At 37.1% G+C, this 111,914-nt stretch carries 82 protein-coding genes, 1 pseudogene, 4 riboswitches and 1 other annotated feature (1 of these 88 only partly in view); of the genes and pseudogenes, 60 read left to right on the top strand and 23 right to left on the bottom strand.

Translation table 11 applies throughout. The features are described 5' to 3' along the window. The 3 genes from rplI to OWO01_RS03320 all read left to right on the top strand — a co-directional run. Positions 1-208, top strand: partial view of a 50S ribosomal protein L9 gene (rplI, locus tag OWO01_RS03310; RefSeq protein ID WP_268779005.1) — the 3' end only. 239 nt of this gene lie to the left of the window's left edge; 208 of the gene's 447 nt are visible here — the last part of the coding sequence; its start codon lies beyond the left edge, outside the window; its stop codon occupies positions 206-208. A gap of 66 nt (positions 209-274) precedes the next feature. Then, complete coding sequence (gene dnaB / locus OWO01_RS03315) at positions 275-1,642, top strand: replicative DNA helicase (RefSeq protein WP_268779006.1); 1,368 nt, start codon at positions 275-277, stop codon at positions 1,640-1,642. A 255-nt stretch (positions 1,643-1,897) separates the two neighbouring features. Then, positions 1,898-3,190, top strand: coding sequence for an adenylosuccinate synthase (locus OWO01_RS03320; protein ID WP_268779007.1), 1,293 nt, complete (start codon positions 1,898-1,900; stop codon positions 3,188-3,190). 195 nt (positions 3,191-3,385) lie between these two features. Here the strand turns inward: OWO01_RS03320 and OWO01_RS03325 are convergent, their stop codons facing one another. Next, positions 3,386-3,844: a GNAT family N-acetyltransferase gene (locus tag OWO01_RS03325; protein WP_268779008.1), complete on the bottom strand. Its 459-nt coding sequence runs from the start codon at positions 3,842-3,844 to the stop codon at positions 3,386-3,388. A gap of 481 nt (positions 3,845-4,325) precedes the next feature. Here OWO01_RS03325 and OWO01_RS03330 point away from each other — a divergent pair, with 481 nt between their 5' ends. The 7 genes and pseudogenes from OWO01_RS03330 (at position 4,326) to OWO01_RS03360 (ending at position 13,002) form a co-directional block, all read left to right on the top strand. Beyond that, the gene (locus OWO01_RS03330) at positions 4,326-5,759 is read left to right on the top strand and encodes a peptidoglycan DD-metalloendopeptidase family protein (RefSeq protein ID WP_268779009.1); all 1,434 of its coding nucleotides are present in this window, start codon (positions 4,326-4,328) and stop codon (positions 5,757-5,759) included. A 347-nt stretch (positions 5,760-6,106) separates the two neighbouring features. After that, entirely contained in the window at positions 6,107-6,811 is a 705-nt protein-coding gene (yycF, locus tag OWO01_RS03335; RefSeq protein WP_268779010.1) for a response regulator YycF, read from the top strand. Between the two features lie 57 nt (positions 6,812-6,868). Further along, positions 6,869-8,582, top strand: a pseudogene (walK, locus tag OWO01_RS03340) (cell wall metabolism sensor histidine kinase WalK); the annotation flags it as partial. 64 nt (positions 8,583-8,646) lie between these two features. Further along, complete coding sequence (locus OWO01_RS03345) at positions 8,647-9,996, top strand: YycH family regulatory protein (RefSeq protein ID WP_268779012.1); 1,350 nt, start codon at positions 8,647-8,649, stop codon at positions 9,994-9,996. Beyond that, complete coding sequence (locus OWO01_RS03350) at positions 9,977-10,927, top strand: two-component system regulatory protein YycI (protein WP_268779013.1); 951 nt, start codon at positions 9,977-9,979, stop codon at positions 10,925-10,927. The genes OWO01_RS03345 and OWO01_RS03350 overlap by 20 nt, the downstream gene beginning before the upstream one ends. Further along, entirely contained in the window at positions 10,924-11,721 is a 798-nt protein-coding gene (locus tag OWO01_RS03355; RefSeq protein ID WP_268779014.1) for an MBL fold metallo-hydrolase, read from the top strand. Before OWO01_RS03350 ends, OWO01_RS03355 begins: the two co-directional genes overlap by 4 nt. Before the next feature lie 51 nt (positions 11,722-11,772). Further along, entirely contained in the window at positions 11,773-13,002 is a 1,230-nt protein-coding gene (locus tag OWO01_RS03360; RefSeq protein ID WP_268779015.1) for a S1C family serine protease, read from the top strand. 475 nt (positions 13,003-13,477) lie between these two features. Here the strand turns inward: OWO01_RS03360 and mgrA are convergent, their stop codons facing one another. The 3 genes from mgrA to OWO01_RS03375 all read right to left on the bottom strand — a co-directional run bounded on the left by mgrA (position 13,478) and on the right by OWO01_RS03375 (position 15,684). Further along, the gene (gene mgrA / locus OWO01_RS03365; protein WP_268779016.1) at positions 13,478-14,470 is read right to left on the bottom strand and encodes an L-glyceraldehyde 3-phosphate reductase; all 993 of its coding nucleotides are present in this window, start codon (positions 14,468-14,470) and stop codon (positions 13,478-13,480) included. 66 nt (positions 14,471-14,536) lie between these two features. Then, the gene (locus OWO01_RS03370; RefSeq protein ID WP_268779017.1) at positions 14,537-14,896 is read right to left on the bottom strand and encodes a Lin0512 family protein; all 360 of its coding nucleotides are present in this window, start codon (positions 14,894-14,896) and stop codon (positions 14,537-14,539) included. Between the two features lie 263 nt (positions 14,897-15,159). Continuing rightward, on the bottom strand, positions 15,160-15,684 hold the full coding sequence (locus OWO01_RS03375) for a hypothetical protein (protein ID WP_268779018.1): 525 nt from the start codon (positions 15,682-15,684) through the stop codon (positions 15,160-15,162). A gap of 911 nt (positions 15,685-16,595) precedes the next feature. Between OWO01_RS03375 and OWO01_RS03380 the strand changes: the two genes are divergently transcribed. The 17 genes from OWO01_RS03380 (at position 16,596) to OWO01_RS03460 (ending at position 37,356) form a co-directional block, all read left to right on the top strand. Continuing rightward, on the top strand, positions 16,596-17,375 hold the full coding sequence (locus OWO01_RS03380) for a sulfite exporter TauE/SafE family protein (RefSeq protein ID WP_268779019.1): 780 nt from the start codon (positions 16,596-16,598) through the stop codon (positions 17,373-17,375). Positions 17,376-17,619: 244 nt separating this feature from the next. Then, positions 17,620-18,099, top strand: coding sequence for a 23S rRNA (pseudouridine(1915)-N(3))-methyltransferase RlmH (rlmH, locus tag OWO01_RS03385; RefSeq protein ID WP_268779020.1), 480 nt, complete (start codon positions 17,620-17,622; stop codon positions 18,097-18,099). Between the two features lie 546 nt (positions 18,100-18,645). Beyond that, the gene (locus OWO01_RS03390; protein WP_268779021.1) at positions 18,646-18,822 is read left to right on the top strand and encodes a DUF559 domain-containing protein; all 177 of its coding nucleotides are present in this window, start codon (positions 18,646-18,648) and stop codon (positions 18,820-18,822) included. 108 nt (positions 18,823-18,930) lie between these two features. Beyond that, complete coding sequence (locus tag OWO01_RS03395; protein ID WP_268779022.1) at positions 18,931-19,923, top strand: virulence RhuM family protein; 993 nt, start codon at positions 18,931-18,933, stop codon at positions 19,921-19,923. Between the two features lie 443 nt (positions 19,924-20,366). Beyond that, positions 20,367-21,776, top strand: coding sequence for a family 43 glycosylhydrolase (locus OWO01_RS03400; protein WP_268779023.1), 1,410 nt, complete (start codon positions 20,367-20,369; stop codon positions 21,774-21,776). A gap of 354 nt (positions 21,777-22,130) precedes the next feature. Beyond that, positions 22,131-23,000, top strand: coding sequence for a hypothetical protein (locus OWO01_RS03405; RefSeq protein WP_268779024.1), 870 nt, complete (start codon positions 22,131-22,133; stop codon positions 22,998-23,000). 188 nt (positions 23,001-23,188) lie between these two features. Further along, the gene (locus OWO01_RS03410) at positions 23,189-23,854 is read left to right on the top strand and encodes a hypothetical protein (protein WP_268779025.1); all 666 of its coding nucleotides are present in this window, start codon (positions 23,189-23,191) and stop codon (positions 23,852-23,854) included. Positions 23,855-23,859: 5 nt separating this feature from the next. Further along, positions 23,860-24,483, top strand: coding sequence for an ATP-binding cassette domain-containing protein (locus OWO01_RS03415; protein WP_268779026.1), 624 nt, complete (start codon positions 23,860-23,862; stop codon positions 24,481-24,483). 474 nt (positions 24,484-24,957) lie between these two features. Further along, positions 24,958-25,995 carry a LytTR family transcriptional regulator DNA-binding domain-containing protein gene (locus OWO01_RS03420; protein WP_268779027.1) on the top strand — a complete coding sequence of 346 codons (1,038 nt, stop codon included), beginning with the start codon at positions 24,958-24,960 and terminating at the stop codon, positions 25,993-25,995. 106 nt (positions 25,996-26,101) lie between these two features. Then, positions 26,102-26,956, top strand: coding sequence for an ABC transporter ATP-binding protein (locus OWO01_RS03425; protein ID WP_268779028.1), 855 nt, complete (start codon positions 26,102-26,104; stop codon positions 26,954-26,956). Then, positions 26,953-27,666, top strand: coding sequence for an ABC transporter permease (locus tag OWO01_RS03430; protein WP_268779029.1), 714 nt, complete (start codon positions 26,953-26,955; stop codon positions 27,664-27,666). The genes OWO01_RS03425 and OWO01_RS03430 overlap by 4 nt, the downstream gene beginning before the upstream one ends. Positions 27,667-28,278: 612 nt before the next feature. Continuing rightward, on the top strand, positions 28,279-29,058 hold the full coding sequence (locus OWO01_RS03435) for an alpha/beta fold hydrolase (RefSeq protein ID WP_268779030.1): 780 nt from the start codon (positions 28,279-28,281) through the stop codon (positions 29,056-29,058). Positions 29,059-29,141: 83 nt separating this feature from the next. Further along, positions 29,142-29,362, top strand: a binding site (T-box leader). A gap of 46 nt (positions 29,363-29,408) precedes the next feature. Continuing rightward, positions 29,409-31,097, top strand: a complete 1,689-nt coding sequence (gene argS / locus OWO01_RS03440; protein ID WP_268779031.1) for an arginine--tRNA ligase — start codon at positions 29,409-29,411, stop codon at positions 31,095-31,097. 878 nt (positions 31,098-31,975) lie between these two features. Next, entirely contained in the window at positions 31,976-33,262 is a 1,287-nt protein-coding gene (locus OWO01_RS03445; RefSeq protein WP_268779032.1) for an ABC transporter substrate-binding protein, read from the top strand. Positions 33,263-33,355: 93 nt separating this feature from the next. Further along, on the top strand, positions 33,356-34,273 hold the full coding sequence (locus tag OWO01_RS03450) for a carbohydrate ABC transporter permease (RefSeq protein WP_268779033.1): 918 nt from the start codon (positions 33,356-33,358) through the stop codon (positions 34,271-34,273). Positions 34,274-34,286: 13 nt separating this feature from the next. After that, positions 34,287-35,120 (top strand): carbohydrate ABC transporter permease, encoded by an 834-nt coding sequence (locus OWO01_RS03455; protein ID WP_268779034.1) that lies wholly within the window; start codon positions 34,287-34,289, stop codon positions 35,118-35,120. 16 nt (positions 35,121-35,136) lie between these two features. Continuing rightward, entirely contained in the window at positions 35,137-37,356 is a 2,220-nt protein-coding gene (locus OWO01_RS03460) for an alpha-galactosidase (RefSeq protein ID WP_268779035.1), read from the top strand. A 50-nt stretch (positions 37,357-37,406) separates the two neighbouring features. Here OWO01_RS03460 and OWO01_RS03465 read toward each other — a convergent pair whose 3' ends face one another. From OWO01_RS03465 to OWO01_RS03475, 3 genes are all read right to left on the bottom strand, one after another. Further along, positions 37,407-38,291: an AraC family transcriptional regulator gene (locus tag OWO01_RS03465; RefSeq protein ID WP_268779036.1), complete on the bottom strand. Its 885-nt coding sequence runs from the start codon at positions 38,289-38,291 to the stop codon at positions 37,407-37,409. A gap of 257 nt (positions 38,292-38,548) precedes the next feature. Beyond that, complete coding sequence (locus tag OWO01_RS03470) at positions 38,549-39,046, bottom strand: MFS transporter (protein WP_268779037.1); 498 nt, start codon at positions 39,044-39,046, stop codon at positions 38,549-38,551. A gap of 4 nt (positions 39,047-39,050) precedes the next feature. Then, on the bottom strand, positions 39,051-39,281 hold the full coding sequence (locus OWO01_RS03475) for a hypothetical protein (RefSeq protein ID WP_268779038.1): 231 nt from the start codon (positions 39,279-39,281) through the stop codon (positions 39,051-39,053). A 516-nt stretch (positions 39,282-39,797) separates the two neighbouring features. On the opposite strand from OWO01_RS03475, the gene OWO01_RS03480 reads away from it, so the two are divergent. After that, on the top strand, positions 39,798-42,965 hold the full coding sequence (locus OWO01_RS03480; protein WP_268779039.1) for a carbohydrate-binding domain-containing protein: 3,168 nt from the start codon (positions 39,798-39,800) through the stop codon (positions 42,963-42,965). Between the two features lie 287 nt (positions 42,966-43,252). Here OWO01_RS03480 and OWO01_RS03485 read toward each other — a convergent pair whose 3' ends face one another. Then, positions 43,253-43,402: a hypothetical protein gene (locus tag OWO01_RS03485; protein ID WP_268779040.1), complete on the bottom strand. Its 150-nt coding sequence runs from the start codon at positions 43,400-43,402 to the stop codon at positions 43,253-43,255. 420 nt (positions 43,403-43,822) lie between these two features. Here OWO01_RS03485 and OWO01_RS03490 point away from each other — a divergent pair, with 420 nt between their 5' ends. Both OWO01_RS03490 and OWO01_RS03495 read left to right on the top strand, forming a co-directional pair. After that, a complete protein-coding gene (locus OWO01_RS03490) occupies positions 43,823-45,841 on the top strand; it encodes a methyl-accepting chemotaxis protein (protein WP_268779041.1) in 2,019 nt (672 codons plus the stop codon). A 365-nt stretch (positions 45,842-46,206) separates the two neighbouring features. Continuing rightward, on the top strand, positions 46,207-47,772 hold the full coding sequence (locus OWO01_RS03495; RefSeq protein WP_268779042.1) for an ATP-binding cassette domain-containing protein: 1,566 nt from the start codon (positions 46,207-46,209) through the stop codon (positions 47,770-47,772). A 191-nt stretch (positions 47,773-47,963) separates the two neighbouring features. Here the strand turns inward: OWO01_RS03495 and OWO01_RS03500 are convergent, their stop codons facing one another. The 4 genes from OWO01_RS03500 to OWO01_RS16105 are packed head-to-tail and all read right to left on the bottom strand — an operon-like array spanning position 47,964 to position 55,344. After that, positions 47,964-50,276, bottom strand: coding sequence for an ABC transporter permease (locus OWO01_RS03500; RefSeq protein WP_268779043.1), 2,313 nt, complete (start codon positions 50,274-50,276; stop codon positions 47,964-47,966). After that, a complete protein-coding gene (locus OWO01_RS03505; RefSeq protein ID WP_268779044.1) occupies positions 50,270-50,971 on the bottom strand; it encodes an ABC transporter ATP-binding protein in 702 nt (233 codons plus the stop codon). The genes OWO01_RS03500 and OWO01_RS03505 overlap by 7 nt, the downstream gene beginning before the upstream one ends. Beyond that, the gene (locus OWO01_RS03510; RefSeq protein WP_268779045.1) at positions 50,952-54,824 is read right to left on the bottom strand and encodes a condensation domain-containing protein; all 3,873 of its coding nucleotides are present in this window, start codon (positions 54,822-54,824) and stop codon (positions 50,952-50,954) included. The genes OWO01_RS03505 and OWO01_RS03510 overlap by 20 nt, the downstream gene beginning before the upstream one ends. Next, a complete protein-coding gene (locus OWO01_RS16105; RefSeq protein WP_418936194.1) occupies positions 54,808-55,344 on the bottom strand; it encodes a 4'-phosphopantetheinyl transferase superfamily protein in 537 nt (178 codons plus the stop codon). The genes OWO01_RS03510 and OWO01_RS16105 overlap by 17 nt, the downstream gene beginning before the upstream one ends. Positions 55,345-55,444: 100 nt before the next feature. Here OWO01_RS16105 and OWO01_RS03515 point away from each other — a divergent pair, with 100 nt between their 5' ends. Then, positions 55,445-55,822 carry an ArsR/SmtB family transcription factor gene (locus OWO01_RS03515; RefSeq protein ID WP_268779046.1) on the top strand — a complete coding sequence of 126 codons (378 nt, stop codon included), beginning with the start codon at positions 55,445-55,447 and terminating at the stop codon, positions 55,820-55,822. 302 nt (positions 55,823-56,124) lie between these two features. Here OWO01_RS03515 and OWO01_RS03520 read toward each other — a convergent pair whose 3' ends face one another. Beyond that, positions 56,125-56,604, bottom strand: a complete 480-nt coding sequence (locus OWO01_RS03520; RefSeq protein ID WP_268779047.1) for a DUF456 domain-containing protein — start codon at positions 56,602-56,604, stop codon at positions 56,125-56,127. Positions 56,605-56,740: 136 nt separating this feature from the next. Continuing rightward, complete coding sequence (gene tenA, locus OWO01_RS03525; RefSeq protein WP_268779048.1) at positions 56,741-57,424, bottom strand: thiaminase II; 684 nt, start codon at positions 57,422-57,424, stop codon at positions 56,741-56,743. A 104-nt stretch (positions 57,425-57,528) separates the two neighbouring features. After that, positions 57,529-57,633, bottom strand: a riboswitch (TPP riboswitch). Between the two features lie 498 nt (positions 57,634-58,131). Here tenA and OWO01_RS03530 point away from each other — a divergent pair. The 7 genes from OWO01_RS03530 to OWO01_RS03560 all read left to right on the top strand — a co-directional run bounded on the left by OWO01_RS03530 (position 58,132) and on the right by OWO01_RS03560 (position 67,767). Beyond that, positions 58,132-58,737, top strand: coding sequence for a DUF3267 domain-containing protein (locus OWO01_RS03530; RefSeq protein WP_268779049.1), 606 nt, complete (start codon positions 58,132-58,134; stop codon positions 58,735-58,737). A gap of 167 nt (positions 58,738-58,904) precedes the next feature. Then, positions 58,905-60,965 (top strand): substrate-binding domain-containing protein, encoded by a 2,061-nt coding sequence (locus OWO01_RS03535; protein WP_268779050.1) that lies wholly within the window; start codon positions 58,905-58,907, stop codon positions 60,963-60,965. Between the two features lie 295 nt (positions 60,966-61,260). After that, positions 61,261-62,316: an ABC transporter ATP-binding protein gene (locus OWO01_RS03540; protein WP_268779051.1), complete on the top strand. Its 1,056-nt coding sequence runs from the start codon at positions 61,261-61,263 to the stop codon at positions 62,314-62,316. Positions 62,317-62,585: 269 nt separating this feature from the next. Beyond that, the gene (locus OWO01_RS03545; protein ID WP_268779052.1) at positions 62,586-63,614 is read left to right on the top strand and encodes an extracellular solute-binding protein; all 1,029 of its coding nucleotides are present in this window, start codon (positions 62,586-62,588) and stop codon (positions 63,612-63,614) included. Between the two features lie 37 nt (positions 63,615-63,651). Next, complete coding sequence (locus OWO01_RS03550) at positions 63,652-65,337, top strand: ABC transporter permease (protein ID WP_268779053.1); 1,686 nt, start codon at positions 63,652-63,654, stop codon at positions 65,335-65,337. 215 nt (positions 65,338-65,552) lie between these two features. After that, positions 65,553-65,656: riboswitch (SAM riboswitch) on the top strand. Positions 65,657-65,812: 156 nt separating this feature from the next. Next, a complete protein-coding gene (locus OWO01_RS03555) occupies positions 65,813-66,547 on the top strand; it encodes a cyclase family protein (RefSeq protein WP_268779054.1) in 735 nt (244 codons plus the stop codon). 299 nt (positions 66,548-66,846) lie between these two features. Next, on the top strand, positions 66,847-67,767 hold the full coding sequence (locus tag OWO01_RS03560) for a LysR family transcriptional regulator (protein ID WP_268779055.1): 921 nt from the start codon (positions 66,847-66,849) through the stop codon (positions 67,765-67,767). 276 nt (positions 67,768-68,043) lie between these two features. On the opposite strand, the gene metF is transcribed toward OWO01_RS03560, so the two are convergent. The 3 genes from metF to OWO01_RS03575 all read right to left on the bottom strand — a co-directional run bounded on the left by metF (position 68,044) and on the right by OWO01_RS03575 (position 73,193). Beyond that, positions 68,044-68,907 carry a methylenetetrahydrofolate reductase [NAD(P)H] gene (gene metF, locus OWO01_RS03565; RefSeq protein ID WP_268779056.1) on the bottom strand — a complete coding sequence of 288 codons (864 nt, stop codon included), beginning with the start codon at positions 68,905-68,907 and terminating at the stop codon, positions 68,044-68,046. Further along, on the bottom strand, positions 68,904-71,180 hold the full coding sequence (gene metE / locus OWO01_RS03570) for a 5-methyltetrahydropteroyltriglutamate--homocysteine S-methyltransferase (RefSeq protein WP_268779057.1): 2,277 nt from the start codon (positions 71,178-71,180) through the stop codon (positions 68,904-68,906). Before metE ends, metF begins: the two co-directional genes overlap by 4 nt. 165 nt (positions 71,181-71,345) lie before the next feature. Further along, on the bottom strand, positions 71,346-73,193 hold the full coding sequence (locus tag OWO01_RS03575; protein ID WP_268779058.1) for a BCCT family transporter: 1,848 nt from the start codon (positions 73,191-73,193) through the stop codon (positions 71,346-71,348). Between the two features lie 379 nt (positions 73,194-73,572). Here OWO01_RS03575 and OWO01_RS03580 point away from each other — a divergent pair, with 379 nt between their 5' ends. The 8 genes from OWO01_RS03580 to OWO01_RS03615 all read left to right on the top strand — a co-directional run bounded on the left by OWO01_RS03580 (position 73,573) and on the right by OWO01_RS03615 (position 82,251). After that, entirely contained in the window at positions 73,573-74,715 is a 1,143-nt protein-coding gene (locus OWO01_RS03580) for a glycosyltransferase family 4 protein (protein WP_268779059.1), read from the top strand. Between the two features lie 135 nt (positions 74,716-74,850). Then, positions 74,851-74,957, top strand: a riboswitch (TPP riboswitch). A 91-nt stretch (positions 74,958-75,048) separates the two neighbouring features. Then, complete coding sequence (locus OWO01_RS03585) at positions 75,049-76,050, top strand: phosphate/phosphite/phosphonate ABC transporter substrate-binding protein (RefSeq protein ID WP_268779060.1); 1,002 nt, start codon at positions 75,049-75,051, stop codon at positions 76,048-76,050. A 366-nt stretch (positions 76,051-76,416) separates the two neighbouring features. Then, positions 76,417-77,418 carry a phosphate/phosphite/phosphonate ABC transporter substrate-binding protein gene (locus tag OWO01_RS03590; protein ID WP_268779061.1) on the top strand — a complete coding sequence of 334 codons (1,002 nt, stop codon included), beginning with the start codon at positions 76,417-76,419 and terminating at the stop codon, positions 77,416-77,418. A gap of 166 nt (positions 77,419-77,584) precedes the next feature. Next, positions 77,585-78,334: a phosphonate ABC transporter ATP-binding protein gene (gene phnC, locus OWO01_RS03595; protein ID WP_268779062.1), complete on the top strand. Its 750-nt coding sequence runs from the start codon at positions 77,585-77,587 to the stop codon at positions 78,332-78,334. Positions 78,335-78,377: 43 nt separating this feature from the next. Next, entirely contained in the window at positions 78,378-79,223 is an 846-nt protein-coding gene (gene phnE, locus OWO01_RS03600) for a phosphonate ABC transporter, permease protein PhnE (protein WP_268779063.1), read from the top strand. After that, entirely contained in the window at positions 79,220-80,020 is an 801-nt protein-coding gene (gene phnE, locus OWO01_RS03605; RefSeq protein ID WP_268779064.1) for a phosphonate ABC transporter, permease protein PhnE, read from the top strand. Before phnE (OWO01_RS03600) ends, phnE (OWO01_RS03605) begins: the two co-directional genes overlap by 4 nt. Positions 80,021-80,143: 123 nt before the next feature. Further along, a complete protein-coding gene (locus OWO01_RS03610) occupies positions 80,144-81,010 on the top strand; it encodes a Cof-type HAD-IIB family hydrolase (RefSeq protein ID WP_268779065.1) in 867 nt (288 codons plus the stop codon). Beyond that, positions 81,007-82,251 (top strand): MFS transporter, encoded by a 1,245-nt coding sequence (locus OWO01_RS03615; RefSeq protein WP_268779066.1) that lies wholly within the window; start codon positions 81,007-81,009, stop codon positions 82,249-82,251. Before OWO01_RS03610 ends, OWO01_RS03615 begins: the two co-directional genes overlap by 4 nt. Positions 82,252-82,457: 206 nt before the next feature. On the opposite strand, the gene OWO01_RS03620 is transcribed toward OWO01_RS03615, so the two are convergent. After that, on the bottom strand, positions 82,458-84,203 hold the full coding sequence (locus tag OWO01_RS03620) for a methyl-accepting chemotaxis protein (RefSeq protein WP_268779067.1): 1,746 nt from the start codon (positions 84,201-84,203) through the stop codon (positions 82,458-82,460). Between the two features lie 686 nt (positions 84,204-84,889). Further along, the gene (locus OWO01_RS03625; protein ID WP_268779068.1) at positions 84,890-85,351 is read right to left on the bottom strand and encodes an OsmC family protein; all 462 of its coding nucleotides are present in this window, start codon (positions 85,349-85,351) and stop codon (positions 84,890-84,892) included. Positions 85,352-85,455: 104 nt separating this feature from the next. Beyond that, a riboswitch (SAM riboswitch) is annotated at positions 85,456-85,565 on the bottom strand. Positions 85,566-85,870: 305 nt separating this feature from the next. Here OWO01_RS03625 and OWO01_RS03630 point away from each other — a divergent pair. Beyond that, entirely contained in the window at positions 85,871-86,080 is a 210-nt protein-coding gene (locus OWO01_RS03630; protein WP_268779069.1) for a hypothetical protein, read from the top strand. 117 nt (positions 86,081-86,197) lie between these two features. Here OWO01_RS03630 and OWO01_RS03635 read toward each other — a convergent pair whose 3' ends face one another. After that, positions 86,198-89,218 (bottom strand): hypothetical protein, encoded by a 3,021-nt coding sequence (locus OWO01_RS03635; RefSeq protein WP_268779070.1) that lies wholly within the window; start codon positions 89,216-89,218, stop codon positions 86,198-86,200. A 1,012-nt stretch (positions 89,219-90,230) separates the two neighbouring features. On the opposite strand from OWO01_RS03635, the gene OWO01_RS03640 reads away from it, so the two are divergent. The 7 genes from OWO01_RS03640 (at position 90,231) to OWO01_RS03670 (ending at position 105,003) form a co-directional block, all read left to right on the top strand. Next, the gene (locus tag OWO01_RS03640; RefSeq protein WP_268779071.1) at positions 90,231-91,547 is read left to right on the top strand and encodes a sugar ABC transporter substrate-binding protein; all 1,317 of its coding nucleotides are present in this window, start codon (positions 90,231-90,233) and stop codon (positions 91,545-91,547) included. 64 nt (positions 91,548-91,611) lie between these two features. Then, positions 91,612-92,931, top strand: a complete 1,320-nt coding sequence (locus tag OWO01_RS03645) for a sugar ABC transporter permease (protein WP_268779072.1) — start codon at positions 91,612-91,614, stop codon at positions 92,929-92,931. 27 nt (positions 92,932-92,958) lie between these two features. Beyond that, positions 92,959-93,801 carry a sugar ABC transporter permease gene (locus OWO01_RS03650; RefSeq protein ID WP_268779086.1) on the top strand — a complete coding sequence of 281 codons (843 nt, stop codon included), beginning with the start codon at positions 92,959-92,961 and terminating at the stop codon, positions 93,799-93,801. A gap of 144 nt (positions 93,802-93,945) precedes the next feature. Beyond that, positions 93,946-97,593 (top strand): alpha-amylase family glycosyl hydrolase, encoded by a 3,648-nt coding sequence (locus OWO01_RS03655; RefSeq protein WP_268779073.1) that lies wholly within the window; start codon positions 93,946-93,948, stop codon positions 97,591-97,593. Positions 97,594-97,828: 235 nt separating this feature from the next. After that, complete coding sequence (locus tag OWO01_RS03660) at positions 97,829-99,922, top strand: alpha-amylase family glycosyl hydrolase (RefSeq protein WP_268779074.1); 2,094 nt, start codon at positions 97,829-97,831, stop codon at positions 99,920-99,922. Positions 99,923-100,372: 450 nt separating this feature from the next. Then, positions 100,373-104,443 carry a pullulanase gene (locus OWO01_RS03665; RefSeq protein WP_268779075.1) on the top strand — a complete coding sequence of 1,357 codons (4,071 nt, stop codon included), beginning with the start codon at positions 100,373-100,375 and terminating at the stop codon, positions 104,441-104,443. A 314-nt stretch (positions 104,444-104,757) separates the two neighbouring features. Next, entirely contained in the window at positions 104,758-105,003 is a 246-nt protein-coding gene (locus OWO01_RS03670; RefSeq protein ID WP_268779076.1) for a DUF2316 family protein, read from the top strand. Between the two features lie 93 nt (positions 105,004-105,096). Here OWO01_RS03670 and OWO01_RS03675 read toward each other — a convergent pair whose 3' ends face one another. Both OWO01_RS03675 and OWO01_RS03680 read right to left on the bottom strand, forming a co-directional pair. Next, complete coding sequence (locus tag OWO01_RS03675; protein ID WP_268779077.1) at positions 105,097-105,543, bottom strand: ASCH domain-containing protein; 447 nt, start codon at positions 105,541-105,543, stop codon at positions 105,097-105,099. A gap of 51 nt (positions 105,544-105,594) precedes the next feature. Further along, positions 105,595-105,966: a GNAT family N-acetyltransferase gene (locus OWO01_RS03680; RefSeq protein WP_268779087.1), complete on the bottom strand. Its 372-nt coding sequence runs from the start codon at positions 105,964-105,966 to the stop codon at positions 105,595-105,597. A gap of 267 nt (positions 105,967-106,233) precedes the next feature. Here OWO01_RS03680 and OWO01_RS03685 point away from each other — a divergent pair, with 267 nt between their 5' ends. The 6 genes from OWO01_RS03685 to OWO01_RS03705 all read left to right on the top strand — a co-directional run bounded on the left by OWO01_RS03685 (position 106,234) and on the right by OWO01_RS03705 (position 110,185). Further along, positions 106,234-106,620, top strand: coding sequence for a response regulator transcription factor (locus tag OWO01_RS03685; RefSeq protein WP_268779078.1), 387 nt, complete (start codon positions 106,234-106,236; stop codon positions 106,618-106,620). Continuing rightward, positions 106,613-107,521, top strand: a complete 909-nt coding sequence (locus tag OWO01_RS03690) for a cyclic di-GMP-binding domain-containing protein, MshE-related (RefSeq protein ID WP_268779079.1) — start codon at positions 106,613-106,615, stop codon at positions 107,519-107,521. The genes OWO01_RS03685 and OWO01_RS03690 overlap by 8 nt, the downstream gene beginning before the upstream one ends. 387 nt (positions 107,522-107,908) lie before the next feature. Then, positions 107,909-108,418 (top strand): hypothetical protein, encoded by a 510-nt coding sequence (locus OWO01_RS03695; protein ID WP_268779080.1) that lies wholly within the window; start codon positions 107,909-107,911, stop codon positions 108,416-108,418. Positions 108,419-108,520: 102 nt separating this feature from the next. After that, entirely contained in the window at positions 108,521-109,309 is a 789-nt protein-coding gene (locus tag OWO01_RS03700; RefSeq protein WP_268779081.1) for a TraX family protein, read from the top strand. Between the two features lie 247 nt (positions 109,310-109,556). After that, positions 109,557-109,643: a hypothetical protein gene (locus OWO01_RS16110; RefSeq protein WP_418936195.1), complete on the top strand. Its 87-nt coding sequence runs from the start codon at positions 109,557-109,559 to the stop codon at positions 109,641-109,643. 110 nt (positions 109,644-109,753) lie between these two features. After that, positions 109,754-110,185 (top strand): TrmH family RNA methyltransferase, encoded by a 432-nt coding sequence (locus OWO01_RS03705; protein ID WP_268779082.1) that lies wholly within the window; start codon positions 109,754-109,756, stop codon positions 110,183-110,185. A 768-nt stretch (positions 110,186-110,953) separates the two neighbouring features. Here OWO01_RS03705 and OWO01_RS03710 read toward each other — a convergent pair. Further along, positions 110,954-111,646, bottom strand: coding sequence for a nuclease-related domain-containing protein (locus tag OWO01_RS03710; RefSeq protein WP_268779083.1), 693 nt, complete (start codon positions 111,644-111,646; stop codon positions 110,954-110,956). Positions 111,647-111,914 lie beyond the last annotated feature (268 nt).

The raw sequence follows: 111,914 nt of genomic DNA on the forward strand, positions 1-111,914 counted from the left end.
AACAAAAGCTGGTGAAGGTGGACGATTATTTGGATCGATTACCAGCAAACAAATTGCAGAAGAGTTAAAGAAAAAGCACCAAATCAAAATGGACAAACGTAAGATTGAATTGGATCAACCAATCCGATCACTAGGCTATACAAATGTCCCAGTAAAACTTCATCCTGAAGTAACGGGAACCATCAAAGTCCATGTAATCGAAGAATAAGAGAAACGAATGGGAGGGGTTATTCCCTCCCATTCCGTGATTTTTATGAGAGAGGAGCGGGGTTACATGAGTGAAGCATGGAGTGAACAACGCACACCACCACATAATATTGAAGCGGAACAGGCAGTTCTAGGCGCAATATTTTTAGAGCCAGATGCAATGTCATCCGCCTCGGAAATTCTATTGTCGACTGATTTTTACCGCGCTGGACATCAGCGTATTTTTAAAATAATGGAACAATTATCAGATCGTGGTGAACCTATTGATCTAGTAACGGTAACCACCGCTTTATCTAACGAAAAATTACTAGAGGAAATTGGTGGCGTGTCTTATTTAAGTGACTTAGCAAATGCCGTGCCAACCGCAGCAAATGTTAATTATTATGCGAAAATTGTGGAAGAGAAAGCATTACTAAGACGTTTAATTCGAACAGCAACAGATATCGTAACAGAAAGTTTCACAAAAGAAGACGAAGTGGAAGAAGTTTTAAGTGAAGCGGAGAAAAACATTTTAGAGGTTTCAAATCGAAAAAATGCTGGAGCATTTAAAAATATTAAAGACGTATTGATTGATGTTTATGATAATATAGAGAAATTACATCAAAGCAGTGCAGATGTAACAGGAATTCCAACAGGCTTTCGAGACTTGGATACTATCACATCAGGATTTCAGCGAAACGATTTAATTATCGTAGCAGCCCGTCCTTCTGTGGGAAAGACTGCATTTGCGCTAAATATTGCGCAAAACGTAGCGATTAAAACTGATGAAAATGTCGCGATATTTAGTTTGGAGATGGGTGCTGATCAGTTGGTGAATCGTATGCTATGTGCGGAAGGAAATATTGATGCACAAAGACTACGTACTGGTAGCCTAGAGGCAGACGATTGGGGAAAACTAACGATGGCAATGGGGAGTTTATCCAATGCCGGTATTTTTATTGATGATTCACCAGGAATTCGGGTCAATGAAATCCGCTCCAAGTGTCGTCGCCTCAAGCAAGAGCATGGCTTAGGTATGATTTTAATTGATTACTTACAATTGATTTCAGGAAGTGGAGCAAGTGCGAAAGAAAATCGTCAACAAGAGGTTTCAGAAATTTCTCGTTCCCTAAAAGGGTTAGCACGGGAGTTAAACATTCCTGTCATTGCGCTATCACAGCTATCTCGTGGGGTAGAACAGAGACAAGACAAGCGTCCGATGATGTCCGATTTACGGGAATCAGGAAGTATTGAGCAGGATGCCGATATTGTTGGCTTCTTGTATCGAGATGACTATTATGATAAAGAATCGGAAAAACAAAATATTATTGAAATCATTATTGCGAAACAACGTAACGGCCCGGTAGGAACAGTAGAACTTGCATTTGTAAAAGAATACAACAAGTTCGTAGATATCGATCATCGTTACCAAGAGGCAGATATTCCACCTGCATAATGAATAATACAGAAGAAGCGTCTCGAATGAGGCGCTTTTTTTGTTATATAGCTTAGAAAAAAGAATTTATAAGTCGCCGAGGCTAGAAAACGGAATAAAAGTCGAACAAATACAGCGTAAACGACTAGTAATGTTCGTTAGTTGATTGACATTCCTCCTATAGCTTGGTAAACTATTTGTGGCAATAAAGTAGAATGAGTGGAAAATAAATCATAGAAAAAATAATTGTAATATAGACTGGCGGAGGTGCCGAATATGTCATCAGTAGTAGTAGTAGGAACACAGTGGGGAGATGAAGGAAAAGGTAAAATTACCGACTTCCTCTCACAAAATGCAGAAGTAGTTGCACGTTATCAAGGTGGAAATAATGCGGGACATACGATTAAATTTGATGGGGTTACCTATAAGTTACACTTGATACCATCAGGGATATTTTTTTCGGATAAAATTAGTGTACTAGGAAATGGAATGGTTATTGACCCGAAAGCAATTGTTGAGGAATTAGCTTATTTACATGAGAAAAATGTAAGCACAGATAACTTGAAAATTAGCAATCGAGCACATGTGATTTTACCTTACCACTTGAAATTGGATTTACTACAAGAAGAAGAAAAAGGAATCAACAAAATTGGTACAACCAAAAAAGGTATTGGTCCTGCTTATATGGATAAAGCTGCACGTGTTGGTATTCGTATTGCTGACTTGTTAGATAAAGAAACATTTCGTGAAAAACTAGCGCAAAATTTAGCAGAGAAAAATCGTTTATTTAAGAAAGTATATGAAGTAAATGAAATTCAAGTAGACGACATATTAGAGGAATATTATGAATATGGACAACAGATTGCAAAATATGTTGTCGATACATCTGTTGTTCTAAATGATGCATTAGATCAAGGTCGTCGTGTGTTATTTGAAGGGGCTCAGGGGGTCATGCTTGATATCGATCAAGGAACCTATCCGTTTGTTACGTCATCGAACCCAATTGCTGGAGGAGTAACGATTGGTTCAGGTGTAGGTCCATCAAAAATTAACCACGTGGTTGGGGTATCAAAAGCATATACAACAAGAGTTGGTGATGGCCCATTCCCGACAGAACTACATGATGAGGTTGGCGATACCATTCGTGAAGTGGGAAATGAGTACGGCACAACAACAGGACGCCCTCGTCGCGTTGGTTGGTTCGATAGTGTCGTTGTCCGCCATGCCCGCCGTGTTAGTGGAATTACTGATCTTTCACTAAACTCTATTGATGTTTTGACAGGTATTAAAACGCTAAAAATATGTGTCGCTTATCGTTATAAAGGTGAGATCATGGAAGAATTTCCGGCAAGCCTAAAGGTATTGGCAGAATGTGAACCTGTTTATGAAGAATTACCAGGTTGGGATGAGGATATTACAGGTGTGAAGAATTTGAATGAGTTACCGGTAAATGCTCGTCACTATTTAGAACGTATTTCTCAATTAACACAAATACCATTATCGATCTTCTCTGTTGGACCAGATCGAAACCAAACCAATGAAGTAAGAAACGTTTATCGTTTGGTTTAATGTAGGTACGAATAGAAAGAGTACAACCTCCAATTATGTTTAGAGGTTGTACTCTTTCTTAATGTCTTATCATTTTTATAAATATCTTCAATGAAAATTCTTGATGCTTGATGATGAATCTATCGTGCTTGTCTTCCTAACCCTCTCGTTAGCACTACAATACTTGCCACCGTTTAGTACACGTTGCATTTTTTATCACCGATCTAAGTCTTGAGATAGACGAATCATATCCCTGCAATGAATCCCATTTTCAAAAATCTTTCCTGGATAATGCTTAACAAAAAAGTCGATATCGACACCAATAATTCGAAACCCACATTTTTGATAAAGAGACAGTTGTCCTATGCTTGAATTTCCAGTACCTATTTCAATTTTTTTGTAGCCTTTTGCCTTAGCGACCGTAATTGCATTCAATACCAACTGTTTCCCTATCCCTCTGCCCTGCTGTTTTTCTAGGACTGCCACATTCACTAGTTCAACTGTCTCTGGTCTTGTTGGAAGTAGTACATAAACTCCAACAATTTTCTGTTTACATTCGGCTACGAAACAATCACCCCTGTTGATATAATCTTCAACAATTTGTTGGGAAGGGTCAGCCAATAGCAACAATTCCATTGGAGGTTTTTCCTCTTTGTTAAGTTTTCTAATTTCCATTTCAATCCCCTTTAGCCCATTATCACTTACATAGAACTGCGTTATTATTAAATCTTCCACGTAGCTAACGTAAGTGTATCATAGGTTGGCGTAGTAAGGACATTACGTATACTCGTCATTGCTGTTGCTCTGCTAGTTTGAAGATCTCACACTTATTATCAACTTTCATCTAATTAATCCTATTAAAGAGCATTACTTTCTATCTAGTTTCCTTATCAACAAAAAGAGTGAAGAGTCTTTCTATTAGAGATTAAATTCTATTAATACGTTAACAAAAAATGAAATATGGCCGTAACATAGTTTGATAAAAATAGGAAAACAACCACGAAAAAGCCAGTATATTGGAAAACATCTGGTAGCAATTATACAGTTTCGTTACATTGATAGAAAAGGGGTTTAAAAACTATCATTCCCTATGGTAACCTACAATAGGTATTTAGAACGATTAATGAACGTAGCGTATCAGGGGGATTTATCTATTATGGTGAAAAAAAGTAGAAATCAAAATAAGCAGCCCAGCTCTTTATGGATTGTCGCAGTACTAATAATGATTATTGGTGTAACACTTACCTTGCAAGAAACTTATGCAGAGGAAGATAACGACAATCGGTTGGAGACAATTTATCATGTATATCTAAATCAACACCATGTTGGATCTGTTGATAGCAAAGAAGTAGTCGCTACCTTTATTGAACAATCCATCGAGGAGAAAGAAGAAGATGGAGAACATTCTTATGCATTAAAACAAGAGATACACTATATACCAGAACGTGTATTTCAACACAATACAAGTAACGATCTAGTTTTAGATCAACTAGAAGAAGAGATTATTATTCAAGTTGCAGCTACTGGTATACAAATCGGTGATGAAATAGTTGGTTATTTTGCTGAGCTTGAAGAAGCTGAACAAGTAATTCATGAATACAAAACACAATACGTTGATGAAGAAACACTAGCTATCCTTGATGGGGATCAAGAAGAAAAAAAACTATCAACCAATGGCTCTATTATATTAGACGTTACCTTGTCCGAAGAAGTTACATATGAAGAGGCAGTAATTTCAGAAAAAGATCTATTATCGATCGAAGAAGGTATTGAACTATTAAATAAAGGAACGTTAGAAGATCAAATTCATGAAGTTGTTGAGGGTAATACGTTATCATCAATAGCAGCAAACTATAATTTAACGGTAGAGACATTAATAGAATTAAATCCATCGTTATCAGAAGAGAGTCTACTACAACTTGGTCAAGAAATTAATGTAACTGATTATGCACCATTTGTGGATGTCATCGTGATACAAGAAGAACTTGTAGAACAGACCATCTCTTATCAAAAGGAAACGAAAGATACAGATGAGCTGTTTCGTGGAGAATCAAGCGTAACACAGTCAGGTCAAGATGGAAAAAAAGAAGTTCATTATGAATTAGAAATAGTGAATGGTAAAGTTACAAATAGAGAAGTGTTAAACGAAGAAATTGTAAAAGAAGCAGTGAATGAAATAACGTTACGAGGCACAAAAGTTATTCCATCAAGAGGGACAGGTGATTTTGCATGGCCAGCAGTTGGCGGTCGAGTTACAAGTCATTATGGACCAAGATGGGGAAGCCACCATGACGGAATCGATATTGCAGGTGTGTCTGATCGATCGATCATAGCCTCTGATAATGGAGTGGTTGAGTATGCAGGATGGCACAATGGTGGCTATGGAAATAAGGTAATAATTAACCATAACAATGGTTACAAAACCGTGTATGCTCATCTCGAGTCCATTGATGTTAGTGTAGGTCAAACAGTCCCTAAAGGAACTACAATCGGGATTATGGGAACAACAGGTAGATCTACTGGTATTCATTTGCACTTTGAAGTATACCGAAATGGTTCAACCATTGATCCAATGAGCGTATTACAATAATGTATCTTCATAAAGTGAAACTTCAATCAGCATGGATTTTAGGTATTTCTTCACTGATTGTTAGCCTTAAAGGATAACCTAGAGGCCCTTGAATCATCCGGGGTGCTAGCATCTGTTGCTCTGGTATAAAAGAAAACCCTTGTCATAAAATGGTGGCAAGGGTTTATCTGTATTCTTTGGAGCTAAGGTTAGCGTATTAGCATCCACATGCTAATACAAACTAGTCAGTGAAAAAACGGACGATTCCACAAAATTGAAGTTTTTCTTTCTGGAAAAGACTTTTTCAAGGAAATGAGATAGAATAGGAAATGAAGAAATTTTTTCTCAATGATAAGGAGGCTTAACCAATGAGTCAAAAAATATTAGTAGTTGATGATGAGAAGCCGATTGCAGATATATTAAAGTTTAATCTAGAAAAAGAAGGCTATGATGTAGTATGCGCCTATGATGGAGAACAAGCAATTGAACTAACAAAGCAAGAGAATCCAGATTTGTTGTTGCTTGATATTATGTTACCCGTTATGGATGGTAATGAAGTTTGTCGAGAAATTAGAAAGACACACAACATGCCAATTATTATGTTAACAGCAAAAGATTCAGAAATAGATAAAGTGTTGGGATTAGAATTAGGAGCAGATGACTATGTTACGAAGCCTTTTAGTAACAGAGAAGTCATTGCACGAGTGAAAGCGAATTTACGTAGACAGCAACAGCCAAGTGGTGACCAAGATAAAGTTACGAAAGACATCCAAATTAGTACCCTTGTTATTCATCCCGACGCCTACGCAGTAACAAAAGAAGGAAAGAAAGTCGAGTTAACCCATCGAGAGTTTGAATTACTGCACTACTTAGCCCGTCATATCGGACAAGTAATGACAAGAGAACACTTGTTAGAGACCGTTTGGGGTTATGATTATTATGGGGATGTTCGTACAGTTGATGTAACGGTTCGACGCTTACGGGAGAAAATTGAAGATACACCAAGCACCCCGCTTTGGATCATTACAAGAAGAGGTGTAGGTTATTATTTGCGAAATCCTGAACAGGAGTAATTGCTGATGAAGAAAGTTAGTTTTTTTCAGTCTATTCAACTAAAAATCATTATTATTATGATCTTGTTACTTTTATTAGCCATTCAAGTAATCGGTGCATATTTCGCACAACGATTGGAAAATGACTTGAAAGGAAGCTTCGAAGAAAATATCGAAGAGCGACTTAGTGTACTAAACTATAATTTACGAGAATCGTTTATGCAAGAGCGACCGGAAGATGGGGATATGCCTACCCTACAAGAGGATATTGAAAATATTGTTTCTTTATATGGACAGAGTGATATCTATTCCAACCTTCAGGTAGTTGATCGCCAGTTCCGAATCGTTGGTTCCAATACGCAAGAAGAAAATATCGGGAAATTAGTAACTGGTGATAGTAGTGTTCGAACAGCGATCATGTATGGTTCATCGATACGAATGATTATGCGTGATGGACATACGGGAGAGCGCATGTTAATTCGCACCATTCCAATCCATGATCCGGAAGAAGAACCAATCGGGGCGATTTATTTAGAAGCATCAATGGAAGAACTATATGCTCAGCTAGCGAGTATTAATAATATTTTTTTAAATGGGACCTTACTTGCAATCCTTGTCTCAGCAATGGTGGGAATTCTAGTAGCTCGGGCAATTACGAAACCAATTACAGAAATGCGGAAACAAGCACAAGTTATGTCACAGGGTGATTTTTCTCAAAAAGTAAATGTCTATGGAACGGATGAAATTGGACAATTAGCTATGACATTTAATGATATGAATGAAAAAATAAAGCTAGCCAACCATACCACAGAAGAAGAACGCAGAAAATTAAGTTCTGTCCTATCGAATATGTCAGATGGCGTGATCGCTACCAACGAATATGGTCAGATTACGTTGATGAATGATCCAGCAATTACTTTGATCGGTAAAAACTTTGAAGAAGCAAAAGGAAGATCTATTTTTGAAGTGCTCCAAATTGAAGAGCGTTCCGTGGACTTAATGGATATGCAAGATTCTGGTTCGATAACGATCGATTTTAGTGATGACGAACAGTTCTTCTTAATTAAGGCAAATTTCTCGATTGTTCAGGATGAAAACGAACAATTTTCTGGATTAATTACTGTAATTAGTGATGTTACGGAGCAAGAAAAAGTAGAGAAAGAGCGTCGTGAATTTGTTTCGAATGTTTCTCATGAATTACGCACGCCACTGACAACGATGAGAAGTTATTTAGAGGCGTTGACAGATGGGGCTTGGGAGAACAAAGAAATTGCACCACAATTTCTAGAAGTTACCCAGAGTGAGACAGAGCGAATGATTCGCTTAGTCAACGACTTATTGCAATTGTCTAAAATGGATCATAAAGAACAAGAGATGATAAAAGAACGTGTCAATGTGGTTCCGTTTTTCCACCATGTGTTGGATCGTTTTGAAATGAACAAGCAAGAATCCATAAAGATTGATCGCTATATTCCAAGAGACAGTATTTTTCTTTGGCTGGATAAAGATAAAATTATTCAAGTGATTGATAATATCATGTCAAATGCTATGAAATATTCACCAGAGCCAGGTACGATACGTTTTCGAATTATGAGAGAAAGAAATCGGATCAAAGTTAGTATATCTGATCAAGGACCTGGGATCGCTCGTGAAAAACTGGACAAGATCTTTGAACGATTTTATCGGGCAGACAATGCACGGTCTAGACAACTTGGTGGAACTGGATTAGGTTTAGCGATTGCGAAAGAGATTATTCGTGCACACCATGGTCAAATTTGGGCTGAAAGTATGGAAGGAAAAGGGACAACCGTTTTCTTCACTTTACCGCTAATCAGTCGGAAGCGGGGGGGATAATGATGAGTTTAGAAAATTTAAAGTCGATTTTATTATTTTTCTTAATCATCTCCAGTTTGTTATTAACCGTTGCAATCTGGAATTATCAACCGGATTTTAGAACGACACAAACAGAAGACGACCTAATTGATGCACAACTTAATGGGAACACATTGACAAAGAGAGAAGTGATTTCTCCTGGACAGATTGTGTTCCATACAGGAGATGTCCCTGTTGGTTTATCGGAAAAAGCAAACGAACAAGAGTTATTTCAACAAATGATGGAGTGGTCTCTCTATAATTTTGATTTTACCATGATACCGGAAGATGAAGAAATAATGGAAGGAAATCATTTGGAAGTTGTCTTTTCCACAAGTATACCAATGGAATTAGCTTATGACTTGTTTTCAGTGGATAGCGAGATAGAATTACCAGACACATCTTTTAATCGTATCTATATCCAGTTAGACAGTGATGGAAGCGATCAGGATTATCAATTATTATTCGTCGATTCTAGAGAAAACCAAGCAATCCAAGCAAATATGCAAAACTTTAGTCAAGAAATGCAACAAATTATGAGTTTATTAGCAGATAATCAATTTAACACCTTTCAATCGTTTGTTAATAGTAATGGGAACCGGATTTATTTACCTGAGGAAGTTGAAATGAATACATTGTTGTTTTCTTATTTACAATTACCGATTGAGCCTTTTCAAAATTTACTCTTTAACAAACCAACCAATGTTCGTAGTTCTTTTACAGTAAACGGGAACATCGTGTATACAGATGGAACAAGAATCTTGGAGCGAGAGCAATTAAGGGTAAGCTTCACGAATCCAATCAATGAAAACAGTGCAGACAACGTAATAACGGAATACCAACTTTTAGATCAAGTGCAAAATTATTTGAATACACACGGAGCCTTTACTTTTGAAGAACCGTTTAGTTATTTTCTGTCCAATGTTAGTACTGCTACTCATACAAATGCTGTCGAGTATACGTTATCTTATCGAGGATTTCCGATCTATGATAAAGAAGAGATCACCACGATATCCGTAAATTGGCACAACCAAGATGTCTATCAGTATAATCATCCGTTTGTTCAAATATTGGATCAACGAGGTGTAGATCAAGCTTCCTATCAGCTACCGTCAGCGGAACAGGTCATTGAAATTTTAGAAGGAGAAAATTATCATGGAAGTATGATTCATGATGTTACGTTGGGATATCAAGTAGAACAACACACGGGTGGACAAGGTCAAGTTTACCGGTTAACACCCACTTGGTATGTCAGAGGGGTTCGCGGTTGGCAACCCTTGCTAGTGCCAGACGAGCAAGTAGGGGGAGATTACGATGCAATGGGCACAAATTAAAACACTTTTTATTATTTGTTTCTTGATCTTAAATATATTCTTAGTCAGACAATTGATAGATCGACAGGAAGAGAATTTGTCCTTTATCCCTGAAGCAACCAGAGAAGATGAGTTGGCTCTAAATCTTAGTGGTTTAGATAACTTATCTGATCAAACGTATTCTGCACCTTTAATTTATGCAAAAAATTATCAATACAATGAAGAAACCTTAGAGGAAGTGGACGCACTTGATAATCAACGAGCAGCGGTGATCAATTCAACGCATCTATTCTCTCGTTTTGATCATCCGATTGATGTAAGCATGGACGACCCACAACGTCTGAGAGAAATCATCGATAACAATATTTTGTATGGTGAATCGTATATGTTTTGGGAAAGAGATGAACAAGCGAATGTACTAATCTTCTTTCAACGCATAGAAGAGCCGGTTTTTTATAATCAGCATGCAGTTCTTCTGATTCAATTGAATCGTGATGGAGAAATGGTTCAATATGTCCAAACGCGACTTCAGCAAGAGGAGGATTCAGAAGAAGAACAAGACCTCATCCTACAGTATGATGCGGTATCTAGGTTGTATTATAATTCTAATGAACTGAATACCGGTGATACTATCGATTCGATTCGATTAGGTTATCATAACTTAATTTCACTGCCAAATGGCGAGCAAGTCCTCAATCCAGCATGGAATATTCAAGTCAATGAGGATAGAAACTATTTCATTAACGCCATTGAAGGTCATGGTTATCCAAGAAATCGAGATTTTCTTCAAACGACGGTCGCTAGTTTTACGGATGTGATCGATAATGCAAGTGAAAATAATTTTCAATTTATTCATACGGAAGATGCGGAAGAAGAAGCACGGCTTTTAAATACGATTAAGCAAAGCTTGATCTCCGTTTATCATACAATTATAGAGGTGGAATCTGAATGACATTAAGATTTTCGGTACTTGCATCTGGAAGTTCAGGCAATGCCTTTTATATTGCAACAGAAAAAGAAAAAATATTAGTTGACGCTGGATTAAGTGGGAAGCAACTCGATCGGTTATTTCAAGAAGCGAACCTTGATCCAACAGTGATTACCAAAATATTAGTTACTCATGAGCATAGTGACCATGTAAAAGGATTGGGGATTATTGCACGTAAATATAATTTACCAATCTATGCAAATGAAAAAACGTGGAAAGCAATGGAAGGCTCCATTGGGAAGCTAACAGTAGATCAAAAATTCGAGTTCGGCTGTGAAAAAGTGAAAACATTTGGTGACATGGATATCGAATCCTTTGGTGTTTCTCATGATGCTGCCGAACCGATGTTTTATACGTTTCATCATGAAGGGAAAAAAGTAGCATTAGTTACCGATTTGGGTTATGTTTCGGAACGAATCAAAAAAACAGTAGAGCAAGCAGATGCGCTCATTTTTGAAGCCAATCATGATGTCTCGATGTTACAAATGGGACGCTATCCTTGGAATGTGAAACGACGCATTTTAGGAGATTATGGTCATGTTTCTAATGATGACTGTGCTTTGGCATTAGAAGATATTATTGGACATAATACGAAAAGAATTTATTTGGCTCATTTGAGTCAAGATAATAACATGAAAGAACTCGCTCGTATGTCTGTTGAGAATCATTTACGTACGGCAGGTTTTCCTATTGATCAAGGTTTAGAAATTCTTGATACGGACCCAAATTCTCCAACAAGTTTATATCAAGTCGTTTAAAAACACCCGATTATAGGTAAACTATCGATAGAAATCAAGGGAGATGATCGAATGGTTTATTATGACGATGGGACAAAAAAACGGCGGAAATCAAACAAGCGTAACAATTGGCTACTTACATTCGTCGTTGGGTTCGTGTTAGGTGCCTTCTTGTTTGCCATCCTTTTACCGAATTTAATTCAGCATGAACTTTTGCCTTATCAAATCATTATGCCGAACAATCAATCGCGGGCCATCAATCAACAAGAACAAGGGGGAAATGAGTTCCCTACACCACTCGCTTCAGGAATGAGTGTAGATATCTCCACACAGGTTACTACGATTGTAGAACAAGTGATGCCAACGGTTGTTGGTGTAGAGAATATACAGGCTTACTCATCAGGATTTTGGGAACAAGGCTCATTTGGTGCAGGAACTGGTTCTGGGGTTATTTACAAGATTGAGAACAATCGAGCTTTTGTTGTTACCAATCATCACGTGATTGAAGGAGCCGACGAGGTTGAAGTAATATTGTTTGATGGAACAAGAATTTTAGCCGAAATAAAAGGCTCTGATTTATTCACCGATTTAGCAGTACTAGAGATGGATGCCGAATTAGTAGGAGGAGCAATCGAATTGGGCAACTCAGACATTGCAAAAGTGGGCGAGCCTGTTATTGCGATCGGAAATCCGCTAGGACTAGATTTGTCTGGCTCGGTGACGCAAGGGATCATTAGTGGGATGCAACGCTCGATCCCACAAGATTTTAGCGGGGATGGGCGAGCCGATTGGCAATCAGAGGTTATTCAAACCGATGCAGCGATTAACCCTGGAAATAGCGGTGGTGCGCTGATCAATATGTATGGACAATTAATTGGGATCAATTCGATGAAAATCGCGCAATCAGCAGTAGAGGGAATTGGTTTTGCCATCCCGATTGCATCCGCGATTCCGGTTATTGATGAACTTGAACGTGAGGGACAAATGACACGTGCTTTTCTTGGAGTAGAAGCGTATTCTTTGTTGGATATTCCGCAAACCGAGTGGAGACGGAGTTTAAACTTACCAAGTTCAGTTACCGGAGGAATCTATCTACAAAGTATTGAACCGAGATCACCCGCAGAAGAAGCAGGTTTACAAGCGTATGACGTGATTGTGGAATTGGATGGGGAAGAAGTAGAAACAATTGTTGATTTACGAAAACATCTTTATGAAGATAAACAACCAGGAGATCGAATGAAGATTGTTTTCTACCGAAATGGAAGTTTACAAGAAGCAGAGGTACAGTTGAGTACACAATAAAAGGAATAATAAAGTCGTTTCTCTGATTTATGGAGGAGCGACTTTTTTGTTGCAATAGGGAGAAAACGAATGAGAGTAGCAAAGTGCTGTGTACAGCAAAAAAATAAATGCAACTGGTTCACCCTAGTTATCCACGAAAAAAACGCTTTTTTTCAATAAAAGAGGAAAATTGAGCATTTATAGCCGAAAAAAATGTGTATAAACGATAAAGTTATTCACAACCTGTGCATAAGTATGTGTGTAACTTTCTAGATATAGTAGAGAACGTATATTCTGACACAAAATAGCAAATGCAGTGAAAAAAATTCACGTGTTTTTTGTGGAAAAGCTGTGTTTAAGTTGTTGAAAAGCACTGAATAGAAAAAATATAGCTATATTGTGCATAACGTTGTGGATAACATGTAAATCAACCGAGAAATCAACACTTGTGGATGGGATAAAAAAAGAACAAGGAAAAGTCCTTGTTCTTAATCTTTCACCCTAAAATATCATCAATCGCTTTTAATTCCTCTTGACTGAACGCGAGGTTGTCCAGTGTAGCTACATTTTCTTCAATCTGACTAACTCGACTAGCTCCAATAAGTGCAGAGGTGATGGTTTCTTCACGTAACACCCATGCTAATGCCATTTGAGCAAGTGATTGGTTGCGTTCTTTCGCAAGCTCATGGAGGCGCATTACTTTATTTAGCACTTCCTCCGAGATATCTTTTTCATTTAAGAAAGGAATATGATCCTTGGCTGCACGAGAATCATCGGGAATTCCTTTTAAATATTTGTTAGTTAATAATCCTTGAGCCAAAGGTACAAATGCAATACAACCAGCACCTGCTTGATCCAATACATCGGTTAAACCATCTTCGACCCAGCGATTAAACATCGAATAAGCTGCTTGGTGAATAATAAACGGTGTCTTATTTTCTTGAAGTATCTCGATCGCTTTCGCTGTATCTTCTGCATTATAGTTAGAGATACCAACATATAATGCTTTTCCTTGACGCACGATTAGATCCAAAGCTTCCATCGTTTCTTCAAGTGGTGTTTCTGGATCTGGACGATGATGATAGAAGATATCGACATAGTCTAATTGCATCCGTTGCAAGCTTTGATCCAAACTAGAAACGAGATATTTTTTTGAACCCCAATCTCCGTAAGGACCATCCCACATCGTGAAGCCAGCTTTTGTTGAAATAACGAGTTCATCACGATAGTTAGCAAAATCCTTTTTTAGGATCGCTCCGAAATTCTCTTCAGCAGAACCTGCAGGTGGTCCGTAGTTATTAGCTAAGTCAAAGTGAGTAATGCCTAAATCAAATGCGCGTTGTAACATGGCACGTTGATTTTCGATCGGATCTGTTCCGCCAAAATTGTTCCATAAACCAAGGGAGATGGCAGGAAGCTTTAACCCGGATTTTCCAACTCGGTTATATTGCATGTTTTGATAACGTTCTTTTGCTGGTAGATAATTCATTGGCTGATTCTCCTCGTTTGTTCTCGGATTTTTTAAATTCTTAGATGACCGTTAGGCATAAGGTGATTAATAGCCTACTTGGACGGCTGCATTAACAATGTACATCAAATCATTTTTATCAGCTTGTTCTTCTAAAATAATGCCACTTGTGGTTGCCAATCCACCGTCAACTACTTCCACAGTTACCTCACCATAAGGAATTTCTGCTTTGACTTTTTCTACATCAACAATTTCTTTGTCCGCAGGCACAGCCAAAACAATGTTTACTTTCATCTGATGTAAGGACTGTTCAGGCAAATAATCTTTAATCCCTGGCATCGAGTTATAATGGATCGCATTTTCTACTGCGCGAATCGATGCTTTTGTTACGTCTTGGCCATGTGTATCAATTCCCACACCTGTTTCGATAAAGATAATTTTTTTCATATAAACCCTCCTATTTGATTTCTTATTTCCTGGGAAATAACAAAAAATATTACGATATCAATTGTTCTTAATGGAAAACGTTTTCTATTGCTTTCATTTTAGCATAACGAGTCCTATTGATAAAAACGTAACAAGAAACATTCTTATCGGGTTGTTAAATAATATGTAAATACTCAATAGAGAAACCTGTTTCAAGGATCGAAGTATTTCTCTTATCGGTTTATGAATCTTAAAGAGCAATCAATCAAAACCATTATAATTAGTTAAACAGTGAGCCATACGCAGATCGCTGTTGTTATAGGACTAATGGGAATTTTATATATATCAAAACGAATGTTTTTTTCTTCAAATAATTGATAAATGACCTTATAGTCTTCGATTAGATAAAATTGTTGGATAGTAGGCTTTGGGAAGATCGATGATTTATTTTTCATTATGATACGAACTCGAGTCCTTGTATGTTCATTGATCAATTTCGCGTGATCAATCTTATCCCATTTCAACCGTTTGACAACAGATCCCTTTAACAATACATGAAAGCCTTCATGGCTGATCCCTTCTGAGGTATTGCTTGTTATGAGCATAGTGGACGCTAAAAGGGCAATAAAGTAACCACCGAAGTCCGGTTTAAACAAATAAGCAAGCGTAAAAAAAACAAAGCGACCAAGTGCAATGATTATCCATGTTGTCGTTTGTAATTGGACTTTCACTATATGTTTTCTAGCTGTAAAAATGTTGATAAAAATCACGATAGTAAACAAGGTACTAAGAAAGATCGTTCCCCACAATATAAACCACTCCTGTTCCATTCATAGCCCTATGTTCTCATAGACTTCTCTATTGAACAAGAGAAAAGACATGCTCAACGTCGTGAACATGTCTTCCTCCCCCCTTTATGGGATATGCGGAAAATTTGTTAATGACTTCTTATTCTTACCAAACTGTTACGTCTCTGACGATCTGAACTCGTCGTACTTGAAGCTCGGTATGCCATCTCTTATATTCTCAATAGAGAGAGGCTTCACTTGCACTTTCCGGAAAAACATTCTACTAGCTGTCTTGCAAAACGGTTTACTAACGCTTACAAAATCATTAGCCACGTTCCTGACGAGTGATATGTCGTCAGCGAATCAAATTTTCCGCCAAGGCTGTGCAGTTCACATGTGATGTGAAACCTTAATCAAATATTCAAACCGATGATCAAGTTACGCGAACAAAGGCTTTACGAAAAAAATATAAGCCAAGTTCTCCTAATCACATGTATTTAGCCTTGTAGTTATCTATACCCGAATGGAAGCGCTCTAAACACATTTGTGATTGATTTCTACAGTTTTTTTTATGCTATACTATGGATGTTGTTTTTGAAAAAGTGTTTAAAGAATACAGAATCAATTAGTATTCATTATAGATGGATTTATGCTGTTACGTCGTGGGTGTTTTGTAATGAGTATCATCAATCAGAGGACGAACTACAAAGGAAGCATTGTCCGATTTGAATATCCGGTTTAACGAATTGATGATACGATTAGTGGATGGCGAAAAGGCCGGTGTTATGAGTAGAGAGCGAATTACGATGGATTAAGAGAGTTCATGTTTTGATTTGTATGGTTTTCATCAAGGAATCCATATGCCTAAACAAGAGCAGATCACGCGCGAAGGTAACGTCATATACTATCAGTTAAGAATTAGGAGGTGTTCTATGTTTATTATTTATCTACTTATTGGACTGTTAACCACTATGATTGGCTCCATGGCAGGGATCAGTGGTGGGATTATCATGAAACCAGTTCTAGATATGTTCGGCCATTTTGACTTAGCAACAATCGGCGTGCTATCGGGTGGTACTGTGTTGGCTATGTCGAGTGTCTCGATCTTTACAGCTTATAAACAAGGAATATCGATTGAATTCAAACAAGGCCTGTTGATTTCGATCGGCTCCATCACAGGCGGTACGATAGGCAAAGAAGTCTTTAATCAACTCCTCGTTCATGAACAAGTTGCTAAACAAGTCGGTTGGATTCAATCCATGATCCTTGTGTGTATTCTTGTCGTCATTTTTTTATTTATGCGCTATAAAGATTTCATCACAACCCTTAAATTACAAAATCCATTAGTCGTGATAGTCGTCGGAATGATTTTAGGTTTTTCAGCAGCTTTTCTAGGAATTGGTGGCGGACCTTTAAATGTGGCGGTACTTGTTTTATTATTCTCCATGGACGTTAAAAAAGCAGCCGTAAACTCGATCTTTATCATCTTTTTTGCTCAACTATCTGGAATTTTCATTGTTTTGTTTACAACCGATTTAAGCAGTTATGATTTATCGATGCTTCCATTTATGCTAGTTGGAGGAGTTAGTGGAGGTTTGATCGGATCTAGAATACGTCCATTTTTATCTGTTAAACAGGTCAGTATTTTATTTAACGTACTAATTATTAGCATTATCGTAATCAATATTTATAATATCATTCAGTATTTATAAGATCATTGGTGAATGGGGGTTTTCTTCTTTTTTATCTTTGCTCAAATAATAATATGTTTGTTAAATGAATGTATTGTCATGGTGTTTGAAAAAAAGAAATCGAGCTGGTACAAGTGGTGCAGAGTATGATGTGATCAACCTTACCAAATAACAGTTATGGGGAGGATCTTATTGCGGACAAAAGATGGAGTTTGACACGATGGAAGATAGTGAAGCTTAGCTAGGGATTGGAGGAATTTAACCGATGAATATCACAATAGTTACGGTTGGGAAGTTAAAGGAAAAGTATTTAAAACAAGGCATTGCCGAATATGTGAAACGATTGGGCGCTTATGCTACGATAAAAGAAGTGGAAGTCCCTGATGAAAAAGCACCGGAGAACTTAAGTGAAGCGCAGATGGAAGAAATAAAGAATAAAGAAGGCGAGCGAATTCTTGCGAAGTTACAACCCGATACCCATGTGATTACGCTAGAAATACAAGGGAAGCAAGTGACTTCAGAACAATTGGCTAAAGAGCTTGATCAACTGGCTACACACGGAAAAAGCAAAATCGCCTTCGTGATTGGTGGGTCATTAGGATTAAGTGAAGCTGTGATGAAGCGGAGTAATTATGCTTTGTCCTTTTCAAAAATGACCCTACCACATCAGTTGATGCGTTTGGTATTGGTCGAACAGATTTATCGAAGTTTTAGGATTAATCGGGGGGAACCGTACCATAAATAGTGGTAAAGCAAGGAGTGGAAGTTGAATTAAGTAAAACTCATATTTGAAAAATAAATTAATAAATTTATACCCCTTGGACTATATGAAAAGTTTAAGGGTTTTTAATTTGGGCTAGAAAAACAAGTGAGAAGGGAATAAATGTTCTGCTTTTGATTAACTCTTTCATGTTTAAATGGTATAATAGTACATATTATAATTTCGAAAAAAGAAGGTAGAGCAATGTTAAATAATATTAAAACTGTGATCTATCAACCAGAGGGTATCGATGTAGAAATAGAAATTTAAATAGGAGTCAAAAGAGTTTAAATACTACTAATGAACATATGAAAAATTGGAACAAAAAGATTGTCTAAATTACTATACGATAGTGAAACAAGAAGTCCCTAGAAAATTAAAAGGAAGAGTTCACATTATAATCTAGGCGTTATTTTTACTATTGCTATCAGGGGGCAGTATTTTGAAGAATTTAATAAACTAATAAATTTTGCAAACGCAAATGATGTAAGTACTGAATTTTAGTGCTTATACCGATCAAAGAGTGGAAAATTGTTAAAGAGTATTTTAGATGGTGTTGTGGATATTGATACACAATTCAAAGTTGAAGAATATATTGTAGATTTTTACGTATCAGAGGTCGGATTAGTATTCGAATATGATGAAAAACACCATAAAAAACAAATTGATGCAGATGAAGAACGTCAAAAATTATTGAGGAGAAATTAGGGGTTGAATTTATAAGGGTTAATGAAGGCGAGGAACTTTATGGCCTCAACCGTGTTATTAAGTTTTTAATGAAAAAAGAATTACAAAAATCAAATGGGGGTGAATAGAGTGCATAATGAAACCAATATACTAATCTACCAAACAGAAGAAGGTAACACAAAAATAGATGTTAGATTAGAAAATAAAACAGTATGGATGACACAAAAAGCAATAGCAGAATTATATCAAACCTCACCTCAAAATATTACGCTTCATATTAAAAATATTTATGAAGAAGCAGAATTGCAGGAAGAGCAAACTTGTAAGTATTACTTACAAGTTCAAAATGAAGGTTCAAGAGAGGTGAAAAGAAAAGCGAAACACTACAACCTTGAAATGATTATCGCAATCGGCTACCGAGTACGCTCCCACAGGGGTACACAATTCCGCCAGTGGGCGACAGAGCGTTTGAATGAATATCTTGTTAAAGGTTTTACAATGGATGATGACCGACTAAAAGAAATGCGTAACTTTGGACAAGACTACTTTGACGAGTTGCTTGAACGTATCCGAGATATTCGTACTTCGGAAAGAAGGTTTTATCAAAAGATTACGGATATATATGCAACGTCAGTTGACTACGATCCGAAGGCTGAACAATCACAGGAGTTCTTTGCAACGGTGCAAAATAAATTTCACTTTGCCATACATGGTCATACAGCATCAGAACTAATTGTAAGTCGAGCAGATGCTACAAAGGAAAACATGGGCTTAACGTCATGGAAAGGTGATAAAGTACGCAAGCAAGACGTTAGAGTTGCAAAAAATTACTTAAATGAAAAGGAAATGAAGCAACTAAATCGTATTGTAACGATGTACCTTGACTATGCAGAAGACCAAGCAGAGCGGAATCAACCGATGCATATGAAAGATTGGGTAGACAAGCTAACTGCTTTTTTACAATTCAACGGGCGTGAAATTCTTGAAAATGCAGGCAGGGTATCAAAAGAGGTAGCTGAAAAGTTAGCAGTAAAAGAGTATGAAAAGTTTAATCAGAATCGCATCGAAAAGCGTGATAGTGGTGATTTTGATGACTTCATAAAGAAAAATGAGTTGAAATAATACCGAGATAGAGAGTACTACAATTGGAAATATATTTAGAGATTTTATCTATATGGTTACAGAGTGACTTAAATTAATAGTTGCTCAACTAAATCAAGGTTTAATCGAAGGGACATCCAAAACGGTTACTGACACCGATGTAGGTAAAATAAACGCAGGAGTAGATTTTTTGAAGATATTGAAAGACCGCCAAGTAAAACATTACAATTTTCTACTCATCGATCTGATACACTTTCCACCTACCAAAAATTACACATTATGATCTTTCACACGGTAAATATCACCATTTAAATGTATAATGACAACGCTTTCTTTTTGGTGGTAAAATAAACAAGAATACTTATTGTGGTTGTGTTGCCAAAATTGACATTGCAATACGCTAGAAAACAAAGCTCTTTACTCGTAGTCAAGTAAAAAAAATTAAAATCCAGGTGGTGTTTGTATTGAAAAAGCAAGGCTTTAATCCTTACCTTCCTTCATGGGAGTACATTCCTGATGGTGAACCTTACGTCTTTGAAGATCGTGTTTATGTTTATGGATCACATGATCGTTTTAACGGCCATGCATACTGTCTGAATGATTACGTCTGTTGGTCTGCTTCAGTAGATAATTTAGCGGATTGGAAGTATGAAGGTGTGATTTATAAAAAGACCGATGATCCAATGAATGCAGAAGCTAACATGTGTCTTTATGCACCGGATGTCAGCGTTGGTCCGGATGGTAGATATTATTTGTACTATGTCTTAGACAAAGTACCCGTTGTCTCCGTGGCGGTGTCAGATACACCTGCTGGTAAATTTGAGTTTTATGGTTATGTTCACTATTCAGATGGAACGCGCTTAGGAGAACGAGCAGGTGATGAACCACAATTTGATCCAGGTGTAGTAACCGAAGGCGATAAAACGTATCTTTATACGGGATTTTGTAGTCCTGGTGATCAATCAAGAAGTGGCGCGATGGCGACAGTACTTGATAAAGATATGCTAACGGTTTTAGAGGATCCAGTCTTTGTTGTGCCAAGTCAATCGTATAGTGCAGGAAGCGGCTTTGAAGGTCATGAATTTTTTGAAGCTCCCTCAATTAGAAAAATAGGTGATACTTACTATCTTATCTATTCTTCTATTGTTATGCATGAGTTGTGCTATGCAACGAGCAAACACCCAACAAAAGATTTTGTGTATGGTGGTGTGATTGTAAGTAATAATGATCTTCATATCGACACGTATAAGCCTACTAATAAGCCAATGTATTATGGTGGTAACAATCATGGAAGTATCGTTACTATAAAAGGCGATTGGTACATATTCTATCATCGTCATACCAACGGATCTAATTTCAGTAGACAAGGATGTATGGAGCCTATTGTGATACAAAATGATGGCACCATTCCTCAAGTAGAAATGACTTCCTGCGGCTCTAATGGTGGTCCGCTTGAAGGTAGAGGAGAGTATCCAGCCTATATTGCGTGTCACCTCTTCTGCGATGATGAGGCGGTGTATACAGGAGACTTGTGGATGGATACCCAATTTCCTAAAATCACACAAGACGGCAAAGATGGTGATGAAGAAATAGGCTATATCGCCAATATGACCGAATCAGCGACAGCAGGCTTCAAATATTTTGATTGCCAGGACATTAGAACGATCAAAATTAAGGTGAGAGGTTATTGCAGTGGAGCATTTGAAGTGAAAACAGCGTGGGACGGAGAACCACTAACGACCATTCCAGTAGCATTTACAAATGTTTGGACAGAATACCAATCAGATGTGGTTATTCCAGATGGCATTCAGTCCCTATACTTCACGTATAGAGGGAATGGTAGGGCGAGTTTAGCTTCGTTTACACTTGAATAAACGTTAAGAGTGGGAGGGAAACATGAACTTCCACTCTTTTTAATTATTTCATCTAATTCTTTTTTCGATAGCGAGTACGAATTATTGTGTTGATTAATGCATTGAGCAAAGTAAAATATCCTTAAATTAAGAAAAACCTGCACTTAGTAATATTAAGGTGAACCATATGAACCAAACCAGTTCTATAGATGATTTGTCTGTTTTTGGCATAGTTAACATTAATATTGTAATAACACCCTGTTAATGTAATAATGTGGATGTGAGGCTGATACAATAAGACTTCAATTGAGAGTTAGATAGTAAGAAAACCCGAAAAATAAAATTCAAACATTTGATAAATAAGGGACGATAACAATGATAAAAAAAGAATTTATGAGGTATATGAGATCAAAGTTTCATTTCTTGCTTCTATTAATTTTAGTATCAATTGGATTAGCAAGTTATTATTTCTCGTTTCTGGAATTGGAGTTATTCCGAGGCCAACTAAATACTGTTAGTCAAGATCTTAATAGGGGTGCTCTTCAAAGCCTTATTGATAACTTTGGGTCCATGGTATATTTCACAGATTTTATTTTCTCCAATGATTTTTATCAATTGTTTATCATTATTCTATTTTTAGGGATGGGTGTTTCTCTTTCATCAACTACAATGCGTTATATGAAGTCTGGACTAGGAAATACTGTTGTTGTGAGAACAGGATATAAACGCTTCCTTAAGGAATTAATTATTGCCCAATCTCTTTATATTGCAGTACTTATCATGATAGTCATGAGCCTATTGTTTATAATTGCTTTAATCATAAGCGGAGGTTCATTGAGTCCGGTTAACTTGGGAGAAAGTTCATTTGCTTTTGTACAGATGTTAGGTATTGTTATAGCTCATATAGGGATACTTATCGTTTTTTCTGTAGTAGTCAATTCAATCACGTTACTGACCCCGTTATTTATAAAAAATTTATATATAATTCAATCATTTCCAGCAGTGATGTTCATCGTTATTCCAATCATTTTAGGGTCTACTTTGGCAAACTTATCTCCTTTTCTCGGGCAGGTTAGTTATATTATGATTCCTTTTATTACACTTGCAACCATACCTGATTATTTCATAACAGATATCTCTAGCACCTCTGCAATGATCCAATTGATACCAATACTATTTTTAATTATCCTAGCATTTATTATTTTCCGATTAAATGTTTATCGGTTTTCTAAAGAGTACTTATGAAAAGGGGCAGAGGAATTGTAATTATATTTTCGTTTTTTTCCTAATTATTATTTATTCAGCTATGGGCGATGTATTTAAGCGAAGTGATTTTTCGTCTCACCTTATCTAAATAATGCCCAAAAATACTAGTTTAACTGATTTGGAAGTATATATCTAAATTACACACTTATATGTAAGGATTGTTTAACATGATAAAGCGCTATTTCATATATTCGACTTGCTATTTTATCCTCCTGCTAGCTGTTGGAGAGGATGAGGGAGTGCACTTAACTTTTAACTCTATTCGATCGCTAATCATTCCCTATAATCAAGAGACTCAAGGTATCAGCGTTTTTCTCCTAGTATTAAATTTAGGATTAGTTTTGCTTTTTGTCGATGTTATTATTAAGGGAACTGATGATTTTTTTACACTGAGCCCATACGCTTTAACAAGAGCGGGAAAGGTGTATTTTTTCTTCCTGTATATAAAGCAGATAGGCAGAATGCTAGTTATTGTTATCGCAGCTAAACTAATAATAGATATGGTTATAGCTTTACCAGATTTTAATCAATTAACGGCTGTCTTTGCTTTCGCAATATCTACTATACTTACTGTATTTTTTTTGACGATGTCGGTATTTTTAATGCGTCTAAAAGGGCTGGAATTGCAGTTGATTTATTTCCTTCTATTGCTTCTTACGTTAACGACTCAAATCCTTTCGTTCTCCATTGAGTTTTTTGGGATATTTGTTATTGCATCGTTAGGATTTTTGGACAATTTTTGGATTATTATTTCAGGAAAAATTGTTTTATGTCTCATACTAATTTTAATAAATTATGTTTCCATAAGAAAATATGAATCTTTAGGGAGTTGATTTCGATGATTGATATTAGAGATGTTCACAAAGATTTGAAAGATAAAAAGGTCTTGAACGATTTAACGATAAATTTTAAAGAACAGAATGCTTATTTACTTAAGGGGCATAATGGTAGCGGAAAAACGATGTTACTACGGTTGGTTTGTGGTTTGATAAATCCGTCTAAAGGCAAAGTAACCTATAATAAAAACTACAGGTTTGGCATTATAATCGAAACACCTCAGTTTTTGAATAATGAAACGGCTTTTTACAATCTGAAATTTTTAGCAAGTATCAACAAAATTATCGGTGATGAAGAAATTGTTCAAGTTCTAAAGAGATTGAATTTATATGAATCGAAAGACAAAAAGGTTAAATCTTTTTCTTTAGGTATGAAACAGAGACTGGCGGTTTGCCAGGCGATTATGGAAAATCCAGATGTGCTATTACTTGATGAACCTTTTAATGCGATTGATGATGATAACATAAAGGTAGTTTTAGAAATCATTGATGAGTATAAACAAGAGGGGAAACTTGTTATCGTTGCAGCTCATGGATTAAACGATGCCGATGTCCAAGTTTTCGACAAAGTTATCACATTACAAAATGGTGCAATTCAAGGAATTACGAAAGTAAACGCCATGTGAAAAATTGATTTTGATAAAAGAGAACTCACAGAAAAAAAGAAAAGCAATCAAAAAAAGTTGGTGTAGAACCCCACGTCAACTGCTATGGATGTATAAGTCCAATAACCTCGTTTCCGAACAAAGTTTATATTATATATTTTTTTCTTTTACAACCCCTGTTTAATTTAGAAAATTAAACATTGCACCTTCATGGAGTGGATTTCATCATTCAGCTGTTCTAACGGTGGGTGTATCCACCTTATCATAGGTATCACGACTCTACCACAGCAAGATTCAAGGGTTTTTAATGCTTGGGTATTACAGCCGAGTTAGATGTAACCCATCATTTACATAAAAAATATCTATCCTCAAAAACAAACTTGATTCCTATTATATAATGAAAAGACGGAGCATATTTTAGTTACAGTAAGAAGACAAACTACTTCACGACTATACCATTATAAGTAACAATTCTAGTATAGAAAGGACATGGTTATGAGTGTATTAGATTTGATAGATGTAGAGAAACATCAGCAGGATAGAGTTGTATTTCCCTCGATTTGTTTGAAGGTTGGTGAAGGCGAGGTGGTTGCCATTCACTCGACGACAGACATTCGCAAGTGTTTGTTGCATATTTTTACTGGACAAGAGCATATTTCAAATGGTGAAGTATGGATAGAGCATGAAGTGATGAAGCATGGGAAAATCTCTAAAAAACAAAATATTGGTTATTTCTTTTTAGACGAAGGACTGTATGAGCGTTTAAGCGTAAAGGACCATCTGCTGTTATTTAAAGGATTATTCACATCATCGTTAAACGTAGAAGATATCTTACAACTGGTGAGATTGGAGGCGAAAAAACAAACAAAAGTAAAGCAGTTAACTTTTTCTGAGAAGAAAAGACTGCAGATGGCGAAGTTGCTTATTCAAGATCCAAGTCTCTTTATTTTGGAAGAACCAGATCAAAATGTCGACATCGAAACAAAACGAATTTTTATCACGATTACAAACCAATTAAAAACGCAAGGAAAGGCGATAGTAATTCTAACAAGTAATATGGAAAGTGCGATCACATTTTCTGATCACGTATATCGACTTAGCGAAGAAGGTTTGCTTGCAATAGAAATGCCCGCTACCTTAGAAGCGGAAATTCAGGTGCAAGAATCTGCGGAGGAGGCAGATGCAGTAGTGATTTCTTATAAAAAAATCCCTGCTAAAGTGAGTGATAAATTAATTTTGTTTAATCCGCCAGAAATAGATTATATTGAAAGTCACGACGGACAATCCAATTTACATATTCGAGGGGAAAGCTTTCCGTGCATGTTCACTTTAAATCAATTAGAAGAAGAATTACAATCGTTTGGCTTCTTTAGATGTCATCGTTCTTATATTGTTAACTTGCAAAAGGTCAGAGAAGTGGTGACTTGGACGAGGAATAGTTATAGCTTGATATTAGAAAACGCAAGGAAAACCGAAATTCCGTTATCGAAAAACAAAATGACTGATTTAAAGGGAATACTCGGCTTAAAATAACTCCTTTTAACCGGTTAAATACTCTTTTCACCGTGAAAATGCTGACAATGCGTGTGGTGTCTCTTATTCTTTAGTTGCAAGTATTGTGACGAAGAGGAGGAGTACGATGGAAAACATACTCAGTGTAAAATCATTAAAACATGTTTTTTCGAAAAGTACAGCTATCGATAATATGAGTTTCGAAGTACAAAGAGGTGAAATATTCGGTTTCTTAGGTCCTAGCGGTGCGGGAAAAACGACTACAATAAAAATATTGACTGGTCAACTTCATCCGACGAGTGGAACGGCGTTGCTTTTTGATGTTCCTTCCACACAGGTAAATCAACCGAAATATTTAAAAAAATTTGGGGTGATGACAGATAATAGTGGGCTATACAATAGACTTAGCGTATATGATAATCTCCATTTATATTGTGAGTTGTATTCTGTGGAAAATAAGCAGAAAAGAATTGATGAGGTATTGGATATGGTAAATTTAATGGATGAGAAAAGAAAGGTGGTTTCCAAGCTTTCAAAGGGGATGTTGCAAAGAGTAACGCTCGCGCGCGCATTGTTGCATGAGCCAGAATTACTTTTTCTCGATGAACCAACAGGTGCGCTAGATCCTGCTAATTCGAGGCATATCCACCATGGACTTCAGGAACTTAACCGCAGAGGCACTACAATATTTTTAACGACTCACGATATGCTAGAAGCAGAGTCTTTATGTCATCGAGTGGCATTCCTTAACAAAGGGAAAGTTCAATTGTTGGATGAACCGTCTAAGTTACGGAGAAAATATTCTGATGATACCTTGACGGTTGAGTTAGTAACCGGAGAAAAACGAATTCTAGAAAACGGTCCAAAAGGCGCGCAAAAGCTGTATGAATATATGTCAAGCGGTCAAGTCGTCACCTTGTTTTCAAATGAACCGACATTAGGAGATATTTTCGTGGATGTAACAGGGAGGTCGTTAGTATGAGTTTCTCATTGAAGCGGATATACGCCATTTTTTACAAAGATCTCAAAGATTTGATGAAGAATATGTTCGTGCTGACCACTGTTCTAACACCGGTTCTTTTTGCTGTTTTGACTGTACAATCAGAGCCGCTTCATTTTGATGTACATTATCTCATCATCAATCTAGTTTTCATTATGACGACAGTATTTTTACAAGGAGCAATCATTGCAGAGGAGAAAGAGAAAAACACGCTACGCGGATTAATGATGTCACCAGCAACAACGACTGAAATATTGATTGGAAAAAGTGGGCTAAGTGTATTACTAACGATAATAACATTAGCGCTCTGTATTCGAATCACAGGCTATGAATTTGTTTATGCAAATGCGTTATTTTTGGCGCTGTTTCTGTCATTCATTCTATATCTTGCGATGGGAACACTGTTAGGGCTGTTAGCACGAACTGTTGTGGAAGCTTCTTTGGTTCTCATGCCTCTCATGTTTGTGTTTGGACTGGGATCGCTTTTGTTAGAAATTATCTCTGATTATCCGAGTTTGGTATTTTTGGAATATCTCCCTAATTTTCATTTGCAATTTTTAGTCGAAGCGGTGGACGCAGGGAAAGCATTTCGGGAGGTTACGGGAAATTTAATCGTCATTGCACTTTGGATGGTATTCGTCTGCTTTTTAACCGTCATGGTTTATCGCAAAAGGGAGGTAGACGGGAAATAAGCAGGTTGTTCAGTCACTTTTAACGGACAAATGTCCACTTCGAGGGTCTGATTCGAGATCCAAGCTATTGACATTTTGTGAAAAATGAATAGTCTTAAACCTGAGTTTTGTAGATAAAGAACAACTTCAATCAGTGGGGGTATTTAGGTATTCTACCACTGATTGTTAGCCCTAAAGGATGACACCTAAAGGCCCTTGAACCATTCGAGGTGCTAGCGTCCGTTACTCCCACTTAAACAACTTGGTATTCTCCTTGTTTTGAAGTGGGAGTCTTACGGACGGTTGCTCCGGGGTAAAAAATAAAAACAGCCTTAACCCATTGTGAACATTGGGTTTGAGGCTGTCATTTTTTTTGCTAGTCCACATTCCAGGAAATAGCAAGTTTTCTTATGTCTTGAAAACTATTTCACAAAAAATTACAATGAATCAAAATAGATATTTAACATAGGGATCATCTTCTATTAGCTTAATCTCTTTTTTCATAGTGTCCTTGACATAGATGCCAGTTTAAGGGAAACTTTTCTTTAATAAATGACATTGTATTTAAAGACCTAAAAAACAGAGCCTGCAATAAATTACTATTACAAACCAAGTGGGGGAGGAGGAACAAAGATGAATTTAAGAAAGTACGGAGAAAAAGATTATAAGATAGCTGTGATTCATGGGGGACCAGGTGCTGCGGGAAGCGTAAAGCCTATATGTGAGGAGCTATCTATGTTTTGTGGCATATTGGAACCTCTTCAAACTGAACCGTCAGTAGAAGGACAGCTCATGGAGTTAAAAGGAATATTAGAAGAGAATGCTAAGGACCCGATAATTTTAATTGGTCATTCATGGGGAGCTATGTTAATTTACATGTTTGCAGCAAAATACAATCATTTAGTAAAAAAAATTATCCTTATAGCAAGTGGCTCTATTGAAGAAAAGTATTACAAAGATTTACAAGATAACAGAGAAGGTAAGCTGACAGAAGATGAGAAGATTGAGCTAAATAGATTACAACAGATTTTCTCTAATCCCGTTGGTCATGACATGAATAGGGTGTTTGCAAAGTTTGGTGCACTCATGGATAAGCTTGACAGCTATGCCCCGATGGAAATCACTAATGATGATAGTCTGTATAACTATGAAATATTTGCAAAAGTCTGGCCTGAAGCTCATGTTCTGAGGAAAAGTGGTTCTATGTATGAAATAGGAAAGAATATAAAATGTGAAGTTGTTGCTATTCATGGGGATTATGATTCTCATCCAGCTTATGGTATTAAAGCATCTTTAGAAAAGATAATTGCTAAATTTAAGTTTTATAAATTAGAAAACTGTGGTCATAGCCCTTGGACAGAAAGCTATGCTAAAGATGAGTTCTATAAAATTCTAAAAGATGAGATTTTATAGAACTATAAAGGAGCTGAGGAAGGGTTCAACTCCAAGCTATTGACATTTTGTGAAAAATGAATAGAATAGTCTAAAATACATGTTTAAATTCAATGACAAAGAGAGTAGTTATTTGAGAAAGCAAAGCGAATCAGGGGTGGTGGGAGCCTGGTCAAGGATCAAATAATGAAACGCACTTTGTAGATGCTTTCCTGAACAGGATTATGTAGGGGGAGTCGGGGTGAACCTCGTTATCAAATGGAGTGGTTTTTTATAAAAACAAGTAGAGTGGTACCACGGGCTAATTTAAACTCCCGTCTCTTTTCATACGAAAAGAGACGGGAGTTTTTTTATTATAGGAGGGAATAGGAATGGATAATAAAACCGCTTTTGTTGATGTCCTATATGATCAGTTAAAAGATCATTTGGACAAAAGTAAGTTGAATAGTATGATTGAGAAACCGAAAAAAGAAAGCATGGGTGATTTGGCATTTCCTTGTTTTGAATTGGCGAAAGTGTATCGAAAGTCTCCTCAAAACATTGCACTTGAACTTACAAAGGAAATGACGTTGCCCAATCTCTTTCAGAATGTCGAAGCTGTAAATGGTTATGTTAATGTGTTTTTAAACAAAGAAGAAGTATCATCTTATACCATTCAAAAAGCCCTTTCGAAAAAGGAGAACTATGGAAATGTAAACATTGGAAACAAAGGTGTAATCACGATTGACTTTTCCTCACCCAATATCGCTAAACCTTTTTCAATGGGACATCTCCGCTCAACGGTGATTGGCAATGCATTAGCACGAATCTCGGAAAAATGTGGGTATAACGCTATACGAATTAACCATTTAGGTGATTGGGGAACACAGTTCGGAAAATTAATTGTTGCTTATACATTGTGGGGAGATGAACAAAAGGTAAAAGAAAATCCGATAAAAGAGCTGTTAAAATTGTATGTGCGTTTTCATGAAGCGGCAGAACAAGATGAAAAATTAAATGACAAAGGGAGACAATGGTTTAAGAAATTAGAAGATGGGGATGAGAGAGCCTTAGAATTATGGAGTTGGTTTAGGGAGGAGTCATTACAAGAGTTTACCAAAATATACGAGCTATTAGGTGTGAACTTTGATTCAACGCATGGGGAGGCATTTTATAACGATAAAATGGATAGAGTGATTCAGTTATTGGAAGAAAAGAAATTGTTAAAAGAATCTGATCAAGCTAAAGTAGTTGAAATAGACGACGATCTACCGCCTTGTTTGATAAAGAAAAGGGATGGAACTACTCTTTATGCAACACGTGATTTAGCAGCCGCCATTTATCGTCAAGATACGTATAAATTTGTTCGGTCATTATATGTTGTAGGAAATGAACAAACGCTTCATTTTAAGCAACTCTTTCTTGTTTTAGAAAAAATGGGGTACAAATGGCACAAGGGACTGAAACATGTTGCTTTTGGCATGATGTTAAAAGACGGGAAAAAAATGTCTACACGAAAAGGAAAAGTTGTATTGTTAGAAGATGTATTAAATGATGCGATTACTCTAGCCAAGAATAACATAGTAGAGAAGAATCCAACTCTCGATTCTAAAGACAATGTTGCTCGTCAAGTGGGGACAGGTGCTGTTATTTTTCATGACTTAAAGAACTATCGTTTAAATGATATTGAATTTTCATTAGAGGATATGTTGAGGTTTGAAGGGGAAACAGGCCCATATGTTCAATACACACATGCACGTGCCTCGTCTATTTTAAGAAAAGGCGATTATCAGGAAAGTAATGATGACGTAAACATATCAGATGTTGAAGCATGGTCGATAATAATAAATTTATTGGATTTTCCAGATGCGATAAAGCGTGCTTATGAGGGGAGCGATCCTTCCCAAATTGCGAAATATGTACTCGAACTTGCAAAAGCATTTAATAAATACTATGGATCTGTTCGTATTTTAGATGATAAGGAACATAAACAGTCAAGATTGTCCCTTGTACATTCGGTTCAAATTGTCCTTAATGAAGGATTACGACTTTTAGGCATAGAAGCACCTAACGAAATGTAGTAATAGAGAAATTAGACTTTATTAACGCAATTTTTATTGAAAAAACAGTAACGAGCTTGTGGACTCAAGCTCGTTAAATTTGTAATTTCTCTTCATATAACCACAGTAAACCATAATATAAAGTGAAACTTCAATCAGTGGGGGTTTTAGGTATTCCCCCACTGATTGTTAGCCCTAAAGGATGACCTAAAGGCCCTTGAACCATTCGGGGTGCTAGCGTCCGTTACTCCCAATTAAACAACTTTATATTCTTGTTGTTTTGAAGTGGGAGTCTTACGGACGGTTGCTTCGGGATAAATGGTGGTAAAACAGAGGAGATAAATAGAAGTTACCAATGCTGTTATTTGGTTAAGTTAGTTAGTGTATTATTACATAAGAGAAGTAGAATGAGAGTAAGTTAGATCATAGTAAAAGTTGTGATCGCACTGCAGAATGAGGTAGACATCTTAATCGATCAACACATTATCTTGACCAGTGAAAAAAAGATAATGGAGATAAATTTGAATAAAACATATACATGCATTTGGAGGAACTGGCGAGGTATGATTTTTCTGACATACACCAATTACTGCATTTACGAACAAAGATATTATACATTATATTACTACTTATATATCGGCTTAGATGGATAGGTCCAATCAATAATTAGAAAAATATAAAAATCCACGAATTAAAGTTCATTATGGAAGTAAAGTCTATCTGAGAATCAATATCTACAATAGGAGGACACAGTCAACCTACTATTTGGAGTGCAAAACAATGAAAGCGTTAACATTATTCTATATAGATGTAACTTTGTTCTATTCATGAAGAGTTGTCTACGATGTAAGCTATAAGAGAAGCAAAACTTGAAAAATAACTTCCTAGGAGGAAAAATGATGAACAAGACATTTTTAAAGTTTGGTGTTGTTATTTTCGTTAGTTTGTTTTTTATAGTGGCTTGTGGAAATGAGAATGATGAAGGTGGAGAGGAAACGGGCGAGTATGCTGTTAACGGAGAAGTCACACTTGATTTTGCAATTTGGGATTCCAATCAAGAACCTGGACTTAGACAAATTGCTGATGCATTTGAGGAAGAAAATGACGGGATTCGTATTAACATTACAGTAAATGGATGGGCTGATTATTGGACGATGCTCGAGGCTGGAGCGACAGGTGAGTCATTGCCTGATGTGTTTTGGATGCATTCAAATGAAATTCACCGCTATGCTTCTAATGACATGCTAATGGTACTTAATGATCAGGTCGATGCCAGTGATCAAATTGATATGGCGAACTATCCAGAAGGTCTTGTAGAAATATATACACTGGATGATCATTACTATACGATACCAAAGGACTATGACACGATAGGGCTTTGGTACAACAAAACGATGTTTGACGAAGCTGGTGTTGACTATCCAGATGAAAGCTGGACGTGGGATGACCTGTATGACGCAGCAGTCGCGTTAACAAAAGATGATGGGGAGCAGTATGGCATCCTTACACCACTTCATAGTCAAGAGGGCTATTATAACTTTGTCTATCAAAATGGTGGAACGATCATTACTGATGATAAAGTATCTGGGTATGATGATCCAAATACGATAGAAGCATTAGAATTCTATATTAATTTTGTTCGTGAAGGCTTGTCTCCACAAATTTTCGGCGATGCTGAGCGTGCGACGGTGCTTGAAAATGGTCTTGCTGCAATGGGCTTTTTCGGCTCTTGGAATTTAGCGGGATTTTCAGAAAATGAGTATATGGCTGAGCATTTTGATGTAGCTGTCTTGCCTGCCTCTAATGACGGAGGAAGAGCTTCAATTTTTAACGGGCTAGGTAATGCGATTGCATATAACACGGACCATCCTGAGGAGGCTTGGCGCTGGGTTGAATATCTTGGATCAGAGGAAGGTCAGAGAATGCAGGCTGAACTTGGTATAGCGATTTCTGCATATGAAGGAACAGCGGATGCCTGGGTTGATTCCAATGATTTATTTGACATAGAAGTTTTTATCGACATGGTTGAGTACGGTCAAATCAGGCCATATTCGAATACGACAGGAGTATGGGAAGACCGAGCTTATGAAGAGCTCAATGGTGCTTTTACTGGAGATAAGACAGTAGAAGAAGCGGCCAATGACGCCGCAAGGGTAATGAATGAAAGCCTAGAAAGAGAAGACTAGTGAAATAGGTGATCATGTCGGTGGCATGATCACTTCCTATATTTCGACAATACAAATATGTCTTTAAAATATGGCCAGTTAGGAGATGATCGTGTGCTACATTCAAGCAAGGCCGCTCGAAAACCGAACAAGAAGAACTTGAACGAATGGATGTGGGGCTGGTTCTTTATTGCGCCAACGATGATAGGTTTACTCATTCTAAATATTATACCGATTTTTCAGACGCTTTATTTGAGCTTGTTTCAAAGTGGTGATTTTGGAAGAGGAGATATCTTTGTTGGGTTTGATAATTATATAAGAATGTTTAATGATCCGCAGGTATGGCATGCGGTAAGAAATACACTTGTTTATACGTTACTTGTCATTCCAATTTCTATTGCTATCTCTTTAGTCATTGCTGTGTTGTTGAACGAAAAAATAAGAGGAAGAACAATTTACCGAACTATTTTCTTCCTTCCGATGGTTGCAGCTCCTGCAGCTGTTACTATGGTATGGCGTTGGATGTATAATAATCAATTTGGTTTTTTTAACTATTTATTAAGAAGTGTCGGCTTAGAGTCAGTCGATTGGATTAACAGCCCGAATGTTGCATTGATTTCAATCGCAATTATCGGTATTTGGAGTATTATTGGCTATAATGTTGTGTTGATGTTAGCGGGTTTACAAGAAATCCCGAAGGACTACTATGAGGCGTCGATGATCGATGGAGCGAGCTCTATCTATCAACTTTTTAAGATCACGATCCCGCTATTGTCTCCAACACTTTTCTTTATTACTGTCACAACAATTATTCAGTCGATGCAGGTATTCGATTTTATTTATATGATGGTTGACGTAACAAGCCCGGCTTATAACAGTACGGTGTCCTTAGTTTATTTATTTTACAACAATTCATTTAGATACAGTAATCGTGGTTATGGATCAGCAATTGTTATGTTATTACTGGTAATAATTATGATTATTACGGTATTCCAAATGAAAGCCCAGAAGAAATGGGTTAATTACAAATAGAGGGGTGGAAAAAGTGGATAAGAAAAGTAAATCGATTAATAAAATTCTGCTTCATAGCTTTCTAATTTTAGGATCGGTTATTATGATATTCCCATTCGTATGGATGCTGCTTACTTCTTTTAAATCCGTAACAGAATCGACGTCAATGAATCCATTTGTCTTCTTTCCATCCGAATGGAGATTTGAAAATTATGTAGAAGTGATCAGACAGAATAATTTCTTTGTTCTCTACTATAATACGCTGGCGATGATGTTCTTCCGTGTGTTATTTGCAATCATGTTTAGCGCGATGGCTGCATTTGCCTTTGCGCGCCTAAAGTTTCCCGGAAGAGATTTTTGCTTTGGGCTCGTTCTTTTTCAAATGATGGTACCACCGCAAATATTTATTATCCCGCAATATCTAATGATTGATGCAATGAATATGCGTAATACGATTTTTGCATTGGTTTTTCCGGGGCTCGTTAGTGCTTTTGGTACGTTTTTATTGCGTCAATTCTTTATGGGTCTACCGAAGGAGCTGGAGGAAGCAGCTATTATTGATGGAGCTAATTACGGACAAATTTTTCTGCGCGTCATGCTGCCTTTAGTAAAATCAGGCATGATTGCTCTTGGTATCTTTACCGCCTTATTTTCGTTTAAAGATTTAATGTGGCCAATCATTGTGAACCCGAATGAGAATGCGGCTGTTCTATCATCAGCTTTAGCTCGGATGCAAGGCGCTTACTCCGTCCATTATCCACAATTGATGGCAGGTGCAGTCCTGGCAATCTGGCCAATGCTACTTGTCTATTTACTATTTCAAAGAAACTTCATCGAGGGGATATCCACATCTGGTGGAAAACTATAAGTCGTAGGAGGATATTATGCCAATCCAATTTCATGAAAAAGAACAAACCTTTCATATTTTTAATGATGAAATCAGTTATATTTTTAACATCCTGAATAATAATCAGTTGGGACATCTCTACTATGGTAAGCGAATTACGGATCAACCGAACTATAGCCACTTAACTCGAGTTAAGCATCGCTCTTTATCCGCGTATATAGTTGATGAAGAAAACCCAAATTCACTATCATTGCACCATACGATGCAAGAGTATCCAACATATGGGACAACAGATTTTAGGTACCCGGCTTATGAGATTATACAGGAAAACGGAAGCTCAATTACTAACTTCGAATTTAGCTCGTATCAAATCTATCGTGGAAAAAAAACGATTGATGGATTGCCCGCAACTTATGTGGAAGAAGACGATGAGGCAACGACTTTAGAGATTGTTCTAAGTGATAAATTAATTAACGCGGAGCTTATTTTAAGCTATACCATTTTTGAAGAGCTCCCTGTTTTAACAAGACATAGTCGCTTTGTCAATAAAGGGACCGCCCCGCTAATGCTAACGAAAGCAATGAGCAGCGTGATTGATTTTCCAGATTATAATTATGAGATGGTACACCTTGCAGGTGCTTGGAGTCGGGAGCGACATGTAAAGGTGAGGAAACTTGAACAGGGGGTTCAAAGTATCCACAGCATGACTGGTACCACAAGCGCTGAGCATAATCCTTTTATCGCATTAAAGCGTCCTCATACAGATGAGAATAGCGGAGAAGCATTTGGCTTCAACCTTGTTTATAGCGGCAATCACCTTGGGCAGATCGAGGTTGATACTTTTGATCATACTCGCATTTGTCTTGGTATACATCCAGACACGTTTGAGTGGAAGCTAGCTGAGGCTGAGCAATTTCAGACACCAGAAGTTGTAATGGTCTATGCGGACCAGGGATTAAACAAAATGAGTCAAGCCTATCACAAGCTTTATCGAACAAGACTTGCTCGAGGGAAGTGGCGTGATAAACCTCGTCCAGTTCTCGTAAATAATTGGGAAGCCACCGAGATGGAATTTACTGAATCACAAGTAGTGGAAATCGCAAAAGCAGGGAAAGCACTTGGAGCAGAACTGTTTGTCTTGGATGATGGGTGGTTCGGTGATCGTAATCATGATCGAGCAGGTTTGGGTGACTGGAATCGGACGAATTTGACCAAACTACCTGAAGGGATTCCGGGTTTAGCTAGTAAAATTGAACAGTTAGGTTTGAAATTCGGTTTATGGTTCGAACCAGAAATGGTTAATAAGGATAGTGAGCTATATCGGGCGCACCCAGATTGGATCATACAGACACCAGATCGAAGTGCTTCCCCTTCGCGCAATCAGCATGTGCTTGATTTTTCACGTACCGAGGTGGTTGATTATATTTACGAAGCGATGAGAGAAGTGCTTGCAAGTGCACGAATATCTTATGTGAAATGGGACATGAACCGTTATATAACAGAGTGTTTTTCACACGGTAGAGCAGCAGTTGAGCAAGGAAAAACCTTTCATAAGTATATATTGGGTGTGTATAGCTTATATGAACGACTAATTAATGAATTTCCTGATATTTTATTTGAGTCGTGTTCAAGTGGTGGTGCTCGTTTTGATCCAGGTATGCTTTATTATGCACCGCAGGTTTGGACCAGTGATGATACAGATGCAATAGAGCGGTTGAAAATTCAATACGGCACATCTTATGCTTACCCGCTCAGTAGTATGGGTGCTCATGTATCAGCCGTCCCAAATCAACAGGTAGGTAGAATAACACCTATTGAAACAAGGGCGAATGTCGCCATGTTTGGGGTTTTCGGCTATGAATTAGATTTAAATTTACTTTCGGATAAAGAAAAGCAACAAGTTAAGCGCCAGATTGCGTTTTACAAAAAGCATCGAAAGCTAATCCTAGAAGGAAACTTTTATCGAATCACCAGTCCGTTTTCAGCAGGTGAAACAATATGGATGGTAGTATCTGAAGATCAAACGGAAGCGATATTTGGTTTTTACAAAACATTAAATCAGCCCAATAAGCCGATCAAACGCTTCAAGATGGTTGGTTTAGACCCAGATCAAGCTTACCAAATCAATGAGGATACGAAGCAGGTTTATTATGGAGATGCACTCATGTATGCGGGTATTATAATTGATGATGCACAACTATGTGAAGATGGTGCTGACTTTTCATCAACTATTCTACACCTTAAATCTATTCGCTGATAAAAAACAAACAGCCCCAAAGCATATCAATGCTTTGGGGCTTAACAATGTTATTCTTTTTTATTTGAGTAAATGGGTTCCTGCTGTTGGGTTCGAAACACAGTCGGACTTACCTCATAGAAGTTTTTAAATACTTTTGAAAATGTTAACGGATTATCGTACCCAACTCTCGATGCAATGACACCGATCGGCAAGTCAGTAGTCTTCAATAAGCTACAAGCTTTTTCAAGCCGATATTTAACGAGATATTCTTGCGGTGAGGTATTAATGGTTTTTTTAAAAATGGTCGTTAAATAACTGCGATTAATCCCGATATACTGGGCAATATCATTTACTTTGATATTTTTTTCATAATTATGCTTAATGAACTCTAACGCGTGATCCACGTAAATTTGATAGGGGTAATCATAAATATCCGCTTCTTTCGACTTTATATCATATTTTTCCTGAACTAGAGCCGATAGGAACAAGTAGAGATAGCCTTCTCGTTTCAGATCGTTAGCATATGTTAGTTTACTCGCATTCAGCATCTTGTTAACGATAGCTATCAGATTTTCTTTATTGTAAAACTGATTTACACGATTTTCTTTACTAAAGGAAGCATTCGTTAATGCATTTTCAGCTTTTATTCCATTAAATCCAACCCATATATAAGACCACGGTTCTGTTTCATCCGCTTGATAGTAGGTAGTTTCATCTGGGTATATCAAAAAAGCATCATGCTCACTAAGATGATAACTTTTGCCGTCAGCGTTAAAAACGCCTTTTCCTTTAATGACATAATGCAATAAAAACTCGGTCCTACTTATTGGACCATAGGAATGACTAGGATCACAATCTTCAACGCCACAATAGGATAAGTATAATTCATATGAATTTTTCTTGAGAAACTCTAAGCACTTATACCTTGCTGATTTCGTTAATTTAGGTCGCATAGTCCATCCCCATATCACGTTTAATATGATAATTATACTATTATTTAAAATAACTGTCTAACTGGATGACGGGTGCCCATGAACTAGAAGAGAAACAAGTGAAACGCCAGTAATAGAGAATGATGACGAGGCAAAAAAAGAAGCGATTAAAAGAGATTAAATGAAAAAAAGGGTAAAGTACACCTTCAGCGATGTGACTTTATCCCTCTTTTTTAAAGAACCTAGAGATGTGCTAATAATGATGACTGTTACTTAAATCATCTTTGATTCTCTCGAGTTTCTTTCCTATTGTCAAAATTATAGTTGTCTTCAATGTTCTCAGGTGCTATCTTGCTATTAGTATTGCGAATGTCTTTAAATAACAAACTTATACCCGCTACTGTAACAAGGATTATTCCGCTGCATAAGAATAACAGAGTTGGCGAGATGATTTCTAGTAACCATCCAACTACTAAAAAGGTAATAGGCTGAATACCTGTAGAACCCAAAATTTGTAGACTCATTACTCTCCCGGTTGCTTCAGGAGGAGAGTAGAGTTGAACCAACGTAATAACAACAACGTTTAGCATTCCAACAAAAATGCCACTGAAGAACAGAAAAAGAGCAGTGAGGTATAAAAACTCTGGAACTAACCCAACAAAAGACCAAAATATACCGAGAACAATGGTGATCAGCATTACTGTTAGACCTTTTGGAGTGAAATTCTTTTTAAATCCAATAATAAATGCCCTGTTAGCATTCCAAATCCTAAACAAGACATCAAGAACCCAAGATGATCAGTGCCCCCCCAGGTAGTTGCTTTGCAATATAAGGTAGGCCGATCTGGTGTGGATCTATAATACTGAAATTTAACAATGCTGAAATAATAATAAGTATGAATAATAATTTTCTTTTACTGATAATTTTAAAACCATCAAGCACATCTTTGATTAAAATGAAGAGATGTAATCTCGACTGTTTAGATTGATTTAACGATAACTGCTTTGCCACGTTTGATATTAGTTCCTTTGGTCGGTGTCTTGTTTGATCGAATTAATCCAAAAAAGTTACTGATTATAAATATTTCAATGCTTGTATTAAGTACAAGTATTTTTACCATAATGATTTTCTATTTTTTTTGGTATATCATCGACCCTACTTTTGCCCACCTCCTTCGCTTTAATTTCAAAATTAGTACCAAATGAGTATTTTCAACCTGCTGACTCTTTTTTTTAAAAAAAAAGGGGTTTCTCTAGAAAAATGCTAGAAACATTGGTAAAATGAAAACGCATTCATTTCTGTTTATGAATTTACATGAAATGAATAAAAAGCAAAGCTGTGAGAGGTTTTGCCTATTTAGGAGGTGTTTCCTCAAAGGAAAAGAATTAAGTTGCTAGGTCGGTTCACTATATTTCCGACAGCGGATTTTTTATTCATTCACGAAACCCCTTTCGTTAAAAATCGAAAATTCGAACTAGTGAACAAGGAGAACTGATTAACAAGCACAAAATTCGAGGAGGTAACAAAATGAAGGTTAAGTTAAGGCAATCAGTAGCAGTAATGTTAACGTTTATTCTAGTATCATCTTTGTTTGCACCAATGGTCAGTGCAGAAGAAGATGACGTTGATTTAGTAACTCCAATCGAGATTGAAGAAAGGCCTCATGAATCAAATTATGATAAATATTCGGCATTACTCGATGAAGGACTAGATGAAAGAAGACCTACAGAAGCTGGTGCATTACAGCTAGTAGTAGATGCGGAAACTGGTTACACAACATTAGCTGACCAAGACGGAGAACCAATTCAATTACGTGGTATGAGTACACACGGTTTACAATGGTTCGGAGATATCATAAATGAAAATGCTTTTTCAGCATTAGCTAATGATTGGGGCTCTAATGTTATTAGATTAGCGCTATATATCGGAGAAAATGGTTACGCTTACAACCCTGATCTTATTGAAAAGGTGTATGAAGGAATAGAATTAGCGAAGAAAAACGATATGTATGTTATTGTGGATTGGCATGTTCATGCACCTGGTAATCCTAATGCAGATATTTACCAAGGTGGCGTTAATGAAGACGGAGAAGAATATTTAGGAGCGAAAGACTTCTTCTTACACATTGCTGAAAAGTATCCAAATGACCCACACGTTATTTATGAGCTTGCAAACGAGCCAAGTTCAAATAGTAGCGGTGGTGACGGGGTAACTAATGATGAGGATGGATGGGAAGCAGTTAGAGGATATGCTCAGCCTATCGTTGATGCACTTCGGGAGAGTGGAAATGCTGATGATAATATTATTATCGTAGGTAGCCCAAACTGGAGTCAAAGAATGGATTTAGCAGCCGATAATCCAATTGTTGATCATCATACAATGTATACACTACACTTCTATACTGGTTCACACCATGGTACAAATGATCGTTATCCAGAAGGTACGTCTAGTGAGGATCGCAGTAACGTAATGGCTAACGCCAAATACGCACTAGATAAAGGAAAAGCAATCTTTGCAACCGAGTGGGGAGTTAGTGAAGCCGACGGTAATAACGGCCCATACTTAAATGAAGCAGATGTCTGGCTTAATTTTCTAAATGAAAGCAACATTAGCTGGACTAACTGGTCTTTAACAAATAAAAATGAAACTTCTGGTGCATTTACACCATTTATTTTAAATGAATCGGATGCAACGGAGCTTGACCCAGGTGAAGATCAAGCATGGTCTATGGAAGAATTAAGTGTTTCTGGTGAATATGTACGTTCACGTATATTGGGAGAAGAATATCACCCGATTGACCGTACGCCAAGAGAAGAATTCTCTGAAGTGATTTGGGACTTTAATGACGGAACTACGCAAGGGTTTGGGGTGAATGCCGATAGTCCAGTTCAAGTCACGTTAGCGAACGAAAATGATGCTTTACAAATTTCTGGCCTAGATGAAAGTAACGATGTAGGAACAGAAGGTGAAACATATTGGGGCAATGTACGACTTTCTGCTGATGAATGGGACGGGTCTGTAGATGTACTTGGTGCGGAAAACATAACCATGGATGTTATAGTTGATAGTCCTACAACCGTTGCCATTACTGCTATCCCGCAAAGTGAAAAATATGGTTGGGCAAATCCAGAAAACAATGCTGTAGTGAATCCAGTTGATTTTGAAGAACAAGAAGATGGCACATACAAAGCACTCTTAACCATCACGGGTGAAGATGCACCAAATCTTGCAAACATAGCAGAAGACCCTGAAGATAGTGAGCTTACTAACATTATTCTTTTTGTAGGTACGGAAGATGCTGATGTCATTTCTTTAGATAATATTACCGTAACCGGAGACCGTGAATCAGTACCAGAACCAGTGGAACATGACGCTTTAGGAGAAGCCACTTTCCCATCAGATTTTGAGGATGGTACTCGCCAAGGTTGGGAGTGGGATGGTGAATCTGGTGTAAGAACAGCATTGACGATAGAGGAAGTAAACGGTTCAAACGCTTTATCGTGGGAGTACGCATATCCTGAAGTAAAGCCAAGCGATAATTGGGCTACAGCGCCTCGTTTAACCCTTCATAACGATAACTTAGTTCGTGGAGATAATGAGTTCCTTGCATTTGATTTTTATATTGATCCAATTGAAGGCCGTACGACTGAAGGATCCATTGATATTAACCTTGTATTCCAACCGCCAAGTGAAGGTTACTGGGCACAAGCTTCTGAAACATTTGAGATTGATTTAGAAGCATTTGATACGGCTACAGTTACAGAAGACGGTCTTTATCATTTTGAAGTTGAAATCAATTTTGAAGATATCCCGAGTGACATCGATCTACGTAATATAATGCTCATCTTCGCTGATGTTGAAAGTGACTTTGCTGGAAGAGTGTATTTAGATAATGTGAGATTTGATGGTCCTGAATCTGATTCAGAAGACGGCGAAGTTACCAAACCAGTTGACGAACGCCAATCTGTAGTTGAAGCAAAAACAACTGTAACAGACAACAGAGCAACGGTCTCAACTGATGATGTAAAAAAAGTAGCGGAAAATGGAACGTTACATGTTAATTTAAGTGCTACTAATGCAACCGAATTGTCACTTACTAGTGAACAAGTTCAACAGCTAAGAGAAACCAATGCAAAAATAAGCGTGAGTAAAGAAAATGTCGTTGTAAATATACCTTTTTCTCTATTTACAAATGATAAAGAAATTGTATTTACTGTTGAGGAGTCAACCAATAGTGAATTAGTAAATGTTGATCACACATTAAGTTCTATTTATGACTTTAACCTTACCCAAGGTGGAAAAAAGATCGAATACTTTGAAGGTGGAATAGAACTTAGCTTTACAGTTGATTCTAGCAAAGTTAAAAACCCAGAAAATGTTAAAGTTTTTTATTGGAATGAAGAAGAGAAAGTATGGGAGCTTATTGGTGGAACATACGAGGATGGCGTTGTGACAGTAACAGTTGAACATTTTAGTATTTTCACAGTGTTTGAGGCATCAGCAGAGGAATTAAGCGACGATGATTTTGTTCCAGGTACTGAAGAAGAACATCAAACTTCTCAAGAAGAAAAAGAAAGCGATAGATTACCTGATACTGCTACAAACACATTCAATTACTTAATAATGGGTATGTTATTATTCGTGAGTGGCTTTGCATTCTTTATTATTCAAAGAAAAACAGCAAGTAAAAACTAATAGATATTCGATAAAAGAGGCTCTCTGTTCTTATTAGACAGTAGAGCCTTCTATTTTATCATTATCTTTGTTTGTAATTTTCACAAATACGATGGTTCTGTAGATGCTCAGAAGTCAAAAGCACATAGAACGAAAGGGCCTACGCTCATCCTTTCTTTTTTAATACATTACCAAAAGAAGTCGTTTAGTACATATTGAGTCAATGCTAGGAGAAAATCAGCATACTTATACTAGATAAAACGGAAAGAGTGGAAGAGAAACATGAACTTCCACTCTTTTGCATTTTCCTATTTCTTTTTTCGATAACTGCCAGCTTCACGTGCTGTGATGTCCCCTTGGCCAGCGCTTATGTCTTCTTGAATCTCTCGTTTTACTTTCTCCGTATTGGTTTTGGATTCAGGTAGTAGTGGATCCTTTTCTTTCTTAAAAAAATGCATCAAATACCTCCTATTCTTTTATTGACAATTCTATTGTTTACCAGAAAACAGCTAATTATGATACGAATAGTAAGGAGCGTGTCGAATGGAAAAGATACGATCCCTTTAGGTAAGGAGCTACAAGAAAGAAATATTTACCCCTTTTGATAAAGCATCTTCCGTATAGGATCAATAAGCGATTTAGAATAATGTTTTGTAGTAACGCTTTTTTTTGAAAAAGATGTTAAATGTTCCTTTACTTTTAGAGTGCCCACAGCATATAATAAAGATGAATCGACAAAAATATACACTCTTCTACATATGTCGACACAAATTAGACAAGACGGGATACCGTGAAAGCGTTTTTAATCAATTCTTTTGGGTATCTGGAGTGATCTTCTGTGTATATTTAGAGTCAAATATCAAAAAGGGAGTGAAGTAATGAAAGAGAAGCGAACGATGGGGAGTTTCTTTAAGACGCTAAAGTTTAAATTTATGTTAACCATGCTGTGTATTGCACTAATTCCACTTTTAGGATTAGCAATCATGCAATCGATCCAGTTAAGTAACACGTTACAAAATAATATTAAAGAGCAGTCCATGTCATTGGCCGAACTGAATAGAAATTCACTAAATGATTGGCTTGATACCAAGGCAGCACAGCTATCGAACATGTTGGAGGCCCACCCTGAGTTTCAAGAGATGGATATGGAATATATAAGATATGTTCTAAATTATATAGAAGTAAGTAATTCAGATGTTGAGCTTGCTAGTGTCGTCGACAAAGATGGGAACATCGATACTCCAGGCATTAATTTGCAGGAAAGAGATTACTTCGTGGAAGCGAAGGAAACAAAAGAATATGCAGTTAGTGATATCATTATAAATAGTGAAACAGGCAACGAACAAATTGTAGTGGCATTACCATTACTTGATCAAAGCAATGATTTTAATGGCTTGATAGCCAGTTATGTTGGGTTGGATGTATTTTCAGATACGATAGGTAAAATAAGCTTTGCAGAAACGGGATTCGGCTTCTTGATGTCGGCCCAGGGTAATATCATTTATCATCCGGATGATAACATTGCCGGTGAGAATTACACGAATCTTGATTTGAATGATGAAACGATGCAAGCTTTTGAGCAAGAAATTTTGGGTAAGGAAACGGGATTCGTAACTTATACAGATAATCTTGGTGATGAAAAGATTGCTGCATTTTCCAGTGTTCCTAAAACAGGATGGAGGATTGTGGTAACGGCTCCTACTAGTGAAGTGTATGCAGAAGCGCAAGCAGTAGCTCAGAAGTCAGTATTTCTTATCATGACCGTAGTTATGCTTGTTATCGTCATAGCGTTCATTTTAGCTAATATGTTATCCAAGCCAATTGTGCAGGCATCTAAACACATTAACGTACTAGCGAATGCTGATTTCACACAAACTGTACCGGAAAAATTAATGAAAAGAAAAGATGAGATTGGTGATCTCGCCCAATCGATGAACCAAATGCAAGGTTCTTTACTAGATTTAATCAAAAGTGTTTCCGGTGCAACTAATCAATTGTCAACAAGCAGTGAAGAATTAAGTCAATCAGCAAGTGAAGTAACAGAAGGAAGTAAGCAAATTGCCACAACCATGCAAGAGCTTTCTTCAGGAACGGAAGCACAAGCAAATAGCTCTGGAACCATATCAGAGTTAATGGAAGCCTTTGTTGGTAAGGTAACAGAAGCAAATAAAGGTACGATGCATACGAGTAAAGAGTCGCAAAGTATTATTAAGCAAACGGATGAAGGAAAAGAATTGATGGAGCAATCTGTAACGCAAATGCAAGTGATTCATCAAATCGTTCAAGATGCAGTCCAAAAAGTGCAAGGACTTGATCAGCAATCAAAAGAGATTTCTAAATTAGTAGAAGTGATTCAAGGGATTGCAGAGCAAACGAATCTCCTTGCACTCAATGCAGCAATTGAGGCTGCTCGAGCAGGAGAGCATGGTAAGGGCTTTGCAGTCGTTGCAGATGAAGTTCGAAAGCTAGCGGAAGAGGTTACCTCATCGATTGGTAATATTACAAACATTGTCAATGGTATCCAGAAAGAATCAAACGAGGTAACAAATTCACTACAAAATGGTTATGAAGTGGTTGAAGAAGGCTCGAAGCAAATTGCTGTCACTGGTGAAAAATTCGTAGAAATAAATCAATCTGTGAGTAGCATGGCAACGATGATCCAAAGTATATCCGTTCAGTTGACGGAAATTGCAGAGGATAGTGGGAAAATGAATGAATCAATCGAAGAGATTGCCTCTGTTTCTCAAGAGTCAGCTGCAGGAGTCGAACAAACATCTGCTTCTGCGGAGCAATTACTTGGTTCTATGGAAGAAGTCACAAACAGTGCTGATCACTTAGCTAAACTTGCTGAGGATCTATCTGTGCAGGTTAGTCAATTTAAGATTTCTAAAGAATAATTGCCATACAAACACCCCGCACTTTTATAAAAGAAGTGCGGGGTTATTTATTGAATGTGCTATTTTTCTTGCGATATCCTCGTCTGTTCTTCAAGAAGCCCTTTATGAACACTATTGTCTTAAAGATATAGGTGAACTTCTCTAGTGATGCTTATCCGTGAATTTTTTTAAGGGTTATAATAAAATCGATAAAAACGATGTTCCTGCTGGTGGTTTTTGATTGATAGAATTTCCAAAAAGCTCCCCCGTTGATTGAAGTATCACTTTATTCGTTTTTTTGCTGTGAATGATAGAAAAAAGAAATTTAATTCTATACCATCGTATTTTAATGGTATAATTATACATGTTGAAAAGAATGACGTGCTATGCTCAAAAAAATCATTAAAAAATATTGGAAAGAAAATAGTTTGGCTCTGGTCTTAACAAGCATAGAATCAGGAGGAATTATTCTTTCTACTGTCTATTTAGCTATGATTATGAATAGTTTAATTGATAGAAATCAATCAGAATTTATTCACGCTTTTATCCTGTCTTTATCTGCATGGGGAATAGCGCTCTTATTTGGCTTTATAAAACAGCAACAAATTATTGCTTTAAGAAGAGAAATCGTCAATAGGATTGTGAAGAGCTCATACAAGAAATTTCACACAAGAAACCCTAATGAATATATTTCATGGTTAACCAATGATATGAACATTATTGAAGAGCAGGGTTTCGGTAATTTCTATGGTGGCATGTCTAGTGTGACATTGCTGATATTTTCTTCAATTGCTATATTTAATTTTCATTGGATTTTGTTACTTATTTCTATTGTTATAGCCTTAATTATGTTTGTCATTCCAAAATGCTTTAAGCAACGCCTAGATAAAAAGAATATTCAAGTTTCCAAAACGCTCGAAGACTATATTTCTAAGGTAGATGAATGGATAAAAGGTTTTGATCTATTATTATCCTACAATAAGACGAGTATGATTATGAAGAAATTAAATGCTGTCAACCAATCCGTAAAAAAAGAAAAAATTTCCCTGCAAAATGAGAAAGCGATCATCAATGTATTAATAAGAGGGGTGTCTGTTATTGCTCAGTATAGCATCATATTAGTGACAGGAATCATGATACTGTTGGGTGAGTTAAGAGCTGGAGTAATTTTCGCTATCGGAGATTTAACAGGGAACTTTTTTGGTAATACGAGCTTTTTCATCGAACAGATCACTCTTTTTTCTTCAGCTGTGACGATTACAGATAAAATGGATGACTTTGTAAAACGTTTAGACGAACATCATGACGTTAATCAGAGCCCTTACGCTTTTTCCAAAGAATTGAATGTTTGTAACGTGTGTTATTCGTATGGAGAAAACCGTATTACCATCCCTAATATGACGTTTAGAAAAAAGGGGAAGTACGCCATTATCGGAAAAAGTGGAACAGGAAAATCAACTTTTTTAAATATATTGGTCAGAAATTTATCTGGTTATGAGGGGAAAATAATGATCGATAACAGGGAAATATCCGAAATTAATATAGCAGCTTACCGAAACCATATGGTGTATGTTCCACAAAGAAACTATGTCTTCGATATGACGTTAAAGGATAACTTAACATTAGAGGACGATTTTTCGGATAGTCGAGTTAAGGAAATAGTAGAAAAGATGGATTTGAATCAGCAATACATAAATAGCGAGAATAAATTAGGAACCTTAGGAAGTCATCTTTCCGGTGGTCAAGCGCAAAGAGTCGAGCTTGGGAGAGGGCTTCTTCATGCGAAGGATATTTTAGTCATTGATGAAGGAACCAGTAGCTTGGATGCAAAAACATCATATTTGGTTGAAAAAAATATATTGTCTGACGAAGATTTGACCGTAATTTTTGTTACCCATCACCTAAATACAGAGCTTCAGCAGTATTTTGATAAAATCTATTCTTTTTCTTAATCAGGTCTATTAGAAAGAATTGAAGACTTAACGGATGTTTTCATAGAAATGAATAAGGCTTCCCTAAATGTACAAGTTATGCGTAGAAAAATCAGTGTAGAGCCCGTTCCAATTTATTCTCCATAAAATGTTAAGCCAACCCCTCTTTGTAGTGTATTTCTATAAAGAGGGGTTGTTTCTAAAAAATGATACTATTCGATACTTTTAAGTGCTTCAGTCATTTTAATTCTTTTAATCTTTTTACTCATTATAATATTTACTACAATAACAATCCCAAAGGTAAATAGGAAGGCTATGACAACACTAGCTAAATTGATGATTATAGAAAAATCCAATTCATCTCCCATACCTGCATTGGAAAAGATTCGTTCATGCAATAAGAGTCCTCCTGGAATCCCGATTAATATCCCTAGTATTGATAAAAATATGTTTTCTAAAACTAATAGATATCTAAGTTCATGGTAATAAAAACCTAACACGGATAAGGTAGCTAAATCACGTTCTCTTTCCGCAAAATTTAGAATGCCTAAATTATATAAAACCAATAAAGCTAATAAAGCAGCTGCCAAGATCATCATAATTGAAATAGACAATGTGCTATTCATGCTTTCCATAAAATCGCTCTCTTGAGTCTGTGTCTTTATACTTTTTAAAACATAATTCTCAGGAATTTCTAGTGAATCGTCTTTTGTAATAAATGCAGTTGGGATCAGCTCTTGTTGGTGTATTTCTGTCCACGTATATTCATTGATATAAAAACCTTGGCCTATATTCATTTTTACAATATTTGAAACTTTCATATCTAGTTCATCATCGAAAATCGTCTTAATGCTAACTTGATCACCAATAGTTAAATTGTAAATTTGTGCAGTTTTTTCGGTGATTAAAAGTTCATTATTATCTAGACTGACTTTATTATCATTATCATAAAAATGTATTAAATCACTAGAGTTTTCCAATACATGGAGTGTCCCCATTTTCCTCTTTGTTGCGGACTGAACAGATAGGTTTCTCTCTTCTATACGCTCCCCGTCTTTCGATTGAAGGATAGTATAGAAGTCATCATCAATACTCTGAGGGGCGATATATATTTTTTGGGCGTACGTATAGTTCTCTCCATAAACATTGGCAGCAACTCCGTTTACCGTATCTCGAATCCCTAGAGAAGCAATTAACAGAGCAGAGCAACCTGCGACGCCAATGACCGTCATAAACAATCGGATTTTGTTTTTAAGTGTTTGTCTAAATAGAAGCTTTTTGGTAACGGAATTTCTATTCCAAAGATAAGGAAATCTTTCAAGAAAGATATGATTTCCTTTTGTATCTACTTTGTTTCTTAATAGATTAGCGGGCGCTTCTTTTTCATTTCTAAGACAGATAATTAGAATAGCAATTACTGTACTTAAAAGAGATATTACCGAAATAATAATTATCTTCGTTTGGGATAGAACAATCGAGGCTTCTTCTAAAACAAAGAGTTCCTCGAAAAATCTCCAAATAAATACGGGAACAATTCGCCAACCTAACAAGATGCCTGTCACAACACCGATTACACTTACGGATATACCATACGATAGATAGTGTAATATAATGCGGAGTTCACTAAATCCAAGTGCTTTTAGAATCCCTATTTGTTTACGTTCATTAGTTATTAATCTTATCATGGTGGAAAAAGTCATTAATATTACAACAGCGAAAAATACGAAAGGGAACAAATTTCCGATTGATTGATACTGTGTAATTTTTTGTTGGGTTGCTAAATCATTAAGGGTTTCTTCTCTAGAAAAGTTACCAATGATTATATCCTTGTACTCGTTTTCTATTATTTGTTTAACAGAATCAATATCTTGATTATGATCAACATCAATTAGCACTTTATTTACAACGGTCTGCCCATTTGTGAATGTAGTTAGAGTGCTGATATCGGTGTATAAAAAGCCGAATTTTTCATGATTGGGAACCACTGTTGTTGAGTCAGGTGTGGTATAAATATAGGATGAACTGACAGCCAACGCTTTTACGATTACCGCCTTCGTAACACCGTTATAGGATAGTGTTAGCTCGTCGTTAAGCGATATGTTATTTGCTTCCGCAAACGTTTTATCTAAGATAACTTCATCAGTATGGAGAGGTTCTGTTCCCTCTACGATGTCATATTGACTAATCGTTAAGCTATCTGCGAACCCATTCACTTCTAATTCCGCTCCTTGTTTATTTACTAGCTCGGCGGTGAAGCTTAACAACTCTTGATGCCCATTAATTTCGGAGTGCTCTAGAAGAGAATCGAAACTATGCTTAGGAACTATATTTGTATACAATTCAATATCCGCAATATTGCTAGTTTGATAACGGTCTTCAATGTATTCTTCTAAACTTCTCCACGTACTATCTAGTCCAATAAAAACTCCGACACCTAAGGCAAGTGTTATCGTAATTGATAAGAGTTGCACTAGATTGTTTTTTAATCCTCGGTAAAATTTAGTGCGTAGCGCGGACTTTACCATTCTAACGCCTCCAAGTGAAGCGGATTTTCTACAATGTCAATTTTTTTAATCCTTCCATTTTGCATATGAATTACTTTGTCAGCCGATTTAGCAAATTCAGGATTATGGGTTACCATAATCAAAGTGTGTCCAAGTTGGTTCGCTACTTCTTTTAGAACCATCATTACATTTTTACCAGTTTTGGAATCCAAAGCTCCTGTCGGTTCATCACATAATAATAATCTGGGGTTCTTCGTTAATGCTCTTGCAATAGCTACCCTTTGCTGCTCTCCACCAGATAGTTGACCGGGGAAGCTCTGTAAACGTTCACCCAACCCAACTTTATTTAGCATTTCAGTTGCGGATAAAGGGTTATTAGATATTTCTGCACCTAATTCTATATTTTCTAGAGCAGTTAAATTCGGAACTAAATTATAAAATTGAAATACGAAACCCACATCGTTTCTTCGGTAGTCTGTAAGCTTTTTCTTACTGAAGTTTGAAATTTCTTGATTATCCACGGTTATCTTTCCTGAAGAGGTAGTATCCATTCCACCTAATAGGTTTAATACAGTTGTTTTTCCCGCGCCACTTGGTCCCAAAATAACGACAAATTCTCCTTTTTCAATTTCGAATGATACTTGTTGAGTAGCGCTAACAGCTACCTCACCATTAGTATAGTTCTTCGATACTTCTTTAAAAGTAATGTACGCCATCTACCTCACCTATCCTTAAGTTAGAGTTTATTGATTCCGCTAACGCATAAATATTTTCTTTTTCAAAAATGGTTGTATGGTCTCCAGTCACTTGTTGTTCTACCCACCTACTGACTGTGTGATCTTTCCATTGTTTATACCCAGGCACTACCTCATCTTTAGCACCAATATATAAAATGGGTTGTTCTATTACTCGTTTGGTTGTATAGGTAAACCTTGTGTGTTCAAAACTTCTAAAGAGATTAACATAGTAGATAAGTTCTCTAGGATTGTTTTCTCCGAAATAAGGAATTAGTCTAGAAAGTTCTGGAGGAATAATAGATAGCAACTTGGGCATTAATGCTAAATTATTTTCTAAAAGATCTAAAACCGTTTCCCACAACTCTTCAATGGAAAGAATTTTTGAAACATCAATATTGAAGTGTTTAGACACAAATAGTTTTTCAGCAAATAGATTGTTTTTGAATACTGGTTTTTCTTTTGTTAAGGGAGGGAGCGTATTTATTAATAGTACATTTTTAATTTTGGAATTTATATTTGCGATTTCAAAACCAATTGCTCCTCCGATACACCATCCCCCGATCAAATCAATAGTGTTAAAATCATCCAAAAGTGAATTGTATTCAGTAGCTAAACTTGCAAAATTAAATTCTCTTAATGAAATATCAGAATAATTCTTGTTGAACTTGATTGCATAGACGTTGTATTTTGAGTCTATCAGTTTAGCTAATTCAGTATAGATACCTATTTCTCCGCTTCCAGCATGAACTAAGATAATATTTTTATTTGAATTGCCTTTGGAAAGTTGGACTAATTGTTTATGTTCTTCACCCTTTATTTGTTTTGGTGTAGAAGCTAATTTTTTTAAAAAAGTGGCTTGTTCGGATAAAGTAAAGTGATTTAATAAATCTTCAATGGTAATAGAAACCTTATACGTTTTATTAATTGTGTATAATAGTTCAGGGAGTAATATGGAATCCCCTCCTACACCAAAGAAAGTATCTAAGCTAGTTATAGAAATCGAATTGTTATCACAATGTTCCAAAACTTGCATCCAAATATTCAGTAATTCTTTTTCTTCACTTGATAATTCAGTAGTAGCCTTTTCTTTAATCATTTCATTAATTTTTTTGGTATCTACTTTTCCATTACTAGTTAAAGGTATCTGATTTATTCGATAAAACATGGATGGAATCATATAACCAGGTAAGTGCTCTTTCAGACTATTTCTTATCTTTTCTACTTCAATGGATTGTTCACTCTTCGTTGTATACACTGCTATTAAACTGTTTTTGTTTGCATGGTTTTTTCTAGTTGAAACTTTAACATCTGTTATGGTTGTAATTCTTTTCAAGGCATTCTCTATTTCTATTAAGTCAATCCGATAGCCGTTTATTTTGAGTTCATTTTTTATACGTCCAAGAATAACCATGTAACCATTATTGTGGAGATAACCCTTATCCCCAGTCCGATAAATCTTGCCTAAAGATCCGTGTGAATAGAAGGTTCCGTCATTATCATTAGTATTTAAATAACCATTGGCTAACCCTTCTCCCATTATGCAAATCTCACCAGTGGTAAAGGGTTCAGCTAGTTTGTCTATACTATCGAGGATACATAATTGTTGATTAGCTAAAGGATATCCATAGGGAATTCTCTCTTCGTTAAGTCTGTGTAAAGGATAATAGATCGACCAGATAGATGCTTCTGTAGCGCCTCCTAAACTGTAAATCTTTAGTTCTTCATTTGTTGCAACATTGTTGATGTTTTTAACAAGCTGTTTCGGGATAAAATCGCCACTAATTAAAATGGATTGTAAATTTTGCAATGGATGGGTCAGTTTATTTAAAAATACTTGCAATAGTCCTGGAGTCGAGTTCCATAATGTGATTTGGTTGTAAAAAATACGATAAGCTTCAAGTTTCTCTAATTGGTTATAAATGACCGTTTTACAACCAAATAGTAAAGGGACTAGTAAGTCGAATATGGATAAATCAAAAGTCAGTTCGGAAATATTAAAAATAACATCGTTTGAACATAAGTTTGTTTTATGTTTAATATCGAAAATCGTATTTAATACTGCCGACTCATTAATTGATATCCCTTTAGGTGTTCCGGTTGTACCGGAAGTGAATACAGTGTAGAGTTCTTCATCAAGAATGGGAACAGAAAATATGGTTTCGTGTAGATGTATTTCACCATTTTTGATAAGAAGTTGGTAATTCGTCAAACTTTTTACTATTTCTAACCTGCTATGCGAAATGTCTGGTGATAGAAAGCAAAAAGAATCTTTTAATTTTATCGTAGCAAGCATGGCGATTACGCTACCTAAGTCCTTGGTTCCAATTATCGCAATTCGTATTTTCTTCAGGTTTCTTTCTTTTTTAATTTTCAGAATTTTATTCTTTAAAATATCACTTTGTATGTTTAGCTCGTTGAAGGTTATGCTATCATCTTTCGTGACATAGGCAACTTCATTCTTCAGCAAGTGTAATGTTTGGTAATAATTATCTAAAATGTTTTCGTTTTTTTTCATAATTTTTTTAGCGGTATTGTTATATGCAAGATAAATCTTCTCTGTCGTTACATTTTTCTTGTTATCAACGGTCGCTAACGTTTCTTCAAGATCGTTTATCATATTGTCAAAATGCATAGTGAAATACTCAAACATGCTACTGATTTGTTGTTTATCAAATATATCTTCAAGATAATCCCAACTAATATGCAGATCACCATTGATAAGTTTCAATTGGCAATCTATATATGCTTGAGGGGTTTGTGAAAGCCAGTAATCAATCTTAATGAAATCGTTAAAGTTATCAAATTCAAATAGCATAGAAGTGAATACATAAGGCATTAATCCAGTCTTTTCAGGGTTTTTACTTATCTCTCTAAGTACTTCAATACCCTCAAATGCGGAATTTCGAAAAGCTTTAAACAACTGACTTTGGATTTTTCTAGCATTATCACTTAGATTACGTGTATTATCGATAGAACTTTTAATCAATAAAGTACTTGTGAAATCCCCAATTACTTTTCTATACTCTTCTTTTCTTGGCCGCTTAAAAGTTGTCATATTAATAGTAAAATCTTTATTCTCTGACCACCTTTGTAGTGTAGAACAATAAAATGTCATAAAAATGCTATTTAAGGAAAGTTTTAAATGATTAGCTATTTCGACTATTTTGTCATAATGCTCTTTTGACAAAGTATGTTCTAATCGTTCGAACTTACTAATATGAACTTTCTCTTCGTTTATTAAAAGAGTAGGTGCATTTGGTAGCGTATCTAATTCTTCTCGCCAATACTTTATTGCTTTATCATATTTTGCTGTTTGTTTTTCCTTATGATACTCTGAATGGATATAATCCAAGTTTTCTTTCATATCACTAAGAATATAGTTATCATTCATATAGCAATTTTTTATTTGATCTAATAATTGAAATAAGCTCATTCCATCTGCTATTAGTAAATCAAAGCTAACAAAAATAGTATAAGTGTCTTTCTCTTCTTCTAATGCTTCAATGGTAAAGAAGGGATAATCAGAGGAAGAATACAGTTTGTGTGATAGTTCTTCTCTTTTGTCCTGTATCGTTTTTCTAATACCCTCATTAGAAGCGTGAATAATAGCAATAGAATAATTTAACTGTTCGCTAATGCAGAAATGCTCCATATCATGAACCCTTGCTCGTAGCATAGGCTGTATGCTAATCACTTTGTTTAAAGCTTCATTAAATTTATTGATATTCCCTTTGAATTTTAGTTCTGCATAAAGGTGTGTTCCTGTTCTTCCGTTGAAAACCCCGTTTCGTCCTAACAAATATGCTTTTTGAACTTCAGTCATTTTTATCATAATAATCACTCCCTATTTGATATGCTATGGCAAGGAAACAAGTTGACCCAGATAAAGTTGAAACATGGAGATCTTCTAATCCAAAATGCCTTACAATATAATGATTATTTTTCACTTTTTCAAGACTTATTTGTTTAAAGTCCAAAAACAACCCCTTCCTTAAAAATTTTGCGTAGGCTTCTTTTATTGTCCAAATTTGCAAAAATGAGACCCCGGATTTCAGAAGTACTTGATCGTTATCATTACATGAGAAATGGATAAGTCTATTCAAGCGGTTTTCATTTAAACTTCTTCTTTTTTCAATATCGATAGAAATGGGGAAATCTGATAATACTGCAACACCGTAGTTATAAGAGTAAGATCTAGATGAATAAGTATAATTGCTCAATGTTGAACATAAATTTCTTAAATGCAACTTCGGTTGGTCGAAATCCCCATTAGAGAAAATAAATAATATTTTTATACAGCATGCCTCCTTTTTAAAACATATGTAAAATAAAACATATGTCAATATTAACATATGTTTTTGATTATTCAAGTGTTAAATTTTTTTTTGTGATATAATAAAGTATCAAAATTTTGGTTGCATCAAATTTTTATAGAGATAGGGAGTAAATAAAATGGATGAGCAGGAAGGGAATAAACAACTAATATGTTCAGATGAAACAATTCACAATGATATTGTTGATTATGTAGAATCTGTTTTAAATGTAAGCGAGGATTATAATACTATATCTGAAATTTTTAAAGTTTTAGGAAATCCAACTCGTCTGAAAATTGTTAGGATATTGAGAGAGGCAGAAGTTTGTGTGCATGATTTAGCTCATTTATTGTCAGTAGAACAATCAATCGTTTCTAATCATTTGAAAGTTTTAAAAAGGACAAATCTTGTTAAATACAGAAGAGATGGTAAAATTGTCTATTATCAATTGGCAGATCACCATGTAGTAGAGATATTAGATTTGGCTTTTCAACATGCATCTGAAGGTACGAGTTAGTTACTTTGAAGAGAAAGCACCCATTATTAATTAGCAAACAGTGCATCTGGGTCAGTAATAATTTCATTTAGCCTAAATAACTTTACTTAACAATCAAACATTCAATGATAGAGTACAGTCTTCGGTTTGTATTCTCATAGAAAGAGGAAAGCACAAGCTTTCCTCTTTGTTTTATCAATAAGGATCCTGATATGGGTAGGAATCAAAATTAACTATAATAAATCGATCAATTAAAATGAATTACTATAAATCTTCTCAATTAACTAAGATTCTCTAAACAAGTCGACTCGCCCCACTTTTAATTAAAAAATAACCGCAAATAAAAACCATATAATCATCATGAATAGAATGACTACTTTGGCAAAAGCGCCTCCCAAAAAACCAAGCAATGATCCGATTGCTGCTCGAAAGGAATCCTTCAGATCTTTTCTTTGAAGCAACTCTATTACAAGTACGGCAAGAAAAGGTACGATGATAATGCCAAAAGGGGGGAGAAAAGAACCTATGATTACACCTATAGCCGCTATTCCTTCCCCTAATTTACTGCCACCGAACATCTTGACAAAATAACTACTTGCAATAATGTCAGAGACGATTAGCACAATAGTTAAAATAATCATAGCTGTCCAAAAAATCCAAGACAAACTTTCGCCATCAATAAAGAAGACATATAGTAGAAAACCGATCCACAAAACGAGTGGGGATGGAATTAATGGGAAGATGATCCCCGCAAAACTTAATACAAAACATACGAGAATAAGTATCCACACGATAATCTCCAATAACTGCACCTCATTTCCACAGATTAACAGCACCGACGTAATGCTTTATGTACGAGTATACCAAAAAAAGTCCCTTCTTAGTTGGAAGGGACGATAAGTTACGTTTACTCTCCTCGGTTCAGAATGGAGAAAGCCATCATTTAGTTGCTACTTGAAACGGCCACTCTTCTTGAGTATAAGCCATTTCCCAAAAAGCGTATTCTAATTGACAACTTTTTATAAAGGCTTGTCTTGCCTTATCTTTTTCCGTTTCTCCAACGTTCTGTGCCCATTGGTCTAGTTTTTCACGAAGTTCGGTTGTGATTGATTCCACTTCTTCCGTGGCATAAAAAGTAATCCAATCATAGAAAGGATGATCCGGTTCTGGTTTATATTTATCGATTAAATAATGTCCGATTTCTAGATATGTCCAAGGACATGGTAACAATGCAGCTAATAACTCACCCATACTCCCTTGTTGCGCAGCACTTTTCATATGACTTACATAATGATCGGCTGTAGGTGGAAGGGGATAGCCTTGTAAGTCGTCATAAGCTACACCAGCTACTCGGCATAGGTTGTTATGCGGATGTACTTCACTGTTTAATACGAAACCAATTTGTTCATAAAAATAAGCCATATCTTCTCGGTTTGAGCTCTTCGCAATCGCTAATCCGTAAATATTGATAAATGCATTCAAATATTCAAAATCCGCTTTCACATAATGGATGAGCGCTCCCTTAGGTACATCCCCCTTACCCAAACCATCGACATAGGGATGTTCAAATATCCCTTGAAAAATAACCTCTGATTCTGTTCTTAGTTCCTGTGAAAATGACATAGTAACTCCTCCTCATTAATTTGAAGAAAGCCCTAAGTATCGTCGGGATAGATATTTAAAAAATAAAAAAACCACTCTTTAACTGGAGCGGTTTTGTAGACATAGCTATCCCGTCTCCACTTTCCTACGCTGGTATTAACCAGTTCAGGTTCAAAGGGACCAAGGATTATTCCTTATCTCAGCTAATAAAAGCGCCCCTAGTGGACTTCCTATATTCATTTACATCTCTACTAAATCACTAAATGATTCATCTGTCAACTGTAGTACTCCCAATAAGATGAAAAGTAAAAGCATCAAACAAACGTAAAGTGAGTCATCTAGCATGAAGTGGTATGATTATACAGAGTATAAAAAACCCTCCGTTATAAAGTTAAATTATGTTAAAATTAGAGTGCATCAATATAAAGTGAAACTTCAATCAGTGAGGGTTTTAGTTATTCCCCCTCTGATTGTTAGCCCTAAAGGATGACCTAAAGGCCCTTGAACCATTCGGGGTGCTAGCGTCCGTTACTCCCACTTAAACAACTTGCTTTTCTCGTTGTTTTAAAATGGGAGTCTTACGGACGGTTGCTCCGGGATAAACATGCTGAGGATAACCTAGTCAAACACAGATTGGAAATCACTATAATGAATAGCAGATTGAAAGGCAACGTAAAAGTATCATTCTATAAAAGGAGTAATGAGATTGTAGCCGAAAGGGGATAGTGATGAATTTAGTTTGGAAAGGAATTTATAAAAGTAACGATCAGCTTCCGGTGGGGGAACTACCAGAACATGCGGTCAAATTCAAAGAACCAAACACGTTGAAAATGCTGAATTTAGTAGCATCACTTTTTATCATACCAGTGATTATGTTAGTTATTCTAGCCATTATTATTAAGTCTATGTTATGGGGAATTTCGATGGAAATGGTCTATATAAATATCTGGGGCATTTTATTGGCGCTATTGATGGTCCTCCCTCATGAATTTCTGCATGCAATGGTATTCCCTAGAGATAAGGAAGTACAATTATGGGTTAGCCCAAAAGCGTTAACGGCCTTTGTCATTTCCACTGCACCAGTGTCTAAACACCGTTTTATCTTTTTGTCGTTATTACCGAATATTGTATTTGGATTAATCCCGCTCATTGTTTGGGTTTTTATGCCAGAAGGCTTAGTGATAACGGCGATTGTATTTACATTTGCAAGTGTAAGTTTGTTATTTGGTATTGGTGATTACCTAAATGTATTCAACGCAGTATTTCAAATGCCAAAAGGATCTATCCAACAACTTTCGGGGATGAATTCTTATTGGTATATTCCGAATAAATAGATGAGTCATGTTACCCTGTCCACTCCACACAAATAAATCGACAAAATAATACATACTTCGGGCGGTGACAGGCACCGAAACATTTACGAATTGTGACACAGCTTGATTAAGGTTTGTGGTATAATATTACTATAATGTATGCGGTTACACAGAAGGGGCGGAACTTTATGAATAGTAAATGGTATTTAGGTTTTATGGTGTTATTAGTTGCCGTAGGTATTATCGCTCAATTTTATTTCTCTTTTGCCAGTATAATCGTGCTTGTTCTTGTATTATGTCTGTCGTTTGGTAACGAAATTTATCGCAGAAAAGGCAAGCTCGATAAGAACCAAGAAGCGGTTGATTTACTCAAGAGGAAAGACCTTCGTTTAACGGAAGAATGGAAGCAAATTACGAACTCGAATGAAAATATGGCGTATATTTATCAAGTATTCAGTTCAACAATTAAGAGCTTTCAAAATTCAATAAAAGAAATCAAGCGATTGGCTAATGTAGTAAATGAAACGGCATCTGAATCTTCCGAAATATCGAAGTCGATGACGGCAGTTAATCTAGCTGTTTCACAAGGAGCTCAAGAGCAAGCAAGCGATGCGGAGAATAGTAGTCGTACTACTTCGGATTTATCGGATCAAGTTGAACAGATGCTCATCGCTATTGATAACATGGACCAGGAAATAAAATCCTTACAATCATTAAAAGAACAAGGAAATGTCAAACTATCCAATACGATTGATTCGAGTAATGTTACAAAAGAAGAGCTTACGCATGTAATTCAACAGGTCGAGAAGCTCAAAGCAAGCGTAAATGAAATTAATCGTACCATCGGTGTGATTAATGATATTGCGGGTCAAACCAATCTATTATCGCTAAATGCATCGATTGAAGCTGCACGTGCAGGCGAATCTGGAAAAGGATTTGCAGTGGTATCCAATGAAATCCGTAAACTTTCTGATCAAAGTTTCTCCTCTGTTGAAGAGATAGAAAAAATCATTGCAGATGTGAATAAGGAATTTTCTTTAGTTGTAGATTCTATCCAAGTAACCTATGAAAAGTTTGAGGTTCAACAGGAGACAATCGAGCAAGTAAATACATCGTTTGATCAGATAGATTCTACTATTTATAGTTTATCTAGCAGACAAGGTGAAATTCGCAAACAAATGGGAGCACTCGATCGTTCTCGAGCATCGATTATGCACGCTATTACTAATATTGCTGCAGTAGCACAAGAAACTGCGGCCTCTACGGAAGAAGCGGCATCATTAAGTATGCAACAAGAACAGTCGAATCAAGCATTATTTGATCTGTCGAATACTTTAGAAGATGTTGTTGCAAAAGTAGGGGAGACAGTAGACAACTATCAAGTAGATCAAGAAAATCAGAGAACGAAAAAAATGGGATTTGTGAGTAATTTGCATAAAGAACATCCATTTACCAAAGAAATGGTGAGCAATGCTAGAAAGATGGCTCAAAAGTATGGTTATGAATTCGTGGATAAACATATCAACAATAATCAAGTAAAAGAGCAAATAGAAGCGATCGAGCATTTAGTGAAAGAAGGAATCGATTATTTAATTTTAATTCCTGCCGATATCGATAAGCTTGCTCCAATTGTAAACGAATTAGCCGAAAAACAAATCCAAACGATTTGCATCGATAGCGATATTCCTAATTGTAAACGAGTTAGTTATATAGGAACAGACAACTATGAGGCTGGTAAAAATATCGGAGAACTGATTCTGAAAACGGTGCAAGGAAGAGGAAAAGTGTTAGTGAGTGCAACGAACATCGAGGCACATAATTTGTCCCAACGTTTTAAAGGGCTTCAAGAAGTGTTAAAAGGCAATGGAGAGAAAGAGATTGTTGCGGTGCAGTCTGGAATCAACGACTATCATGACCGTCTTAAAGATATAGAAAAAGCATATAATAAACATAATGATATTAATATTATGGTAGGTTTAGATGGTGACTTTGGAAATGTAATTTCTAATCATAAGTTTCCTAAAGAACAGGAAATTACGTTCATTGGATTTGATAATAACCCAGATAACATCGTCCATTTAAATGATGGATTATTGGAAGCAGTTGTAGCACAAAGGCAAATGTTATTTGGTGAAATGGCTGTTAAACAATTCTCTAGAAAAGACGCAGGAAAACAAATTAAGGAGTCTGAATTACTTAACACGTATGTAATTAATCAATCCAATGCAAAAGTTTTAGCGAAAGCATAGAAGGAAGGGGTAAGATCCTATTGATGGACGGTTGTCTATCGAAGGGATCTGCCCCTTTTGTTGTAAGATTAGAAAGCTCAAAAATTAGCTTTATGACAATATTAGCTTGTCCCCATCAGCTCCTTACAAAATAAGCTTCTAATTTGTTTTTTAAAAGAGGCACGGGTGGTTTTTTCTGCTTTATCCTATTGAAATGGTTTTGCCCTTCATTGACGCTTCATTTGATCCTGTGATAAAATTTAAGAATGAATATCATTATCAGTAGAATTAGGAAGCGGCAAGGAGGGAATCAGCTATGAGTTTTATTCAATTCCAAAATGTAACCAAATATTATAATCGAGCAGTTGTACCTGCAGTCGACCATCTAAACCTAGAAATCTCAAAAGGTGAAATTATCACTTTGTTAGGGCCAAGTGGTTGTGGTAAAACAACAACGCTTAGGATGTTAGCTGGGTTTGAGCAACCGACAGCAGGTGAAATTCGAATTGGTGATGAAGTTGTTTATGATGACCGTCGATCGTTGCCGCCCGAAAAAAGAGGAATCGGGATGGTGTTTCAAGATTATGCCTTATTTCCTCATTTAACGATTGAAAAGAATGTCATGTTCGGCTTAAATAAATGGAAAGCACGAGACAAGAAAAAACGTGTTCAAGAAGTCCTTGAGTTAGTTGGGTTAGGTGACTTTGGTCAACGATTACCAAGCGAATTATCCGGAGGTCAGCAACAACGCGTCGCTTTAGCACGTGCATTAGCACCAAACCCGAAAGTTATTTTAATGGATGAACCGTTTAGTAACTTAGATGCAGGATTAAGAGAAAAAATGCGCTTTGATGTTACGAATATCTTGAGAAAAGCTAATGCAACAGCAATCATTGTTACGCATGATCAGAAAGATGCGTTTACAGTGTCCGATCGTGTTGTGGTAATGAATGAAGGTGTGATTCAGCAAATTGCAGCACCGAAAGAAATTTACCGTTGTCCAGTGAACTGTTTTGTTGCGCAATTCGTTGGCAAAACAAACTTAATCTCGGGAACATTGTGTCCGGATTTAAAGCATGTGGAGACCCATTTTGGTCGTGTTTGTGTACCACAACAAACAAATCAAGAAAGTGAAAATGTTGTTGTATCAATTCGTCCAGAAGGTTGCCGCCTGGCAGAGTACGGTCGTTATGCGGGTATCGTAGAACAAGCTACGTACAGTGGTGAATACCAAGAACTTCATGTTCGATTACAATCAGACCACACACCTAACCAACCAATGGTTATTTATGCTCCTATCGAACAAGATATTGAAATCGGTAGTGCTGTTACGTTTAATATAACCCCTGAATTAGTCGCATTAGTAAATTAAAGAATATAAATCATTACACATAAGTGGCCTGCTTTCTTCTTGGAAGTAGGCTTTTTTACACGGGAAAAAGTGAAACCAACATAAAAGGAAAACTTATTCAAATATAAGTATTCGTTGAGACAGAATTGTAAAAACTAAACGAATAGCTAACCAATGATTAAAATCTTATTGACAATGATTATCAGTTACGGTAGACTAAACAATGTTAGTAATTGAGAATGAATATCATTGCAATACAAAAATACATATTTATAGGGGGAAACAACATCATGAAAAAAGCAATAAAATTATTACTGTTTACTTCGCTTTTAATGCTATTCGTACTTGTTGCAACTGCGTGTGATCAACAAGATGAAGAGGAGATTGTAGTATACTCAAGTCGAAACGAGCGGTTTGTACAACCGTTACTGGATAAATTTACAGAGGAAACAGGGATAAACGTAAGAGCTTTACACGAAGCAGATGCCCTTCAATTAAGAGAAGAAGCTGGAAATGTTCAAGCGGATATTTTTATTTCCAATGATATTGGTGCATTAGAATACTTGCGCATGGAAGATCTACTAGCAAGTTTTGACGGAGAAGGCGTGGAAACGATCGATGCACAATATCGTGCGGATGACAATTCATGGATTGCTTTATCTGCAAGATCTCGTGGTTTCATTTACAATAAAGATATGATTACGGAAGAAGAAATGCCAAAAACGATGGAAGATTTAATGGATCCACAATTTGAAGGTCAATTTGCTATTACTCGTGGTGGAAATGGTGGTATGATTGGTAATGTATCTGCACTACGTAACGAGTGGGGCGACGAAAGAACAGCGGAATGGATAGAAGCAATCAAAGAAAACGCAGCAGGAATATATAACGGTCATGGCGATATTCGTCAAGCAGTTGGTGCAGGCGAGCATCCCTTTGGTTTAGTAAACAACTATTATTATCACCAACAATTAGAAGAGCCTACTAATAACAATGTTGGATTCATTTATCCTGATCAAGCTGAAGGAGAAATGGGAGTGATTGCGAATGCAGCAGGTGTTGGACTTGTTAATGGTGGACCAAATGAGGAAGATGCAAATGCATTCATTGAATGGTTGCTTCTACCAGAAAATCAATTAGCATTTGTTGGAGAGTCGTTGGAAATTCCAATCAACCCTGATCTAGACCCTCCATATGAACATGCAGTTAGATTTACGGATTTGAAAGTTCAACAAATGCCATTGAAAGACCTTGGTATCTATTTTGAAGATACGAAAGAACTTATTGAACAATCTGGCTTAGACCTTGAATTAAGATAAGGCAACCCTGATTTTTTCTACTTAGGAGAGGGCGCAAATGAGTAATCATCGTCACCATAAACATCAATCAAATTACGATAAACATGCCAAGGCTGGAGAGCATTCCTCTCCAGCCATTCTCCGTTTTTTAAGAAAGAAGTGGCGAGATAGCTGGCACGGAAACCCACCAGGTAATGTTTTGTTATTATTTGGTTTGTCTACTGGACTGATCATGTCTGTACCAATTATTTATGTCATCTGGCAATCTTTATTCGCGGGTGTTGATCGTTGGCAGCGTTTGTTAGATGACAGAATACCGCAACTTTTATTTGATACTTTCTTGCTAGCCTTTGCGGTTACGGTGTGTGCGGTTGTAATTGGTGTAATATTAGCTTGGGTTGTTGTCCGAACGGATATACCTGGTCGTAAGTGGTGGCAGTGGTTACTAGCTCTCCCATTAGTTATTCCACCTTATGTTGGGGCGATGACATATATAATTGTCTTCGGACCAAGTGGTTGGGCTCGAGACTTTTGGCGCGATACACCTTGGTTAGTGAATGTGCTCGGTGATTATCCAATAAACGTTTATTCGTTTTGGGGAGTCTTTTTCGTGTTAACAATGTTTACCTATCCTTATGTATTTCTAATTGCAAGTGCTTCCCTTCGAAAAATGAATCGTAATTTTGAAGAAATTGCCCGTTCCCAAGGGATGAATACAAGACAAATCTTTTGGAAAGTAAATTTGCCATTTTTAAGGCCAGCAATTGGAGCAGGTGCCATTTTAATAGCTTTGTACGTTTTATCTGATTTCGGAGTTATTTCGATGATGCGCTATGTTACGTTTACAGCGGCGATTTACTTTCAACGAGCAAGTTTTGATATCGCGTCGGCCTCTATATTAAGTCTAGTCCTTATTTTACTAACGGTTGTTATTTTATGGATAGAGGTCAAAACAAGGAAGAAAAGTAAGTACTACCAAACGTCCAATACTTTTAAAGAACCCGATGTTTTATCACTGGGTAAGTGGAAAATACCAACACTTATGTTTGTCGGTGTGATATTTTTTGTTTCGGTAGTGTTACCAATTATCGTACTCGTTTATTGGTCTATTATTGGAATAGGGATGGGTGCGCTTGATAACCGTTTCTTTGGTTTTGCTTGGAACAGTTTGCGAGTATCTTTATTTGCTTCTTTATTGTGTATGGTATTAGCTATGCCGATTGTTTATTTGAAATCGAGGTATCCTTCAGTGATCTCAAGTTCGATTGATAAATTAAGTTATGCAGGATATGCCTTACCTGGGGTAATTGTTGCTTTAGGAATTATTTTTATTTTTAATAACCATATTCCTACTTTGTATAATACGTTCTATATGGTTGCGATCGCGCTTGTTATTCGGTTTTTACCGCAAGCGATGCAAGCAGGGGAAGCATCGTTAAGTTTAGTCTCCCCACGGATTGATGAAGCAGCCCGAAGTTTAGGGCAGCCACCATGGAAAGTTATGTTTAAAGTTATCCTACCTTCCATTTTACCGGGTGTATTGGCGGGTGGTGCGCTTGTTTTCGTTAGTTCGATTAAAGAACTGCCAGCAACGCTAATGCTTCGTCCACCAGGATTTGATACATTGGCGGTAAGAGTGTATATAGAAGCAAATGAATCTTTGTATTATTTAGCAGCACCATCAGCATTGCTAATCATACTTGTATCGGTTATTCCATTGAGGTACTTGTTAAAAAAATATTAACCAGAACTATCATGAAAAGCTGCCCTTATTGCGTATTGTAGTAAAAGGGCAGTTTTTTAATATGGTCGAGAGTGTGGTTGATGTGGACAATAACGAACCTTCAGGGCTATCCAACTTCAATAAAATGAATAAGACAAGTAAAAATTTTCTAAATTGTGGTTGACACAATTAACAAAATGTAGTAAATTGTATCCTAACATTCTATATAATAAGCGATCTTATCCAGAGAGGTGGAGGGACTGGCCCTTTGAAGCCTCGGCAGCAGACTTTTCTTTGTACTGTGCCAATTCCAGCAAGCTTGTAGCTTGAAAGATAAGAAGAGTCGTCAGTATTACTAAGTATCATCAACCTCTTCTTTTATTTAGAAGAGGTTTTTTGTTGTCATACAACCTGATATCATTCTATCTTTACTAAAGTAGTCTCAAAATCGCATATTTATGGATATGTAATAGAATAAAAGGTAAGGTGATTAAAAATGAGTGATGTTTTAAAAGCACTAAAATTGTTGAAAGAAAAAAAGTGGATTGATTTGACACATACTTTCGGTCCATCTTCCCCTCATTTTGCTGCATTGAAAGATGCAGAAGTTAGCACTGCTTTTGATCACAATGATGGTTTTTTTGTTCAAAACTTCTCTTTTCCGGGTCAATATGGGACACATATTGATACACCGATTCATTTTGTTCCGAACCAACGTTACTTAGAGGAAATGGACTTGAAGGAGTTAGTCCTGCCAATGATTGTAATTGATAAATCAGACGAAGTGAGAAAAAATCCTGATTTCACAATCCAAGTTGATGATATTTTAACCTTTGAGAAAGAATATGGTGAAATTGAGCCAGATACATTCGTAGCAATACGAACGGATTGGAGCAAACGGTGGCCCGATCAAGAAGCTTTAGAGAATAAAGATGATGCGAGTGTAGGTCATACACCTGGCTGGTCGGTAGAAGCTTTGTCCTTTTTATTTAATGAACGTTCGATTAAGGCTGTAGGGCATGAAACTTTTGATACAGATGCTGCAAAAGATGTTCAAAAAAATGGGCGTTTAATTGCAGAATATTACGTTTTAGAACAAGATACCTTTCAAATTGAATTATTAACAAATCTGGATCAGATTCCCCCGAAAGGTGCAGCTATCTTTGCACTTGCACCAAAATTTGAAAAAGCTTCTGGGTTTCCAGTTCGAGCTTTTGCTATTTTGCCGTAATAAATTTATCCCGGAGCAACCGTCCGGTAAGACTCCCACTTCAAAACAACTAGAATATCAAGTTGTTTTAGTGGGAGTAACGGACACTAGCACCCCGAATGGTTCGACTAGCAATATAAGTAAAAACCCTCACTGATTGAAGTTTCACTTTATATTCGCAAAACGAAAGGAAGAAGAAAAGGTTATAAGTTTCATATATCTCATAATTAAAAGAAACCTTTGAAGTGATAAGAAATTGTTCGGGACCTACACTCCTTGGATAACAGATATGTTTAAAGAAAATTGATAAAGGTGATGTTATGACACTCCAACAACTGAAATATATAATTAAAATTGTTGAATGTGGATCGATTAGTGAAGCCGCAAAACAATTATTTATCACACAACCTAGTCTTTCAAATGCGGTTAAAGAACTTGAAAAAGAATTACAAATTGAGATATTTCACCGTACAACTAAAGGGATATATCTATCTGTGGAGGGAACCGAATTTCTTTCTTACGCACGTCAAATTATTGAGCAAGCGGAACTTATGGAACGGCGGTATAAAGGAAACAACTCATCTAAGCAACTTTGTTCTATCTCTACTCAGCATTACGCTTTTGCCATCAATGCTTTTGTCGAGTTACTGATGGATCTGAGCATGGATGAGTATGAATTTATCCTCCGTGAAACGAGGACCTATGAAATCATTGAAGATGTTAAGAATTTCCGGAGCGAAATTGGTATTCTATATTGTAGTAATTTTAACGAGAAAATTCTCAGCAAGCTATTAAAAGAATGTGGATTGAAATTTCATTTTCTTTTTGAAGCAGAACCGCATATTTTTATTTATGCAAAGCATCCGCTTGCCGAAAACATAGCAGTAACACTTGAAGACTTGGAGATGTACCCGTTTTTAGCATTTGAACAGGGTGAGCACAATTCCTTTTACTTTTCAGAAGAGATTTTAAGTACTGTTCCTCGAAAAAAAACAATCCATGTCAGTGATCGTGCTACACTTTTTAATTTACTTATTGGTTTAAACGGTTATACAATTAGTACAGGTGTTCTGAGTAGTGATTTGAATGGTGAAAATATTATTTCGGTACCTTTAATAACAGATGAAAGGATGCGTATTGGCTGGATTTCAAACGAAAAATCTCAACGAAGTCAAATAGCACTAGATTATATATCAAAATTAAAAAAATGGATACGAGAGTATGGTTATAGTATTAAATAATATGAAAGAGCCGAAATAGAGAAAAAATAAGATAATAACCGAATCATAATGGAGTTAAGCTCAATTATGATTCGGTTATTTTGCTGAGAAATACCGTTCAGCAACTGGAGTATGCGAGACTTTTGCGGGAACAAATCGTTTCGTTGAAAATAGCAACCGCAGGCCTAGCGCGAGTTGAGTGTTTAGTTGGGAAAAGATGTATTTAGGTTGCAGTGTTCCTCTACGCATTAATTCGAGAAGATTATTGGTATTTTAAGAAAAAAGATTATGTTTTAACTATTCAACAAATAATGAATGAACGGCTTTATGAATCTTATTCGCAATGTATGGATTATTCATGGTATAAAGGTGTATCCCCTCTACCCCCTCTGCTATTAAATCAACAATCTGGTCCACAGCATAAGCAACTCCTGCATCTCTCATTGCTTCAGGGTTATGTTCATATCTATTCATAATGGATAAGAATTTCCTCGGAAGGCTAGCTCCACAAAGGGTAACCATTCGTTCAATTTGCTTCTTGTTTACAACAGGCATGATACCAGCTTGAATCGGTACTTTTATTCCGGCAATCATTGAACGTTCTCGAAAGGTATAAAAGTAGTCATTATCAAAGAATAACTGTGTGATTAGTTGGTCAGCTCCTGCATCCACTTTCTTTTTTAAATGAAGAATATCCTCCACAATTGTTGGGCTCTGAATGTGTCCTTCAGGATAACAAGCACCAATTATATTAAAATCTCCGTTATCTTTTATAAAAGTTATCAAGTCGCTTGCATAATGAAAGTCATTATTAGGTGTTATATTAGGGCTGGAATCGCCGCGCAATGCTAATATGTTTTCAATACCCGCAACCTTAAAACTTTCCAATAGTTCAAGTACTTCTTCTTTTGTTAGGCTGATGCTAGGAAGGTGAGCTACACTCTCAATATGATAGTTTTTCTTGATATCCGAAGCAATGGTCAATGTCTTGGTGTTGTTTTTATTTCCACCAGCACCATAGGTAACACTGATAAAATCTGGTTTAAGCGCTTTTAATTCATCAACCGTATTGTAAATTGTTTGAACCGGTCCTGTTCGTTTGGGCGGAAATATTTCAAATGATAAAACTCTTTTCATTTTAAATATTTCGGTTGTTTTCATACAGGAACCCGCTCTCTAAGTTTTTGTGCCGCGGCTACTAAATTTTCAAGACTAGGGATGGTTTCATTTTCCCCTCTTGTCTTAAGACCACAGTCTGGGTTAACCCATAGCTTTTCCAACGGTATCTTAGTAAGTATTTTTTCAAGTGCTTCTTTGATTTCTTCAACCGCTGGTATTCGTGGAGAGTGAATATCATAAACTCCAGGTCCGACTTCTGTTTTAAAACCAGATTCTTTTAACACATCAACGATACTAAGATCGGATCTTGCTGCCTCGAAAGTAATGACATCTGCATCCATCGCATCAATATTTTTTATAATATCTTTAAATTCGCTATAGCACATATGGGTATGAATCTGAGTGTCAGGCTTTACGCTACTATGAACAAGTCTGAATGCAGGGATTGCCCAGTCAAGATATTCGCTGTGCCAATCGCTTTGTCTGAGCGGCAACTTTTCCCTAAGAGCTGCTTCGTCAATCTGAATAATTCTGATGCCATTTGCTTCAAGATCAAGTACTTCCGCCTTGATCGCAAGTGAAATTTGAAATGCACAATCTTTCAATGAAATATCTTCCCGTGGAAAAGACCAATTTAAAATGGTTACTGGTCCAGTTAGCATCCCTTTTAAAGCTTTTTTTGTCAAGGACTGGGCATAAACAGAATAATTAACCGTAATTGGTTTGGAACGAGAAATATCTCCCCATATTATTGGAGGCTTTACACACCTAGTTCCATATGATTGTACCCAGGCATTTTCAGTAAATAAAAATCCATCGAGATTTTCTCCAAAATATTCAACCATATCATTACGCTCAAACTCCCCATGAACTAGTACATCAAGACCGATCTTCTCCTGAATGGAAACCCATTCTGCGATCTTTTCCTTGTTGAATTGTGTATATTGTTCAAAAGAAATCTTCCCCTTTTTAAACTTCGAACGATTTTCTTTTACTTCTGTTGTTTGAGGTAGTGATCCAATGGTTGTGGTAGGAAGTAAAGGTAAATCAAACGTAGATTTCTGAATCTTTTCTCGTTTCTCAAAGTTAGGATGTCTAACAAAGTCCTGTTCATGAAGTGTAGAGACAACCGACTGTACAGTTGAATTTTGCCCCGCTCTTTTTTGGGAAAACAACTCGATGTTCTTTTTGTATTCATCTGATAATGTAGGGTCTTTGCTCGATAACACGATTTTTAGTTGAGATAATTCAGTGATCTTTTCGTCTGCAAACGCAAAATACTTTTTGTGAGCCTTCAAAAGTTTATTCTCGTTTTTCAACGTATAAGGAACATGAAGTAAAGAACAAGCCGTACTTAACACTAGTTTTTCACAATGTTCAGCGAGCTCCTTCACGATCTTAACCGTAGTTGCATAATTATTCCGCCAGATATTTTTCCCGTTAACTATTCCAACAAATAGCTTTTTATCCTTAGGAAAGCCAAGTTTTTTAATAAGGTTCAGGGACTTATTACCCTCGACAAAATCAAGACCAATACCATCAAAAGGTAAATCGGTAACTTCTCGATAGCAATCCCGAAGATCACCAAAATAGGTTTGTAGAAGTACTTTTAATTTTCCTTTTGTAGAAAGCATTGGACGATATAATTTTTCTACAAGCTTTTTATCGTCTTCATATATATCCATAACAAGTGCTGGTTCTTCAAACTGAATCCACTTTGTGCCTAATTGTTCGAACTTCTGAATAATGTCGACATATGCTTGGATAATATCTGAAATAAAATCTCTCTCTTCTTTCTGTCCGGAAAATTTAGTTAGCTTCAGAAATGTAAAAGGTCCAATAATTGAAGGCTTCGTTTCGATACCGATCTTTTTGGCTTCTAGATATTCATCGAAGGGTTTCGTTCCAGCCAGAGTAATTTTTGTTTCGTCCTCCATTTCTGGAACCATATAATGATAATTCGTATTAAACCATTTCTTCATAGCAAGAGCTTTAACATCCCCTTTTTCTCCTTGATATCCTCTCGCCATAGCAAAATACTCATCAAGGATGTCGAGTCCCAATTTTCTGTAACGTTCAGGAACTACGTTAAGTAAAACAGCAGTATCTAACATATTATCGTAAAAGGAAAAGTCATTGGAGGTGATAAAATCCACGCCATTTGATTGTTGCGTTTTCCAGTGTGCTTCTCTTAGTTTTAAACCAGTAGATTGTAACCTCTCCTTCGTTAAATGATTCTTTAGATAATTTTCAGTAGCAAATTTTAACTCTCTTAAAGCTCCTACTCTTGGATAACCAATAACAGATGTTTCCATGATCATCATCCCTTTCCATTTTTCATAATACTATCATGGGAATGATGGAGTAAGGTAATATTTGTTATTTATCGCTATTCATAGTTTGCGACTATAGCAACAAAGAATCAGCCCCTCATAATAGACACTAGACCATTATGAGGGGCTGATTTTTTTCGATCTATACTATTCCTTGTTCTTCTCTATATCTTCTGCCTTTTCAGTTTCTTCCTTGATGGAATCTGTTACAATATCAACCAGTGCATCATCATGAACTGCTGAAGAAATAACTTCGTTGATAACATGGTCCGTAGTAACTTGTTCCAATACTTCATCAACCGATGTTTCGATTTCATATTCTTGCTTGAGACCTAAGTTCAATGAGTAAATCATTAAAATGAGAATAATCGTAAACGGAAGACCGGTAATAATAGAAGCAGTTTGTAACGCTGTGAGTCCACCACCAATAAGAAGTGTGGCAGCAACAACACCTTCCATGATTGCCCAGAATACACGCTGTGGTACTGGTGAATCGAGTTTTCCCCCTGAAGTCAAGTGATCGACAACTAAAGAACCGGAATCAGACGAAGTAACGAAGAATACAGTTACAAGGATAATTCCGATTAAGGAAAGAATACTAGCTAGTGGTAAATTGTCTACCATTGCGAAAAGTGCCAGTGCTTCATTTTGTTCAATGAATGCAGAAATAGCTCCAATCCCACTGCTTTCTTGAAAAATCGCGGTTCCTCCAAACACAGACATCCATAGAAAAGAGATCACGGTAGGAATAAAAATAACCCCCATGATAAATTCTCTTACTGTTCTACCTTTGGAAATTCTCGCAATAAACATCCCGACAAATGGAGACCATGATATCCACCAAGCCCAATAGAAAACAGTCCAGCCACCTTGCCAATTAGTCGCCCTAAAGGTTTCCGTCCATAAACTCATTTCAAGGAAGTTTGATAAATAGTAACCAATGTTTTGGGTAAATCCACTTAAAATATACACAGTAGGTCCTGCTATGAGAACAAATAAAAGGAAAACACCTGCTAAAATCATGTTGATTTCGCTAAGCCGTTTCACTCCACCATCTAGTCCCATCACAACAGAAATCGTTGCGAAACCTGTGATGACAACGATCAGGAGAACCTGAACGGTAATGCTAATATTAATGCCAAATAGATGATTTAAACCTGCATTTACTTGGGAAACACCAAGCCCAAGCGATGTAGCGAGCCCCATTAAGGTTGCTAACACAGATAAAATATCAATAATATTTCCCCATAAACCATAAATTTTGTTTCCGATAATCGGATAAAATAGCGATCTTATCGTCAAAGGAAGCCCTTTGTTATAAGAAAAGAATGCGAGACCTAAACCAACGATGGCATAGATCGCCCAAGGGTGTATGCCCCAATGGAAGAAGGTGCTAGTCATAGCAGCTTGTGCAGCCGATGCTGAATACGGGTCGACACCACTAAACATGGGGGAAGGATCGCCATAATGTGTGATTGGTTCTGCAACACTCCAAAACAAGAGTCCGATTCCCATACCAGCACTAAGGAGCATCGCATACCAAGCGAATTTTGAAAATTCGGGTTTTGCGTTTTTCCCACCTAAGATGATTTTTCCATATCGACCGAAGGCAAAATATAACGATGCTACAATAAAGATATTCGCAGCAAAGATCATGAACCACCCAGTATTTTTTGTAATACTGGTTAAAATAGTATTGAATAGATTTTCTGCCGTGCTTGGGAACAGTAAAGTAAGAGAGATAAAAATAATCAAAATAATTGAAGCGTAAAGGGTCACTTGTGGATGGATATCGAATCCAAATCTTTTCCAGTTGTTTTCACCCACTTCTTCTTTTCCTGCTTCATCAAAAAGCGAAACGGTGGGTCTAATTTGCAATCCTTTAAATGGTTTTCTGTTTTTGATTGCCTTTTTTCTTGCTTCCGCTTCCGCCTTTTTTAACTTTTTAGCTAAAGCTTGTTGTGATGCAAGTTCTTTCTTTTTTTGTTTATCCATATAACCATACCTTTTGTTAGATTTTTTCACTCTTTAAATTATACAAGTACGAGAGGATGAAAACAATGATAGATCGACAAAAATCGCTTTTTATCATCTTCTGTTTTACTTGGAAGAAGGATTCAATTTGAATAAATGTGAGCAAATCAAGGTTCATGGTTCATCTCGAGGTATTAATGAACAAGCTCTCACGATAGAGATAATACTTGAATAAGGTAAATCTTTCATCTAAAAAATATTTAATTGCTCTTTAAAAGGCTAGCGAGTGGCCCCTTATTCACCAAAACTTTACACTGTCTACACAGAACCTTAAAAAAAAGCTGTTACATTAAAAAAGAAGGATGCACGAACAAAAATAACAGGCAGGGAGTGTATGAAGATGAGAATCGCGATATTTTCAGATACTTACACACCGGAAGTTAATGGTGTTGCTAGAACGTTGAAGCGTTATACCGATTATTTAGAAAAAGTTGGTATAGAATATAAGTTATTCGTACCAGAGAGTAGGACGCCTAATCCAACCGTGCCCCAAGTGGAGCGCTTTACCAGTATTCCATTCGCCTTATATCCTGAGTGTCGAATTGCCCTTCCTAACCCACTATCAATCAACGAAACGTTAAAAACATTCCGCCCTACCTTAATTCATGTATTGACCCCATTTAACCTTGGTATATATGGTGCCCATTATGGTAAAAAAAACAACATTCCAATGGTTGCATCTTATCATACGAATTTTGATGACTACTTAACGTACTATCACCTCCAATTCATGAAAAAATGGATTTGGAAATATATGACTTGGTTTCATCGGCCTTTTGAAAAAGTATATGTTCCATCACCCAGTACAAAAGCTAAATTATTGAGTAAGAGAATGCACCCGAACATCGACATATGGGGAAGAGGGGTAGATGCTATTCAGTTTAGCCCTGAAAAAAAATCGGATAAAATTCGCATGAAGTATCAGATTCAAGAAAAAAATATAGTTCTCTATGTTGGTAGACTTTCACCAGAAAAAGATATAGATATTGTTTTCGATACTTTTCACTCGTTGCCGAAAGAACTGAAAAAAAGCACCCATCTTGTAATCGTAGGAGATGGTCCGCTATATCAAACGCTATCGACTGATCATTGCAAACAAATCACGTTCACAGGCTTTTTGGAACGTGAAGAACTAGCCGAAATGTATGCATCAACGGATGTATTTCTGTTCCCTTCCCCGACAGAGACCTTTGGAAACGTAGTGCTAGAGGCACAAGCTTCGGGTTTACCCGTCATTGGTGCAAATGCTGGAGGAGTACAACACTTACTTCAAGATAATCAAAACGGCTTTTTGTGCAAGCCGAAAAGTGTCAACGATTTTGTGACAAAAACAACAACACTTTTGACAAACGATCAACTTCGCCAGGATATTGGGAAAAAGGCAAGAGCGTTTGCCTTAGAGCAATCATGGAATCGCATCTTTGATCGCCTGATTGCTAGCTTCGAAGATATTTTAGAAGTAAAAACAAGAAAAAGCGCTTAACATCAAAGGGCCATTCCCTGTGGTGGACAATTGTGCATGATAGGGGGGTAGACCCATTTCTATCCCTTTCCCCTATAAACCTTTACAAGTTTGTAAAATTGAATTAGTATATGGAGTAAATATCATTATATAGCAAAGTTGCACTAGGGGAGCTGTGAAAGCGGCTGAGAGGAACTGTATTGTTCTGACCCTTTGAACCCGATCTAGATAATACTAGCGTGGGGAAGTGCAGTCGAATAGGTGTATGAATTTTTATGGATTGATACATGAATTTTTGGCTGCATTCCTACGGGAGTGCAGCTTTTTTGTATAACAAGGAGGATGTTAAGTGTGATGAAAATGTTGAAATTAGGCATGCTAATGGTATTGTTTATCTTTTTATTAGCAGCATGTACAAATGAGGCTGAAGCTCCGTCAACTGTAGAGGATCAAGAATCAAATAATTCTAATGCTGTTGAAAATGTTAATGAAGAAGAAGCGGATGATCGAGCAGATTGGCCAGAGAAGTTTGTCTTCGGAATTCTCCCAACAGAAGACCAAGCCGTATTAGCAAGTCGTTTTGATTCGATGACTACCTACCTAGAGCAAACATTAGGTATTGACGTAGAACTATTTTTTGGAACGAACTATACAGCATTAATAGAAGCGATGGCAAATGGACATTTACATGCATCAAGTTTTGGTTCTTTTTCTTATTTAGTAGCCAACGAACGTGCCAATGGTGAAGCCTTTGCCACGCCGATTCGAGAAGAAGGTGGAACGTTAGATGATATCTATTACTATGCACAAATGATCACTTTAGAAGAAACAGGCATTGATAGCTTAGCAGATGTAGAAGGGCGAACTGTAGCTTATGCCGATCCTGCTTCCACTTCTGGCCACCTGTTTCCAAAAGCAATGTTAATCAACGAATTGGGATTAACCTTGGATAATGTGGATGAATTTCCGTCTCATGTTGTCTTTTCCGGTAGTCATGAAGCATCCCTTTATTCAGTATTAAACGGTGATGTTGATGTAGCCGGCGTTTGTAGTACTTGTATCGAAAGGGTATTTGAACGAGTAGAGGATCATCCGAACTTTAGTCAATTAAAAGTGTTTCATGAATCAGAACCTATTCCTGGTAGCACCTATGTGATTCAAGGAGATTTACCACAATCATTTAAAGACGCTATAGCAGAGGCGTTCTATGCAATGATTGATGATGAAGTAGGGAGAGAATTTTTAATAGGAACTGATTATTTAGGTGGATTTATTCCCATTACGCACGATGAATTTCAAGTGGTGGCTGATACAGCAGAAGCATTAAATATGAGTCCTGAGGATTTACTAAATTAACGTATTTTAGAAAACATCATTCACAAAGAATCGTCGCAGAGGAATGTGTATAATACGAATATTATAAGGTCAGGCTCCTGTCGTGGACAATTACCCATGATAGTAGCCTCCCCTTTTTTTATTAAGACTTGTACATCTTGTTAACAAAAATTAATGATTCTACTTCTTGCTACCATTTTTAACGTTGTCCGCACTCTCTTTTTTTAAAAAGCCCATAACATCTATTCATCTAAAGCAAAAACCAATGTAAAGTTTATGAACAAGTAGTAACATAAATTTTACAGAAACAATACCATCCCTTTATTTCTAGTTAATAGTAATCATGGATAATAGCAGTGTAATACAAAACGAGGAGGCTATTAACATATGAAAATGATCAAATTAGGCGTACTCATGATTTTGTTTATCTTTTTAATGGCAGCATGTGCAGATGAAGAGGAATCGCCATCGTCGGCCGAAGCAAAAACACCAGAAGCTTCTAACGATACTGTAGCAAATGATAGGGAAGAAGCAGATGAGCGAGCAGATTGGCCGGAGAAATTTGTGTTTGGAATCCTTCCAACAGAAGATCAAGCACAATTAGCAAAACGCTTTGATGGGATGAATACATACCTAGAGCAAGCGTTAGGTGTAGAAGTAGAGCTATTTTATGGAACAAGCTATACCGCATTAATAGAAGCGATGGCCAATGGTCACTTGCATGCGTCAAGTTTTGGACCATTTTCCTATTTAGTAGCAAACGAACGTGCAAATGGAGAAGCTTTTGCCATTCCAGTTAGTGAAGAAGGTGGGACGCTAGATGATATCTTCTATTATGCACAAATGATCACATTAGAAGAAACGGGAATTGATAGTTTAGCAGACATAGAAGGTCGTTCATTAGCATATGCGGATCCTGCTTCCACTTCCGGCCATTTGTTTCCAAAGGCTATGTTAATCAATGAGTTGGGATTAACGATGGATAATGTGGATGAATTTCCTTCTCAAGTTGTCTTTTCAGGTAGTCATGAAGCTTCTCTTTATTCAGTACTAAATGGTGATGTTGATACGGCAGGTGTTTGTAGTACTTGTATTGAACGAGTATTTGATCGAGTAGAGGATCATCCGAACTTTGGTCAGTTGAAAATTTTCCATGAATCGGAACCGATTCCTGGTGGACCCTATGTTATTCAAGGAGACCTACCTCAATCGTTTAAAGATGCTGTTGCGGAAGCGTTCTTTGCCATGATTAATGACGAACTTGGAAAAGAGTTTTTAATCGATAATGAATATTACGGTGGATTTATCCCAATTACCCATGAGGAATATCAAGTTGTGGAGGATACGGCAGATGCACTAAATATGAGTCCAGAGGAATTACTGAACTAGACTTCTGTTTCATGGTAGAAGGCAAGTGTATTAATGCTTGCCTTCCCTATCTTTCACGAAAAGTATTTTCTTAATAGGGCAAGGATATAGAAGACACTACAGCGTTCTTTATGACAGGTTGGCGTAAAAAACCTTAGAAATGATAGGCGAGAAAGGGAGAAGAAAAATGGCAGAAGTTATGTTAGAAACAAAAGATGTAAGCATGGTATTCCCTGATGGCACAAAAGCTTTAAAAAATATTAATGTAAAAATTCATCGTGGCGAGCTCGTGTCTGTAATTGGTCCAAGTGGTGCAGGAAAAAGTACATTGTTACGGTCGATAAATCTATTGAATCATCCTACCGGTGGGGAAATCATTTTTGAGGGAGAAAATGTCGCGAAAGCAAAAGGAAAAGAATTACGCCATATTCGAAGAAGAATCGGAATGATCTTCCAGCATTTTAACCTAATCAAACGGTCACCAACACATCAAAATGTGTTGCATGGAAGACTAGGATATATGTCCTCATTAAAAGGTGGTTTTGGTCGGTTTTCTGATCAGGATATGAGTGAAGCGCTTGCGATTTTAGATAGAGTTGGTTTAGCAGATCAAGCATTTAAACGAGCAGATGAATTATCGGGAGGCCAACAACAAAGAGTGGGTATTGCAAGAGCAATTGCTCAATCTCCCTCATTGATTTTAGCCGACGAACCGATAGCAAGCTTAGATCCTTCTTCCTCCGAAAATGTGATGAATTATTTGCAACGAATTAGCCGAGAAGATGGCATTACAACGATCGTGAATCTTCACCAAGTAGATTTCGCTAAGCAATTCGCGGATCGAATCATTGGGATTAAGGCTGGAGAAGTAGTTTTTGACGGAAAACCAAAGGAGTTAACAGAAGGTATCATCAATCATTTATATTATGCGGGTTAATTGTAGAGCTTATTCTAACAATAACAAGTAAGGAGGGTTTCTCATGGAAATGCGAGCTGAAAGACTAATTCCGTCAGTAACAGAAAAATCAAGAACCGATGTATTATCTGATTTAAAAAAGAGAAAGAGAGTAGTCTTGGTGAATAAAGCAATGATCGGCTGTCTTATCATTGCCCTTGTCGTTTGGTCTTGGATTGGGACAAATTTCAATCTGTCTTTTCTCTATACGGGGTTCACAAACATAACAAAGTTTATTTTTACCGATTTGTTGCCACCTGATTTTCGTGTGATTGGCCGTTATATAAATCCGGCATTACAAACATTGTATATGAGCTATGTAGGGATGGTGATCTCTGTTATTCTCTCCATAGTTCTTGGATTCATGGCGGCGAAAAATACGTCCTTTCATCCTGTGCTCGCTTTAATAAGTCGATCAATCATTACCTTTATCCGAGCTGTACCTTCCATTATTATTGGTATGTTGTTGGTCGTAACATTAGGACTTGGGCCATTAGCAGGTACGATTGCTCTTGGTATCGGAGGAGTAGGAATTCTCGGAAAAGCATTCGCGGATCTATTGGAAGGGATTGACAAAGGGCAAGTAGAAGCAATCCGAGCTACTGGAGCGAATTGGTTCCAGGTCATGGGTCAAGGTGTATGGCCACAATTCAAGCCAGGTTTTGTTGCTTGGTCTCTTTACAAAATGGATTTAAATATTCGTGAAGCAGCAGTATTAGGGATTATCGGTGCAGGAGGGATTGGCTATACCTTACAGGGAAATATCAATCTCTTTCAATATAAACAAGCATCTGTAGGGATTCTAATGATTTTCATCCTGATTTTAATCGTAGAATTTACTACAGCTAAAGTTAGGGAGAAGATTCTATGAAGCAGGTAAAGCGTAGTAAAGATCACCTAACCAAATGGATTATTAGAGCTTTAGCGATTTTCTTTTTCCTGTTCAGTTTATATAAAATTGGCATTATTGACCAACGAATTCTGCAAGCTTTCAGCCGAGCGGAACACCTTGTCAAAGGGATGTTTCCTCCCACACTGGATGAACCGATTGATATTGCAGGTGCAGCAATAGAATCTTTACAGGTTGCCGTTATGGGAACATTTTGGGGGATTATTTTTTCGATTGCCTTAGCGATCTTTGCAGCAAAAAATTTATCTCCACATATTAGCATTAGTTATCTCGTGAAAGGATTTGCTGCATTTGTAAGAGCAGTACCGGCATTAATATGGGCCCTATTATTCATAATCGCAGTTGGACTCGGGCCAACCCCAGGTATTTTAGCGCTTGCGATTAATAGTATCGGCATGCTTCTTAAAGTATATGCTGAAGCAATCGAAGAGATTGATCATGGTGTTATTGACGCGATGCGCGCGACTGGTGCAACGAAATTCCAAGTTATTATGCAAGGAATATTACCAAGTATTATGGTTATTTTTGTTTCTTGGTCGGTATTTCGTTTTGATATTAATTTACGCTATGCCACTGTATTAGGCGTTGTCGGAGCAGGTGGGATCGGTTGGGAACTAATCCGGGCTTCACGGGTAATGGCATATGATCAAGTAATGGGCGTTACCCTCGTTATCTTCGGTATGATTTTAATCGCTGAATTGATCACTCGTTATTTACAGAAACGAATGGATATTGTCAATTTGAGAGCGTCTCAGTAATTCCTGACTTATAGGTAGTGAGAAATTCATCTCATTACCTTTTTTGTTTTGGAAACTGGAAAAAAGCCAGAACTGTCAGGGGAAGCATACAAACAAATTACACGAGAAGAAAGAAGGGATTGGATGTATTTAATTGGAATTGATTTAGATGGTACGTTGCTATCTAGTAATGGGACAGTCTCAAGCTATACGAAAGAAATGATAAAAAAAGTACAAAAAGCTGGACATAAAATAATTATCGCTACAGGGCGACACCCTTTATTGACGATTCCTATTCTTAAAGAGTTAGGATTAAAGGATGCGTTTGTTTGTTTTAATGGGGCTTATATTCATTTGTTGACAGATAAACTTCCTATTACATCCTCTTATCACCCCTATTATTTAGAGAGGTTACTGCCGTTTTTGCAGGAAAGAGAATATAAATTTGTTTTCGGTACAGAAAGACGCTATTATCTTTATGCCAAGTTTGCAAAACATTTGGAACATCTTTCTCATTTACCCGTACCGATTCACCTCATTGAAAGTATTGATGAAATGAAGGAGCCGATCTTAAAAACGTCCATTATTGGTAAGGAAAGTGAGCTTATTGAATTAGAGGAAGAAGTACAATCGATGGCAAAAGAACTTACCATTTTTCGCAGTGCAGCAGAATCAATGGATATTATCCATCCGAATGCAAGCAAAGGAAAAGCAATCGCTTATTTAGGAGATTACTACAAAATCGACCGTTCGAAAATGATTGCGTTTGGAAACTATTTTAATGATGTGGATATGCTGTCTTACGTACCGATTGGTGTAGCAATGGATAATGCACCAGACTACTTAAAACTATCTTCATCCTATGTTACAAAGACAAACGATCAAGATGGCGTCGCGTATTTTCTAGAGAAGTTTTTACTAGATTCCGAAGGGGGAGGCCAGAAGTTCTTAGCATCGTGTAGCTCAAGAAAAAAGAGCTTGCTTAGCAATGGTAGGGGGACGGTTGTGTGAATGAAGTTGGTCGAAGAAAAAAACAAGTTACGATCGTTGCTCTTGTTACGGCACTCTGTTTGCTTGGTGACTCAATGTTATATATCACGTTACCCATTTTCTATGAGCAAGTAGGCCTTCAATCTTTATGGGAGGTAGGTTTACTTCTTTCAATTAATCGTTTTGTTCGCATACCAATGAATCCACTTGTCGGCTTTATGTATCGGAAATTCCAGCTAAAAACCGGTTTGTATATCGCGGTTGTGCTTGCTGTCATTACTACAGTAGGATATGGGATTGGTACAGGATTGTTTATATGGGTCCTTTTGCGTTTACTGTGGGGCATAGCGTGGTCGTTTTTACGATTGGGTGGCTTCTTTACGATACTACATGCTTCTACTGACCGAAATCGAGGAGAAAATATGGGTCGTTACAATGGTTTATACCGGTTAGGGAGTTTAGGGGGAATGATTGGTGGCGGTGTATTAGTAAGTATGATAGGTTTTCAACCAACGGTAATAGCATTCGGATTAAGTATGGTCATTGGTATTCCGCTCGTATACAAAGGAATAACAAAGAATCCTTCTCAAAATTTGGTTGTAACACCAGAAATAACTCCGAAGAAAAAAGTGTTTTTCGGCTTAACATGCAAAGCAATCACTACGATTACGAGCGGAATGATTTTAGCGTTCCTTATTCAAGGAATGTTTAACTCATCAATCAGTTTAGTAATGGTGATGCATTTCGGCGAAGAGATCTCCTTATACCGCTGGACGATCGGTATTACAGCTTTGGCTGGTACTTTACAAGGAGTGCGCTGGTTATGGGAGCCGTATTTGGCGGTGCGATTAGGTAGGGTTTCCGATGGCGAGCAAGGAAGGTTACCGTTATTTCTATTGGCTTTGGTTGTTTCTGCTATGGGTTTTGTATTCATTCCCATCCCGTTACCTTTGGCGATTTGGTTGGGAATGATCCTATTCGTAATGGCAGCTTCTACAACGCTAACGACATTGGTAGATGCATTAACCTCAGATGAAGCACAAGGTCAGGATGCCAATCGATTGATGACGATATACAGTGTTTTTCTCGATCTGGGTGCTGCTATGGGACCACTTGTTTCCTATTTCTTATTTTCGATCGGTGGAACAGTAGTACATGTTTTCAATGGAGCCGCTGTAGTCTTTATGATGTTATTTGTGTACTGGAGCGCAATTTATTTTCAAACGAAGAAAGAACAACACAAAGCTTCTATTAATGTTTAAATACGAAATTGTAATGATTTGAGATGTGCTTTCAAGCTAGTTTGAAAGCACATAAGAGCGAAGGGAGAACTACTTTGGTTTATCACTTCTCTCTTACACTAGTAGGAATTTTTTAAAATCCATGTGTGATTAGTTTTTCAAAAGAATATGCTTAATAAAGTAAAAACACTAAGTCATTTTCCTGCTTAGTGTTTTTGCCTTACTTATTAGATATTAAATTGCTGAACAACTTCAGAAAGAGATTCAGATGTCTTGTTTAGCAAATTCGATCTCGTTGACATGTCTTCCATCGCAACGAAAGCTTCTTCTGCTGAGGCTGTTGTTTCTTCAACCCCCGCAGCAGATTGTTCTGATATGGCAGCAATCTCTTGAACAGAATGATTCATCTGCTCGCTTTCCTCTGCTATTTTATTTAGTCCAGACATGACTGAGTTTACATTATCCGTCATGTTTTTAACAGCTTCTTCAATATATTCGAATTTTGTTCCTGTCGATTCAATTTTTTCTGTACCTGTTAAAACTTCTTCGTAACAGAGTTCTAAAGTATGAACAACGGCACCTGTTTCCCCTTGTATTGTTTTTACAATTTTAGTAATATCACCAACAGATTCGTCCACTTGCTCAGCCAACTTTCGCACCTCATCTGCAACGACAGCAAAACCTTTACCAGATTCTCCAGCTCTTGCAGCTTCAATCGCCGCATTCAAAGCTAGCAAGTTTGTTTGACCTGCAATATCTTTAATAACAGCAACCAAATTTGTTACAAGCTTTGACTGCTTGTCTAAACCTTTTACCTTTTCAACCGCTTTTTTGACAATCGTATCGATGTTACCTATTTGATCAACAGATTGATTCATATACTCTTGCCCTTCAGAGGTTTCTGTCAGGACACGTTCTGTTGACTGTGTAATCGATTGACCCTTTTCACTCATTTCAGTAATTTCAGCAGCGAAGGCTTTCATAGAAGTAGCTAACTCACTAGAATAGCTGGCTTGTGATTCTGTACCTTTTGCCAATTCCTCCATTGTTGTAGCAATTTGCTTTGCACCTGACTTCACCTGATGAGCAGAATGTGATAATTGTTCACTTTGAGTGCTAACAGAAGAAGTACTCTGACTAATTTGTTGAATCATGGTTAACAGTTGTTGCTTCATTACATTTATTGAACTAGAAAGTTTACCAATCTCATCTTTTCCTTTGTACGTTAGTGAATCAACTGTTAAATTTCCATTTGCAATATGATCGCTGAGCACGACAACTTTCTTTAAGTTATAGGAAACACGTTGACTAATAAATAGAACAAGAATTACTCCTGTAATGAGTGTAAATAACATCGATGTGATTAACATGATAAATGCGAAGGCTGTACTTTCGTTCGCATGTTCAACGGCGATTTGGCGCTCTTCGTTAATTAACTCACGCAAAGATCCCAAAAATGAAGTCGTTCGTGATGTTAATGTATTTAATTGACTGCTATATAGTTCACGATGTCCTGATGTACCATAACGAGGAATTACTTCATCAAAGAAAATTTGATCCATATCTTCGTTAAATCTCTGTCCCTCAGCAAATAAGGATTCTTGGGGCTCTGTATGTAACTGTTCACGTAATTGATCGAGTAAGAGATTCACCTCCTCCATACGTTCCTCATAATTATTAATATCAACTTCGCTGCCAAACTGAATATACGAAAAGGCAACATTTGTTTTTGCTCGAATTTGTGATTCAAGTTCTGTTACTAAAACTGCCCGATTACCATCGCGTTCCAGAGTTTCAACCGCATTTTCTGTAGCCATCATAGATCGGGCTATGAGAACGGTTGAAGCACATAATAAAAGAAAAATAACCAATAGTCCAACCCCGTATTTCCATCCAATTGATAGGTTTCTAACGGTAAATTTTTTGTGACGCTCCCGTTTATTTTTGAATGTATTCAGGCTAATTTTCCTCATTCCTATCTCCTCCAGTCTGATACAATTTTTAAAGCGCTTTCTTTTCGCGGTAAAAAAATAAGATAAACACTTTGTTCAACGGATAAACAAACTATACTTCTATAGTATATTGTTTCTGGAAAAAATACAATTAAAGAATGAAAAAAATTTGGCTTGAGCACATTAGCGTTACATATTCTTTGATTCGCTATAAATAATACTTAAAATAACTTTTATCCCGGAGCAACCGTCCGTAAGACTCCCACTTCAAAACAACAAGAAAAGAAAGTTGTTTAAGAGGGAGTAACGGACGCTAGCACCCCGAATGGTTCAAGGGCCTTTAGGTCATCCTTTAGGACTAACACTCAGTGGGGGAATAACTAAAAGCCGCCCACTGAGTGAAGTTTCACTTTATTACATATATATCCATATAATTCTATAAAAAAACCTTATCATTAGTTGGAAGGCAAGAGTCCTGTCCAAATGCTAAGTATAAGGAGATATTATGGGCAAGCATAAAGAAAAAACAATACAAACGACAATCATATCAACATTACAAGTTTAATAGCGGCGGTAACCAGAAATTAATTTCCAATTTTGGTAGCATAGAAGATATACTTATTTTATTTTCACATTTTTATAAAAAAGAAGGTTCAGCCCTTTCCTGTGAGAACTGTTGTGGAAAGGATCTGAACCCTTTTTTGTTGTTAGGAACTTTCCTCTGTTTTACTTTGGTTAATCTGATACGAAGAGCTGAACTGGACGGTATTTGCAATCGTATCAACGATCGGGCAATGTGCTTCTAAGAATTCCACAAACTGTTTCACTTTCTCCTCTGAAGCATTCGTGCGAATAAAATAAGAAGCTCGAACATCGGAGAAACCTGGTCGAACATCCGCTTTATCGAAGAAGCCATCTAAGTTGATATCCCCTTCTAATTCCACTTTAAAATCAAGTAAATCAACATCAAATTTCTCAGCATAGGTACGTGCTACAACGGATTGGCAAGATCCTAAGGCAGATAGTAAAAGCTCTAATGGATTCATCGCTTCATCTGTACCGCCAAATGAAGCAGGCTCATCAACAAAAGCCCGGTGTTGTCGTGCTGTATTCTCGATCAAATACTTTTCCTTTAACTGTGAACTTGCTTGAAATGTTTTAACTGACATGTGATTCTCCCCTTTGTTCATTTTTGTAAATACAACTCAGGCAATAATAAAACCTCTTCTCAGAAAATGACGAGAAGAGGCTGCTTCTATGTGTGCAACAGTGCTTCCCATCTATAGCATATCGATGCTTCTGAAATTGGCACCTGGCTTACATCTTAAATAAGCGGTTGCCGAGAGTTCACCGGGTCAGTCCCTCCCTCTCTCTGGATGAGTTGTAATCTTATGAAATTTTTTGCAAATATAACATGGATAATTATAACTGTCAAACGATTTGTTTTTTCAAAAAAGTAAAAAATATAATCCATGAGCATAATTTTACTCCAAAACAATTGATAAAGATAGAACAATAAACAGTGTTTCAAACAGGTTTCGTGCAATAAATTACTGAATGCATCATATCGGATGTAACGAATTATACTAGCTCGTGTTATAATAAACCACTTAGGATACTAACTATGTTCGCTCAGAACAGGTATCCATAAAGACGCATACGAGCAATAAATATGGAGGTATAAGCAAATGAATAAACGATGGACAATTGATAAAATCAAGGAATTTGTTGAAAAAAATTCAGACAGTACGTTGTTAACAACGGAATATCACGGTTTTTCTCAAAAATTACTTTTTAGATGTGCATGCGGAAACCAATTTGAAAAAAACTTTACGAAATTCAAAAATAAACACCAACGAAAATGCGATGTGTGTCAACCGCCAAAACAATCACGATAGAATAACTTAAAATGCCGACTTCAATCATTGGAGTGGCTTTTTTGATTTTTCACTTATCTATATTCTGCAAAAAAAGAGCATTCCCAGCTTAAACCAGAAATGCCCATCTATAAATACTTAAATGTTTTTCTTCATTCCCAACCTTTTTTGTATCATGAAAAATATCAGTACGCCAATGATAAGTAAGACAAAACCAATCAACAAGTTTGTATAGGTGTTTGTCGCTGTATCTGGCATCTGATCCTCATCATCAGCGCCTTCTTCAGAATCATTCACATCTTTATCCGGATCGTCAGTGCTTTCTTCTGGATCATCAGCTTCTTCATCCGAATCACCAGCCCCTCCATCCGTATTGTCAGCTTCCTCATCCTCATCATCAACCCCTTCACCCGGATCTCCAGTGCCTTCGTCCGGATCATCTGTCCCTTCAACTGGATCACCGGTGACTTGGTCCGGATCATCAGCCTCCTCATCTGGATCGTTAGTATCTTCCCCAGGTTCATCTATGTCTTCAGCATAGGTAATATAATTAGCCTCTACTGTACTATTTCCCTCTAGTGTAATATTTAAGAACTGAATATTTTCTCCAATAGGTCTTTCAATAATAGAGGAATTTCGTACAGTTAGATTCTGAACGAGAATATCTGAGTTATTAGGAAATTCTGCTCGAGCGGAAATACGAATGCCATTTTGCCCCTCAACAATTCCACCATTAATGGTAATGTTGTATCCGTTTTCGAGTAATATGGCGTTATTTCCTGTATGAGCGATATCAATTCGATCAATAACGGCTCCACCACTTCTTGAAACACTAAAGATACCTCTACCACCATGACGGGCGATAACTTCCCCTACAAAAATGTTCGGTGTATAGTCATCATCGATATGCCCATTACGGTTAGCCATACGGAATGCCGCATAACCAGTTCCTGATGCTGCTCGATAACCATAAACGGTATCAACTTCTGCATTAATCGTATCATTTAATAATACACCAGAATAGCCAGTGTCTACGGCAGTGACCATGCCAATCTTAATACCATCCACCCCATAGGTTTCAAGACCATGACTGCTCGTTCCTGAAACGTAAACCTCATCTATTTGAACATTACGAACACCGTAAACGCTGTCATCATCACGGCTATCTATTCGAATACCATGCCCGCTGTCAAGACGAAGATCAATGTTTCCTAGATGAATATCCTCTGAAGTTCGAACAAAAATACCGAAGTTCGGACTGCCTGTTACGCTTAGATTTGGAATAGAAACATTTTCAGCATATCTCACTCGTACAGCGGCTGCATGGTTATCATAGCTGAAACCACCATCTGTTTTTTTTACATGAATCGTACCACACACCTCTAAAATTGTGTGACTTGGTAGATCAATAGACTCATCAGCTGACATCGTTCCCGAATCACGAACAAGTACCTTTTCTTGATTTGTTCGATCAGGCGTTAAATTGTCTACAGCTGACTGAACGGCCTCTAGCATAACTTCACCAGAATAGACCACCTCGCCATTTGCTCGAATCGCCTGCCATGTTCCATTAGTTTGGATAACTTCTATATCAAAAGCGCCGGCACCACACTGTTCTCGTTCGGGTAGATCTCTACCTTGCGCTTCAAGCACTTCTGAAATTTCGGAAACTCCACCTTCATTAACTGCTGTAACAAAATAATAATACGGATTTGGAGAATGAATATCACTATCCGTAAAGAATGGCTCATCCGTTATCCCAATACGTTCAAATGACTCGATTGCATTTGGAATTTGCTCAAAATGGAATCGAGAACGATAAACATAGTAAAGGGTAGCATCATTGACTTCACCCCAAGAAAAGGTAACGAGTTCTTCTGATACCCCTTCGCCTAATTCTATTTCTGTTGGTTGTCCTGGAGGTGTCCTATTTTCATCAATCATTGTTACGGTTACTTCATTACTTTTTACTGGTGTAAGTGAAAAATTTGTGACAGCCTCTACAGCATAAGTATACGTATAACCGACATTTACCGTCTCGTCACGATAATTTGAATCGATTGTCTCTCCGATTAGAGTAAAATTGCTTTCCCCTTCTTCTTTTCGGAATACATGATAAGATACTGCAGCAGCTGAACTTTCCCAATTCAGATCAACGAATGTACCTGTTACTGAAAAGTTAGACACTTCCAAACTATTAATGACTAATATAGGAACAATCTCAATCGCATTGATGCGTGCCCATTCGTTGGAGAAAGCAATGGTTATTTGCTCATCTGCTACGTGAATATGGTCTTCGTAAGTAAGGAACTGGCCTGCTTCTGTTCGTGTGCCACCTTGAATTTCTCCTCCTTGAAGTGAGTAGCTTGTGCGGTTATTGTCCCATTCCGCACCGGTAGTTATTAGAACTTTATAGTCCCCATTCGGAACGTCTACTCGAAAGGTATTTCCACTTGCTAAAACAAAATCTCTAAGATGCAAGTCCGTCCCTTGGTCTCGTGCACCAATCATCTCATCAAATCCGTAACCAAGATCACTGCCATAAACGACTAAATTTGATACCTTCGTATAACCCGCTTCGACCGGACTTGTTTCGGTTCCAAAATCAAACAGACGGATGGCTTCATCAGCGCCTATTTCTGTAATTTCTATTGCATTAATCCTTGCCCACACACCGCCAAACATAATCGTTAACTGGCCATCTGTCACCGTTGCAGAATCTTCATAAATAGCAAAATCACCAGCACTTGTATTCCGTCCACCTTCCATGTCTGCACCTTGGAGCGAAAAAGTCGTGCTATTGCTATCCCAGTTTGATCCTGTAAGTATTTCTACAAAATATTCGCCATTTGGCAAATCCACTGTAAAGGTGTTTCCACTAGCTAAGACAAAATCTCGACGCAACTCATTTCCTTGATCTCTTGAATCGCCTGGTCTAACTTCATCAAAACCATAACCTACTTCACGATCATACCCTGTTAATTCTGATATTTTAGTATAGCCATCTGCTGAAGGGCTTGACTCTGTTCCTAAATCAAATTTCAGATGAGGTAAGTCATAATTGCCTTCTGCTGCACTCGTGCTAATAGAAGCGCTAGCGCTAGAAAAAAGAGAAAACACCAATAAAAAAACAATAACGAATGAAAGTTTTTTCTTCACGATTACTATCCTCCTAGTTTTTGATTGCTTGATCGAACGGTTATCACTTGAACCACTAAGACACCAATAAAGTAAGCGCTAACATTTTTTTGTTATGCAAATAATGGTTTTACTATGAACATTTATCCCGGAGCAACGGACGCTAGCACCCCGAATGGTTCAACTAACAATCAGTGAGGGAATAACTAAAAACCCCTACTGATTGAAGGTTCACTTTATTTCACTGTTCACCTCCTTAACTAGAATTTATAAAAGAACAATAACTAGAGCATCATATTCTAATTATTGTTTGTAACAAAAAGCGTATGACAATAAAAGAGAGGGCTTCTAAGTAGCATGAAAATAGCTATAACAAGTAGTATTTATAAACATTAGTGATTGTGCGCTTAAGTATAATCAGAGAATAGTGGTTTTCATTGTAATGGATAACTAAGAGGTTGATCGTAGTAGGTTTTCGATCGATAGGGTGTGATTGCAGCAACCTGCCACCTATCAATGATTATAATTGTAGAGATACTTTACAAACATTGGTAGATAAAAAATGTTAAAAAACTTTTGAAAAACAAAGAAGATCTTCAAGGAGGTCTGATCCCCTCCGTGGACAATTGCTCTTAGGAATAGTTTGCCCCTTAGTAAAATGCTCTTTTCAAGAAGAATCAATAAATAAATTAATTTTAATTTCAAAAAAGGGTTGTTTTCCTGATTGATCAAGTAGTATAATGTAATCAACAAGTGGTGCAATCGATTTCGCATAGTTCTTTACAGTAATTATTACAAAAATCGATTTTTCCACTTAGCGTAAGTGTTTGTAAATAATACTACCTTTTCCCCTATAAACATTGTTTTTTTGATCCAATGTAGTTTTTAATGTTTTAAAAACAGTTTTTGTAAGCGTTTCCCGTAATTATGAGAAGGGGTCGTTTTAATAGATGGGGATATGGTATTATTAACTTGTTTAAACAAACGTTTGCGCGACAATGAATCTATTACTTTTAGTTAAGGGGGAAATGAAATGTTTAAAGGCAAATCATTTTTAGTATCTGTAATGCTATTGTTAGTAATGTCCATGTTTTTAGTTGCTTGTAATGGAGATGAAACGGAAGAGACAAATGGTAACACAGAGGATCAAAACACGGAAAATGTAGGAGACAACACTAATGGTGATGCGGGTGATGAAGACAGTGATGTCCCAGAAAAGCCAGAATCATTAACAATGTGGGTTAACGATGAAGATGCACAATTTGATGCATATGAAGAGATTACGAATAACTTTACAGCTGAGTATGGAATTGACGTAGAATTGATTCCGTATAGCTTTCTTGATCAAATTGATGGACTCTCACTGGATGGGCCAGCTGGACAAGGACCGGATCTTTTCTTTGCACCGCATGACCGTATGGGAGATATCCACTTACAAGGTTTAGCTGCTGAACTTGAGTTAACTGACGATCAACTTGCTAGTCTTGGTGGTTATAACGAAGAAGCAGTGACATCATTCAGTTATGAAGGTGTTCAATATGGAATTCCAGCTGTAGTGGAAACTTATGCATTGTTCCGTAATACGGACTTAGTTCCAGAGGCACCGGAAACAATGGATGACTTAATGGATATTGCACGTGACCTAACAGATGGCACGAACTATGGGTTTTTAATGGAAGCGACTAATTTCTACTTTTCTTACCCATTCCTAACTGCGCCAGGCGGATATGTATTTGCACAAGATGCAGATGGTATCTATGATGCAAATGATATTGGTCTTAACTCACCAGGTGCAGTACAAGGTGCAGAAATGATTGGAACGTGGTTTGAAGAAGGATTAATTCCATCAGGGATTGATATGGATGTTATCAATGGGTTATTTAATGAAGGAAGAGTGGGAATGGTTGTAACAGGACCTTGGGCTATACCAGATTACAGAGATGCAATTGGTGATAGTTTAGCTATTTCTCCACTTCCTACGCAAGACGGGGAGAACTTAAATTCGTTCTCTGGTAATAAAGGTTGGTTAGTGAACTACTACACGGAAAATCTATATTGGGCAACTGAGTTAGCTTTGTTTATCACAAATGAGGAAAGCTCTACTATTTACTTTGAAACAGCAGGTGAATTACCTGCACATACTGAGGTAGATGTTGATGATGAATTCTTGGCACCGATTTTCGAGCAAACATTATATGCTGAACCAATGCCAAATATTCCTGAAATGTCACAAGTTTGGGATCCGATTGGTGACGCATTAGACTTTGTATCTCAAGGTGATAATGCACAAGAGGTGCTTGATGAAGCAGTTGATCAGATTGCCGAACAGATCAATATAATGAATCAATAATGTGAGGAGGGATTGGGAGGAAACGCTCTCAATCCCAAATCTTCTTTAAGGAGGGACGTCTAGCATGTCTACAAATAACCAAATAAAAGATAAACAAAATAACTTAGAACAAAATCAATCGAAACATAACCCGACATTGGCAGCGATACTATCGATTGTTCCTGGTTTGGGTCAAATATATAATAAGCGCTATATTAAAGGTGCGGTCCTATTCATTTTCTTTGCAGCTTTTGCGGTTGTTATGCTTGAATTTATTACGAGCGGTCTACACGGTTTGGTGACATTAGGTGAAGTGCCAAGAGAAGATGATTCCCGTGTATTTTTAAGTAATGGTATATTAGCATTAATCTTCTCTGCTTTTTACATCGCTTTTTATATCTTGAATATTTCAGACGCGCATAAAGATGCGAAAAAAATTCAAGCAGGTTGGAAAGTTACTGGTATATTAGAAGGTTTTAGAAATGCTTGGGATTCAAGCTTCCCATATTTTCTTGTTGGTCCGGGATTAATCTTGCTCATTTTCGTTGTTATTTTCCCGTTGCTATTTATGGGATTTATAGCTTTTACGAATTATAATTTATATAATGCTCCGCCTAGACATCTATTAGAATGGGTTGGATTCGAAAATTTCACTCGATTGTTTACCATTCGAGAGTGGCGGACAACGTTCGTTAGTGTACTTTCTTGGACCTTAGTTTGGACGTTTGTTGCAACAACGCTACAAATTGCGTTAGCTATGTTCCTTGCTATCCTTACAAATGACAAAAGATTAAAATTCAAACGTGTAATTCGAACCGTGTTCATTTTACCTTGGGCTGTACCATCTTTTGTAACAATTATTGTTTTCTCCGCTTTATTTAATGATAATTTCGGGGCGATAAACGTAGAAATTATTCAGCCTTTGTTTAATACGATGATTCCGTGGATGACAAACTCAACATGGACGAGAGTTGCTTTAATTATGATACAAGTGTGGCTTGGATTTCCTTATGTTTACGCTCTCTTTACGGGTGTTCTTACAGGGATTTCTAACGACTGGTATGAGGCAGCAGATATTGATGGAGCATCTCGTTGGCAAAAATTCACAAGTATTACTTTTCCCCATTTGATGTTCGCTACAGCACCGTTATTGATCATGCAATATTCTTTTAATTTCAATAACTTTAACGTCATTTACTTATTTAATGAGGGTGGCCCTGCTTTACGAGGCCAAACAGCTGGCGGAACAGATATATTGATATCGTGGATTTACGGATTAACATTTAACAATCAACAATTTAATATGGCAGCTGCGATTTCCCTTATCTTGGGGTTAATTGTCGCAACATTTGCCTTTTTACAATTCCGTCGTTCACGTTCCTTTAAAGAGGAGGGGACATTCTAAATGAGCCAATTAACTGCAAATAAAACGATGAGTAGAAAAACAAAAAACTTTTTCGAGTTAGCTTTGATCTATATTGTAGTAGCAATAGCGTTTGTAATTATTTTCTATCCTTTGTTGTGGGCACTAGGTGTTTCTTTAAACCCAGGACGAGGACTATATGGCGCGTCTATGATACCGGAAAACTGGTCACTAGATCATTATCGATGGCTCTTTACGGACCCTCGAAGTAACTATCTATTATGGTATCGAAATACATTAGCCGTTTCTGCATCGGTCGCATTTTTTGGTACGTTAATTACTGCATTAACCGCTTATGCGTTTTCACGATATCGCTTTAAAGGAAGAAAAAATGGCTTATATGCCTTTTTGCTAGTGCAAATGTTTCCTGTTTTAATGGCGATGGTTGCTTTGTATATTTTATTAAATACAATTGGTTTATTAGATAGTTTATTTGGTCTAGCAATTATCTATGTTGGGGGTTCAATTCCAATGAATGCCTTCTTAGTTAAGGGTTATTTTGACACCTTACCACGTGAACTAGACGAGTCAGCTAAGATAGATGGAGCAGGACACTTTAGAATCTTCTTTCAGATCTTATTACCGCTGGCGAAACCAATTTTAGCCGTGGTCGCATTGTTTAATTTTATGAGTCCGTTAATGGATTTCATTTTGCCACGTATTGTTATTAGGAGTCCCGAAAAATATACATTGGCTTTAGGTCTGTATAATTTTGTTAACGATCAATTCTCTAATAACTTTACCCGATTTGCCGCAGGCGCTATGCTAGTTGCGATTCCTGTAGCTATCTTGTACTTGTTTTTACAAAAGTACCTTATTACTGGTTTATCATCAGGTGCAACAAAAGGATAAGGAAAACAATATAGTGAGGAAGTTCATGATAACTTCCTCACTATATTTTGATAAAAAAATTTTTAGAGGTTAATGCAAGCGATTTCATTAAGCCGGAAGTGGATATTGAACATAAAGAATAACAATAAAAAAGGAGAAAATTTAATGAAGAAAATAGTAGTAATGCTTCTATCGTTCTTACTAGTATTTAGTTCCGTATCACCAATTAGTGTGAGTCATGCACAATGGAGCGGTGAAAATGAATATGACAGTGTTGTTGTACGTGGTCAGTCCCCGTTAGATTGGAGTAGTAACGACAATCCGCTAACGTTTGACAGTGAAGAAAGGGTTTGGGTTAGTCAACCGATAAACTTACCAGGAGGCATCGATTTTGAATACAAGTTTGTTTATGATGGTGAATGGATGTCGGGTGATAACCTTGTATTTGCTATTCCGCAAGCAGGGGCTTATCAATTTGTCTTTCACCCAAATGACGAAAGAACAGTTGATGTTCGACCTGCTGATGAATATGATGGAGAAGTTACCCTTAGAGTACAACTCCCAGAAGACACGCCAGAATGGGTTAACGTTACTTTGGGATCAAATTTAAACAACTTTAACTATCGTGTAACTCCCTTAACGAGAGAAAGTGAAGGAGTCTACGAAATAACCGTCGAAGGTCGTGCAGGTGAAGAGCTAGAGTATCGTTACGGTTTAGGTGACTCGAAGTTTGTGGAAATGATAGATGGGAATAGAACAGCAACATTTACGGAAGATGGAAGTATCATTGAAGATACCGTTGGTGCATGGACAGGAATTCCAATTGCATCAAATGTAAGACATAATTTTAACCATGATCCGTTTATTCCAGATGAAAATGATGACGTTAACATAACGGTTACTGTTGAACATAATGGACCGATTACAGATGGTGGAATTTACTATACAACGGATGGAACCTCACCAATAGGTGCACGTGGAGAGGCTGCTGAGGGCACATTTACACAATTACATCATGTTTTAACAGATGAGAGTGACGGTCGTTATGTATCAACATTTGAAGGGGCAATTCCAGCCCAAAATAACCAGACACCTGTCAAATATATCGTAGATGTTTGGAATGAAAATACAGAAGGTTCTCAGTTTGCAGATACCAATAGTTTAACACCAGATGGAGCAACAGAATTTGCATATTATGTGGATGATTTTACATCACCAGACTGGGCAAAAGATGCAATCGTCTATCATATCTTCGTTGATCGCTTCCGTGATGGTGACCCTAATAATAACTATGATACCGTTGATCCGGATGAAGTAGGCTTAGAAGAAGCACTAAAAGACTGGATGGGTGGCGATATCCAAGGCGTTATTGATAGTCTTGATTACTTAGAGGAACTGGGTATCAATACAATATACTTATCACCTGTATTTGAAGGTCCATATTCGCACGGTTATCATCCAGCAGACTTTTTTGAAGTGGATCAAAACTTTGGAGATTTGGATCTTTTAAAGGATTTAATCGCAGATGCTCATGGCCGAGAAATGCGAGTAATTTATGATATGGTTCCTAACCATTCGTCGGATGAACATCCATTTTTTCAAAATGCCCTTGAGAATGGGGTAGATAGTCCATATTATGATTGGTATACATTCTATGAAGATGGTTCGTATGACATGTTTTATGGGGTCGGATCACTACCTGAATTAAACAATGATAATCAAGAGACGCGTGATTACATGTTAGAGGAAGTTGTTCCGTTTTGGTTAGAAGAGGTTGGTTTTGATGGCTATCGCATTGATTATGTAAAAGGTCCAAGTTATAGTTTTTGGGTAGACTTTCGTCATGCGGTGAAACAATTGGATGAAGACTACTATATTTTAGGTGAGATTTGGGATAGCAGAGACAAAATCAACTCTTACTCGGGTAAATTAGATGGCGCCTTAGATTTTGGCTTTGAAGGTACATTTAAACGAACATTTGCACACGGTGGTTCCATGCAAAATGTTAGTAATTATTTGCAAGAAAATGCGGAAGTGTATCATCCGGAATATGTTATGTCTACTTTCTTAGATAACCACGATGTTTCACGTTTCTTATATGAAGCAGGTAACGATACAAGTAGACTAATGCTAGCTTCATTTACTCAATTCATGATTCCTGGCTCGCCGATGATTTATTATGGGACTGAAGTGGGAATGTCACAAAGTGCTAACCACAATAATTACTCGGATTGGCAAGATCGATGGTATCGAGAGATGATGCCATGGGAGGAAGAAGATCAAGATTTAGAATTACTTGCACATTATCAGCAAGTTATTGCATTGCGGAATGAATACCCTGCTCTAAGAACAGGTAGTCTGGAAGAGATTTATGTTGATGACAATGTTATTATCTTTGAACGCGAAGACGACAATGATCGATTACTAATTTTCGTAAATAAAGGTGGAGAAGTTACATTTGACCTAACTGAATTTTACATCGCTTCTCCTGATGTTGCGTTAACAAGTGTCATCAATGGTGAGAAAATTGATGTTACTAGTGTTGAGGTTGCTGATCAAGGCTTTGATCTTTTAAAAATTGAAGGTGAGTTAGATAAGATTGAATCAGAAGTAGATTATAAAGTATTTGAAGAAGGTGCTATTCGTGGTGGAGCACCACTAAGTTGGGAAGAAGATCATCCACTTACCTATGATGAACAAGAACTTGTATGGAAATCTGAAGGCTTTGAATTAACTGCGGGTGAAGAAATTGAATACAAATGGGTCATGGATGGTGCGTGGTTGCCAGACGGAATGGAAAACCTTCATTTTACTCCAGAAGAGGCTGGCGTTTATCAATTTGTTTTACATGCTACGGATATCCGGCGTGTTGATGTCCGCTTAATTGAAGGGATAGAGGATCCTCAAGATCCTTCTGATAATGACGAAAAAACCGAAATAACAATTCGAAGCGGTGAGGAATATGTTATCCTGCCTAATCAAATCGTTATCATTGAAGCGAATGGAAAGAGAGCAAGGATTCAAACACCAGCTAATTTGCCAGAAGGAACAAAAATTAGCGCTGTATTTTTAGATGACGATGATCTAGGTGATCCTAAATCAGACTCAGGTAAAGCATTAACTAGGGCTGGAGATGTCCTCTCTGTAGAGCTAACGTATCCAGAAGGTTACGAAGATTATCAAGGTAATTTTGAATTAGAATTAAGCTATGATACCAATGTTGATTGGGCATCAATCTACTATCTAAGTGGCGACACTTGGGAGCGTCAAGGCGGTGAGAGGGATCCTGATGCTGGTGTTATTCATCTAACAGTATCACACTTTTCAACCTATGGTGTTTTCGAAGATGCCGCAGAAGATGTTATTGCAGATCTAGAAAGGGAAATTCAGAAATTAACAGAACGTTTAGAGGAACTAGAACGATTAGGGAAAGACGTTACCGATCTTGAGCAACTAGTTGCTGCATTGCGAGCTGACATAGAAGCACTTAAAGCAAATGATGAGCGACTATCCGAACTTATTGCAGATCTTATCGCACGAGTAGAAGCACTCGAAGCTCAAGTGGCTGAACAAGAAGATCCAGAAAATAGAGAAAACGAGAAACCAACAGATGATGATTCGGAAGGTGATGACGAGTCAGGAGCGTCAACGGAACCGTCAGATGAAGAAGAAGTAGATGAAGAATCTAAAGAAGAAACAGATGGATTACCATCCACAGCAACAGCGCTATACAACTACTTGTTCGTGGGCGCTTTGATTTTACTAGCGGGTGTCGGATTAGCTATCTACGGCTCCAAGCGTAAAAAAGCATAAAATCTAATAAAAACCATCCTATTTGAATGGTAAGTAGGATGGTTTTTACAATGTTTAATTACGAAAAAAAATGAATAGTAAAAAAAATAGTGACCGCTTGGGTTACTAAAAACTATCTATATAGTCTTTCGACAAAGATGCAATCGGCTGCATCTTTGTCGCTTTTTCACTTAATATAAAAAAGAGGTTATACTATCATATTCTTTAACAATAATTATCGAAAAAGGAGCTTATTATGCCGAGCAAAAGAAAAACAAATCGCATCTTTGCAATTAGTATGATTATTATTTTATTACTAAGCATGTTATCAAGTGAGTTCCCGACTAGAACCGCGAATGCAGAAACGAATAACGTAACAGAGGAAAGTCGAGCAAATAATGGTCTTGATGAATTTAAAGGCGAAGCGGACATTGGGGTTTATGCTGAAGTGAATCGAGAATTGCACTATGATCAGCATGCCTTACTTGATGTTGAGATTACGAACAATTCAGATTTAGAGATTAGTAGAATTGAAGCAGATGTTCGTGAACTAGGTGGTTCAGATACGTTATCAATTTCTCCTGAATTAAACCGGGTGACTTTATCTGTTCGTTCAGACATTGAACCTGGTGAAAAAAATATCCCGATCAAAGTGGTTGATGAAACAGGGGGATATTATATAACAGAAGCAACTGCTACTGTTATAGAACGTGAGAAATTAGATGATGAAAAAGATTGGGATGAAGCGATCATTTACTTTATGTTAACGGATCGCTTTGCGGATGGAAACCCTGATAATAATGATCCCTATGGATTAAATTATGATCAATATGATGATAACCCACGAGGGACTTATCAAGGTGGGGACTTTAAAGGGGTAACAGATAATTTAGATTATTTAGATGAATTAGGAATCAACACGATTTGGATTACACCAATTGTTGAGAATGTCGCCTATGATGTTAGTTTTGGTTCAAATGACGGTTCTTATTTTAGCTATCATGGCTATTGGGCAAAGAACTTTGAAGAATTGAACCCACATTTGGGAACATTAGACGAATTTCATGAATTAATTGATCAAGCAGCAGAGCACAATATCGATATTATGGTTGATGTTGTCCTCAATCACGCAGGTTATGGCTTAAAATCAACGAATGAAATAGAAGATCCACCAGCGGGCTATCCAACAAGCGAAGATCGTGACCGATTTGCTGGAATGGTACGTGAACGGTCTGGTGCTGGAGATTTAAAAATGGAATTGTCTGGTTTGCCGGATTTCAAAACGGAAGAAGCAGGAGTTCGCGAACAAATTGTCGACTGGCAAACAGCTTGGCTTGAAAAATCAACAACAGAGAATGGGAACGCCATTACAAGCTATCGTGTCGACACCGTCAAGCACGTGGATGATGTCACATGGCAACACTTTAAAAACGAACTTGTTTCTATTGATCCAAACTTTAAGCTAATTGGGGAATCCTGGGGAGTTAATTACCAGGACGATATGGGTTACCATCATACAGGGACAATGGATAGTTTATTAGATTTTGGCTTTAAAGATCACGCCCGACACTTTGTCACTGGTAGTTTAGAACAAGCAAATCAAGATCTGATCGAGCGTAATAAAACGATGACGAATAATGCAACATTAGGACAATTTCTTGGCAGTCATGATGAGGAAGGTTTCCTATCTCATCTCGTCGACGGTGATGAGGGCAAGCTTAAATTAGCTGCGTCCTTACAAATCACAGCTAAAGGTCAGCCTGTAATTTATTATGGTGAGGAACTTGGACAATCAGGTGCTGATAATTGGCCAGTGTATGATAATCGTTATGACTTTGGTTGGGATTTAATAGATGGAAATGATATCCTTACGCACTATCAAGCAGTTATTCAATTCCGCAATGATTATTCAGAATTGTTATCACGAGGAGATCGAACAACCATTGCTGGTTCCAACAATGACCAATGGTTGGTTGTGGAACGTTCGTATCAAGATGACTCTGTCTATTTAGGATTTAACGTTGCAGAACAATCACAAGAAATTACGTTAGCAGTTTCAGAGGCAGATGTAGTTGTCACGGATCATTACTCTGGTGAAACGTATGAAGCGATCGAGCAAGCAACGGAAAGCGACGAGCGACACTATCATGTGACGCTAACAGCACCGACTCTAGCAGAGGGTGGAACGTTCTTGCTATCTGCGGAAAATGGAACTATTTTATCAACGGAGGTGGAAGTTCAGGATGAAATACCAGAAGATGATAATTCCCGTCTTAATTTTGGATTAGTTGGCGCTTTGATTTTACTAGCTTGTGCCGGATTAGCTTTATCCCGAAGAAACCGTCCGTAAGACTCCCACTTCAAAACAAGGAGACTCCCAAGTTGTTTAAGTGGGAGTAACGGACACTAGCACCCCGAATGGTTCAAAGGCCTTTAGGTCATCCTTTAGGACTAACAATCAGTGGGGGAATACCTAAAAACCCCCACTGATTGAAGTTTCGCTTTATACGGCTTTAAACGTAAAAAAGTATAATAGTGAAGAAAACCCATCCGACTTGAATAAAAAGTAGGTTGGGTTTTCGGTATATTATTTTTTAAAAATTAGGGAAAAGGTTGATAATCAACAAAAACAATAGTAAAATATTCAATGTAAGCGTTTGCATAGGTTGTGACATATTATCTGTGCAATATTTTTTGTCTAAGAATGCAACCGATTGCATATTTGGCGCTTTTTCACTGCATAAAGGAAGGAGGTTGCTATCGCCATTCTTCAAAAATATTATCGTGAAAGGGGTTTATTATGACAAGCAAAAGGAAAATGAATCGCATCACAGCAATGAGTATGATTTTTGTTTTATTACTAAGTATGTTATCAAGCGCGTTTCCTGCTACAAGTGCGTATGCAGAAACGAGTAACGTAACAGAAGCAATTCCTGAGAATAGTTTAAGCCTTTTATCAACGGAGGCCGAAGTTAGTGATGAAATACCAAATGGTTATTTCCGTCTTCATTTTGAAGATGTAGAAGCTAGTTTCTTTAACCAGTTAAATGTAAATGGACTAGATGAGTTGGGCCTTTGGGTTTGGAATGTGGCTAACCCATCGGATAATTGGCCCACAGGAGCTATGCGTTTTTCTAATGCAGTTGAGACTGATTTTGGCCATTATTTCGACATCGAACTAGCAGGTCCGGGAGAGGATTTTGGTTTCTTAATCAATACCAATCAAGGCGCACAAACAGATGACTTTGACATGAGGGTACTCAGTCGGGAGATGAATGAAGCATGGATTACAGTAGATCATGAAATTTATCCATATGAACCCCTTCGCTTGGAAAACGCAATCCGAGTTAATTATCATCGTGCAGACGGTGAATATAGTAATTGGGGCTTATGGACTTGGGGTGACGTAGCTGAAGCGACTGATGGTTGGCCAGATGGCGCTCACTTCTTTGAAGAAGAAGGAAAATATGGTGGCTTTTATGATCTGCCTCTATCTGAAGATGCTGAGGAGATCGGATTTTTACTCTTGAATAAAGCAACCGGTGAGCAAACAAGCGATATGTCGTTTGCTAATTTAGACCAACATAGTCAAATTTTCGTCCGTGAAGGAGATCCGAATGTGTATACAAACCCTTACTTTGCAACGGAGGAAGGCTTGTTACGTGCAGAAGTCTTGTCGGATTCAGAAATCGAATTGACTTACAGTACGGTAACAGGGCTTTCTGAGGAAGAATTATTAGAAGAGCTTGCTATTGTTAATGTTAACGGAGATGTGGTTAAACCAACGAAAGTTACAATTAATGAGGACAATCAGACGATCATAGTAGAAGGTGATTTTTCGTTAGATCATGCGCCATTTACGATTACACATAACGGCCGTGAAGTCGTTGCACGTGTTGGTTGGCGTTTGAAAGATGAAATGTATGCTTATGATGGAGATTTAGGTTTAGATTTACGGGAAGATGGTTCAGCAGCGTTAAAATTATGGTCACCAAGTGCAGATAATATTCGTGTGGTGTTATATGACAAGGATGACCAAGAAGTGGTTGTTAATGATCAGTTAGAGATGACCTTAGGGGATCGCGGTGTTTGGTCCATTGAATTAAATGAATCCAATACAGCTATCGCAGACCTTACTGGTTATTTCTATCATTTTGCTATTGAGCGCGAAGGGGAAACGGTACTAGCGCTTGACCCTTATGCTCGATCCATGGCAGCGTGGGATAGCTCGAACCCAGATAATTATATTGGAAAAGCAGCAATCGTTGATCCGAGTGCTATTGGTCCAGAATTAAACTTTGCAGATATTGAAGGGTTTGAAAAGAGAGAAGATGCAATTATCTATGAAGTGCACGTTCGTGACTTTACATCTGACCCATCTTTAGAAGGTAAATTGGATAGTCAGTTTGGTACGTTTAGTGCCTTTGTTGAAAAATTGGATTACATCGAATCTCTTGGTGTGACTCATGTTCAATTACTGCCAGTTATGAGTTATTTCTTTGCAAATGAATTCAATAACCATGAGCGATTACTTGATTATTCATCAACAAATAATAATTATAACTGGGGTTATGATCCACAAAGTTACTTCTCATTAACAGGTATGTATTCGGAAGATCCTGAAGATCCACAGAAACGTATTGAAGAATTTAAACTGTTAATTGAGGAGATTCATCGTCGTGGAATGGGTGTTATTTTAGATGTTGTTTATAACCATACCGCACGTGTTCATATTTTTGAAGATTTAGAGCCTAATTACTATCACTTTATGGACGCCGATGGCACATCTCGCGAAAGTTTCGGTGGTGGACGCTTAGGAACAACACATGAAATGGCACGTCGCATTTTAGTAGACTCCATCACTTATTGGGTAGAAGAATATAAAGTAGATGGCTTCCGTTTTGATATGATGGGAGATCATGATGCTGAGTCAATCCAAATAGCATATGATGAAGCAAAAGCACTTAACCCGAACATCGTTATGATTGGGGAAGGTTGGGTAACTTATGTTGGAGATGAGAATTATCCGGACGTCCAACCAGCTGATCAACATTGGATGCAGGACACAGAAAGCGTAGGTTCCTTCTCAGATGAGTTCCGTAATGAGTTGAAATCAGGTTTTGGTAGTGAAGGGCAACCACGCTTCCTAACCGGTGGAGCTCGTAATATCCAGCAGATTTATGATAACTTAACGGCAAATCCACATAATTTTAAAGCAACAAACCCTGGTGATGTCGTTCCGTATATTGCGGCACATGACAACTTAACATTACATGATGTTATTGCGCAATCGATTCAAAAAGATCCAAAAGATCATCAAGAAGAAATTCACCAGCGAATTCGTTTGGGAAATTTAATGGTGTTAACTGCACAAGGTACACCTTTTATTCATGCGGGACAAGAATTTGGTAGAACAAAACAGTTTAGACATCCAGATTATAAAGAAGCAGTACCTGCATCAGAGGCACCATACAAATCAACATTTATGACAGATGAAAATGGAGAACCATTTGAGTATCCGTATTTCATCCATGATTCCTATGATTCAACTGATGCAATCAACAAATTTGATTGGGCGAAGGCAACGGATGAGGTAGCCTATCCGATCAACACAACAACGCAAAGTTATACAACAGGTTTAATCGCTTTACGTCGATCAACAGATGCCTTTAGCCGTGGAACAATGGAAGAAATTGATCAATTTGTTTCCATGATTGAAGCACCGGAAATTGGTTCTGAAGATCTAATTATTGGCTACCAGGCTATTGATAGTGATGGCGATATGTACGTTGTATTCGTCAATGCTGATAACAAAACACGTCCATTAACGTTAACAGCAGACTATACAGCAGGTGATATCCTCGTCGATGGTGTAACCGCGGGTACAGAGCCAATCAGTGATCCGGTTGGTGTTACCTTAACAGAAGGATCTATTGAATTAGCTCCATTAACAGCAACGGTTATTCGCTTGGACGCAGAAGTTGCCCCAGATCCATCTGATGACGATGAAAAAACCGAAATAACAATCGGAACTGGTGAGGAACATGTTATCTCTCCTAATCAAACCGTGATTATTGAAGGGGATGACAAGAGAGCAACAATTAAAACACCTGCTACATTGCCGGTAGGGACGAAAATAAGCGCGGTATTTTTAGATGACGATGATCTAGGTGATCCTAAATCGGACTCTGGTAAAAAGTTAAAAAGAGCTGGAGATGTCCTATCTGTAGAGATAACGTATCCAGAAGGTTATGAAAATTATCAAGGTGATTTCGAATTAGAATTAAGCTATGATACCATTGTTGATTGGGTATCGATCTACTATCTAAGTGGCGACAATTGGGAACGTCAAGGTGGAGAAGCAGATCCTGAGGCTGGTGTTATCCGTCTAACGGTATCACACTTTTCAACCTATGGTGTTTTCGAAGATGATGTAGAAGATGTTATTGCCGATCTGGAAAGAAAAATTCAAGAATTAACAGAACGTGTAGAGGAACTAGAACGATTAGGGAAAGACGTTACCGACCTTGAGCAATTAGTTACTGACTTGCGAGCTGACATAGAAGCGCTTGAGGCAAATGATGAGCGTCTCTCCGCACTTATTGCAGAACTTCTAGCGCGAGTAGAAGCACTTGAAGCTCAATTAGGTGAACAAGAAGATGCAGAAGGTGAGACACCAGCAGATGATGATTCAGAAGACGATGACGAGTCAGATGCGTCAACGGAACCGTCAGATGAAGAATCTAAAGGGAAAACAGACGGATTACCATCCACAGCAACAGCGCTATACAATTACTTATTAGTGGGCGCGTTGATTTTACTTGCTGGTGCCGGATTAGCTATCTACGGCTCCAAGCGTAAAAAAGCATAATTTTTCATTAGACGAAGAGGATCAGCCCCTTTCTGTGGACAATAGTCTGTAGGGAGGGGTTTCCTCTTGTTCTTAAGATGAGCTTGTGGGAACGATTTCGAAAAAGCTTTATGAAATTTTAAAAAAGACTAAACGAAAATGTAACGTTTGCTAATCACTTCACAAAAACAGTATAAAGTGAAATGCCGACTTCAATTATTAGAGTGGATTTTTTTGACAAATGATTAACCCAACAACATTCGGGCTAATCAGACAGTTTAGTAAAAAACAAATAGTTGGGAAAAATGAGAACAACGAAACTTGGAGGTGAAAAAATGAGTTTAACGCGGGAAGAACAGAAGTATGTAGCTAGGGAACTAAGAGAGAATTTTAAACATGCTGGTTTGACACCAGAAGTTATTCAGGCTGATCTAGCCTTCAGTCATGAACAATACGAAGAAACGATGAAACTAGGTCCTACCTGTGATGAAAAAGCGATATCTCGTCTTCGTAGTTATTTGGAAGAGAAGTTAGAGGAACAAGGCAAAATACCATACAGCAGTGATTCATACGAAGGATAGGGAACAGAAGTTTCGATTATAAATAAATCAACGGTCAGATTCTAACATAGGCAACCGTCCATAAGAAAGGTCTGACCGTTTTTCTCCTTGCATTCACTTATTCACGACTTCAAATCTTTCACAGACTAACAGCATATCTTCTTGAAAAGGTTTATTTAACTCTTTTAGTTCTTCGGTGAAAAACTTTTCATGCTCTCTCCACCAATATGCATACGTGCCGTCACCTTCGCCTTCAGCGATAGCAAATTCTTCAGGAACTTGATTCATTGGGGAAATGGTTACTTCCACGGTTTTGATAATCACCACAGGCTTATCTTGACTATCTAAGATTACACTATATTCTCCGACAATAGGAAGCGGTTCGTTCTCTACTTCATAAAAGATGAGAGCAGAGCATGTCGCGGTCTTTTTTCCATCGTATACAAGCTGTGCCAATGTATCTGGATCTGCGCCAAACTGCCAAGCGGTATAATTTGCCGGAGGAGTTTGTTTTTTTTCTTGCCAATAATTTTCCCAATACACCGTTGCTTCTTTGTTCATGTTAGAGGCCCCCATAATAACTTCATTCTTAATTTTTCATTCTCATTCTTCTTACACCAATTTTCTGAACACGTAACTGACACGATCAAAATCCATATTCTCTTCATAAAAACGATGCGCCTCGGTTCGCTGTAATCCAGAAGATAGGGCGATAGATGGATAGTTGTGCTTTTTTGCCCACTCTTCAACATAGTGTAATAGCTTAGCTCCATATCCGTTTGATCGTTGGTCTGTAGTAGTTACCAAATCGGATACCCAGACAAACCGCCCATAGTAGAGGGTAATCATTGGTTTGAATCCTACTAGTGCCACCATAACTTCTTCTTGATAAAGCGCAAACAGATGGTACTGATCTCTTTCTTGAGCCTCTTGAACTAAGCTGAGAAAGGTATCTTCATCCAGATGGGTACGGAGCTGTTTCATAATTGGAAATGAGGTTTTGACTTCGCTTTTTGTTTGTAGTGCTTTGATTGTTTGACCCAAGAAATCCTCACCCTTTGCCAGTAATCTGCAAGTAAAGTGTACCATAACTTCGAATAAGGAATCATCCACTTTCTATGGACAGTTGCCCATAGAAAGTGTTTGTGCTCTAAAAATATTGTAAAAACAGAAGGAATAATGCCTAGGTCTGTAGAACTAGTAATCTTAAGTGAACGTTTTTCATTTAACCAATAGAAGGGATTGAAAACCTTGGGAAATAATCTAAGTGTAGTAATTTGTGATGATTCTGTTTTAATTCGTAAAAAATTAAGAAGTAATTTAGAAAAATGTAAATGTGAAGAAATTTACGAGGCGGAAAATGGGAATGTAGCAATCGACTTGGTGAAGGAAAAGAATCCTGATGTAGTCTTCATGGATATTGTAATGCCAGATAAGGATGGAATGGAGGCATTGCAGGAAATAATGGATAGTAGTCCAGAGACGAAAGTGGTTATGGCATCTTCGGCAGGAACGAAAGAACATTTAAAGAAGGCGCTTGAAAAGGGTGCTTATGATTTTATTCAAAAACCGGTTACCCTCGAGGCAGTAACAAACATCATCGGGAAGATAATTAAGGAGTGTGAGCAGGATGTTTAGTCAGTACTTCGGACAATTTTTATTAAATAAAAGCTTTATTACGAGAGAACAGTTAGCAGATGCCCTTGAATTTCAGCAGTCTGTTCATGTGAAGTTTGGGGTAATTGCTATTGAAGAAGGTTATATGACGCCTCTTCAAGTGGAAGAAGTACATGAAAAACAAAAGCAAGTGGATAAGCGTTTTGGAGAAATTGCCGTTGAACTTGGATTTTTAACGGATGAACAAGTACAATTGCTCCTTTCTAATCAAAAACAAAGTCACCTGTTTTTAGCGCAAGCACTGGTTGATCGTGGTTATATGACAATCCAACAATTTAGCGATGCGTTGGAGACGTATAAAAAAGAAAACAGTTTATCAGATGAGCACTTCGAAGCAATGAAGAATGGCAATATTGAAAAATTAATAACCAACACATTGGATCATGCAGGGAATGAAAAATTTGGGAAATATGTGACACTTTTCGCGAAAAATATGATTCGATTTATTGATGATCAAGCATACATAGAAGTTAGTCAAGAAAAAGACTTGGAAAATGATTGGCTTGTTTATCAGAATATTATAGGTGAAAATCCGCTGTTTACCGCAATTTCGGCTAGTGAGGATGTGTTCCTAACGATCGCTTCCATCCATGCAGAAGAAGAACTAACAGAAGTCGACGAGCTTGCACAAGCATCTGTTGCTGAATTTCTGAATTTGCATAATGGTATCTATTTGGTGAACATGTCCAATTGGGGAACAGAACTTCACATGAGGCCACAAGAAGTGGTGAAAGATGCGACCGTGTTAGGAGAGTCGTATAAAATTAGTGTTCATACACAAAGGGGTGTCTTTCACTTAATTCTATCCGATCGACCAGAACAGATCACTCTGAATCCTTCTATGGATAGTGAGTTAGTATAAAATAAAGAATAATCAAAGGATCAGATCCTCTTTGGACTATTGTCTGTAGGGAGGTTCTGATTTTTTTTGTTTATGTTAAAAGTAAATAGTGTGAAATCTCAAGTAATGTATTATATACAGACTTGGCGATGTGATCATGAGCCCTTCTTATGCAAAACGGTTGCGTAAGCACCATAAGGATATGGATAAACAGCAAAACAATAGAAATAAATAGGTAAACGCAGGAACCTAATGATAGATTAACAAACTGATAATCCCCTTGTTTAATAGGATCAAAAGGCACTTTCTCTCATAAAAAGAATTCATTTATCAATTTTTTCATTTTTTTGTTTTTTTTTCAGTTTATTGCGGTATAATGTACTAGAAAATACCAAAGAGAGGGCTAATATGAGAAAACTGTCAGTTTCAGTAATATTAATCGCTATTTTTGCTGTGCTAGTTTCGTTTACCGCCGTATCCGCACAAGAATCATCTGAAGTTAAGCACGACGACGAATCAGAAGTGCTAGAAAACGTCGGAGTGTCTCCCGAACTACCCGCCTACGTAGATGAGGGAGAAGGAGAAATTTCCCCATTGGGTTTAGGTGTTCCGCGTAATGAATGGGATATGAGTATCAGGGGTCAATATGACTTTCAAGGGACAGCACAAAGGTCTACTTTGTACACAGATTATCTTTTGACTGGTCAGAGTTCGTATAGTGTTAGAATTAATAATTCCCGGAGTGACACTTTTAGGGTAGATCTTATGCAGAAGAATGTTATTTGGGACACTACAGTTCGAACTTGGAATGTGAGTCCTGGCGCAAGCCTTTTTGCGAGCCAAACCGGGTTGAGCAGTTCAAATAGCTATTATCTAAAATTTCATGCTCCTAGTAATTTTTCAGGACGCATACGATAAAATAATTAAAATATAGAGTAGTAGAATACTATTTTTCAAACGCTAAAGTTTTTCTTTGGCGTTTGTCTTTATGTCACACATTTACATGAAGGGAGAAAATTCATGACAAGTACTCATCTAAAAATTATTGCACTGATCGCCATGTTTATTGACCATTATGGATTATTCATATCGGGGACGCCAGAATGGATGGGGTGGATAGGAAGGATCGCAGCGCCAGTCTTTATTTATTGCGTAGTTATCGGTTTTAAAAACACGTCCAATAGGATAAAGTATTTGGTACGTTTAGGCGTAGCTGCAGTCGGAATGAGCTTTATAAATCTATTTATAAATTTACGTATTTACTATACAGATTTGAGCGGTCCGTATCTTGAACTGAACTTCTTCTCTACTTTATTTTTAATAGCATTCCTAATTATGCTACTGGAAAATAAGAGGATAAAACTATTTCTATTGTTCTTTGCTTGGCAATTTATTTCTTTTATCCTATTTGGCTTACTGGAAGTTTTTGGGTTTCTACCTACCCCATTCGCAATTTTGGTATGTCAAATTTCTGGGAATGTTCTTGTAGTTGAGGGTGGTCCTCTTTTAATTCTACTAGGTGTTTCCTTTTATTTTGCAAACGATAATAGATGGACAGTTGCTGCGGGTTATAGTTTTTATTGTCTTGCAATGTTTTACTCTGTGCGAAGATGGGGGTGGCGTCTTGATGGATTCTACCAACATTTGTTTGGATTTCCTGGCTATCAATGGATGATGATTTTCGCATTACCTCTCTTACTGTTATACAATGGTAAAAAAGGAATCGGTTTAAAGTACTTATTCTACATATTTTACCCTCTACACATCGTAATACTTTGGTATATAGGCACACTTGTATTACCTAAATAATTATAAATGATGGATGTACACCTGTTGTTCTCGCGGATGTAAATTTTGTGCTGGCAACATTTTTTCAGCACTTTCGATTGCATCAATGATCCTTGCTTCAAGCTCTTCTTGAGTGTTATCGGTCAATAGCCTTTCTTAAGAAAGATTTTATATTAAATAGTTTGACCATCTTTGTTTCTTCTATGTATGATAGAAACAATAATAATCTTAATGGATGAGGGACATGATTACCTCAACGAAAAATCAAATGGTTAAAAATTGGGCTAAGCTCAAACAGAACAAACATCGTAAAGAACAAGCCTCTTTCATAGTGGAAGGAGCACACTTTGTTTAAGAAGCCATCAACAGTGATTGGGCGATTGATACAATAGTATTGCGGAAGGTTTTGAACCAAATGTCGATCTATCAAGCCAATCTGTCGAATATGTGAGTGATCATGTTTTCATGCACTTAGCTCAGACAAAAACGCCTCAAGGAATTTTAGCGATTGTCAAAACAAAAACAGAGGCCAATTTTTCAAAGAATCGGTTATTATTATTAGATAGTGTTCAAGATCCAGGCAACTTAGGGACGATCTTTCATCTACCGATTATTGAAGCAGACCTATATGGTAAAATTGATCAATTAAAAGAGAATGATGTAACGATTTGCGCTTCAACTTTGGAAGAAGCTGTTCCCGTTCAGACTGTTCAATGGCCAGAAAAAGTCGCTTTAATCGTTGGGAATGAAGGAGCTGGAGTCAATCCATCGTTAATCGAAAATTCTGATCTGCTCGTCCGGATTCCGATCTATGGTAAGGCAGAGTCGCTCAATGTGAGTATTGCTGCAGGGATTATGATGTATCAAATGCAATTGAATAAATTAGATTTCAGATAAAAAGAAGCTCCTATACTCGGGAGCTTTTATTATCTTATACCTGCTGCTCTTTCAACCTGTGCTTGATGGGATGCATCGGCCTGTCCATCGACATGTCTTGTACTATTACCAAAATACACATCAAAATGACCCGAGATGCCGTTATTAGAAATATAATCAATATCATGTGGCATGAAACTCATACTTGCTGCGATGCGCCGTCCATCAACTTCAAGAATAATCGCTCTCGGTGTCCAAGAAAATCCTCCCCAAATTTAGAACCTACCAACTACTTACCTGAGAACAAGCGAGAGCGCGGTAGCTGAAAAAACTTACAAAAATAGAGTGCCAGAAATACTGAGACGTATAAAATTTGTGTTCATACACAAAAGGGTGTCTTTCACTTAATTCTATCCGATCGACCAGAACAGATCACTCTGAATCCTTCTATGGATAGTAAGCTAGTTTAAGAATAATCAAGGGATCAGATCCTCTTTGTGGACTATTGTCTGCAGGGAGGTTCTGGCCCTTGAAGTCTTTATCCCGGAGCAACCGTCCCTAAGACTCCCACTTCAAAATAGAATTTCTTTTGACTCTATGTATTTAAATCTATATTAAGGTCATCCCAAGTAAGATACCCTCTTTCATCTTCTAGGAATTTGCTTTCAAATTCACCTTGTTTTCCTGCGCGAAATAACCAAACAGTCATGATACAGATCCTCCCATAAAAAGTAATAACTACAAGACAAAAGATTTGTTAGGTACTTTATTCTAATTGAATGAAAATTTTTATCGATTGTTTTTAACTTGTATCTGTTCAACATGTGCTTTTTTAATCTTGTCATCTACCAAACAACAATTTTTTAGCTTTTTATAAATAGATTCAATTTGATCAGGTTTCAATAGATTATTAAGTTTAGTCTTGTCGTTCTTCATTTGTTTAAGTAGATTATTTCTTTTTATTACCTTAACATTAGCAGACGTGATATTAATTTTTTTCAATGTGCAACGCTCACTAAAAATGATATAGGACTGATAAAGGTGATTATGATCATTTTCTAGAAAGGCACTTAATGCATTAATGTGACCTTTATTCTGCCAAATGGGATTATAAAAACGATTCTTTTCTCTATTTTGCAACGTTTGGGTCCAATTTCTATTCTTCTCGTCACCAAAAATCCAACCACTATAGTTTTTCGATTCAAAGACATAGATGTCAGTTTCAGATAATAGAAGTAGATCAATTTCCGTTGTTGTACCATCTTTTTTTGGAATATAAAGATTACACATTATCTTATTATACCCTTTTAGTCGCTCCAGTTTTAGAAAGGTAAGAAATTCCCCATAGTTCCCCTTATCAAATAATGTTTTTAGAAAACCATTTCCACTTGCTGATTTGTAATTAGAATGCTTAAACTCAAGGTATTTCAGTAAAAAGACTGTAACAAAACCTAGAAAAAATAATCCAAGTAAAATACGCAATGAACAATCTCCTTCCAAAGAATAGTAATCACCTAATATTTGTGAATACTCTTGTCATAACCTTATCATAGATAAGCAGAAGGTAGTAGTCTTTTTATTAAGGGATCTGGCTGTGAGTGATTGTCTGTAAGAGGTACTGTTCTTTTTTGTTTATGTTAAAAGTAAATAGTGTGAAATCGTAAGGAATGTATTATTATAAGAATATATGTAGAATTAAATCGTTTTTTGATTTACGTCTATTTAATTATTTATAATTGTAAAATTTATT

The organism is Natronobacillus azotifigens, assembly GCF_026805325.1.
GTDB lineage: Bacteria > Bacillota > Bacilli > Bacillales > Amphibacillaceae > Natronobacillus > Natronobacillus azotifigens.

Coding starts and splice junctions, on each gene's coding strand:
- OWO01_RS03695 (WP_268779080.1), top strand. CDS start 107,909: ATGAGAAAACTGTCAGTTTCAGTAATATTAATCGCTATTTTTGCTGTG.
- OWO01_RS03325 (WP_268779008.1), bottom strand. CDS start 3,844: ATGGAAATTAGAAAACTTAACAAAGAGGAAAAACCTCCAATGGAATTG.
- argS (WP_268779031.1), top strand. CDS start 29,409: ATGGATAATAAAACCGCTTTTGTTGATGTCCTATATGATCAGTTAAAA.
- phnE (WP_268779063.1), top strand. CDS start 78,378: ATGGAAATGCGAGCTGAAAGACTAATTCCGTCAGTAACAGAAAAATCA.
- OWO01_RS03465 (WP_268779036.1), bottom strand. CDS start 38,291: ATGCGACCTAAATTAACGAAATCAGCAAGGTATAAGTGCTTAGAGTTT.
- mgrA (WP_268779016.1), bottom strand. CDS start 14,470: ATGAATTATCTACCAGCAAAAGAACGTTATCAAAACATGCAATATAAC.
- OWO01_RS03330 (WP_268779009.1), top strand. CDS start 4,326: ATGGTGAAAAAAAGTAGAAATCAAAATAAGCAGCCCAGCTCTTTATGG.
- OWO01_RS03610 (WP_268779065.1), top strand. CDS start 80,144: ATGTATTTAATTGGAATTGATTTAGATGGTACGTTGCTATCTAGTAAT.
- metE (WP_268779057.1), bottom strand. CDS start 71,180: ATGGAAACATCTGTTATTGGTTATCCAAGAGTAGGAGCTTTAAGAGAG.
- OWO01_RS03690 (WP_268779079.1), top strand. CDS start 106,613: ATGTTTAGTCAGTACTTCGGACAATTTTTATTAAATAAAAGCTTTATT.
- OWO01_RS03640 (WP_268779071.1), top strand. CDS start 90,231: ATGTTTAAAGGCAAATCATTTTTAGTATCTGTAATGCTATTGTTAGTA.
- OWO01_RS03490 (WP_268779041.1), top strand. CDS start 43,823: ATGAAAGAGAAGCGAACGATGGGGAGTTTCTTTAAGACGCTAAAGTTT.
- OWO01_RS03415 (WP_268779026.1), top strand. CDS start 23,860: ATGATTGATATTAGAGATGTTCACAAAGATTTGAAAGATAAAAAGGTC.
- OWO01_RS03480 (WP_268779039.1), top strand. CDS start 39,798: ATGAAGGTTAAGTTAAGGCAATCAGTAGCAGTAATGTTAACGTTTATT.
- OWO01_RS03370 (WP_268779017.1), bottom strand. CDS start 14,896: ATGAAAAAAATTATCTTTATCGAAACAGGTGTGGGAATTGATACACAT.
- OWO01_RS03705 (WP_268779082.1), top strand. CDS start 109,754: ATGCACTTAGCTCAGACAAAAACGCCTCAAGGAATTTTAGCGATTGTC.
- OWO01_RS03680 (WP_268779087.1), bottom strand. CDS start 105,966: ATGAAACAGCTCCGTACCCATCTGGATGAAGATACCTTTCTCAGCTTA.
- OWO01_RS03495 (WP_268779042.1), top strand. CDS start 46,207: ATGCTCAAAAAAATCATTAAAAAATATTGGAAAGAAAATAGTTTGGCT.
- OWO01_RS03320 (WP_268779007.1), top strand. CDS start 1,898: ATGTCATCAGTAGTAGTAGTAGGAACACAGTGGGGAGATGAAGGAAAA.
- OWO01_RS03620 (WP_268779067.1), bottom strand. CDS start 84,203: ATGAGGAAAATTAGCCTGAATACATTCAAAAATAAACGGGAGCGTCAC.
- OWO01_RS03545 (WP_268779052.1), top strand. CDS start 62,586: ATGAAAAAAGCAATAAAATTATTACTGTTTACTTCGCTTTTAATGCTA.
- OWO01_RS03625 (WP_268779068.1), bottom strand. CDS start 85,351: ATGTCAGTTAAAACATTTCAAGCAAGTTCACAGTTAAAGGAAAAGTAT.
- OWO01_RS03560 (WP_268779055.1), top strand. CDS start 66,847: ATGACACTCCAACAACTGAAATATATAATTAAAATTGTTGAATGTGGA.
- OWO01_RS03575 (WP_268779058.1), bottom strand. CDS start 73,193: ATGGATAAACAAAAAAAGAAAGAACTTGCATCACAACAAGCTTTAGCT.
- OWO01_RS03660 (WP_268779074.1), top strand. CDS start 97,829: ATGCCGAGCAAAAGAAAAACAAATCGCATCTTTGCAATTAGTATGATT.
- dnaB (WP_268779006.1), top strand. CDS start 275: ATGAGTGAAGCATGGAGTGAACAACGCACACCACCACATAATATTGAA.
- OWO01_RS03425 (WP_268779028.1), top strand. CDS start 26,102: ATGGAAAACATACTCAGTGTAAAATCATTAAAACATGTTTTTTCGAAA.
- OWO01_RS03410 (WP_268779025.1), top strand. CDS start 23,189: ATGATAAAGCGCTATTTCATATATTCGACTTGCTATTTTATCCTCCTG.
- rlmH (WP_268779020.1), top strand. CDS start 17,620: ATGAATATCACAATAGTTACGGTTGGGAAGTTAAAGGAAAAGTATTTA.
- metF (WP_268779056.1), bottom strand. CDS start 68,907: ATGAAAACAACCGAAATATTTAAAATGAAAAGAGTTTTATCATTTGAA.
- OWO01_RS03655 (WP_268779073.1), top strand. CDS start 93,946: ATGAAGAAAATAGTAGTAATGCTTCTATCGTTCTTACTAGTATTTAGT.
- OWO01_RS03555 (WP_268779054.1), top strand. CDS start 65,813: ATGAGTGATGTTTTAAAAGCACTAAAATTGTTGAAAGAAAAAAAGTGG.
- phnC (WP_268779062.1), top strand. CDS start 77,585: ATGGCAGAAGTTATGTTAGAAACAAAAGATGTAAGCATGGTATTCCCT.
- OWO01_RS03420 (WP_268779027.1), top strand. CDS start 24,958: ATGAGTGTATTAGATTTGATAGATGTAGAGAAACATCAGCAGGATAGA.
- OWO01_RS03670 (WP_268779076.1), top strand. CDS start 104,758: ATGAGTTTAACGCGGGAAGAACAGAAGTATGTAGCTAGGGAACTAAGA.
- OWO01_RS03590 (WP_268779061.1), top strand. CDS start 76,417: ATGAAAATGATCAAATTAGGCGTACTCATGATTTTGTTTATCTTTTTA.
- OWO01_RS16110 (WP_418936195.1), top strand. CDS start 109,557: ATGGTTAAAAATTGGGCTAAGCTCAAACAGAACAAACATCGTAAAGAA.
- OWO01_RS03445 (WP_268779032.1), top strand. CDS start 31,976: ATGAACAAGACATTTTTAAAGTTTGGTGTTGTTATTTTCGTTAGTTTG.
- OWO01_RS03700 (WP_268779081.1), top strand. CDS start 108,521: ATGACAAGTACTCATCTAAAAATTATTGCACTGATCGCCATGTTTATT.
- OWO01_RS03585 (WP_268779060.1), top strand. CDS start 75,049: ATGAAAATGTTGAAATTAGGCATGCTAATGGTATTGTTTATCTTTTTA.
- OWO01_RS03505 (WP_268779044.1), bottom strand. CDS start 50,971: ATGGCGTACATTACTTTTAAAGAAGTATCGAAGAACTATACTAATGGT.
- OWO01_RS03540 (WP_268779051.1), top strand. CDS start 61,261: ATGAGTTTTATTCAATTCCAAAATGTAACCAAATATTATAATCGAGCA.
- phnE (WP_268779064.1), top strand. CDS start 79,220: ATGAAGCAGGTAAAGCGTAGTAAAGATCACCTAACCAAATGGATTATT.
- OWO01_RS03345 (WP_268779012.1), top strand. CDS start 8,647: ATGAGTTTAGAAAATTTAAAGTCGATTTTATTATTTTTCTTAATCATC.
- OWO01_RS03630 (WP_268779069.1), top strand. CDS start 85,871: ATGAATAAACGATGGACAATTGATAAAATCAAGGAATTTGTTGAAAAA.
- OWO01_RS03500 (WP_268779043.1), bottom strand. CDS start 50,276: ATGGTAAAGTCCGCGCTACGCACTAAATTTTACCGAGGATTAAAAAAC.
- OWO01_RS03580 (WP_268779059.1), top strand. CDS start 73,573: ATGAGAATCGCGATATTTTCAGATACTTACACACCGGAAGTTAATGGT.
- OWO01_RS03510 (WP_268779045.1), bottom strand. CDS start 54,824: ATGATAAAAATGACTGAAGTTCAAAAAGCATATTTGTTAGGACGAAAC.
- OWO01_RS03515 (WP_268779046.1), top strand. CDS start 55,445: ATGGATGAGCAGGAAGGGAATAAACAACTAATATGTTCAGATGAAACA.
- OWO01_RS03665 (WP_268779075.1), top strand. CDS start 100,373: ATGACAAGCAAAAGGAAAATGAATCGCATCACAGCAATGAGTATGATT.
- yycF (WP_268779010.1), top strand. CDS start 6,107: ATGAGTCAAAAAATATTAGTAGTTGATGATGAGAAGCCGATTGCAGAT.
- OWO01_RS03485 (WP_268779040.1), bottom strand. CDS start 43,402: ATGCATTTTTTTAAGAAAGAAAAGGATCCACTACTACCTGAATCCAAA.
- OWO01_RS03645 (WP_268779072.1), top strand. CDS start 91,612: ATGTCTACAAATAACCAAATAAAAGATAAACAAAATAACTTAGAACAA.
- OWO01_RS03675 (WP_268779077.1), bottom strand. CDS start 105,543: ATGAACAAAGAAGCAACGGTGTATTGGGAAAATTATTGGCAAGAAAAA.
- OWO01_RS03405 (WP_268779024.1), top strand. CDS start 22,131: ATGATAAAAAAAGAATTTATGAGGTATATGAGATCAAAGTTTCATTTC.
- OWO01_RS03355 (WP_268779014.1), top strand. CDS start 10,924: ATGACATTAAGATTTTCGGTACTTGCATCTGGAAGTTCAGGCAATGCC.
- OWO01_RS03350 (WP_268779013.1), top strand. CDS start 9,977: ATGCAATGGGCACAAATTAAAACACTTTTTATTATTTGTTTCTTGATC.
- OWO01_RS03430 (WP_268779029.1), top strand. CDS start 26,953: ATGAGTTTCTCATTGAAGCGGATATACGCCATTTTTTACAAAGATCTC.
- OWO01_RS03535 (WP_268779050.1), top strand. CDS start 58,905: ATGAATAGTAAATGGTATTTAGGTTTTATGGTGTTATTAGTTGCCGTA.
- OWO01_RS03460 (WP_268779035.1), top strand. CDS start 35,137: ATGCCAATCCAATTTCATGAAAAAGAACAAACCTTTCATATTTTTAAT.
- OWO01_RS03380 (WP_268779019.1), top strand. CDS start 16,596: ATGTTTATTATTTATCTACTTATTGGACTGTTAACCACTATGATTGGC.
- OWO01_RS03650 (WP_268779086.1), top strand. CDS start 92,959: ATGAGTAGAAAAACAAAAAACTTTTTCGAGTTAGCTTTGATCTATATT.
- OWO01_RS16105 (WP_418936194.1), bottom strand. CDS start 55,344: ATGTTAATATTGACATATGTTTTATTTTACATATGTTTTAAAAAGGAG.
- OWO01_RS03550 (WP_268779053.1), top strand. CDS start 63,652: ATGAGTAATCATCGTCACCATAAACATCAATCAAATTACGATAAACAT.
- tenA (WP_268779048.1), bottom strand. CDS start 57,424: ATGTCATTTTCACAGGAACTAAGAACAGAATCAGAGGTTATTTTTCAA.
- OWO01_RS03530 (WP_268779049.1), top strand. CDS start 58,132: ATGAATTTAGTTTGGAAAGGAATTTATAAAAGTAACGATCAGCTTCCG.
- OWO01_RS03435 (WP_268779030.1), top strand. CDS start 28,279: ATGAATTTAAGAAAGTACGGAGAAAAAGATTATAAGATAGCTGTGATT.
- OWO01_RS03360 (WP_268779015.1), top strand. CDS start 11,773: ATGGTTTATTATGACGATGGGACAAAAAAACGGCGGAAATCAAACAAG.